Source organism: Alkalisalibacterium limincola (assembly GCF_008017755.1).
Classification (GTDB): Bacteria; Pseudomonadota; Gammaproteobacteria; order Xanthomonadales; family Xanthomonadaceae; genus Alkalisalibacterium; species Alkalisalibacterium limincola.
In genome coordinates this window covers 57,374-172,716 of record NZ_VRTS01000007.1, presented here as the reverse complement: position 1 = coordinate 172,716, position 115,343 = coordinate 57,374, and the positions used below count along the sequence as shown (strand labels likewise).

Genomic DNA, 115,343 nt, shown 5'->3' with positions numbered 1-115,343 from the left:
CCAGCATCACGTGGCCGGGGTCGTGCTGCTGCAGCACATCGAAGATCAGGCCGCTGGAGGCCTGCAACTGACGCAGCGTCTTCGCGGCGCGACCGGGCAGCGTCGGCCCCACCAGGCCGGAGATGCGGGCCACCTCGCGGAACTGGCGACGCGAGAGCTCGCCCAGGTTCATGCACGCCTGCAGTTCCTCCAGCAGGTCCGCGCCGCCAAGCAGCGCGGTGAGGAGGGCCTCGTCGACATCGACCTCGCGCGCGGTCACCAGCACCAGGCCGTAGTCGTTCACGGCGTAGCTGAAACTGTTCGCCTCGCGCCGCCCCCAGCGCAGGGCCAGCAGCGCCGCCAGGCCCTCGTGCACCTGGCGCCCGGCGAACGGATACAGCATCAGGTAGCGCTGCTGCCGCCGGACCAGGGTTTCGACCAGCAGCTCGTCCAGTGCCGGGCGCACGCTGAGCCGTGCCTGCAAGGCCAGGATGGGCGCAGCGGCGTGGATCTCGGGGGCGCGGATGCCGGGGTCGGCGACGATGCGCCGCACCTCCTCTCCCAGCTCACCCGACAGGGGCATGCGCGCGCCCATCCAGCGGGTGGGTCCGGCGCGACCTCCCGGTGCCAGGCGCACCCAGGCGGTCATGTCGCGAAACCGGACCAGCTCCAGCGTGCGCCCGGCGAACGCGAAGCGCGCACCCGGCGCCAGGCGGCTGATGAACCCCTCCTCCACCGTTCCCAGCCGGCCGCCCTTGAGGAAGCGCACCTGCACGCTGCCGTCGCTGAGGATCGTGCCGATCGACAGGCGGTGGCGCAGCGCCTGGCGGCGATCGCCCAGCACGTGCATGCCGCCCTCGTCGCGCTCGAGCCGCTGGAAGTCGGGATAGCTCGACAGCGCCGCGCCGCCCTGCACGGTGAACTCCAGCACCGTGGCGAACGTGTCGCCGTCCAGGTCGGCAAAGGCATGGGTCGCACGCGCTTCGGCCAGCATGTCCGCGGCGATGAATCCGCCGCCCAGCGCCCGGGTCACCAGGTGCTGGGCCAGCACGTCCAGCGCGTGGCGCAGCGGCAGTCGCGATTCGATGTCTCCACGCCGCAGCGCCTCGCGCGCGGCGGCGAACTCCAGCAGTTCCAGCGCATGGGTCGGCACGCACAGGATGCGGCTGCGCCCGTCGGGCTGGTGGCCGCTGCGCCCGGCGCGCTGCAGCAGGCGCGCGATGCCGCGCGGACTTCCGATCTGCAGCACCTGGTCCACGGCGGGAAAGTCCACGCCCAGGTCCAGGCTCGAGGTCGCCACGACGCAGCGCAGCGTGCCCGCGCCCAGCGCCTGCTCGACCTGTCGGCGCATCTTCGGATCCAGCGAGCCATGGTGGATCGCCAGCGTGGCCGGATCCTCCATCCACACCGAGGCCAGGGCCTGGTGCCACAGCTCCGCCTGCGAGCGCGTGTTGGTGAACAGCAGGCTGGTGCGCGCCTGGCCCAGCGCCTGCACCACCCGGCCCAGCTGCCCCAGCCCGAGGTGGCCGGCCCAGGCGAAGCGTTCGCCGCTGGCCGGCAGCAGCGTCTCGATGTCGGGTCGGCGGCGGCGCACGCCATGCACCAGTGGCGCTTCGGGCGCGTGCGGCAACAGCACGTCGCGCGCCTGCTCCAGGTTCCCCAGCGTCGCCGACAGGCCCCACACGCGCAGCGCCGGTTGCAGGCCGCGCAGCCGTGCCAGGCACAGCTCCAGCAGCACGCCGCGCTTGGTGCCGAGGAACTCGTGCCACTCGTCCACCACCACGCCCTCCAGCCCGGCCAGCACCGGGGCGGTGTCGTCGTGGCTGAGCAGCAGCGCCAGGCTTTCCGGCGTGGTCACCAGCACGTCGACCTCGCCGCGCCGGGCGATGCGCTTGTCGCGGGCGCTGGCATCGCCCGTGCGCAGGCCGACGCGCCAGTCCAGGCCCATCGCCGGCAGCGGCGCCTGCAGGGCCTGCACCGTATCGGCGGCGAGTGCGCGCAGGGGGGTGATCCACAGATGCCGCAGCCTCGGCGTGCTCCGCGGCCGCGGCGCGTGGCCGGCCGCAGCCAGCAGGGGCCCACCCCACACCGCCAGTGTCTTGCCGCTGCCGGTCGGCGCATGCAGCAGGCCGCTGCGACCGGCCAGGTAGTGTCGCCAGGTGCGGCGCTGGAACGCCAGCGGCGCCCAACCCTGCCCGGCAAACCAGGCCTCCAGCTGCGCCTTCACCGGGCCAGTTCCCGCAGCGTCTCGAGTTGGTCGGCCTCGGCGGCGGGCTTGTCGCTGCGCCAGCGCAGGATGCGCGGGAAGCGCACCGCGATGCCGGACTTGTGCCGCGTGGACCGGTTGACCGCCTCGAAGCCCAACTCGAACACGTGGTGGGCACGCACCGAACGCACCGGTCCGAAACGCTCGATCGTGTTGCCGCGGATCCAGCGGTCGAGCTTCGCGATCTCGGCATCGTCCAGGCCCGAGTAGGCCTTGGCCACCGGTACCAGCGTCTCGCCGTCCCACAGCCCGAACGTGTAATCGGTGAACAGCGTGCTGCGGCGACCGTGGCCGGCCTGGGCGTAGATCAGCACCGCATCGATCGTCAGCGGATCGACCTTCCACTTCCACCAGTCCCCGCGCGGACGCCCCTGCCGATAGGGGCCGCTGCGACGCTTGATCATCAAGCCCTCGACACCCCGTTCGCGGGCGTCCTCGCGCAGCGCGGCGGCCTCGACCCAGTCGCCGGGCGCCAGCAGCGGGGACAGCCGCAGTTCGGGCCCACCGTGGACATCTAGCAACGCCTCCAACGCGTCGCGTCGTTCGTGCAGGGGCTGCGCGCGCAGGTCCTGACCGTCGAGTTCCAGCAGGTCATACACCAGCACCGCCACCGGCACCTCGTCCATGAGCCGTGCGCTCGGCTTGAGCCGGTTGATGCGCCGCTGCAAGCGGGTGAACGGCGCCGGGGCGTCGTCATCCCAGGCCACCAGCTCGCCGTCGAGAACGCAGCCGTCGGGCAGCGCCATCGCCGCCCGCTCGATCTCCGGGAAACGGCCGTCCAGCCGTTCCTCGCCGCGCGACCACAGCGCCACGTCACCGGCGCGACGCAGCAACTGCAGGCGGATGCCGTCCCACTTCCACTCCAGCACCCAGTCGCCCGGCGGGCCCAGCCCGGAAGGTTCGTCCTGCAGGGGCGAGGCGAGGAAGAACGGGTAGGGCTGGCGCCGGTCTGCGTCGGAGAGCTGCCGCGACAGCAGCGACGCCAGGGTGTCCGGCGTCGGGGTCCACTCGCCCATCATGCGCTGCGCGATCAGCGCGATGTCCAGGCCGCCGAGCTCGGCCAGCGCCTGCTGCACGCTGCGCCGCGACACGCCCACGCGCAGTGCCCCGGTGATCAGCTTGTTGAACACCAGTCGTTCGCCCTCGGGCAGCCCACGCCAACCCTCGACCACCGCGGCCCGACGGGTTTCCTCCGCCCCCCCGGCGACGGGCTGGAGGTGCTGCTCGACCCAGTCGTGCAGGGCCCGTTCCACGAGCGCATCCGGCGTCGGTTCGTGGACCAGCAGCGTCAGCGTCTCGGCGAGGTCGCCGACGTGCTGGTAGCTGTCCTCGACCAGCCAGTCCGGGTGCCCGGTGACCTCGCCCAGCCACGCACGCAGCTCCGGCCCGGACGCAATGCGGCGCAGCTTGCCGCCGGACAGGAACCAAAGCGCCCAGGCGGCATCGTGGGCCGGTGCTTCACGGAAGTAGGCGACCAGTGCGGCTCGCTTGTCGAGGCTGCCGGTGCTCCGATCGAGCGCCTGGTAGAGCCCCGCGAAGCGCTTCACGACTCGTCTCCGTAGGGGGTCTTGAGTGGCGCCGCGTCGACCCCGCGCTCGCGCAGGAGCGCGACCAGCGCGTCGGTGTTGCCGTGCGTGGCCAGCACGCGCGAGGCCCCGGTCTCCCGGATCGTGCGCAACAGCGAGGGCCAGTCGGCATGGTCGGAGACGACGAAGCCACGGTCGTGCCCACGCCGACGGCGGTTGCCGCGCAGGCGCATCCAGCCCGAAGCGAAGCCCGTGGACGCGTTGCGGAAGCGCTTTGCCCACGGACTACCGACCGCCGAGGGTGGCGCCAGCACCAGCTCGCCGGCGAACCGCTCGCCGCGCTGGCGCTCCGCCACCGCCTGCGTCGGCAACATCGCCACGCCGGCCTGCCGGTAGATCTCCACGCCCTGCAGCATCGCGCCGTGCAACAGCGCGCGGCGCGACGGGTCGTGACCGACCAGCGCGTGCAACTCCGCCAGCAGGCGCTGCGCCTTGCCCAGCGCGTAGCACAGCAGCAAGGCGGTGCGCTCCAGCTCGCGGCACTCGTCCCACCACGCCACGATCTCGGCGGCCACCTGCGCGGCCGGCTGCCAGCGGTACACCGGCAGCCCGAACGTCGCCTCGGTGATGAAGGTGTCGCAGCGCACCACCTCGAACGGCTCGCAGCTCGGGTCGGCGTCGCGCTTGTAATCGCCCGACGCGACCCAGACTTCGCCACCCACCTCCACGCGCACCTGCGCCGAGCCCAGCACGTGGCCGGCCGGGTGCAGCGACACGGTCGCCCCGCCCAGCTCGAAGCGCTCGCCATACCCGTGGGCGTGGAAGTCGCTCTCGCCCAGCCGCCACTGCAGGATCGGCAGGCCACTGCGGGTGACGTGGTAGCGGCCGCTGCCCGCGCGTGCATGGTCGGCATGGCCGTGGGTGATCACCGCACGGGCCACCGGCTTCCACGGATCGATGTGGAAATCGCCTGCCGGGCAGTACATGCCTTCCGGGCGCAGCTCGATGAGGTTCCTTCCCATGGCGACAGCGTGCGCAGGCGGCAGTCAAGACACTGACAAGGCCATCGGGTGCCCGCTGCACGGACGCCAACCCCGGACGCGGGCGGGACCTAGGCCGTCGGCGTGTTGACCGGGCCGTCGTCGGGCGCGGCGCGGGCGCGCATGCGGTCGCCGATCCAGCGCGTCAGCAAGGGCCCCGCCGAACAGGTGAGCAGGATGACGATGATCACCGCGTCGACCACCTCGGCCTCCAGCAGGCCCACCTGCTGCCCCGCGACCGTGATCGCCAGGGTCGCCGCCGCCTGCGGCATCGTCAGGACCAGCATCATCAGCCTGCCGTTGCGCGAGAACCCGTAGCGCGCCCCGATCACCCACGCCGCGATCGCCTTGCCCACCACGACCACGCCACACAGCAGTGCGGCGATGCCCCACACCCGCGCCTCGCCGAAGACCACCTCGAGCTCGAGCAGCATCCCGGTCGACACGAAGAAGATCGGAACGAACAGCATGCGTCCGACGAACTCGACGTGCTGCCGGGTGTCCTCGTTCTCGGCCAGCACCCGGTTCAGGCACAGGCCGGCCAGGAACGCGCCGAGGATCTTCTCGGTGCCGATCAACTCGGCCGTCGAGGCCAGCGCCAGCAGCGCGAACAGCGCAAACAGCGCCTTCTCCGCCGGCGTCACCCACTCGCGGCGGAACACGGCCCGGGCCAGCTTCGGCAGCCCGGTCAGCGACAGCGCCGCCAGCGCTGTCAGCAACAGCAGCGGCATCCACCACTGATCCGGCCGGCCGTCATCGCCACCGCCCCCGAGCTGCAGCAGGATCGCCAGCAACACCAAGGCCAGCGTATCGGTCAGCACGGTGCCCCCGAGCGCGGCCACCACCGGCCGCCTGCCCAGCAATTGCAACCGCTTCAGGATCGGGTAGGACACCAGGGTATGCGAGGACAACAGCGTGCCCAGCAGCAGCGCCGAGGGCCACTCGAAGCCGAGCGCGAAGCCGACGCCGGCCCCGAGCAGCAGCGAGGTGAGGAAGGCGAGGCTGCCGAACCCGAGCGTTTCGCCCAGGTGCTTGCGCACCACCGACAGGTCGATCTCCAGCCCGGCCATGAACATGATGTAGATCAGCCCGATCTGGCCAAGCAGTTCCACCACCGGTTCGCGCGGCAGGACCTCCGCGCCGCCCGGGCCCAGCAGCATGCCGAGCAGCAGCAGCCCCAGCAGGCCGGGAACGAACACGCGCTCCAGCGCGACCTGCACCAGCAGCACCGCGCTGATCAGCACCGCGAACTGCAGCAGCGGATCGGTGATCGGAAACTCGATCGGCATCACGGCCTCATCCTTATGGACCCGCTGGAACCATAACGAAAAAGGCCCCGCATCGCTGCGGGGCCCTTTCGTTTCACGGTGTCGCGGGATAGGCGGGACTTAGAAGTCCATGCCGCCCATGCCGCCCATGCCACCGCCGCCCGGCATCGCCGGCTCGTCCTTCTTCGGCAGCTCGGCCACCATCGCCTCGGTGGTGATGATCAGGCCGGCGATCGAGGCTGCGTTCTGCAGCGCCGAGCGGGTCACCTTGGTCGGGTCCAGGATGCCGAACTCGACCATGTCGCCGTACTCACCGTTGGCGGCGTTGTAGCCGTAGTTGCCCTTGCCTTCCTTGACCTGGTTGAGGATCACCGACGCCTCTTCACCGGCGTTGATGACGATCTCGCGCAGCGGGGCCTCCATCGCGCGCAGGGCGATGGTGATGCCGTGGTTCTGGTCCTCGTTGGCACCCTTGAGCTCGCCCATCGCGGTCAGCGCACGGATCAGGGCCACGCCACCGCCCGGAACCACGCCTTCCTCGACCGCGGCACGGGTGGCGTGCAGCGCGTCTTCGACGCGTGCCTTCTTTTCCTTCATCTCGATCTCGGTGCTGGCACGACCTTGATGACGGCCACGCCGCCGGCCAGCTTGGCCACGCGCTCCTGCAGCTTCTCGCGGTCGTAGTCCGAGGAGGTCTCCTCGATCTGCGCCTTGATCTGCTTGATGCGCGCCTCGATGCCGCTGGACTCGCCGGCGCCGTCGATGATGGTGGTGTTCTCCTTGGAGACCTGCACCTTCTTCGCACGGCCCAGGTCGTTGACGGTCGCCTTCTCGAGCTGCAGGCCGACTTCCTCGGAAATCACCGTGCCGCCGGTCAGGATCGCCATGTCCTCGAGCATCGCCTTGCGACGGTCGCCGAAGCCCGGCGCCTTGACGGCACAGACCTTGACGATGCCGCGGATGGTGTTGACCACCAGCGTGGCCAGCGCCTCGCCCTCGACGTCCTCGGACACGATCAGCAGCGGCTTGCCGGCCTTGGCCACGCCCTCGAGCAGCGGCAGCAGGTCACGCACGTTGGAGATCTTCTTGTCGTACAGGAGGATGTACGGGTCGTCGAGCTCGGCCTGCATCGACTGCTGGTTGTTGATGAAGTACGGGCTCAGGTAGCCGCGGTCGAACTGCATGCCCTCGACGACGTCGAGCTCGTTGTCCAGGCCCGAGCCTTCCTCGACCGTGATGACGCCTTCCTTGCCGACCTTGTCCATCGCCTGGGCGATGAGGTCACCGATGTTGGAATCGGAGTTGGCCGAGATCGCGCCGACCTGGGCAATCGCCTTGGAGTCGGTGACCGGCTTGGACAGGCCCTTGAGCTGGCCGACGGCCTCGATGACGGCCTTGTCGATGCCGCGCTTGAGGTCCATCGGGTTCATGCCGGCGGCCACCGCCTTCATGCCCTCGCGGATCATCGCCTGCGCCAGCACGGTGGCGGTGGTGGTGCCGTCGCCGGCGGTGTCGGAGGTCTTGGAAGCGACTTCCTTGACCATCTGCGCGCCCATGTTCTCGAACTTGTCGGACAGCTCGATCTCCTTGGCGACGGACACGCCGTCCTTGGTGATCGTCGGGGCGCCGAAGCTCTTCTCGAGCACGACATTGCGGCCCTTCGGGCCCAGGGTCACCTTGACGGCGTTGGCGAGGATGTTGACGCCCTTGACCATGCGGGCGCGGGCATCTTCACCGAAACGGACTTCTTTTGCTGCCATGTTGAATCACCTCAGGAATTGGATGTGGGGGTGCCGGGCGGCGGTCGGGCGCCTGCGGACCGGGGAGAGCCGGTGCCGCGGCTGCCTCGCCGCCCTGGCCGATCAGGGATGGATCAGGCGATGACCGCGAACAGGTCGTCCTCGCGGACCACCAGGTACTCGGTGCCGTCGATCTTCACTTCGGTGCCGGAATACTTGCCGAACAGCACCTTGTCGCCGACCTTGACCTGCAGCTCGCGGGTCTGGCCGTTGTCCAGGGCCTTGCCCGTGCCCACGGCAACCACTTCGCCACGGATCGGCTTCTCGGTGGCCGAGTCCGGGATCACGATGCCACCGGCGGAGACCTTTTCTTCTTCCATGCGCTTGATGACGACACGGTCGTGCAGCGGCTTGATGTTCATGCGTAACCCTCTAAACATTTGAATTGATTGGATTCCGGGGTGCTCTGTTAGCACTCCACCCCGTTGAGTGCCAATTTTAGCGCGCCGACAGTCCGATCCGGAAGCCGGCGACTGGCCCTTCAATGGAGGCAGGGCGAACGAATTCAAGGGGGGCCAACGCGGCGAACGGCGACCCAGGGACAGGGCAGCGGGCGCCCCGGTGCCTGCGCCCGACGGACGGACTCAGCCGCGCGGCACCACGTCGAAGGCCAGGCTGATGCGCACGCCGCGACCGGCGAAGGGCAGCGTGTGGTGGTGGAAGTAGGACGGGAACAGCAGCAGCTCGCCGGTGGCGGGCTGGTGCGACCACTCCAGCGGCGGTGCCTGCAGGGCCAGCTCGTCGGGACCGCGGCCGAACACGATCGTGCCGCCCTGCCCCGCCTGCGGGTCGGCGTCGCCATCGTCGAGGTAGAACACACCGCTCATCCAGCCCGAGGGGTGGATGTGCGGGGCCTGGTGCCCGCCCTCGCGCAGCACGGTGGCCCACATGCGCAGGCGCCAGCGCGACAGCCGCCCCTTCATCCACGGATGCGCCGACAGGGTCGGGTCGTCGAGCAGGGCCTGGATGCGTTGCGCCACCGCCTTCGCCACCTGCGCGCCGTGGCCGGCGAACGGCGAGCCCGGCGACAGGTCCAGGAAAGCGGTCTGCTCCCCCTTGCGGGTGGTCTTGCCGGTCGGCTCCCAGCGCAGTTGCGGATGGTCGAGCACCGCGGCGCGCAATGCGTCCGGATCTTCCGGGACCAGCTGGCCGTGGCCGATCAGGGCCGGGTCGAACAGCAGCCGCGCCTGTTCGCTCGCACCGGCGTCGTTGCTGGCCAGGTACCAGCCGGCCAGCGCGGTCTGGTCGCGCGGGTCCAGCGCCAGCGCGCGCTGGAAGCTTTGCACGGATTCGCCCGGCTGCCCGGCGGCCAACTGGCACATGCCGAGGTCGCCGAGGCTGGCGGCATCGTTGGCGTCCAGCGCCACGCACTCGCGCAGCACCTCCAGCCCCTCCGCCGCCCGACCGCCCTCGCGCAGTGCATTGCCCAGGCCGCGCAGCACCGGCACCGATCTCGGCGCGATCGCGCGCGCCCGCTGCAGGCTGGCGATCGCCTCGCCGTGACGGTCCAGGCGCGTGAGCGCCAGGCCCGCATTGAAATGTCCCTCCAGCCGCTGCGGCTCCTCGCGCTGCAGGTGCTCGAAATCCTCCAGCGCCTCCTGCAGGCGCCCGAGGTCGGAACGCAGAACGCCGCGATGCAGCCGCGCCGCTCCCTGCCACGGCACCGCGGCGACCACCGCGTCGAGGTCGGCCAGGGCCAGCTCGGGCCGATCCAGCGCGCGGCGCACCATGGCGCGGTTGAACAACAGGTCGGGTGCATCCGGCCGCAGCGCCAGCGCCTGCTCGATCGTCGCCTCCGCCTCGCCCACGCGCTGCATGTCGAACAGCACCCCGGCCAGCTCCTGCAACACCTCGTCGTCCTCGCAGCGGTGCCGCAGGTATTCGCGGTAACATGCCTCCGCCGCGGACAGCGCGCCGGCCCGACGAGCCTGGCGGGCCTGTTCCAAGAGTGGCTGTGTGTGCATCCGGTGTGGCGCTCGCAGGCTGGACAGGCCTTCATCTTGGGCGCGGCGCCGCCGCCAGACAAGCCGCACCGCGCAGGACCCCACGCCCGATGCCCGCCTACCTCGTCCACTGCAGCTGCCCCGATTCCGACACCGCCACGCGCCTCGCGAAGAGTGCGGTCCAGGCCCGCCTGGCCGCGTGTGCCACGGCCCTGCCGGGTGCCGTGTCGACCTACCGCTGGGAAGGCGAGATCGAGACGGCCGACGAAGTCGTGCTGCTGCTCAAGACGACGCAGGCGGCCTGGCCGGCACTGCGCGAGCTGCTGCGCGAGGCGCACCCGTACGAACTTCCCGAGATCATCGCTGTCGAAATCGTCGCCGGCCTGCCCGGTTACCTCGAATGGGTCGCCAGCGAAACCACGACCCCGCCAGCGGCCACGCCAAAGGATCCACCGGTTTGAATCCACCCGTTGCCCGTAGCCACCCCGGAGCCCGACCCGGGTCGATCGCCGGCGCCCTGCTCGCCCTGCTGGCCCTGTGCGCCCTGGCCCTGCTGCCTCGCCCCGCGCTGGCGATCGACCAGTCCGACCTGCTGCCCATCGAGGAGGCGTTCGCGCTGGACGCCCGCGTGGTGGACGGGGAGCGCATCGACCTGCGCTGGGCCATCGCCGAGGGCTACTACCTCTACCGCCACCGCATCCGCGTGCTCGACGTGCAGGGCTTCCAGGCCAGTGGCGAGCTGGAGCTCCCGCCGGGCGAGGCCTACACCGACGAGTTCTTCGGCGACGTGGAAACCTACCGCCAGGTGCTCGCAGCCTCCCTGCCCGGGCGGCTTGATGCAGGCGCGCGCGAAGTCACCCTGGAGGTCACCTACCAGGGTTGCGCCGACATCGGCATCTGCTACCCGCCCCACCGCCAGACCCTGGTGATCGCGGCGGCCCCGGCCGCCGCCGCACCCACCACGGCGTCGCCGGCCGCACCGCCGCGCACCGGCGAGTTCGATCTCGGCCTGGGCGGCGGTGGCGGCGGCGACCTGTTCGGCGGCTTCGCCGGCCCCGGCCAGACCGACGCGCTGCCCCTGCCGGAAGCGCGCGCGTTCCGTGCCGAAGCGATCGCCGACGGCCCGGAGGGGCTGCTGCTGCGGCTCACGCCGGCCCCGGGCTACTACCTCTACCGCGACAACACCACCTTCGCGATCGACGCCGAGCGCGGTCGCGTCACCGTGGCCGAGGTGCGTTGGCCGGAGGCGGTGCAGCACGAGGACGAGTTCTTCGGCGAGTCGGCGGTGTACTTCGAGCAGATCGACGTGCCGGTGAAGCTGCTGCGCAGCCACACCGAGGCCACCGCGATCACGCTGCAGCTGGGCATCCAGGGTTGCCAGGACGGCGGCATCTGCTATCCGCCGATGCAGCGCGTCTTCACCATCGACCTGCCGGCCGGCGGCACCGCGACGGCCATCGACGCTGCCACGCGCGGCAGCGGCACCACGCTGTGGCTGGCACTGCTGCTGGCGCTGGGCGGTGGCGTGTTGCTCAACCTGATGCCCTGCGTGCTGCCGATCCTGTCGCTGAAGGCCCTGAGCCTGGCCAGCGGCGGGCACAGCCATGCGCACGCCCGCCGCAGCGCGATCTGGTACACCGCCGGCGTGCTGGTGAGCTTCGGCGTGATCGGCCTGCTGGTGCTGGGCCTGCGTGCGGCCGGCCTGGCCCTGGGCTGGGGCTTCCAGCTGCAGCAGCCCATCGTCATCGCGCTGCTGGCCTACCTGATGCTGGCCATCGGCCTGAACCTGTCGGGCGTGTTCTCGATCGGTGGCCGCCTGGCCGGCGTCGGCCACGGCCTGACCGAGAAGCCCGGCATCGCCGGCGACTTCTTCACCGGCGTGCTGGCGGTGCTGGTCGCCAGCCCGTGCACGGCGCCGTTCATGGGCGCAGCGCTGGCGTTCGCGTTCGCCGCGCCGCCGGCGCTGGCACTGGGCGTGTTCCTGGCGCTGGGCCTGGGCCTGGCCCTGCCGTTCCTGCTGATCGGCTTCATCCCGGCACTGGCGGCACGCCTGCCCCGACCCGGCGCATGGATGGACGGCTTCAAGCAACTGCTGGCCTTCCCGATGTACCTGGTGGCGGTGTGGCTGGTGTGGGTGCTGGCCAACCAGCGCGGCGCGACGCGGTCGGCCTGCTGCTGCTGGGTGCGGTGGTGCTGGCCGCCGGCCTGTGGTGGATGGAGCGGCGCCGCTTCCACGACGGCCGCCTGGGCAGGGTGCTGGCGATCGCGGTGCTGCTGGCGGCCTTCATCCCGGTGTGGATGCTCAAGGACCTCGAGGCGCCGGCGGCCGGCGCGGACGCGGCCGCGATCAGCGGCGATCGCGTCGCCTACTCCGCGCAACGGCTCGCCGCGCTGCGCGAGGAGGGCCGCCCGGTCTTCATCAACATGACCGCCGACTGGTGCGTCACCTGCAAGGCCAACGAGCGCCGGGTGCTGGCCAGCAGCGAATTCCGCAGCGCCCTCGACGCGGTCAACGGCGTGTACATGGTCGGTGACTGGACCAATGTCGATCCCGAGATCACCGCCTTCCTGGAATCGCACAATGCGGTCGGCGTGCCGCTGTACGTGGTCTACCCCGGCAACGGCGGCGAGCCGCGCACGCTGCCGACGGTGCTGAGCATGGGTGGTGTGCGCACGGCACTGCAGGAGGCGGGCCGGTGAACCGGGTCCTGCCGATCCTGGGGCTGCTGGCCGTGGCCGCGGTGGCGGGCTATGCCGGCATGAAGCTCGGGCAGCGCGCGATGCTGCCCCCCCGAGCAGCCGGCGCCGCGCGGGCTGGAGGTGGCCCGCGAGGGCGACCTCGCACCCGCCATCGAACTGCCCGACCTCGAGGGCCGGCCGCGGGCGCTGTCGGAGTGGCAGGGACAGCCGGTGCTGGTGAACTTCTGGGCCTCGTGGTGCGGGCCGTGCATCGAAGAGATGCCGCTGCTCGACGAGTTCGCCCGCGAACAGGGAACGGACGGCGTGCAAGTGCTGGGCATCGCACTCGACGACCTCGAACCGGTGCAGGACTTCCTGGCCCAGGTGCCGGTGGCCTACCCGATCCTGATGGACCAGCCCGGCCCCACCGACAGCTCGGTGCAGCTGGGAAACAGCCGCGGCGTGCTGCCCTACTCGGTGCTGCTCGACGCCGAGGGCCGGGTGCTGCGCGAAAAGCTCGGCGTGTTCACCCGCCGCGAGCTGCAGGGCTGGGCCGAGGCCGCCCAATAATTCAAACATTCGCTTAAATCGCCGGCAACTCCCGCGAACGTCCGTCTATCTGGACAAGGTCGGGGGGATCGCTGACACTGTGGCCGCTTCCGGAGGCCCCATGGCGCAGATCCTCGTCCTGCACGGACCCAACCTCAACCTGCTTGGCTCGCGCGAGCCCGAAATCTATGGCCGCACCACGCTGGCCGAGATCGACAGCGCGCTGGCGCAGCAGGCCGAGCAGGCCGGCCACCAGGTCGAGTCGCTGCAGTCCAATGCCGAGCACGTGCTGGTCGACCGCATCCAGGCCGCCCGCACCGACGGCACCGCCTTCGTGCTGATCAACCCGGCCGCCTTCACCCACACCTCGGTCGCGATCCGCGACGCGCTGGCCGCCACCGGCCTGCCCTTCATCGAAGTGCACCTGTCCAACCCGCACCGCCGCGAACCGTTCCGCCAGCACAGCTACTTCAGCGACCTGGCCGAGGGCGTGGTCGCCGGCTTCGGCGCGCACAGCTATTACGCCGGCCTCGATGCCGCCCTGCGGCACCTGGCCCACTGACCCTTCCGTCCACCGTCGCGCCCCGGCGCGGCCATCACTGCAGAGCCCGATATGGACCTCAGGAAAATCAAGAAGCTCATCGACCTGCTCGAGGAGTCCAACCTCTCCGAGATCGAGATCAAGGAAGGCGAAGAGTCGGTTCGCCTCTCGCGCCTGACCGGCAACGTGCCGGCCGCGCCGGTGACCCATGTGCACATGGAGCCGCATCGCGCCCCGGCGCCGGCCCCGAGCGCCAGCGCGCCCCAGGCCTCCAGCAGCAGCACCGGTGGCGGCGAGTCCGGCGGCAAGTCCTCCGGCCGCGAACTGCCAGACGGTGAAGTGCTGCGCTCGCCGATGGTCGGCACCTACTACGCCGCTCCGAACCCGGAGTCGCCGCCGTTCGTGAAGGTCGGCCAGCAGGTCAAGGCCGGCGACACGCTGGGCGTCATCGAGGCGATGAAGATGTTCAATCCGATCGAGGCCGAGGTCTCGGGCACCGTCAGCGCGATCCTGGTCGAGAACGGCCAGCCGGTCGAGTTCGACGAACCCATGTTCGTCATCAGCTGAAGGCAATTCCCATGCTCGAGAAGGTCGTCATCGCCAACCGCGGCGAAATCGCGCTGCGCATCCTGCGCGCCTGCCACGCACTGGGCATCCAGACGGTCGCGGTGCACTCCACCGTCGACCGCAACCTCAAGCACGTCGCCATGGCCGACGAGTCGGTGTGCATCGGGCCGCCGCCGTCGAACCGCAGCTACCTCGACATCCCGGCCATCATCGCCGCGGCCGAGGTCACCGACGCGCAGGCCATCCACCCCGGCTACGGCTTCCTGAGCGAGAACGCCGACTTCGCCGAGCGTGTCGAGCAGTCCGGCTTCATCTTCATCGGCCCGCGCGCCGAGACGATCCGGCTGATGGGCGACAAGGTCGAGGCGATCAAGGCGATGAAGGCCGCCGGCGTGCCCTGCGTGCCCGGTTCCGGCGGTCCGCTGGGCGAGGATGCCGACACCAACCTGCGCATCGCCGGGGAGATCGGCTACCCGGTCATCGTCAAGGCCGCCGGCGGTGGTGGTGGCCGTGGCATGCGCGTGGTGCACGGTGCGGACACCCTGGTCAGCGCGATCTCCACGACCAAGGCCGAGGCCAAGGCCGCGTTCGGCAACGACATGGTCTACATGGAGAAGTTCCTGGAGAACCCGCGCCACGTGGAGATCCAGGTGCTGGCCGACGGCCAGGGCAACGCGATCCACCTCGGCGAGCGCGACTGCTCGATGCAGCGCCGCCACCAGAAGGTGGTCGAGGAAGCCCCCGCGCCGGGCATCAGCGAGGAGATGCGCAACGAGATCGGCAAGGTCTGCGTCGATGCGTGCATCCGCATCGGCTACCGCGGCGCCGGCACCTTCGAGTTCCTGTTCGAGGACGGCCGCTTCTACTTCATCGAAATGAACACCCGCATCCAGGTCGAGCATCCGGTCACCGAGATGGTCACCGGCGTGGACCTGGTGCGCGAGCAGCTGCTCATCGCCGCCGGGCACCCGCTGTCGATCAAGCAGGAGGACATCGTCCTGCGCGGGCACGCGATCGAGTGCCGCATCAATGCCGAGGACCCGGAGTCGTTCATGCCCTGCCCCGGCCTGATCAAGCACTTCCACGCCCCGGGCGGCCCCGGCGTGCGCGTCGACACGCACATCTACGAAGGCTACCGCGTGCCGTCGAACTACGACTCGATGATCGGCAAGCTGATCGTGCACGGCGCCGACCGCGAGCAGGCGATCGCCCGCATGCGCACCGCGCTGGGCGAGATGGTGGTCGACGGCATCAAGACCAACGTGCCGCTGCAGCTGCGCATCATGGCCGACCCCGGCTTCCAGAAGGGCGGCTGCAACATCCACTACCTGGAGAAGCGGCTCAACGAGCGCAAGTCCAAGGTGATCGGACTGAGCTGATGCCGTTCCTGGAACTGAGCCTGCGCTGTCCCGGCCGCGAGCAGCCGCGTTACGAAGCCGCGCTCGAGGACATCGGTGCGCTGAGCGTCACCTCGTTGGACGCCGACGCGGACACGCCCGACGAGCGGGCGATCCTGGAGCCCGGCGTGGGCGAGACCCCGATCTGGCCGGAGGTGGTGCTGACCGCGCTGTTCGACGCCGGCAGCGACGCCGAGCGCGTGCTGTCGATGCTCGAATCCTTCGACGACGGACTCGACCTGTCCAACGCCAGCTTCCGCGAGGTCGAGGACCAGGACTGGGAACGCGCGTGGCTCGACCAGTTCCAGCCGATGCGCTTCGGTGCGCGCACCTGGATCGTGCCCTGGAACCATGAGCTGCCGGCCGAGGCCGGCGACGACGCGGCGATCATCCGCCTCGACCCGGGCCTGGCCTTCGGCTCGGGCACGCACCCCACCACCGCGCTGTGCCTGCAGTGGCTGGACACGCTGGCCGCGCAGGGCGCGCTCGAGGGCATCGACGTGCTCGACTACGGCTGCGGCTCCGGCATCCTCGCGCTGGCCGCGCTCAAGCTCGGTGCGCGCAGCGCCACCGGCATCGACAATGATCCGCAGGCGATCACCGCCACCACCGACAACGCGCAGCGCAACGCCGTGGACGACCGGCTCTCGGCCTTCCTGCCCGACGACGCGCCCGAGCGCCAGTACCCGGTGGTGCTGGCGAACATCCTCGCCTCGGCACTCGACGCACTGGCTGCCCGCATCGCCGCGCGCGTGGCGCCCGGTGGCCGCATCGCGCTGTCGGGAATCCTGCCCGACCAGGCGCCCGACCTGGTGGAGCGCTATGGCGAGTGGTTCGACGAACTCCAGGTGACCCGTCTCGAGGACTGGGTGCGCATCGACGGCCGTCGGCGCGACTGAGGGGCACTGCCCCGCTGCGCGAAGCTGCGGCTAGACTGCAACGCATGAACGAGCCCAGCGATCCTTCCAGCGAACAGGGCGACCTGTTCCAGGCCGCGCCGGCACCCGGCTTCGTGCGCAAGGCCCAGCCGGCCCATCGGGCGCGCCGGCTGGTGGTTGGCCGCGCTGGGCCTGGCCGTGCTGGCGGCGATGCAGTGGCTTTGGGTGGAGCGCGATGCGCTGGCGATGCAGGCGCAGTGGCGCCCGGGCGTGGAGCGCGCCTGCGGCTGGCTGGGCTGCACGCTGCCGGCCTGGCACGAGCCCTCGGCATTCACGATCACCGCACGCGACGTGCGTCCGCACCCGTCGGTCGACGGGGCGCTTCTGATCACCGCCACGTTCCGCAACGACGCCGCGTTCGCGCAACCCTGGCCGGTCGTCGCGCTGACCCTGTCCGACCTCGATGGCCGCGTCGTCGGCCTGCGCCACTTCCACGCCGAGGACTACCTGGGCGGCATGCCGCCCGAAGCGCTGGTCGAGGCGGGCCAATCGGCGCGCCTGGCGCTGGAAGTCATCGAGGGTGACCGCGCCGCGGTCGCCTTTGCGTTCGACTTCCACTGAACGCCCGCACAGGCAGGCACCGGGGTGGCCGGCACTGGCGCGATTTTTTCCAGCCTGTTCTCAAGCGCTTGCGCGCAAGGTGGCAAGTCGATCGACGCGGGGGTTAAACTCCCCCTCCCTCGTCGACCCCCGGATGGATCCGGGTACTGCGTCGACGTCGCGGCTGGGGAGCCGCACGACACATGCTTCATGCACCGCCGGAGTAGAGAACGCGTGACACTCGATGCATCTTCCGCCACGGATACGTGTGCCGTGACCAGTGATCCGGCCACGGCCAAGAACGCCGTTTCCCTGCGCGAGTGCGTCACCGGTGCCGTGCGCCGCTACCTTTCCGACCTCGACGACTGCGCGCCCGACGACCTGTACGACGTGGTGCTGCGCGAAGTCGAATCGCCGCTGTTCGCCGAGGTGATGCGCCACTACGGGGGCAACCAGAGCCGCGCCGCCGCCGCGCTGGGCATCAACCGCGCGACGCTGCGCAAGAAGCTGCGCCTGTACGGCCTGGGCTGACGCCTCGACGCCGTTGCGCACCCCGGCGCATGCCGCGCGCCGACCCCGGACCGCCCGGCCCGTTATAATTCGCGGCTCCCTCCAGCCGCTGGGCCCCACACGATGTCCGATTCCCGCCTGCCCGTCCGCCGGGCGCTGCTCTCCGTTTCCGACAAGACCGGCCTGGTCGAGCTGGCGCGTGCGCTGGCCGCTCGGGGCGTTGCGCTGCTGTCCACCGGCGGCACCGCCCGCGCGATCCGCGAGTCGGGCCTGGAGGTCACCGACGTGAGCGAGGTCACCGGCTTCCCGGAGATCATGGACGGGCGGGTCAAGACGCTGCACCCGAAGGTGCACGGCGGACTGCTGGGCCGCGCCGGCACCGACGATGCGGTCATGGCCGAGCACGGCATCGAGGCGATCGACCTGCTGGTGCTCAACCTGTATCCGTTCGAGCACGTCACCGCCAGGCCCGACTGCACGATGGACGAGGCGGTCGAGAACATCGACATCGGTGGCCCGGCGATGCTGCGCGCGGCGGCGAAGAACTTCGCCCGGGTCGCGGTCGCGACGACCCGGCGCAGTACGACGCCCTGCTCGCCGAGCTCGACGCGCATGACGGCACGCTGGGTGCCGAGACCCGCTTCAAGCTGTCCGTGGCGGCGTTCAATCGCGTCGCACAGTACGACGCGGCCATCGGCAACTACCTCGGCAGCCTCTCCGCCGACGGCGAGCGTGGCCTGTTCCCGGTGCAGCAGCATTCCAACTTCATCAAGGTCATGGACCTGCGCTACGGCGAAAACCCGCACCAGTCGGCCGCGTTCTACCGCGACCTGTACCCGGTGCCGGGCACGCTGGCCACGCTGCGCCAGCACCAGGGCAAGGAACTGAGCTTCAACAACCTCGCCGACACCGATGCGGCCTGGGAATGCGTGCGCCAGTTCCAGCGCCCGGCCTGCGTCATCGTCAAGCATGCCAACCCCTGCGGCGTCGCCGAGGCGGACGGCCTCGGCGAGGCCTACGACCGCGCCTACGCCACCGACCCGACCTCCGCCTTCGGCGGCATCATCGCGTTCAACCGGCCGCTCGACGCCGCCACGATGCAGGCGATCATCGAGCGCCAGTTCGTCGAGGTCATCGTCGCGCCGGCCATCGATGCCGACGCCCTGGCGCTTTCGGCGAAGAAGGCCAACGTGCGCGTGCTGGAGATTCCCGACGGCGAGGGGCGCAACAACTTCGACATCAAGCGCGTCGGCTCCGGCCTGCTGATGCAGACCGCCGACATCCGCGAGGTCGGTGCCGAGGAGCTCAAGGTCGTCAGCCAGCGCGCACCGAGCGCGGCCGAGCTGGCCGACCTGCTGTTCGCCTGGCGCGTGGCGAAGTACGTGAAGTCCAACGCCATCGTCTATGCGCGCGACGGCTACACCGTCGGCGTGGGTGCCGGCCAGATGAGCCGCGTGGTCAGCGCGAAGATCGCCGGCATCAAGGCCGAGGAGGCCGGCCTGGTCGTGCCCGGTTCGGCAATGGCCTCGGACGCGTTCTTCCCGTTCCGCGACGGCATCGACGCCGCGGCTGCGGCCGGCATCAAGGCAGTCATCCAGCCGGGTGGCTCGATGCGCGACAAGGAAGTCATCGCCGCCGCCGACGAACACGGCATGGCGATGGTGTTCACCGGCATCCGCCACTTCCGCCACTGATCCCGCACCCGGGCCCGGCACACACAGGGAGTTCCCATGAAAGTCCTCGTCATCGGCAACGGCGGCCGCGAACATGCGCTGGCCTGGAAGCTCGCCCAGTCGCCACGCGTGGATGAAGTCCTCGTGGCCCCCGGCAATGCCGGCACCGCGCGCGAGCCCAAGTGCCGCAACGTCGCCGTACCGGCCACCGACATCGGCAACCTGCTGGCGCTGGCCCAGGGCGAGGACGTGGGCCTGACCGTGGTCGGCCCCGAGGCCCCGCTGGTCGCCGGCGTGGTCGACCGCTTCCGCAAGGCCGGCCTGCGCATCTTCGGGCCCAGCGCGGCCGCCGCCCAGCTGGAGGGTTCCAAGGCCTTCGCCAAGGACTTCATGGCCCGGCACGGCATTCCCACCGCGCACTACGCGGTCTTCACCGAGCTCGACCCCGCGCTGGCGCATATCGCCGAGAAGGGCGCGCCGATCGTCATCAAGGCCGATGGCCTGGCCGCCGGAAAAGGCGTGATCGTGGCGATGACCCTGGACGAGGCCGAGGCGGCGGTGCGCGACATGCTGGCCGGCAACGCGTTCGGCTCGGCCGGTGCGCGCGTGGTCATCGAGGAGTTCCTCGACGGCGAGGAGGCCAGCTTCATCTCGATCGTCGATGGCACCACCGCCCTGCCGATGGCCACCAGCCAGGACCACAAGCGCGTCGGCGACGGCGACACCGGGCCGAACACCGGCGGCATGGGCGCCTATTCGCCGGCACCGGTGGTGACCCGGGAGATCCACGAGCGGATCCTGCGTGAAGTCGTGCACCCGACCGTGGCCGGCATGGCCGCCGACGGCATCGCCTTCACCGGCTTCCTCTATGCCGGCCTGATGATCGATCGCGACGGTGCACCCAAGGTCATCGAGTACAACGTGCGCTTCGGCGATCCGGAGACGCAGCCTGTCATGCTGCGGCTGGTCTCGGACCTGGTCGAGCTCGTCGAGGCCGCGGTCGATGGCACGCTGGCCGGCCAGGTGGCGCAGTGGGACCCGCGCCCCAGCCTCGGCGTGGTCATGGCCGCGCACAACTATCCCGGCACGCCGCGCAGCGGCGATGCGATCAGCGGCCTGGATGCCGCGGTGGCCGAGGACGCGAAGGTGTTCCACGCTGGCACGAAGGACGTCGATGGCCAGGTGGTGACCGCCGGCGGCCGCGTGCTGTGCGCCTGCGCGCTGGGCGAGGACATCCGCCAGGCCCAGCAGCGTGCGTACGCGCTGGCGGCGAAGATCCGCTGGGACGGCGAATTCCACCGCAGCGACATCGGCTGGCGCGCCCTGAAGTAAGCGCCGCCGCGCGGCCACCGGGCTCTGCTAGGCTGCCGGCAGCCTTCCCAGAGCCCGCCGCATGGCCGACAACCAGTTCTCGCTGCTGTCCAAGCGCCGCTTCGCGCCGTTCTTCGCGACCCAGGCGCTGGGCGCATTCAACGACAACGTGTTCCGCAATGCGCTGGTCATCCTGATCGCCTTCGGCGTGGCGGGGCTGTCGAGCCAGCAGATCAACACCTGGTCGAATGTCGCCGCCGGCCTGTTCATCCTGCCCTTCTTCCTGTTCTCGGCGAATGCCGGGCAGTGGGCGGAGAAGTTCGAGAAGTCGCGTTCGATCCGCTACATCAAGCTGCTCGAGATCGCGATCATGTGCGCGGCGGCGATCGGTTTCTACTTCAAGTCGCTGCCGGTGCTGGTCGGCGTGCTGTTCCTGATGGGCACGCAAAGCGCATTGTTCGGGCCGATCAAGTATTCGATCCTGCCGCAGCAGCTCAAGCCCGAGGAACTGGTCGGTGGCAACGGCCTGGTCAGCGGCGGCACCTTCCTGATGATCCTGCTGGGCACGCTGCTGGGCGGCGCGCTGATGGCGCACCCGGGCCTGGGCACGACGTGGGTGTCGGTGGCGGTCCTCGTCATCGCAGTGTCCGGCTACCTGGCCTCGCGGCACATCCCGCTCGCACCGGCGTCCAATCCCGACCTCAAGCTCAACTGGAACCCGTTCACCGAGACGGTGCGCATCCTCGGCTTCCTGCGCGGCAACCGCGCGGTGCTCAACTCGGTGCTGGGCGTGAGCTGGTTCTGGTTCTTCGGTTCGATGTTCCTGGCCCAGCTGCCCAACTACACGCGCGAATACCTCGGCGGCGGCGCGCAGGTGGCGCCGCTGGTGCTGGCGCTGTTTTCGATCGGCATCGGCCTGGGCTCGATGCTGTGCGAGAAGCTGTCCGGGCGCCGGGTCGAAATCGGCCTGGTGCCGCTGGGCGCGATCGGCCTGACCGTGTTCGGACTGGACCTTTACTTCGCCCGCCCCGAGGCAGCCACCGTGACCGGGCTGACCGCGATGGAGTTCCTGCGCGCGCCGGGCAGCCTGCGCATCGTCGCCGACCTGCTGCTGATCGGCCTGTTTGGCGGCTTCTACATCGTGCCGCTGCTGTCGCTGATCCAGACCCGCGCACCACGTGATCGCCTCAGCCGGATCATCGCCGCGAACAACATCCTCAATGCGGTGTTCATGGTGACCGCCGCGGTGCTGGCGCTGGTGCTGTTCGCCGCCGGTCTGACGATTCCGCAGGTGCTGCTGGTCACCGCCATCCTCAATGCGCTGGTGGCCACCTACATCTTCTCGCTGGTGCCCGAGTTCCTCATGCGCTTCATCAGCTGGCTGCTGGTCAGCGCGCTGTACCGCATCCGCGTGCAGGGCACCGACCGCGTGCCCGACGAGGGCCCGGCGGTGGTGGTGTGCAACCACGTGAGCTACATGGACGCGCTGATCGTCATGGGCTGCGTGAAGCGGCCGGTGCGCTTCGTCATGTACCACCGCATCTTCAAGATCCCGGTGATGAGCTGGATCTTCCGCACCGCGCGCTGCATCCCAATCGCACCGGCGAAGGAAGACCCGGAGCTGATGGAGCGCGCGTTCGCCGAGATCGAAGCCGCCCTGGCGAACGGCGAACTCATCGGCCTGTTCCCCGAAGGCGCACTCACGCGCGACGGCGAGATCGCCGCGTTCCGCAGCGGCATCGAGCGCATCATCGCCGCACGACCGGTGCCGGTGGTGCCGATGGCTCTGCGTGGCATGTGGGAAAGCATGTGGAGCCGGCGTGGCAGCGGCGTGGGCCGCATGCGCCTGCCGCGCCGCTTCCGTGCACGCGTGGAACTGGTGGCCGACGAACCGATGTCGCCTTCGGAGGTGACCGCCGCGACGCTGGAGGCGCGCGTGCGTGGACTGCGCGGCGACGCGGCCTAGTTGACGAAGCCGGCCAGCACGAACAGCGCCAGCACGGCCAGCCACAGCAGCAGGATGCGCCACACCAGGCTCATCGCGTCGCGCAGGGCGTTCACGCCGGGCGCGAAGTCGGTCGCACGCCATCGTCGAGCATCTCCAGCGGCTCCTCGTCCACCTGCGCGTCCACGCAGGCGCGGCCCGCGGCCAGCACGAAGCCCGGATCCAGGCTGGCGCCGCCGGCGTGCCAGTCGCGCCAGGTGGCCAGCACCCGGTCGAAGTTGCCCGCCAGCGCCAGGCCCAGCGTCATCAGCTGCGCCACCGGCCAATCGGCCACGCGCAACACGGTGGCCGCGACATCATGCTCGCGCCCTTCCAGGAACACGCGCGCGGGCCCTTCGGCGCTCACCACGAGCAGGCGGTAGGCCAGCGCACCCACCGGGCCCAGCACCAGGAACCAGAACAGCACCCCGAACCAGCGACGCAACGCGCCCTGGAACACCGCATCGACCAGCTTCGCTGGCTCGCCCACACCGGCCGGCGCGGCGACGCCCAGGCGCGCCAGCGCCGCCTCGCGCGCGACCGGGTCCTCTGCATCGATCGCCGCCTCGACGTCTCCGTCCAGGTCGCCCGGGCCCCAGCTGTAGAGCAGCACCAGCAGCGCGAAGAGGAAGGCGGGCAGGCCGAACAGCAGCAGGCCCAGCCACGCCTGCACCAGGGCCACCAGCACCAGCGGCGGCAGCAGCACCAGCGCGAACGTCCAACCCGCGCCGCGGCTGCGGTGCTGCAGCAGCCAGTCGTTCCACGCCAGGTACCAGTCGACGTTGCGCAGCTGCCTCACGCCCTGCCAGGTGTGACCGAGTACGAGCGCGATGACGACGGCGAGCAGTGTGGCGGACATGGGCTACCGGACGCGTTTGGGAACGCGCCGATGATAGCCCGGAATGACGGGGAAGCCTGCGGCTTGCGGCCGCGGCTCAGACCGCGAAGGAGCTGCCGCAGCCGCAGGTGGTCTTCGCGTTCGGATTGCGGATCACGAACTGCGCACCGGTCAGCGACTCGGTGTAGTCGACCTCGGCGCCCATCAGGTACTGCAGGCTCAGCGGGTCGACCAGCAGGGTGACGCCGTCGGTCACGACCGCCACGTCGTCCCCGGCCTGCTCTTCGTCGAACTCGAAGCCGTACTGGAAGCCCGAGCAGCCACCGCCGGAAATGTACACGCGCAGCTTCAGCGCCTCGTTGCCCTCCTCGGAGATCAGGCGGCGCACTTTCGTGGCGGCCGCCGGCGTGAAGGCCAGGGGCGCGTCGATCTGCTGGTAGTTCGGGCTGGTTTCCATGGAGCCTGTATGGGGGCGCGAGGCCCCCGGGTCAAGTGCGCCTCAGGACGCCTCGGCCAGCTTCTTCGGGCCCGAGAGCTGCTTCGGCGGAGCCTCGCCATGGATCAGGCGGCCGGTGATCATCGCCCCGGCGGCCATTTCCACCACGCGGTAGTAGATGTTGCCCTCCACGCGCGCCTTGGCCGCCAGCTCGATGCGCTCGCGCGCGTGACGTCGCCCAGCAGCTGGCCGCTCACGACCACCACCGGTGCGCGCACCTCGCCCTCGATGACACCGTTCTCCGACACGGTCAGCACCGCGTCGGAGTCGTCATCGGCGACAACCGAACCGTGCACCTTGCCCTCGATGTACAGGCCGCCACTGAAATGGACGTCACCCCGGATCACCACGTGGGGTCCGATCAGGGTGTCCATGGAAGAACCACTGGGCTTGGATCCGCGCCCCTTGTCATTGCCAAACATCACTTACTCCCCGACGGCCGTAGCCGAAACGATCGTGGCCTCCCAGGGGAAGGCCTGCTGTGCATTGCCCGCATCCGAACGCAGTTCCACACGAACCCGCTGCGGTGCGAAGTCTCCCGGCAACAGTACGCTGCCCTCGAGCTGCTGGAAATAGCGGAACGAAAACGCCGCTGCCTCGCCGCCCGACGGTGCCAGTTCGTCCCAGCCCAGCGTCACCAGCCGGCCGTTGCGGACACCCTCCACCTGCAGCCGCATCGTGCCGCTGGTCATCGCACCACGATTGAGGTTCTGCGTCACCGTCACCGAGTAGTCCCACACGCCCTCGCCGCCCGGCTGCATGCGCACGCTGTGCACGCTCAGGCCACGCCGCTCGCCGGTGCTTCCGACCAGGCGTTCATAGAAGGCCACGTCCGCGCGCAGCTGGGCGATCTCCTCCTCGCGCTCGGTCAGGCCCTGCTGCAGCTCCACGTTGGCGCGGCGACTGATCTCGTCGCTGCGCGACAGCGTGGCGACGCGCTGGCGCAGCGCGGACAGCTCCGTGCGCGCGGCCTGGAGTTCCTCGAACTCGGCGCGGTGCGTCTCACGCAGCTGTGAGAGCTCCGGCGCGGCGCGGCGTGCCGACCACCACGCCACCAGCAGCAGGCTGATGATCCACAGCGCCACCAGCCCGATCGAGATCGCGCGGAGCTGGCGCCGGGCCGGAACGATGATGAAACGTCGATTGTGGTTGGAAGAGGACATCAGGCCGCCGGTATAGCCCCCGTACCAATGGACGTCAACCAAAAAAGGGGGGTGCGCTGACACTACGCCCGCTGGCACGCATAATGCGAGGAATGTCCAGGGGGGGGTTTCATGGCTGACGGTCCGATGCAGGTCCCATCGCATGGCCACGATGCGTTCCGTCGTGCCCTGCCCGCCCAGTTGGGCCTGGTCGGCCGGCGCATCGACGCCTTGCGCGCCCACGGATGGGATATCAACGGATTGTGCCTGCTCGACCAGGACGCACGTCGCCTGGGCGAGCTGGGGGGCCAGCATGGGCTGGAGGCCAGCCTGCTGGCGACCTGGAAGCCATCCGTGCGGTCACAGGCCCCTGCGTCGGCACCCCGCGCCTGCCCGACGACGGGGACAGCGAGGCCCTGGCGCAGGCGGCCGAGCGCCTGGCCCAGGCCACCCCCGAGGCCGGACCCGAATTGCTCGGCACCCCGGCCATCGGCGACGCCAACCGCATCGAATCACCCCCCAGCAGCTACTGGCGGCGCTGGGCCGGCGATGCCCCCCCGGCGCAGCCGCTTGTGCCACGTGCGCCCAAGGCCCACGCACAGGCGGTGCTGGAGCCGGCCGATCCGGGCGACGCGATGGACGCGGCGGACGATGCCCCGCCCCGTGCACAGACCGCCCCATCGAACCCCGGCCCCGCCGAGGACGGTCCCGCGGGCGACGGCGGCGATGCCGCGCCACCGGCCACCCCCCCCCTCCGACAACGGCAATCGCGCCGCGGCCGAGCCCGTCGACACGCCGCGCGTCTACCACCTCACCGACGGCTCCGGCCTGGGCTGCGAGATCGACCAGGCCATGGAGGGTGCCGGCTGGGAGATCGAGGTGCTGGCCGATGCCGAGGAGCTTCAGGAGCTCCTGGCCGCGTTGCCGCCGAACCTGGTGGTCATCGACGCCGCCTTCGTGGAGGGCCTGGAGGAGATCGGCGCGGTACTGCGCGCCACCCGCCAGCGCACCGGCGTGCGCATCCCGCTGGCCGCGATCGTCGAGGTCGACGAGCTCACCACCCGCCTGTCCGCGCGCCGGGCCGGCGTGGATTCGCTGCTCATCGACCCGCCCGGCGTCGAACCGGTGCTCGAGGCCCTGCGCGCGCTGCTCGCGCCCTCCTCGGAGTCGCCGTTCCGGGTGCTGATCGTCGAGGACGACGCCTCCCAGGCGCTGTTCGCCGAGAGCATCCTGCGCAACGCCAGCATGGAGACCGAGGTCGTCGACGACCCCTTCGACGTGCTGCCGGCGCTGGAGCGTTTCGCCCCCGACATGGTGCTGATGGACCTGCACATGCCCGGCTGCAACGGGATGGAGCTGACCTCGCTGATCCGTGACGACGAGCGCTTCCTGAACCTGCCGATCGTGTTCCTGTCCGGCGAAGCCGACCAGGACGTGCAGTTCGAGGCGCTCGACGCCGGCGGTGACGACTTCATCGCCAAGCCGGTGCGCCCGCGGCACCTGATCTCGGCGGTGCAGAACCGCGTGCGCCGCGCGCGGGCCCTGGCACAGCGCGAGCACACCGGCACGATCCCCGCACCGGCCCCGGGCGCACCAACCACCGGCCTGACCGACAGGGGCAACCTGATGGCACAGGCCCAGTCGCGGCTGGAGGCGGCGCGCACGCAGCCGGCCAACGCCGGCGGCATGCTGTTCCTGGAGGTCGAAGGCGGCGCCCAGCTGCGCGATCGCCTCGGCCTGTCCACGCTGGAGCAGTTGCTGTCGCAGGCCGCCATCGTCATCGAGACCCGGCTGGGCCCAAAGGCGCTGATCTGCCGCTTCGGCGACGCCAGCTTCCTGGCGCTGGCCCCGGACGGAACCGACGACGCGCTGCTGCAGACCGGGCAGGCGGTGCGCCACGCGCTGAGCGCCTACGCCTTCGAGGCCAACGACCGCCCGCTGCGACTGCGCTTCTCGGTCGGCGCGGCCAGCCTGGCGCACGAATTCGACGATGCCGGCGAACTGCTCAACGCCGCCGAGCGCTGCTGCCGCAAGGCGCGCGGCAGCGAGCGCGGCGTGGAGGTCTTCCAGCCCGAGCAGAACCCCGACGCGGCACGCGAGGCGGCGCTGCTGCAGCGCATCCGCGACGGCATCGACGGCCAGGGCTTCGAACTGGTGTTCCAGCCGATCGTGGCCGTGCAGGGCGGCGATGACGCCCAGTACCAGACACTGCTGCGCATGCGCGAGCCCGACGGTCGCCTGATGCCCGCCGGCGAGCTGATCCCGGTGGCGATGCGCGCGAACCTGATGCTGGCGGTCGACCGCTGGGTGGTGGACACCGCGCTGGAGATGCTGCGCGACGCCGCCCACGCCAACCGCCAGACCCGCCTGTTCGTCCCGCAGGCCATCGACACGCTGCGTGAAGACGGCCAGGCCGCCTGGCTGGTCGACCGGCTCGCGGCCGCCGGCGTGCCCGGCAGCGCGCTGGTCCTGGAGCTGCGCGCCGACGACGTGGTGGTGCACCAGCAGTCGATCGATGCGCTGTGCCACACCCTTTCCGACGCCGGCGTGGGCCTGTGCCTGGCCCGCTTCGAGCTGGGCGAGCAGACCCGGACCCTGCTCGAGCGCCTGCCGCTGGCTTATGTGAAACTGGGCTCGAAATACCTTGAGGCGAACTCGGCACAGGACGTGCGGGACGAACTGCGCGTGCTGATCGACGAGGCCCACCGCCACAACCTGCAGGTGATCGGACACCGGGTCGAAGATGCCCAGTCTGCCGCCACCTTGTGGATGAGCGGAATCGATTTCATCCAGGGGAACCTGGTGCAGCGCGCCGATGCCGCCACCACCTTCGATTTCCAGTCCGCCGTGCTGTAACGGCACGGTCCTGGAGTCACCAGCGCGCCGGGGAGCACGCGTGGCCAGCAAGACACCCGACACTACCGCCATCCGCTGGATCGCCCTGGCCGCCGCCGGCGCGCGGCCGTGGTCGCGGCCATCGACCATTTCCAGGTCGCCGGCCCCTGGGCCAGCGTCACCCTGATCCTGGCCCTGCTGGCGGCCGTGGCGATCGCCGGAATGGGCCGGGCAAACCACCGCCGCGCCGCCCAGCTGGCCGCCGAGGCCTCCGTGTACGCCGTCGACAGCGCCGCCAAGCAGGCCGCCTACGATGCGCTGAAGCGGGAACTCGAAACCCACAAGCGGCTGGAGGCGGAACTCACCGAGGCCAAGCAGGTGGCCGAGCGGCGATGATGGCCAAGGGCGAGTTCCTGGCCACGATGAGCCACGAGATCCGCACGCCGCTCAACGGCATCATCCCGATGCTCGACCTGCTGTCCTCCTCGGAACTCAAGGCCGACCAGCGCGAGATGCTGCGCACCGCGTTCGGCTCGGCGCGCGCCCTGCTGCGGATCGTCGACGACATCCTCGACTATTCCAAGCTCGAAGCGAACAAGCTCGAACTCGAAACCGTCAGCCTCAACCTCAAGGACGTGCTGGGCTCGGTCATCCGCCTGATGGAGCGCCCGGCCGAGAACAAGGGCCTGAAGCTGCGCCTGGACATCGACCCGCAGGTGCGCCTGGCCGTTCGCGGCGACCCGACCCGGCTGCGCCAGGTGCTCACCAACCTGGTGTCGAACGCGGTGAAGTTCACCGAGCGCGGCACCATCAGCGTCGCCGTGCGCCAGATGGGCCGCACCGGCACCCATCACCAGCTGCGCTTCGAAGTCCAGGACACCGGCATCGGCATCAGCCACGCCGAGCAGGCCAAGCTGTTCGAGGCGTTCTCGCAGGCCGATGCCTCGACCACCCGCATCTACGGCGGCACCGGCCTGGGCCTGGCGATCAGCCGGCGCATCGTCGACCTCATGCATGGCCGCATCGGCCTGGAATCCGAACCCGGCCGGGGCTCGCTGTTCTGGTTCGAGGTGCCCCTGCTCAAGGCCCTGGGCGAAGTCGAGGAAGGCGGCCCGGACATGCGCGGCGGTCGTGCCCTGGTGTTGACCACCGACGACGCGCTGCGCCGCAGGATGAAGCTGATCCTGCCCCACGTCGGCTTCGAGGCGCACCTGGTTGCCAGCACCCAGGAGGCGATGAACCACCTGCGCGCGGCACTCGCGCGCGGGCCCAACTGGGTGTTCGACCTGCTCATCGCCGACCTGCAGTCGATTCCCTCGACCACCGTGGCGCTGCACCGCAACGTGCGCCGCCTGCCGCTCGACCGCCCGCTGCCGCTGCTGTACCTGCGCGGGCAGGAGACCATGCCGCAGGAGCTCGAGGAGGATGGCCACGCCTGGTCGCTGCCGCGCACCGTCAGCGATGGCGAGCTGCGCGTGCGGATGAAGACGCTGCTCAACGAGGCCACCGGCGGGGATGGCCCCGCCGTGGCCGGCCCGGGCATCCCCGAATCAGCGACGCCGTTCGACGGCCCGCCGCCGCCGGAAGCCCTGCCCGGCGCACGCAAGACCCGGCTCTCGGGCCAGGTGCTGCTGGTGGAGGACAACCCGGTGAACCTGCTGGTAGCACAGCGGCTCATCGACCTGCTGGGCCTGGACTGCGACACGGCCACCAACGGCGACGAAGCGCTGGAGAAGATGCGCACCGGCCGCTACGACGCCGTGCTGATGGACTGCCAGATGCCGGTGCTCGACGGCTATGCCGCCACCCGCGCCTGGCGCGCGCACGAGGCCGAGCGCGACGACGGTCACCACCTGCCGATCATCGCGATGACCGCCAACGCGATGGCCGGCGACCGGCAGAAGTGCGTGTCCGCCGGCATGGACGACTACCTGGCCAAGCCCGTCACCAAGCAACAGTTGCTGGCCATGCTGGAGCAGTGGATCGACGACCCGCAGGCGACACCGCAGCACATCCCGGACACCGGTGCGCACGCGCACGGATATGCCGACGCGCAGTCCGTGCACCCCGACGCGCTGCCGGACGCGCCCCCCGTTGCCGACGCACAGCGCCCCTCGCCGGTGCCCGCACCGATGCGCGAGGATGCCCACCCGGAGCCGCCGCCCGCGCCGGGCCCGTCGCCGGCCATCCACCCGGTCTGGAACGAGGGCGATCGCCGGCCCGCCCCGCTCCCGTCGCCGGCAAGCGCGTCCGACGAGCCCGACGAGCCCGCGGCACCGGCGGCGCCCGCCAAGGATTCGCCCCCGATCCTGCCCCGTCACCAGCCGGCGGTGGTGCGCGCCGTGGTCGAGGACCTGCAGGAGATGATGGGCGAGCAGTTCTTCCTTCTGCTCAGCCTGTTCCTCGAAGACGCGCCGAAGCAGATCGCACGCATGGAGGCCGCGGCCGAGGCGCTGGACTGGGACAACGTCGTCGCGCCGGCCCACGCACTGAAGTCGAGTAGCGCCAACCTCGGCGCGCTGGCGATGGCCTCGATGGCGCGCGAGATCGAACTGGCCGCCCGCCGCCATGCCTTCCCCGAACAGGCCCGCAGGCTATCGCCCGCCTGAAGGACTCCTTCGGACGGGTGGAAAAGGAACTGCGTGCACTGCTGTCGGAGGCCCGACGCAGGAAGGTGGCCGGCTAGCGCGCGGCCACCGCGCCCACCCGGAACCGGGCGGGCGCGCGGGGAAGCCTCAGGGCTTCTGCATCGTCGAGTTGAGGTAGGTCTGCAGACCCAGGCGCTCGATCAGCGACAGCTGGGTTTCCAGCCAGTCGATGTGCTCTTCCTCGGACTCCAGGATCGACACGAACAGCTCGCGGCTGGCGTAGTCGCCCACTTCCTCGCAGTACGCAACGGCCGTCTTGAGGTCGCCGTGGCCGTTTAGCTCGAGCTTGAGGTCGCACTCGAAGATTTCCTTCGGGCTCTCGCCGATCATCAGCTTGCCGAGGTTCTGCAGGTTCGGCAGGCCTTCCAGGAACAGGATGCGCTCGATGAGCTGGTCGGCGTGCTTCATCTCGTCGATCGACTCTTCGTACTCGTGCTCGCCGAGCGCCAGCAGCCCCCAGTCCTTGAGCATGCGCGCATGCAGGAAGTACTGGTTGATCGCGGTGAGTTCGTTGTAGAGCACCTTGTTGAGGTGCTCGATGACCTTCTTGTCGCCCTTCATCGGTTGCTCCGTGCGTTGCTTTTCATTCGTCCGGCCAGCTTACGCGAACAGGATTTCGGAAGACGAAACGCAAATCGCCCTCAGTTGCACTTGCAGCAACCGAGGGCGACGACGCGGAGATCGGTGGCCCTCAAGGGCCCGGGGGTTCAGGCGGCGACAGCCATCTGCAGGCCGAACGGTGCCGGCGCAGAACTGCCACAGCCCTCTTCGAGAAGCTGCTGGGCGAAGTCGCGGCAACAGCCGCAGGTGGTGCCACAGCCGGTACGCATCGCCAGGTCATCGATGCTGCGACAACCCTGCGCCTTGGCCTGGGCCACGTCGCGGTCGGACACACCATTGCAGACGCATACGTACATGGGGCACCTCGCCCTGAACAGGAACGATTCGTATTCAACCCCAAATGCGAATGAGTGTCAACTACAACGCGCGCATCCGAGGGAACCGTTCAGCCGGTGCGTCGCGCCGTCGCAGCGGGCGGCGGACGGCGCCAGCCCGCATCGGGCTCGGGCATGCGGCTCATGATCGCCGCCCCGCGTGCCAGCTCCTGGGCTGCCGGGGCGAGGTGGCTGAGCGCCTGCCGGTAGACCCGGCGCTTGAAGGTGACCACATGTTCGGCCGGGTACCAGAAATCGACCCAGCGGAACTGGTCGAACTCGGGCTTGTCGGTCAGGTCCAGGCGCAGCGCGTGCTCCTCGGCATCGAAGCGCAGCAGGAACCACACCTGCTTCTGGCCGATGCACAGCGGGCGCTGCCCGTGGCGCACGCACCGGCGTGGCAGACGGTAGCGCAACCAGCCCGGCGTGGCCCCGAGGAGTTCAACGTGTTCGGGCAGCAGGCCGGTTTCCTCGCGCAGCTCGCGATACATCGCCTCTTGCGGCGTCTCGTCGCTGTTCATGCCGCCCTGCGGGAACTGCCAGCCATCGCGGTTCACCCGGCGCGCCCAGAACACATGGCCGTCCGGACGCATCAGCACGATGCCCACATTGGGCCGGTATCCATCAGGATCGATCACCGGACCACTCCAAGAATCACTGGGATCAGAGTGCCACGCGGGCTACAGGCCGACAAGGCAGCGGTCCGGGCCGGTTCACCTCCGTGAAATCGGGGCGAGCCACGAACCGACCCAGGCCCGGCTGCCGAACGGGCGGCGAGATCGACGATTGACAGCCCCGGCGCCGGCATGGACAATTCGCGGTCCCGTTCACGGCAACGGGAAGCGCGGGCGCAAGGCCCTCGCCACGATGGCTATGTAGCTCAGCCGGTTAGAGCACAGCACTCATAATGCTGGGGTCGGTGGTTCGAGTCCACCCATAGCCACCATCACATGGACCCGCGATCTCGCGGGTTTTTTTGTGCCTGTCGCCGGCACGCCAGGGCTTCATATCTGTGACGCGGCAACCTGATCGCAGCGTTCATGCATCGTATGGTGAGCGCGTCTGACAGGCCGGAACGAAACCGTGGCCACCGCGACGCTGACCCACCCCTCCACCTCCATCAACGCCGGCTCCGGGGACACCTCGGCCGACGATGTCTCCACATTGATCCGGACGCTGCAGGACACTGAGCGTCGCCTGCAGGATCTGGTCGCGGGGAAGGTGGGGGCCGTGCCGGAGGGCGATGCCACTTGGCGGGCCGGCATCCTCGACGCGCTGCCCGCCAACATTGCCCTGCTGGACCGGGACGGGTTCATCGTGGCCGTCAACGACGGCTGGCGGGAATTCGCCAGGTCCAACGCGCTCGGTTGCGCCCGCTTCGGAATCGGCACCAGTTACCTGGAGCCGTGCGACCGCGCCCGGGCACTGGGTTGCCCGGACGCCGCCGCGGCGGCGGAGGGCATCCGGGCCGTGCTGGACGGGACCAGCAGGGAGTTCTCGATCGAATACCCCTGCCATTGGCAGGACCAAAGGCGCTGGTACCTGCTGAAGGCGACGCCCTTGACCGGCGACGGCGGGGCCATGGTCATGCACCTGGACATCACCGAACGCAGGTTGGCCGAGTTGCGATCCAGGGACCTGGCCGAACGCCTCACCACCACGCTCGACAGCATGAGCGACGCGTTCTTCACGATCGACCGGGACTGGCGCTTCACCTTCCTCAATCGGCAGGCGGAACAGCTGCTCGGGCGAAGCCGCGACCAATTGCTGGGCCGAACCCTGTGGTCGTCCTTCCCCGACTCGGTGGGGTCGCTGTGCGAGCGCGAGTACCGTCGGTCGCTGGCCGAGGGTATCTCCGTCGCGTTCGAGGAAAGCTTCGAGCAGGGGGACATCTGGTTCAGCGTCCGGGCCTACCCGAGCGAACACGGCCTGGCCGTGTATTTCCGCGACATCACCCAGGGCCGCAGGGCGGCCGAAGCCCTGCGCGCCAGCGAGGCGGAATTCACCCGGGGCCTGCGCGAGAGCGAGAGGCGAATCGCGCGGCTCAACCGCGTGTATGCCGTGCTCAGCCAGATCAATGCGCTGATCCTGCGCAGGCCCGGGCGCGACGAACTGTTCCGCGAGGCCTGCCGTGTAGCCGTGGAGCTGGGCGAGTTCCGCTTCGCCTGGGTCGGCCTGCTCGATCACGATGGCGACCGCCTGGCACCGACGGCTTCGGCGGGCGATGTGACGGACTTCTTCGAGCGCGCGCCACACGAGCTGTTCGATTGCCGGTCCGGTGCCGCCGGCCGCCTCGCCCAAGCGCTGCACGAGCGCGAACTGCAGGTCGTGAACGATCTCGAACAGCAGCCCAAAGCGCTGATGGGAAAGGATCTGGAGGAGCGTGGCATCCGTGCCTTCGCGATCATTCCCCTGGTCGTCCACGGCGGGACGATCGGCGTGCTTGCCTTGTATGCGCGGGAGGCTGGATTCTTCGACGAGGAGGAAATGCGGCTGCTGCAGGAACTCGCAGGCAACATCTCGCTGGCGATCGAGCACATCGAAAAGCAGGAGAGGCTCGACTACCTCGCCTACTACGACCCGCTGACCGGTCTCGCCAACCGCACGCTGTTCCTCGACCGCGTCGCCCAGCACATGCGCAGCGCGGCCAGCAGGGGCCACGCGATGGCCCTGTTCGTGTTCGACCTGGAACGCTTCAAGAACATCAACGACAGCCTCGGCCGGATGGCGGGTGATGCCTTGCTCAGGAAGGTCGCCGACTGGATGACAGGCCGCAGCGGGGACGCGAGCCTGCTGGCCCGCGTGGGCTCGAACCACTTTGCCGCGGTCGTGCCCCGGGTCGATCCCGGCGGAGACCTGACGCAGGTCATCGAGAATGCCATGGGCGCCCTGGGAAGCCACCCGTTCGAAGTGGGCGACGCCGTCCTCCGGGTCACCGCCAAGGTCGGCGCCGCGATCCCGGACGAGCGCGATAGCGCCGAGAGCCTGTTCCAGAACGCCGAAGCGGCCCTGAAGCACGCCAAGGCCAACGCCGACCGCTACCTGTTCCACAGCAGCGCGATGACCGCTGCCGTGGCGGGCAAGCTGAGTCTGGAGAACGAGCTGCGTCGCGCGCTGGACAACGAAGAGTTCGTGCTGCACTACCAGCCCAAGGTGAACGCTTCGTCGGGCCTGGTCACCAGCGCCGAGGCACTGATCCGCTGGGACCGCCCCGGCAACGGCCTGGTGCCACCCGGCCAGTTCATTCCCGTGCTGGAGGAAACCGGGCTGATCCACGAGGTGGGACGCTGGGCCATGCGCAAGGCCGTCGAGGATTACCTGCGCTGGTGCGATGCTGGCCTGCCGGCCGTGCGAATTGCGGTCAACGTGTCGTCGCTGCAGCTTCGCAGCCGCAGTTTCGTCGCCGAAGTGGCCCAGGCGCTGGCCGGTGATCCGCGGGCGGCGGCGGGCCTGGAGCTCGAGATCACCGAAAGCATGGTCATGGGCGACATCAACCATGGCATCGCAAGCCTGCAGGCCATCCGCACCATGGGCGTCAGCGTCGCCCTGGATGACTTCGGCACCGGCTTCTCCTCGCTGAGCTACCTGGCACGGCTGCCGATCGACCGGCTCAAGATCGACCGTTCGTTCATCAACGAGATGGCCGACAGCCCCGAGGGGCTGGCCCTGGTCCGCACCATCATCACCCTGGCGCATTCCTTGCGGCTCAAGGTCGTGGCCGAGGGCGTGGAGACCGAAGAACAAAGCCGGTTGCTGCGCTGCATGGACTGCGACGAGTTGCAGGGCTTCCACTTCGGCAGGCCGGTGCCTTTCGCGGCCTTCCAGATCCGGCCCTGCTGACGCGCGATCCTGCATCCATCCCACTGTAGAGCGGCCGGACCCCGCGGTTCATGCGGGTGGGCGCAGGCTGGGACATGACGCGGGCGGTGGCGCGGTGATGCGACTGTGACGCGGTAGTCCGAAACGGGACGGCCCATGCCGTACCGTGACCGCCATGCAATGTCCGTCCAGGCCCGTGCATCCCCCCTTTCGACACGCGTAGCGGCAGCCAGCAGGGGGCCAGCGGCTAGCGCCGCGCAGCGGAGTACCACGACCATGAACCGCAAGCAGACCGATGTGGGAGACGCGTCGGGCGATGTCGACGCCTCTTCGGTGCTGTCGCTGCGGGAAACCGAGCGTCGCCTGCAGAAGCTGGTACGTGGGAAGGTGGAGGGCAATCCCGGCGGGGACGCCAGCTGGCAGGCCGGTATCCTCAACGCGCTGCCGGCCAATATCGCGCTGCTCGACGGCCACGGCTACATCATCTCGGTCAACGACGGCTGGCGGCAGTTCGCCCGAACCAACGAGCTCCCCACCGTCCGCTTCGGCGTCGGCTCCAACTATCTCGACACCTGCGACCGCGCCCACGGCGTCGACTGTGTCGAGGCCGTGCCCGTGGCGGAGGGCATTCGCGCCGTGCTGGCCGGGAGGTCCAGGAAGTTCTCGCTCGAGTATCCCTGCCATTCGGCGACCCAACAGCGCTGGTTCCTGCTGGAGGTCACGCCGCTTGCGGCCAACGGCGGCGAGGGCGTCGTCGTCATGCACATGAACATCACCGAGCGCAGGCAGGCACAGGCGGAGTCGCGGCTGTTGTCCGACCGCCTTGCCGACACGCTCGACAGCATGAGCGATGCGTTCTTCACGCTGGATCGCGACTGGCGCTTCACCTTCCTAAACAAGCACGCCGAGTTGCTCCTGGGGCGCGGGCGCGAGGTCCTGTTGGGCCGAAGCCTCTGGGAGGAATATCCCACCGCGATCGGTTCGGTGTTCGAGCGCGAGTACCGCCGGGCGATGTCGGACAACGTGAGCGTTGCGTTCGAGGCCGATTTCCAGAGGCTGGAGAGCTGTTTCAGCGTCCGCGCCTATCCGTCCGAACACGGCCTGGCGATCTATTTCCGCGACGTCACCGAGGCTCGGCGTGCCGCCGAGGGACTGCGTACGAGTGAAGAGGAGTTCCGCAAGCTGGCCGAGGCGATGCCGCAGATTGTCTGGATCACGCGCGCGGACGGCTGGAACACCTATTTCAACCAGCAGTGGTCGGACTACACCGGCCTGACCCTGGCCGATGGCTTGGGCCACGGCTGGAGCCGGCCGTTCCATCCGGCGGACCGGGCGCGCGCGGAAACCGCCTGGCAGGAGGCCACGGACACCGTGGGCATGTATTCGATCGAATGCCGCCTGCGCCGTGCCGACGGGGCCTACCGTTGGTGGCTGATCCGCGGCGTGCCGGTGCGCAATGACGACGGCCAGGTCATCAAGTGGTTCGGTACCTGCACCGACATCCACGACCGCAAGGTCGCCGAGCTGGAGGTGATGCGTGCCAACCAGGGGCTGCGCGCGAGCGAGCTCCGTATCAAGCGCCTCAACCGGGTGTACGCCGTGCTCAGCCAGATCAACGCGCTGATCGTGCGCAAGCCGAGCCGCGACGAGCTGTTCCAGGGGGCCTGCCGTATCGCGGTCGAGCTGGGCGAGTTCCGCTTCGCCTGGTGCGGGCTGGTAGACCGCGACGCCGACCTCCTCTCGCCGATCGCCTCGGCGGGTGACGTTGACGACTTCTTCGAATGCGCGCCACGGGAGGTTTTCGAGTGCCGGGCCGGCACGACCAGCCAAGCGGCCCACGCGCTTCACGAGCGCGCGCCGCAGGTAGTGAACGATTTCGGATCCGGGCAGCCCGTGCTGCTCAAGGAGGACATGGAAAAGCGTGGCATCCGTTCGTTCGCGATCATACCGCTGGTCATCCACGGCGATGCCGTCGGGGTGTTCGCCCTGTACGCCCAGGAGGCCGGGTTCTTCGACGAGGAGGAAGTGCGCCTGCTTCGTGAGCTCGCCGGCAACATGGCCCTGGCACTGGAGAACATCGAGAAGCAGGAGCGGCTCGACTTCCTCGCCTATTACGACCCGCTGACCGGGCTCGCCAACCGCTCGCTGTTCCTCGACCGCGTGTCGCAGCACATGCGCAGCGCCGCCGGCTCGGAAGATGAGTTGGCGCTGGTTCTGTTCGACCTGGAACGGTTCAAGAACATCAACGACAGCCTCGGCCGTGAAGCCGGCGACGCGCTGCTGCAGCAGGTCTCGAACTGGGTGGCGCGCCGTGCCGGGGACGCCGGCCTGCTGGCCCGCGTGGGCCCGAACCAGTTCGCCGCCGTCATGCCCAGGGTCCGTCCTGACGGCAACCTGTCGCGCTTCATCGAGAACGCCATGGCCTCGCTGGGCAGTCATCCGTTCGAGATCGAGGACGCGGTCCTGCGGGTCACCGTCAAGGTTGGCGTGGCACTGTTCCCCAAGGACGGCACTGACGCTGAAGCCCTGTTCCAGAATGCGGAGGCCGCGCTGCGCCAGGCGAAGGCCAATGGCGACCGCTACCTGTTCCACAGCAGTGCGATGACCGCTGCCGTGGCCGGCAAGCTGAGCATGGAGAACCAGCTGCGCCGCGCGTTCGACAACGAAGAGTTCGTGCTGCACTTCCAACCCAAGGTCAGCCTGGCGACCGGCAAGGTCACCGGCGCCGAGGCGCTGATCCGCTGGAACGATCCCGCCACCGGCCTGGTGCCGCCCGGCAGGTTCATCCCGGTGCTGGAGGAAACCGGGTTGATCCACGATGTCGGGCGCTGGGCGATGTGCCAGGCGATCGAGTGCTACCTGCGCTGGTGCGACGATGGGCTGGCGGGCGTGCGCATCGCCGTCAACGTGTCGTCGCTGCAGCTGCGCAACCGAGGGTTCGTTGCCGAAGTGGCCAAGGTACTCTCGGGCGACCCGCGGGCAGCGTCGGGACTGGAGCTCGAGATCACCGAAAGCATGGTCATGGGCGACATCAACCACGGCATCGATAGCCTGCAGGCAATCCGGAACCTGGGCGTGACCGTGGCCCTGGACGACTTCGGCACCGGCTTCTCCTCGCTGAGCTACCTGGCACGCCTTCCGATCGACACGCTCAAGATCGACCGCTCCTTCATCAACAACGTCGCGGTCACCACCGAGGGGCTGGCGCTGGTGTCGACCATCATCACGCTGGCGCATTCGCTGCGGCACACGGTGGTCGCCGAAGGCGTGGAAAGCGCGGAACAGGCCAGGCTGCTGCGTTCGCTGGATTGCGACGAGATGCAGGGCTTCCACTTCGGCCGGCCGGTGCCGTGTGCGGAATTCGAGGCCCTCTACCTTGCGCCGCTGCCGGCCTGATCGTTAGCGGCTGAGGATCTCCGACGCCACGATCACGTCGCTGATGCGGGTGCCGTTCCAGCGGTAGATGAAATGCTCGCTCTGCCGGCAGTTAGAGACCAGGTCGGGATAGAACAACGCCACGCACTCGCCGCCGGCCTGGCGCACGCTGTTGAACACGATGCCGTCGCTGCCCTCCTCGCGCAGTCGGCGGCCCAGCCGCTGGCTGTAGGCATAGGAATCCGGGTCGTGCGCCTCGGGCCAGCCGGGGCGCAGCGTATGCAGCCGGGCGTCCACGTCGGCCAGGTACAGGCGCATGCCCAGGTCCGTGGCGGGATGGCTGGCGTGGGCCAGGAAGCGCTCGCGGTGGAACACCGTCTCGCTGATCGCCGTGGCGCGATCGCGGGCCGCGTAGTAGACGCCGTAGCTGCCATCGCCGAAGCGCGAACCGTCCGGCGGCACGTGGGTGAAGGCGGCCATGACCGGCGTGGTTCCGGGACCGCTGATGCGGCGGCCGGCCGGCACCCGGTCCAGCTGCCCCAGCTGCTGGCGGATGCGTGGATTGGTCAGCCCATCCAGCGCCCAGATCGCGTCGAGGTCGGCGGGGTCGGCCACCTTGTCGAACAGGCCCACCGGCGGAAAGCGCGAGGACACGATCCGGTAGCTGGGCCGCCAGCGGACGCGCGTGGTGCGCGGCGCGCCGTTCGCCGTCCCGCTCACCATCCGCGCTGCGCGTCCAGGTACTCGCGCACCTGGAACAGGTCGGCCACCTGCCCGCCCAGCATCACCTGCAGCGGCGTGCGGCCGGCGAACAGCGGCGCGGTGTTGGGCCGCTTGAGGTAGGCGCTGGCGTGGTCGCCCTGCGGCAGCAGGATCTGCAGCGCCTTGTAGATGCCCACCAGGTAGCTCAGCCGCTCCAGCAGGTCGCGCGACACCTGGGCCACCTCTCCGGACTTCCAGCGGAAGAACGTGGTGCGCGAGGGGTCGCCCAGCAGCACCATCAGCTGGGCGGTCGACAGGCCCCACTCGTCGGCGATGCGGAACACGGTGCGCAGACCGGCGGTGCCGAGGTCCTGGGTGCGCTCCGGCGTGAGCGGCTGTGCGGCGGCGGCATTCATCGGAAGTCTCCTATGAAACCTAAGCCACGATGTTATCCCGAATGGGACTCGGCCACCAGCGCGCGGGCACCCGGGGGCCCACGACCTCAGCGCTGCAGCATCGCCTCCAGGTCGGCGTCCTTCTCGGCCCACAGGCCGCTCATCCACGCCTGGGTGCGCTTGCGCAATTCAATGTCACCCTCGTAGTCACCGACGAGATCGGCCGGGATCGGCCGCTGGCGGACCTTCACCCGCACCCGCCTAACGCCCCCGGTGGCCAGCTGCCACATGGTGGGGCGGCCATCGGGATACGCGATGGTCACGTCGACCACCGATTGCAGCACCTCGCCCATCGCGCCCAGCACGAAGGCCACGCCGCCCGCCTTGGGCCGCAGCAGGTGACGATAGACCTTGCCCTGCCGCGCCTGCTTGGCCTCGGTGAAGCGCGTGCCCTCGACGAAGTTCATCACCGACACCGGCAGCACCCGGAAGCGCTCGCAGGCGCGGCGCGTGATCTCCATGTCCTTGCCGCGCAGCGACGGATTGCGCGCCAGCTGCGACTTGGTCAGCCGGCGCATGAAAGGAAAGTCCAACGCCCACCAGGCCAAGCCCAGGATAGGCACCCAGATCAGCTGCCGCTTGAGGAAGAACTTCAGGAACGGGATGCGCCGGTTGAACACCTTCTGCAGCACCGGGATGTCGACCCAGCTCTGGTGGTTGGCCAGCACCAGGTACCAGCCCTCGTATTGAAGCCCTTCCAGGCCCTCGACCTCCACCCGGGTCAGCGTCACGCGGTCGAGCAAGGCGCTGTTGACGGCGATCCAGCTTTCGGCAATCGACACCAGCCAGCGCGACAAGCGCGGCCGCGCCGGCGGCAGCATCAGCTTGAGCAGGGCCACCGGGAACAGTGCCACGCAGTGGACCAGGGTGTTGAGGCTGAGCAGGAGCAGGGCCAGGGCCCCGCGCAGGAACGCAGGCATGGATGAACCGGATAGGGAGCTGGCGCAAGCATAACTGCCGACGGTGGCGGGGCGTATGACGGCGGCCAGGTTTGGTGCGAGTTGCTACGCGCCTCCGCTAGCACTGAAGCCTCGCCCCACGGTCGCATTGAACTCTTGGTGAAAACCTGAGGAGTGAACTTTAGGAGGTCGCCCGCCCCTCAGCTGTTCCATCGTGCCGGATGGGTATTTCCGTCACGCACGTAGGGGTCATTGGGTTCGATCCTGCACTCAGCTTCAACCTCCGCAGGCCAGCGCGGCATCGTGTTGATGGTCATGACGAGATACCGGCCGATGGCGGCGACGACGAAGAGCGGGAGCAACAGGATTTGGAAAGTCAGCCAACCGTTCAGGCTCAACCAGAGCTTTCTGAATCCAAAAAGAGGATGCTCCTTTCGATCTGAAATTTGCAGGCAGAAATTGGTGTACGGCTGGACAGCTTGAGGGCCCTCGTCCATGTACCGCCGGAGATATTCATAGAAGCACTTCACGGTCACCGCGTCGCCCACAGGACTAAAGGCGAACGTCTCCCGAATAGTTTTTCCATCCTCTTCCAACACGTGAGCCCGCAGATCCCAGTCAGTGCCGAAAGTGCGACCCACCGTGGCTGATCCCATGGTGAAGAAGAGCTCGTCCCAGCGAGCGGCCAACACAGTCCCGTTCAATCGAAAAACATAGACCATGCGATTCTTTCGATTAATCCTAATCGGATAGTGGGTATAGCGGAACATTTCTTTTGAAAGACCCCAGAAAAATAAACCTGAAATAATTCCGAGGAGAACTGAAAAAAACAGGAATTCGGCAACCTCCTGCGTGACTCGATCAAGCGCCACAGCTTCGGGCCAGTTCACGATGAAGGTGCCGTAGGCAAAGTAGACTATCGCGAAAGTAGTCACCAAGAACATTGGGAGGACAAAGCCAGTTACAAGACCTTTCCATCCATAGTATTTGTCCACAACCTCAAGATATGTATTGTTTAGCCGAGTCACTGAGAGCTCAGAGGATGGCTCGATAAAATTCGTTGCTTCTCCCGAAAGACGCATGCGATGGTCTTCTTCACTGGGCGGCTTGCCCGTGCGATAGCGAGTAATCAAACCGGTGTAATGCATTTCAATTGCCCAAAGCTATTACGAAGTCGCGTTGTTCATCGCGCTCAGTGCGATACCAACCATCCGGACCCAACCTGCCCCATGAGTAGCATCGCTCGAGCCACAGCTCCGAGCGGCTGGGACGGAAATAATCGAGAACTAGCGAAGCCACCATTATCAAAGCCGAGGCAGTCAGAATCAACCAGAAACTCCCGACAATAATCATCAAGAAAACCACTACTCCGCTGAGTGCGCCGACCAATACCTGAGCTCGACCGAACCGTTCATCGCCGCGTTGAATGGCTCGAAAGCCTTCGTGAACATCGTATGCTGCCAGCAGAATCCCGCCGAACACTCCAAGGCCGCGCCCAAGTTTCCGGATTGCAGTGCCCACGGACCGAACCCTTTCACTGCTTCGCATGGCCAATTGCCCTCGGCCCACCTTCTCAGCAACCTCCCCAATTGCCTCTGCATAGATTCCGCTGATCAGCGTGTACTGCGTCAGGATGCGGCGCTGCACCTGGGGACGCTGATGGGCGAGTGATCGCGACATCTCTCCTTGTAGCGACGACAGGCTCGCGTGGCTGAGCAGCGCTCCGAGAATAGTGCCCCCACCGACACTGATGGCCCTGTTCACCGATGGGCTGGCGCGCTGCATCCGCGATTTCCAGGCGGAGAACCCTAGCTGTCGCAACGCGTCGGGATCATGCACCCGCGAGGCAAGCCAGGTGATTCGGGCCTGCATCTGTTCGGGCCCCCGCAGGTGCTCGGGCATTGCGCGCAGGTCCCACTCGTTGACTGCCACCAGCCACTTGTTGCTGGTTACCGAGTTCATCGGTACGCCGCGAGCCTCCCATCCACGCATCTGGGCAACCACCGCCGCGCGCATCCGATGCTCCGAGACGGGTTCACCGGTCAGCTCGATCATGCTGCGTGCCAGGTGACGCCAGAAGTCCCGACCCGTGCCCCGGATCTCCACGACCACCATCGGTTGCTCGGTCACCGTGCCCAGCTTGACCAGACTGCGATAGACCACGCCCGAGCTCGCCGCCTTCATGGCGGTACGCTCGATCGGGCCGGACAGCCTCGCGATGAACGCGCCCATCGCGTCGGTTTCAGCGGGCCCTACCCGGCGCGCCGCCAGGGTGAACGCAGCCGCGAAGTTCCCCCACGGCAGTGAGGCCCAGTCGTACGAGGAGGAGGCCTCGAGCGGTTGCAGCAGTTGCGTCTGGTTGTAGCCCAGGGCGCGCTGGATCGGGTTGTCGTCCGAATCGGTCTGCAGCCAATCGGTGTAGAGCTTCGCGCACTCCGCCTTGTCCTGCGTGGATCCGATGCACGCGCTCAGCGAGACGATGTAGGCACCCCCGCTTCGAGCATCCTCGCAATCGAAGTTGCAGGCGAAGTGCTCGGCCAGGCTCTTGCTTTGCATCCACTGGCAGTGTGCCGTGGCCAACGGGTCGATGACCGCCTGGTAGAACTCGCTCAACCGGTTTTCCAGGCCTTCCCTCCACGCGCGCCGGGCGTTCTCGTCGTATCGTCCGCCAATGTACAAGCCTGTGGCTTCGTCCTTGCGCCCGGCATGGGTGCTCCATGCAGCGTCCGCGGCCCGATCGAGGGCGTCCTGGTTCAGCCGCGCCCGAATCTCCCTGGCACGTTCCGGGTTGGCAGGACGTGCGGAGTTGCCCCTCCACTGCTCGATCTCCCATTCGCGGGCCTGGGATTCGAGGCGATTCGTCAGACGATTTTCGGCATCCTCCCTGACCACGAACTCAAGTTTCTCGATCGCCTCGCATACGGCGATCTTGCGGCGTGTCTCGGAGTCATAGGACTCGATGTAGCTCTCAAGCTCGTGGTTCATGACCTCGGCAAGATCGGACGCAATTCCCTCGGGGTCAGGCAGCGCGAGAAGCAAGCCCTTTCCGGGCGCCAGCCGCTCGGCAGAGTGCTGGATCATCCGGGCGAGTGAGTCTCCACCGGCCCGGGGAAGCGCGGCCCAGGGCAGAGCGCGCCTGAGCAAGCTGCTGCTGTCGGAAAGGTAAGAGAGTTCAAGGACGTGCCGGCCGACCTCCTGGATGGGCGCTGCCCCGTCATGGGAATTGCCGCCCAGCCATTGCGCAGGATCGAACTTCACCATGTGACGCTCGCGCAGGGCCCCGTCACTTCGATGCTCGTCCTCGACGGCCATCGTCCATCGAACGGGGGAGTAGCTTATCCACACCGGCTTGGTCGCACGGTTGGCATTGGGGATGGTGATCAGGGAGGCCGCACCCTGATGACCGACGTCGCTGCAAGGCAGCGGAGCATCGCTGTCCTGTTCGGTCGACCACAGGGTGTGCCTGAAGAGGAAGCCGCGGTCACTGACCTGATAGACGTCGAGCTCCCCGCGGTTCTCGTCGAAGACGTACACCCAGCCGGTGCGAAGTGTGCGAAGGGCGTAGCCGTAGGGGTCTTCCGAGTCGATCGCTATCGACTCGACCCCCATCTCGTGCTTCGCCAGGGGCCCCTCGAGCTTGCGCAGCCCCGGCAGGTTCGGCGATCGGACCAGCCCGTATCGCACCGGAAGAATCGGTAGACCGATTCGATGGTAGGGGCAGGTGCTGCGGCAGTCACGCCCGCGTAGCGAGGTGTCGGGCGGAGTGGCGGTGGCGGTGGTCATACGCTTCTGCTTCCTTGCAGGAGTTCGTCGCGAATAGAGGTGCGGGCAGCCGCGTCCAGATCGGAGGTGGCTGCAAGGTAGGGAAAGTCGATGTCGATGTCGGTGTCGCAGCGAGCGAGCGTGATTCGCTTTGCCATCGCCGGATGGGCATCGAACTCCGGGTGGATCAGGAACGCGTGCTCGACGAAGCGCTGAAGGTCCTGGGTTGCCTCAAGCCCGTGGATGTTTCGAGCGCGCAGCAGGGCTTGCCTGGCCACTCGTCCGCGGTCGATGCGGGTGCTGAGTCCCTCCGAGGCCTCGCGCTGCAGCACCCGATTGATGATGCCTAGCCCATCCAGGAGGGCTCCCTGCTCGGCGTCGAGTCGAAGCTTGCTTCGTGACACCGCAGGCGGATTGTCGGACTGGTCGAATGAAATGCATTCGCGACCAAAGACGGCCGTGGCACGACGGACCGGGCCCAGGAACTGGTTCACCTGGGATGGGGAGAAGATTTCGACGAGATGCACCAGGACCCGCGGGTCCTGTGGGCGCAGGTAGATTTCGGCGTCGTCGGCATGCGCGGTGATGTGGCGGCTCAGGTGCCCCGCCACCACCTCGGGTTCGGAATCACTTTCCAGCAGCACTCCAAGCAGCGGGAATGACCCCTCCCCGGGCACATGGCCCAGCACACTTTCCAGGCAAGCATCCCGCGCATCCGCGCCCAACGTGGCAAGGTCAACGAGCTCGGGAAACAGATGTGCCAGACGCCTCTGTCCACGGGGGACGATCGCCACCCCGACTACGCCGACAGGCCTGTCGAGAACGGGGTGGGCTATGGGATCGATCAAGGCGAACCTGTGCCGGTCCAGTACCCGGTGATCGAATGGGGCACTCATGGGCCGATCCTGACGGTTCCACCGGAAGCCGTTGCACCCGCCGCCAGGGATGGGCACAGCTCGCCATCGGCGAACTCGATGCTCTGCACGGCCCCACCCACCGGTCCCGCCAGCTCCTTCCTCGCCGCCTTGAAATCGATCGCCCCTGGCGCCCCCAGCTCGATGTTCTCGCCATCGAGCTTGAAGTAGGCCCCGGCCGCGGTCATCAGCAGGTGCGTGGCGGCGGTCATCGCCGCGTTCGCCTGGTGGCTGGCCAGGGTCAGCGTCGCCTTGCTGCGCAAGCTGGCCGTATTGCCCTGCGCCTGCACGCTGACCCTGCCGCTGGCGGCATGCAGGGCGATGCCGGTTTCCTGGTTCGGCTTTTGCGCGGCCGTCGCCATGCCGTGGGTGAACACGCTGACACCGCCGCCGGCACTGAGCACGGTGCTGCCCTGGCTGATCCAGTCGATGTCCTGCTGGGCGCTCACGACGGTGTGCGTTCCCGACACCCAGACCTGGCTGGCCGGGGTCAACGCCGCCAACCCGGCGGCAGCCTCGGCCACCAGCAGCGGTTCGCTGAAGGCCGGCACGCCGCCGCCCGCGGAATCCCCCTGGCCGTGGGTGCTGGTCAATGCGTCGCCAACGCCTTGCAGCGACGCGCTCGCCGGCAACGTGTCGGGCTCGCCTTCCAGCGCAGCGTCCTGCGCGCTGGCCGTTTGGCCCAGGCTGTCGATCAACGAGCGACCCTGCATCAGCTGGGTGCGGGCCACCTCTGCCGTGAGCTGCTGCCCGCCGCTCGAACTACTGAGCAGCAACCCCCTGCCCGCGCGCAAGGCACCCTGGGCCCCGGTATGCAGGCTCAGCCCGAAGCCGAGATCGTCCTCGCGCCGGTTGTCCCGCTGCGCCTTCAGGTGGCCCATCATCAAGGTGGCACCGGTGCGTGTGGTGGACAGCTCGACGCGCGCCTGCCCGGGCGTGTCATCGAACACCAGCTGCTGGTAGTCGCCATCGCCCGTGCCGCTGCTGGCCAGCGCCTGGCTCTTGTAGCCCGAGAGCACCGCCGGGTGGCCGTTGCCGCTGAACCAGGCCGGTGCGTTGCCGGTGGCGCCTGCAGGTCCGCCGGCCACCGCGTTGTGCTGCGCATCCTCGTGGCCGCGGCCGTTGTAGGCCGCGCCGATCACCACGGGGCGGTCGATGTCGCCCTCCAGGAACGCGACCAGCACTTCCTGGCCCACGCGCGGAATGAAGTTCGTACCGAAGTTGGGGCCCGCCACCGGCGTGGCCACGCGAACCCAGGCTTGCGCGCCGCCCGCCTGGGCATGGCCGGGGGCGTTGTCGTCGCCGCGCGGATGCTCGAGGCGGCTGCTGGCCTGCGCGCCGCGCTGCCATGGGAACTGCAGCAGCACACGGTGATCGCGGTCGGTGTGCACGGGGGTGCCGGCGCCCACCACGATGGCGCTCTGCACGCCACGAACCTGCGGTCGCGGATGCAGGCGCTCGCCGTGGCCATCCTGCGTCGCGGGCCGGTAGGGCCGCGCCGAGGGCAGCGCGACGAACCGGTTGCGGTAGCTGTCCACATCGTCCACCGGCGGATGCGCGTCCATACCGCCGAGGCCGCACAGCGCCACAGGCAGCGGCAGCATCGGCTTCGGCGGGCCCAGATGCTGCGCCACGCTGGCGTGGAGTTCATCGCCCAGGTTGTTGCGGGCCGCGTGCTCCACCCGCAGGCACACATGGCTGGCCGCCTCGGCATCCGCGTACTGGTGGTGGCCGGACAGCGTGAAGCGAAGGCCCGGTGCCAGGCGACGCCAGCTGCCACCGCCACTCACCTGGTGCTGCCCCACCTGCAACGCCTCGGCGTGCTGGCGCGCCAGGCGCTCGCCGGTCTGGAAGTCCGGCCACGTGTAGGGTCCGCTGGGATCGCTGTCGGTCGCCACGCCCCCGGCACCGCCGAGGTCGGCATGCACTTCGCGCCACTGGTGCGCGCGGTAATCCCAGCTGCCGCGCGCCACGCGGCCCACGCCGAGTCGGCGCGCGCTGTGCCACCAGCCAATGCCGTCCTCGCGCTCGGTGGCCTCGGCGCGGTGGAATCGCACCGGCACCCCGGGCAGGTCGCCGAAGGCCTCGGCGCTGTCGGCAATCACCATCGTGTGCGTGCCCAGCGTGTCCCCATCGGCGGCCGCGCTGTGCTCGAAGCGATAGAACAGCCCCTCCTCGGCCAGCAGCCGATGCACGAAGGCATGGTCGCTTTCCTGGTACTGCGTGCACGCGCTGCGCTGCCGGTATACCGACGCGTCGGCCAACTGCCAGCGCCACGCCGGCACCACGCTGCCCAGCCCGCGATGACCTTCGAACAGGTAGTCGACGATCCCGACCACACTCATGTCGCGGAACTCGAAGCTGTCGGTCCGCAGGCGCAGGAACGACAACCACGGCTCCAACCGCAGCCGGTAGCGCGCCAGTCCCCCGTTGGCGCCCAGCAACTGGCAGGCGGTGACATGGCCGTGGAAGGGTCGCAGCGACGTGCGCGAATCGGCCGTCAGCAGCTCCAGCAAGGCAGGCGCGCCCAGCAACTGCTCCAGCGACAGGTGGGCATCGCCCGAGAGCGCGGTGATCTCGAACGCGAAGCCGCCGGCATCCAGGGATTCCCAGCCGTGCATGGCCTCGGCCACCAGCACGTCGGGCCCCAAGGGGGTGTGCAGGCGAAGCAGCCGGTCGGTCTGCGCCAGGGGGTGCAGCAGGGCACGTAGCGCGGCACCGATCCCGGCGCCGGAAGAGAAGTCGGTCATATCCTTTGACCTTGGGTGTTGAGTTGTCGTCCTTGAGCGCAGGAGTCTAGCACCAGCCCCGGGGGCCATTGCACCCCTGGCCCGTCAGTCGCCTGCCACCCGGACGTTGCGCCGATAGACCACCTGGCCGGCGATGGCCGTCACCAGGATGGCCGCATTGGTGACCACGAACACCCAGTTCTCGACCAGCCAGCTGTAGGCCACGAACGCGGTGCTGGCGGTGAGCTGCCCGGCGAACAGCCAGGGGGACACACCCTCCACGCTGCGGCTGCGCCACTGCTTGACGACCTGGCAGATCAAGGTGGCCAGCAGCACGATGGAAGCCGACCACCCCAGCAGCTGCTCCATCAGCGCGACACGTCCCCGCCGGTTCGACGCGCGCCCCCGTCAGGCACCAGCCGCAGCACCCGCCCGTCGCTCTCGTCGGTCAGCACGTAGATCGCACCGTCCGGGCCGACACGCACGTCGCGGATGCGGTCGCCGACTTCCTTGAGCAGGATCTCCTGCTCGCCCGGCTCGCCATTCTCGATCGGCACCCGGCGCAGCGACTCCTCGGCCAGCGCGGCCACGAACAGGCTGCCACGCCACTGCGGGAACAGGTCCCCGTCGTACAGCGCCAGGCCGGCCGGGGCGATCGACGGCGTCCAGACCAGGAAGGGCTCTTCCATGCCGGGCATGCGCGTGAACGGCGTGATCAGCGAGCGGCCGTAGTCGATGCCGTAGCTGACCACCGGCCAGCCGTAGTTGCGGCCGGGTTGGATGATGTTGATCTCGTCGCCACCGCGCGGCCCGTGCTCATGGGTATACAGGCGACCGCTGGATTCATCCCAGACGATGCCCTGCATGTGCCGGTGGCCGTAGCTGTAGATCTCGGGCAGCGCGCCCTCGCGCGACACGAACGGGTTGTCGCGTGGCGCGCTGCGTCGGTGTTGATGCGGATCAGCGTGCCCATGTGGCTGTCGAGCTTCTGCGACTCCTCGCGGAAGAAGAAGCCGTCGCCCATGCTCATCAGCAGCGTGCCGTCGGGCAGGAAGGCCATGCGCCCGCCGCCATGCACGTCGCCGGACTTGGCCGGCTGGGTGGTGAAGATCGGCTCGACATCGTGCAGGCGCTGGCCGTCGAACCTGGCCCGGACGATGCGGGTATGGTTCGCGTCGTCGGTGCCGTGCACGAAGGAGAGGTAGAGGATGCCGCTGCTGGCGAAGTTCTCGGCCGGCAGCACTTCCAGCAGGCCGGACTGGCCCGAATCGAGCACCGGCGGCACGCCCTCCACCGGCGCCTCGCGCAACACGCCGTTCTCGATCACCCGCAAGCGACCGGGGCGCTCGGTGACCAGTTGCCGGCCATCGGGCAGGAAGGCCAGCGACCAGGGGTGTTCCAGCCCCTCGGCCACGACCTCGACGCGGTACTCCGCCTGGGCGGCAACGGGGAACAACAGCACCATCGAAACCGCAAGCGGCGCAAGCATCCTCTTGATCATCACATTCCCTCCATGGCCAAGCGCCGAAGCTGTGTTGACACGACGCTCACATTTGCAGTCGACCATGGATCGGGAGAACAACCGGTGAAGACGTCCGATATCGGCAGGATCCTTCTGGCCTTCCTCATCGCGGTGGTCGTCGCCATCGCCTGGGGCTCCGTCGTGCAGACGCAGTACAACCTGGCGGCACTCTCGTCGATCGGCGTCGACGTCGACACGGTGCGCATGAACACGACCCTGCGCGACCTCTTCAGCGGCTTCTTCCCCACCTACGGCGGCTACATCGTGCTGCCGTCGCTGCTGGTGGCGTTCATCGCGGCCTGGCTGGTGATGTGGAAGTGGTTGCCGGCCGATCCGCTGGCCGCACGCCTGGCGCTGTTCGCGCTGGCGGGTGGCCTGGCGATCCTGATCGGAATCCCGCTGGTGAACTGGTTGTCGCCGCTGGCGCTGCTGATCGGCGCCTCGCGCGATTTCAGCTGCACCGCCTGGATGGCGGTCGGCGGGGCGGTCGCGGGGCTGATCTTCGCCGCGATGACGCACCGCCGGTGGATGCCTGCCGAACGCCAGGCCGCCGAACGCCAGGCCGCGTGACCTAGTCCAGGGACACGCCGGTCAGTTCCTCGCTGAGCTCGACCAGCTTTTGCTGCGCCTGCGTGTCGCCCGCCTGCGCGTGTGGCGTGGCCACCTCGCCATCGCGGTAGTACGCGCCGGCCTGCAGCGAGGGCGCGGTGATCAGCCCCATGACCGTGTCGCGGCCTTCGGCCACCGTGCTGCGGATCGGCCCACCCAGGCCCCGCACCATCGTCGTGTCCATCATGCTGGCCGGGTGCAATGAGATCATCGTGATGCCGTCGTTCGCGAAGTTCTCCGCAATCGCCGCCGTCATCGTGATCTGCGCCAGCTTGCTCTGCCCGTAGCCGCGCGCCTGCGCACCGGGCTGCTCCAGCATCACATCGTCGAAATCGATCGGATGCGCCGCACCGGAGGCCACGTTGATGATGCGCGAGGGCGCCGCGGCGGCCAGCGACGGGCGCAGTTTGTTCACCAGCACCCAGCCGGCCAGGTAATTCACCGCGAACTGCAGTTCGTGGCCGTCCTCACTCTCGTGGCGCGGCTGTTCGCGGTTGAACGCGATACCGGCGTTGTTGACCAGCAGGTCCAGGCGCGGATGGTCGCGGGCGATGGTGTCGGCGAAATCACGCACGCCCTGGATGGAGGCGAAGTCCGCAGCGATGAAGGTGGCCGAGCCGACGCCGCTGGCGGTGATCTCCTCGACCACTTGCTGCCCGCGCTCGGCATTGCGGCCGTGGACGATGACATGGGCACCGTCGGCGGCCAGCGCCAGGGCCAGCGCACGGCCGAGGCCGTCGGTGGAGCCGGTGACCAGGACGGTCTTCTCGGCGTAGCTGATCCGGTCCCCCTCGGGCTCGGCATGCGCAAGGGACGAAGCGCCAACGCAGGCGAACACCGACAGGGCCAAGCTGAGCAAAGTGCGCATGGGGGCATCCTCGAATGGGGGAATTCGAGGATAGGCCGTCACGCGCGCTGGGCCAAACGCGACCCGCAGCCGACGGGACGTCTCCCCGACCGTCGGGCGGTCTGCATGACCGGGGCGACGGCCTCCTGCATCCCGCCTGCATGCCCGGCCGGGTGGCCGAGTGCTGATCACCCGGCGTTGCCTTGGGAGCAAGGCCAACGGCCACGTCCCGGCGCGCGCGCGGGAAGGCATCCCGACGGCACGGCGTGGCATGGAGCTTGCTTCGTTCCCTACCGATGCACCCAAACCCCCGCACCCCCAACGAGGTATCCCCCAATGGCCCGCGACATCCTCAAGACCCTCAAAGCCGAACACAACGTGCTGCGCGACCTGTTCAAGCAGATCGACGCCACCACCGAACGCGCCAGCAAGGGGCGCGTGGAACTGCTCGAGAAGATCGAAGCCAACCTGCTGCCGCATGCGAAGTGGGAAGAGAAGGTCTTCTACCCCGCCTTCAAGGAACGCGCCGACCGCGATGGCCTCAAGACCCATGCCGAGGCGGTGCTGGAACATGCCGCCGTCGAGGAGACGGTGATCCCGCACGTGAAGGCTTCCGACGTGACCACGCCGGAGTTCGCCGGTCGGGTTAAGGTGTTCGGTGAGCTGATCGACCATCACGCCAGCGAGGAAGAGGACACGATGTTCAAGATGGCGCGCAAGTTGTTCAGCGCCGAAGAGCTGGCCCAGTTCGACGAGGACCACGAGGCATGGAAGGCTTCCACTGCTGCCACCGCTGCGATCACCGGCGCCAAGGCCAAGGCCGGCGCGAGGTCGACTGCGGCGAAGGTCTCCCAGGCGATCAGCCGCTGAGCGCATCCGCAGGCTTCCTGCCCACGCCGGCCGTTGAGCCGGCGATCACAGCTTGAAGACGGAGACGCAGCGCATGCCAGACCCATCGCCCGCGCCCGATTCGCCCGCAAGCAGCCACGAGAAGCGCTGGCTGCGCACCGATGTCGTGTTGCTGGTGATGGCCACCGGTGTGGTCTTCTGGCTCGTAGGCGACGTTTTGCTGCTGGTCTTTGGCGGATTGCTCATGGCGGTCGGCCTGGATGGCCTGGCCAGTGCGCTGGCCCGTAACAGCCCGCTTTCGCGCGTATGGTCGCTGGTTCTGGTGCTGGTTGTCGTGGTGGCGTCGCTGGCGGCGTGGCCATGTACATGGCCACGCCGCTTCTGGAACAGTTCGACGAACTGTGGAGCCGCGTCGCCGCTTTCATCGATGATCTGGTGGGGTGGCTGGGCCAGTTCGGCTGGGCGCAGCAATGGCTCGGCAACGGCAACTCCGATCAGTTGGCCGACGCCGCCAGCATGGTGGTGGACCACGTGGCGAAAGCGACGATGCTCCTGCTGGGCGCGCTCTCCAGCCTCGTCATCCTGCTTGCCCTCGGACTGTTCGCCGCCTTCAACCCGGGGCTTTACCGCAACGGCCTGCTGAAGCTGTTCCCGGACCCGCTTCGGCAGCGCATGGACCGAGCGCTGGGCGCCATCGCGCTCTCCCTGCGCTGGTGGTTCCTGGGGCAACTCGTCTCGATGCTGCTTCTCGGCGTCACCGTCAGCATCGGCCTACTGGTGATCGGCGTGGACGTGTGGCTTGGACTGGGCGTCCTGACCGCCCTGCTCACCTTCATCCCCTTCCTCGGCCCGCTGATCGCCGCGGTGCCCATCCTGCTGGCCGGGTTCGCCGAAGGCACGCAGGTGGGGCTGATCGTCCTGGTCTTCTATCTCATCGTGCAGAACATCGAAGGCAACATCGTGGTGCCGATGATCCAGCAACGCGCGGTGCACGTGGCGCCGGCGCTGATGATTGCCACGCAGGTGCTGATGGGCGTGCTGTTCGGCGTCATGGGCCTGATCCTGGCCGCGCCGCTGACGGTGGTGGCGATGGTGGCGGTCAACAAGCTCTACGTCGAGGACGTGCTGGGCAGACAGACCCAGTCCTGAGAATCCCCTGGGAAACAGCGCCCGGCGCGCCGGACTTCCGGCACGCGAGGCGCCCCGGCACCGCGCGCATCATCTTCCCTGCTGCACCGGTGCTACCCGGCCGTCATGGCCTGCCGCGGGGGACAGACATGCATGCACACACGACGGCAGCCGAGGCCGAACTCAGCTGGATGAGGATGGGCATCGTCGGCGGCCTGTGCGCCAGCGTTTTCTACCCCCTCCTGATCTTCCTGCCCGGCGCCCCCCTGGCGGTGAGCGCCACCCTCGCCGCCCTGCTGGGGCCGGCGATCGGCCTGGCCAGCCTGGGCCTGCATCGTCTGCTGCGACTCGGCGGGCGCCCCACCGCCTCGGCGATCGGCGCGATCAGCAATGTGGCCGCGGGCGCGCTCCTCACCGCGATGTTGCTGGTGCAACTGGGCGTTCGCAGCCGGGCGCCGGACACGGTGGGCGACATGGTGGGCATCTGGCTGGGCCTGGATGTCGCATGGGACGTCTACGTCGGCCTGGGAACCGTGTGCTCCGCGGTGTCGATGTTCGCGCATCCACGCTACCGCTGGCCGTTCGCCGTGCCGGGCCTGGCTATCGGCCTGCTGCTGCTCGTGCTGAACCTGTGGACCTTTCCCGAACCCCCCGACACCGCCGGCCTGGTCGATGTCGGTCCACTGGTGGGGCTGTGGTACCTGGTGGTAACCGTCCAGCTGTGGCGCAGCCTCGCCTGGGCCCGACAGGAGGTGACGCGATGAACCGTGTGATGGTGGCGCTGCTCGAGGCGGGCATCGTGCAGCCCGCCGTGTCGCTCGAGCTTCCGCTTGCCCAGGCCGGTGAAGCCCACCGGCAGGTCGAGACCGGCCATACCCGCGGCAAGGTGGTGCTGAGGGTGGTGAGGCAGCCGCGCTAGCCATTGTCTGCTCAACGATGCTGCACACCTCCGCCATCGGGTCGGAGGACAGCATGGGCCGAGGCCATCGCGGCGCCTGAGAGGCCGATCGCACAGACACTCACGCCGCGATCACACCGGCGCCATCGTTATCTTGTAACTTGAAACTCTGCCGCCGGTGTCGCGCTGCCGGCTGCCGTCACTCACGGCAAGGGGGGTTGCAATGGGTTGGTCTCGTTCCACCGCGGCGGCCCTGATCGCGTGCTGGACGGTCATCGCGTTGGTCCCAATCCCGTTACTGGCGCAGGAGCAGGCGACACAGGCCGACGGCCTGCTGTTCCAGGATGTCCGCGTATTCACCGGCACCGACACCACCCTGACGCCCTCCCAGAACGTCCTGGTGGTGGGCGACCGCATCCACACGGTTTCCCCCAACACCATCACACCCGAGCCGGGCCTGCAGGTCACCGTCATCGACGGGGGTGGGCGCACGCTGATGCCCGGCCTGATCGATGCCCACTGGCACTCCATGCTGATCGCCCCGGACATGCCCACGGCAATGACCGCCGATGCGGGCTACCTGAATTTCCTGGCCGGCGACGTGGCCCGGCAGACCCTGATGCAGGGCTTCACCAGCGTGCGCGACATGGGCGGCCCTTCCTTCGGTCTCAAGCGTGCGATCGACTCCGGCCTGGTGCCGGGGCCGCGGATTTTCCCCTCTGGCGCGATGATCTCGCAGACCGGCGGACACGGCGATTTCAGGATGCCCCATGAAGTGCCCCGGGCCGCCGGGGACGCGCTCAGCCACGCCGAGCGGATGGGCGTGGCGATGATCGCCGACAGCCCCGATGTGGTGCGCGTGCGCACCCGCGAGCAGCTGATGCTGGGTGCCACCCAGATCAAGTTGATGGCCGGCGGGGGCGTCAGTTCGATCTACGATCCGCTTGATGTCACGCAGTACACGGTCGCCGAGATCCGTGCGGCGGTGGAGGCCGCGGAGAACTGGGGCACGTACGTGGCCGTTCATGCCTACACGTCGAGGGCGGTGCGCCAGGCCATCGAGGCCGGCGTGAAATCGATCGAGCATGGCCAGCTTGTCGACGAGGACGTGGTGCGCCTGATGGCCCGCGAAGGCGTCTGGTGGAGCCTGCAGCCCTTCCTCGACGACGAGGACTCCAACCCCAAGCAAGGGCAGGCGCGGGTCAAGCAGTTGATGGTGTCGACCGGCACCGCCCGTGCGTTCGAGCTGGCCCGCAAGCACGACGTGCGGGTGGCCTTCGGCACCGACATCCTGTTCAACCGCGCCGGCCTGCCACGCCACGCCGCGCAGCTTGCCAAGCTGGCCACCTGGTACAGCCCGGGCGAGGTGTTGCGCATCGCCACCGGCAACAACGGCGAACTGCTGGCGCTCTCCGGCGAGCGCAACAGCTATCCGGGCAGGCTGGGGGTCATCGAGGAAGGCGCCATGGCCGACCTGTTGCTGGTGGACGGCGACCCCGTCGCCAACCTCCGGCTCATCGAGGATCCCGAGCGGAACTTCATCGTGATCGTCAAGGACGGCCGGATCGTCAAGAACACCATGGAGTGAACGACCCGCCGATCACCAGCTCGTGGTCGGCCACCGCCGGGAAGAACTCAACCGAAGCAAGAGGGAGGGATACCACCGTGCATCGTTCGTTGTTTTCCACCGCGTTGATCGCCGCAGCCACAGCCATCGCCGGGCCCGTCCAGGCGTCGGATTCCCCCTGGGAGGTCCGGGTCGTGCCCTACCTGTGGACGGCAGGTGTGGACGGGAGCCTGTCGCATGAAAATTTCCCCATCAGCCTGCATCCCCGCGCCAGCTTCAGCGATGTCTTCAGCCGTCTGGATGCCGCCGGCATGGTGGTGTTCGAGGCCCATCGGGAACGTTACGGGCTGTTCGGCGACATCGTTGCAGTCGACTTGAGCGACACCGTCAGGATCCCGCTGGGCGGCGTCCACTTCCCCATCGAGGTGAGCACCAGCACCACCACAGCGCTGTTGGCGATGCAGTACCGCCTGCGGCAGGACCGGCGCAGCCATCTCGACCTGGTGGCGGGCGTCCGCTTCTGGTCCCTGGGCACCCGCTTCACCTACAACGTGCCCAGCGAGATACCGGATGAACTGCCGATTCCGCGCCAGTACGGCATTTCGCAGCGCGAGTGGTGGCCTGACATCCAGGTCGGTCTGAAGGGCGCACACCACTTCGACAACGCCTTCTTCGTCAGCGGCTGGGCGCTCGCGGGTGCCGGCGGCGCCGACCTGACCACCGACCTGATGGTGTCGATCGGCTACGAGTTCGGCAGGCGCACCTCGCTGGTGCTGGGCTACCGGCGCATCGAGACCGATTTCAGCACCTCCGGCGGCTTCGCCTTCGATGCCGTCATGCATGGCCCGGGCGTGGCCCTCGAATTTCGCTTCTAGCGCCCCTTCAAACAGGAGAGATCCCCAGCGCCGCCCACGACGCGCGCATTTCCAAACAGGAGAAGCACACCATGTCGAATCGCAAGCTGAGTCTCATTCCCCTGGCAGCCGCGCTGGCGCTGTCCCTGAGTGCGCCAACCCAGGCGTGCACCTCGCTGACCTACACCGACGCGAACGGAAGCGTCTATCTTGGGCGCACGCTCGAGCTCTCCGCCGACCTGCCCTACCAGCTGCTGTACGTGCCCGCCGGGCATGCATTCCGCTCGCAGGTCCCGGGGCAGCGGGCACTCACCTACGAGGCGAAATATCCCCTGTTCGGCGTCACCATGCCCGACCGCCTGCCCACGGCCGACTCGCCGCTCGGCGTGGGCGACCTCAAGTTGATGGAGGGCTTCAACAACCAGGGGCTGACCTTCAGCCTGCTGGCCTATCCCTCAGCGGCGGGCCCGCAGGACTCGGTCGCGATGACCCGACGCGTGCTGTCGGCGCTGGACCTGGGCAGCTGGATACTGGCGCAGCATGCCAACGTGGACGAAGTGAAGCAGGCACTGACCCGGCAGACGGTGATGCTGGCGCCGCTGGCGGCGATCGGTGGCGCACTGCCGCCGTTCCACTACGTGGTCCACGACCGCGGCGGCGCCTCGATCGTCATCGAGTTCAACAAGGGCCAGATGACCGTGCACGACAACCCGGTGGGCGTGATGACCAATGGCCCCGAGTTCGAGTGGCACCTCACCAACCTCAACAACTACACCTTTCTCTCCAACCTCGACCAACCCACGGCCACCTTTGGCGACTTCACTGCCACGCAGCCCGACTCAGGCATCGCCACCGCCGGCCTGCCGGCGTCGAACACCTCGGTGGGGCGCTTCGTCCGTGCGGTGTACTACTCGAAGTTCGCCGAGAAGGTCGACGATCCGGATGCCGCCGTGATCACGCTGGGCCGCATCATGAACAACTTCGACCGGCCCAAGGGCATCACCATCGACGAGCGCGAGGGTGGCGGCGAGCACATGGACCTCACCGCCCTGGTCAGTGACGCGTCCCAGTACTCCACCGAATTCACCTCGTGGACCAACCTCACCGACCTGAGCCGGAACCGGTTCCACATCCGGACCTACGACTCGCTCAACTACACGATGATCGATCTGGAGCAGCTTTCGCAGACCGACGGTGTGCGGATATTGCCGCTCAAGCGCCTCGATGCCTCGACGCCGGACGGCACTTCGGCCGTGATCGCCGGCATGGCACCCTGAGTCAGGCAGGCCCCGGGGGCGCTGAACCCTGATTCGTCGATTCAGCGCCCCTCGTATCTCTCACACCAGCCGCCGCACCGCCCGGTACTCGCGCAGCCTGCGTTGCCGCAGCGTGGCGCTCAGCCACAGGGTGCCCGCCAGCCAGCCCAGCGCCACCAGCAGCAGTACCAGCCCGTCGACGCGCCAATGCGTGGCGCCCAGCAGCCAGATGGCCGCGTTCGCCAGCAGCGAATAGCCCAGCAGGGCCCAGGCCGTCGCCCGCGCAAGCCACAGGTCGCGCAGACCGGTGCGCAGTTGCGCCATGCGCAGGTGCGCGTAAACGCCGGCGCTCTGGGTGAGATCTTCGCCGCGCTGACCTGGCTTGCGCAGCGCGATGATCCACACCGTCGGCAGGAACACCGCGTAGAACGGCATCAGCAACCAGTGCGTCGGGGTCATGCCGCCGCTGACCAGCGCGGGCACGAACACCGCCACCGCGGCCAGCGTCAGCACCACCTCCAGCACGCGCAGCGCGCGGTGGCGCCAGTGGCGTTGGCGCACCCGGCGCGCCAGGTCGGGCGACGCCTTGGGTGGCGCTTCGCCCTTGAAGGCTTGGGAAAGTTGATCATCGAAGTTCATCGTCACGCCTCCTCGCGGGACAGGGCCTTCAGGCGCTCGCGGGCGCGGTGCAGGCGCACGCCCACGTTCTCGACTGAAATTCCCAGCATGTCCGCGGTCTCCTGGTAGTCGAAGCCTTCCAGCTGCAGCATCAGCACCTGCCGCAGCTTCAACGGCAGCGTGGCCAGTGCATCGAACAGCCACTGGGTGCGGCTGCCCATGTCGCGCGCGCCGGGGTCGGGGGCATCGTGCAGCGCCTCGTCGAACGGCACCGGATTGGGCGTCCGGGTTTCCGAGCGCACGTGGCTGGCGCCGAGGTTGTGCGCGATGCGCAACACGAAGGGCAGCAGCATGGCCGGGTCGCGCAGGCGCGGCAGGCTTTCCCAGATCGCCAGCAACACCTCCTGCAGCAGCTCCTCGCGCACTGCCGGGTTCAGCTCATAGCCGCACACCGCACGCCACAGCTGCGGATGGAAGGCTTGGACCTGGGGCCAGAGGGCGTGCATGGGCGGGAAGTTTCAACCGTTGGCTCGGGGTATCAGCAGCCCTAGTCGCAGCGGGCGGGTGATTTCTTACAGCCGGAAAAAATTATTTTTTGTTCGTAAGAAATCCACGGCGACGGCGCACTTGTTGGGCGAACCCACCCGAAAGGCACCGCCCATGAGGCTCATCATCTTCCTGATCTTCCTGCTCTTCCCGATTTCCATACTGCTGATGCCCTGGCCCGCGCAGGGCCAGCCGAACCACGGCCCGCTGGCCCTGGACAACGTACAGGTGATCGACGCCGAGCACGAGCGCGTCAGCGCACCGCGTTGCGTACGCATCGAGACCGGCCGGCTGGCGCGCATCGACGAGGCCGGCAGTGCCGAGTGCCATGAACAAGCGCAGGTGCTCGACCTCCAAGGCCGCTACCTGATGCCCGGCCTGATCGACATGCACGCCCACCTCGACCTCGGCCCGATGGAGATCCTGCAAGAGGACGGCCAGGTGCTGGGGCAGGCCCTGCCCGACGACGAGATCGCCGAGCACAACGCGCGCCGCCTGGTGGCCTTTGGTGTCACCACCGTGCGCAATCCCGGCGGCGATCTGGAATCCGCCGCACGCTACAAGGCCCGGCGCGCGGCCGGCGAACTGGTCGGCCCGGAGCTTTTCAACGCCGGCCTGATCATCAACAACGCCAAGCTGCGCGGCCTGGCCGTGGCCGCGGAAACACCCGACGACGTGCGCCGCCTCGTGGCGGAACAGGTCGCCGGCGGCGCCGACTGGATAAAGTTCTACACCGGCCTGTCGCCGGAGATGCTGCAGGCCGGCATCGACGAGGCCCGCGCCCACGGCCGGCCGAGCGTGGCGCACCTGGAGGACATCGCCTGGACCGACGCGCTGGCGATGGGCCTGGACGGCATCGTCCACCTGATGCCGCTGAGCCCGGACCTGCGCACCACCGAGCAGCGCGACGCCTGGCAGGCCACCTCGCGCGGCGCGACCTACAGCTTCTTCGAATGGTGGGAACACTTCGACGTCGACGGCCCGCATGCCGAACAGCTCATCGCCGCGTTCGAGCAGCACCGCCCGGTGTTCGACGCCACCGTGATGGTGTTCCACGCCGCCTTCGTGCAGGACTCCGACGACACCTACAAGGAAGACTCGCGCCGATATGCCCACCCGCGCCTGCTGGCGAACTGGAACGAGTGGTTCACCTTCGGCCTCGGCTGGGAGGCGGAGGACTTCGAGCGCGCCCGCGCCGTGTGGCCGAAGGTGCAGCGCATGGCGGCACGCCTGCACGCCACCGACGCGCGCATGACCATCGGCACCGACATGGGCAACCCGTGGGTCGCGCCGGGCATCAGCGTGCACCGTGAAATGGAACTGCTGGCTGACGCCGGCGTGCCCGCACCGCGCCTGCTGCTGGCCGCCACCAGTAATGCCGCCGACGCCCTGGGCATCGGCGAGCAAACCGGCCGCATCGCCTCCGGCTACCAGGCCGACCTGCTGGTGCTCGACGCCAACCCGCTGCTCGACATTTCCAACACGAAACAGATCCACGCCGTCGTCCTCGACGGACAGCTGCTCACCACCGAAGCACTCAATCAACTGAAGGGAGAATGATCATGACCACGAACAACACGACGAAAAACAGGAAGTGGCATTGGGTGGCCCTGGCCGGCGCGGCCTGCGTGCTGAGCTGGATCGCCCTGGGCATCGGGATCGCCATGGACGTGGGCTTCGGGGCCATGGTCGTCCTGGCGACACTGGCCGCCGTCACCACCGAGGGCACCTTCTGGCTGGCAGCGCTGGTGCTGGGCGTGAGCACCTATCAGGCGCGCCGGCAGATCTGGGAAGCGCTGCGCAAGCGGCTCACGACGGGGTAACGCCCCCCACGATCCGGGTTCCACCACCGGCACCGCGGCGACGTTCCCCTCATCCATGCAGGGGGACGTCGCCGCCCACTCAACGGCCGTCGGCGACCCCCCTGAAGGCAGCGGCTGTGACAAATCACCTCCCGGCGCCAATCATGGTTTCGACACCCGCCCGGACCCGACGATGCCGACCCATGCCCACGCCAGCGGCCACAACCGCCACGCAGAGTTCTCCGCGTTGCTGCACGAGCACCGTCGCATCGTGTTCAAGGTGGCTGCCGCCTACGCCTCCAGCCCGGCCGATCGTGAGGACCTTGCCCAGGAGATCGCCACCCAGCTCTGGCGGGCATGGCCTTCCTACGACCGCGCGCGGCGCTTCACCACCTGGATGTATCGCGTCGCGCTGAATACCGCCATGACGCATGCGCGCAACGAGGCCGCGCGCCATCGCTTCACGACCGATCTGCCCGGGGTGGCGATCGAAGACCTGCCCGCCGAGCCACGGACCAACGCGGCCATCGACGACATGCTGCTGCTCAGCCAGGCGATGGCCAGTCTGGGGCGGCACGATCGCGCCCTGTTGCTGCTGTACCTGGAAGCGCGCAGCACCGCGGAGATCGCCGACATCCTCGGCTTGAGCTCCAGCAACGTCACCACCCGCATCGGCCGCCTGAAATCCGCCCTGTCCCAGCGCTTTGCAGACACGAACCCGGAGACCCGATCATGAACGACACGACCGAACTCGACCGCCTGCAGGCCGCTTGGGCCGCGCTGGACCAGCGCATCGACCGGCTGGATGTGCACTTGGCCGACGCCACCCGAGGGCAGCACCTGCACGGCCTGAAGCGCACCCTGCGGCCCCTGGGCTGGGGGCAGACGCTCCAGATCATCGCGGGCCTGCTGGTGATCGCCGTGGCGGTTCCCGTTTGGCAGCGCTATTCCGGTGTGCCCCACGTGCTGGCCGCGGCGTTGATCATGCACGCCTATGGCGTGGCGATGATCATTCTCGGTGGCCTCACCCTGGGTCGCATGGCCGCAGTGGACTTCGCCGCGCCTGTGACGGAACTGGACCGAACCGTGCTGGCGATTGAAACCACCTACGTGCGCGGCAGCACCGCGTTGGGCCTTGCATGGTGGCTGCTGTGGATCCCATTCGCCATGGTGGTGTTCGCGCACCTGGGCGCCGACTTCGCCGTCAACGTCGGCGTGGCGCTGTGGTGGTGGTTGGGCGCCGGTGTACTCGGCCTCGTGGGCACCTGGGGCTTCGAGCACTGGGCGCGCCAACGCCCGGGACTGTACGCACGGCTGCGGCGGAACATGCGTGGCGCCAGCCTGGAGGCGGCCCGCAGGGAGCTGGCGCGAATCGAGTCACTCGAGCGCGAGTCACCTTCGCCGCGCTGACCGGCCAGCTCGGACAAGGAGGCGACGTGCCGGACGCTCGTCGCGATGGCACCCCTGGCGCGGAAGCAACACCTGACCAATCACACTGGTGGCCTCCGCCTCTCATGGGCAGACTGCGGCGTTCCAGACTTCCGGAGACACCCGATGCGTCGTAGTCCCATCCTTGCCTGCAGCGCACTGGCGCTGGCGCTGGCGCTGACCGCCTGCTCGCCGCAACCCGAAGGCGCCGTCGCCGCCGCACCCACCGCCGAACAGGTGCGCAACGAATCGCAGCGCCTCAATGCCTGGTTCGATGCGCAGTACGAGGAGTGGATGCGCTTCAGCCCCATCATGCTGACCTTCTATGGCAGCAAGGACCTCAACGACCAGATCGACGATGCGTCCGAGGAAGGCCTGCGCAGGCGGCTGGAGTGGATGCAGGCCTCGGTCGCGACCATGGAGGCGGAGTTCGACCGCGACCACCTCGACGATGAAACGCGCCTGTCGTGGGACCTGTGGACGCGGCAGTACGAGGACCTGCGCGACGGCATGCCGTTCATGCGCAACGGCTACCCGTTCGACCAGATGAACGGCATGCACAGCATGCTGCCCACCTTCCTGATCAACTTCCACAAGGTCGAGGACGAGCAGGACTACCTGGCCTACCTGTCGCGCCTGGGCCAGGTGCCGCGTTTCTTCGACCAGCTGCTGACCCACGCCCGTGCCTCCGCCGAGCAGGGCATCCTTCCCCCGCGCTTTGCGCTGGAAGGCGTGGTCGACCAATCGCGCCGCGTGGTCAGCGGCGCCCCGTTCGACGACGGCGAGGACAGCGCGCTGTGGGCCGACCTGCAGCGCAAGGCCGACGCACTGGCCGAAAGCGGTGAGATCACCACCGAGCGCGCGGAGGAACTCAAGCAGCAGGCACGCACGGCGCTGGTCGAACAGTTCAAGCCGGCCTATGACGCGGTCACCGCCTGGAGCGAGCAGGAACAGGCCAACGCGCTGGTCAACCCCAGTGGCGTCGGCACCACGCATCCCAACGGCGCGGAGTATTACGCCCACCAGCTGCGGCAAAACACCACCACCTCGATGACCGCCGACCAGATCCACCAGCTGGGCCTGGACGAAGTGGCGCGGCTGCGCGGGGAGATGGAGGCGATCATGGAGCAGGTCGGCTTCGAGGGCGACCTGCAGGCGTTCTTCGCCTTCATCAACACCGACCCGCAGTTCCGATACCCCAACACCGACGCCGGCCGCCAGGCTTATATCGACGACGCCACCGCCGCCATCGAGAACATCAAGCAGGTGCTGCCGGAGTACTTCGGCATCCTGCCCAAGGCAGACCTGGTGGTGCGCCGCGTCGAACCCTTCCGCGAACAGGACGGCGCCGCCCAGCACTACTACCCCGGCACCGCCGACGGGTCGCGCCCGGGCATCTACTACGCGCACCTGTCGGACATGGACGCGATGCCCAGGACCGAGATGGAGGTCATCGCCTACCACGAGGGCCTGCCCGGCCATCACATGCAGATTTCCATCGCGCAGGAGCTGCAGGACATCCCCGTGTTCCGCACACGCTACGGCTCCACCGTCTACGCCGAGGGCTGGGGCCTGTACTCGGAATGGCTGGCGAAGGAAGTGCCGGGCACGTATGAAGACCCCTACTCCGACTACGGCCGGCTGATGTCGGAGATGTGGCGCGCGGTCCGCCTGGTGGTCGACACCGGCATGCACGCCAAGGGCTGGACGCAGCAGGAGGCACTGGATTACTTCAGCGAGAACGGCTCGATCCCGCAGGCGGCGATGGAGTCGGAGATCCAGCGCTACCTGATCATGCCCGGCCAGGCCACCGCCTATAAGGTCGGCATGATTCGGATTCAGGAACTGCGCCGGAAGGCCGAAACCGAACTGGGCGAGGACTTCGATATCCGCGGCTTCCACGACACCGTGCTGGGTGGCGGCGCGATGCCGCTGGACCTGCTGGAGCGTCGCGTCGACCAGTGGATCGAGCGCACTCGCGCCGGCTGAAGCCGCACTGGCGTTCCCGCAAGGGGGCTCGACACCGGGCCCCTCGGCGGATGGCAGCGCCGACCCGCCGCAAAGGCACGCCTGGCAGTGCCTGTGGCGCCTACTCCCCCTGCGCCTGTGACCAGCCGCGCTCGCCGTCGAAGCTGAAGAGCGATTCGGTCTTCACCACCTCGATGCCGCCTTCGGCGAGTCGCTGCAACAGGTCCGCCACGGCACGGCCTTGTTGAGCCCGCGACATTGCACTGCCTTCGCCGCCGGTTCGGAGGAACCGGCAGCGCCAATGATCCACGCACAAGGTCTGGGACATGCCGGATGGCCACACCTTCACCCCTCGATTGGTGATCAGGGCCAGCTCGAAGGCGCTGCCCGCCAGTGCCGCGATGCGGGGGCCGAGGACGCCGGGGTCCCGGCTGTCGTCGTCCCAGTCGATGAAGACGTCGACGCCGTCGAAGCGCTTCTCCTCGCGAGGCGGGGCAGCGAACTTCGGCATGGCGATGCCGCCGGCGTGCCCGTCGGGGTAGTCGACGGCCGCCAGCTGTTGCGGACGCAGGCCCAGCCGATCGATGACCGCGCGGGCGAAGTCGCGCGTGCCGACGGGTCGGCGCCCGCTCGCGCCCGCCAGGTCGATCGTGTGGAAGCCGTCCTCGAGCGCGCTCAGCCAGGCGTTGTGGATCGCCGAGGCGGCGCCGGCGCGCCCCAGGTGCACCAGCATCATCACCGACGAGAGCAGCAACCCCGACGGGTTGGCCACATCACGGCCGGCGATGTCCGGCGCCGAACCGTGCACGGCCTCGAACATCGCCACGCCCTGGCCCAGGTTCGCCGAAGGCGCCAGGCCGATCGCGCCGGCCACTTCCGCGGCCACGTCCGAGAGGATGTCGCCGTAGAGGTTGGGCGTCACCACGACGTCGAAGCGTCCCGGGTCCACCGCCATCTTCGCGGTGCCGATATCTATGATCATGTGCTCGGTGGCGAGCTCGGGATACTCCCCGGCCACCTCCTGGAAGACCCGATGGAACAGGCCATCGGTGAGCTTCATGATGTTGTCCTTGGTCATGCAGGTCACCTTGCGACGCCCGTGGCGGCGGGCGTACTCGAAGGCATAGCGCACGATGCGCTCGCAGCCCGGCCGGCTGACCAGCTTCAGGCACTGGACCACCTCGCGCGTCTGCCGGTGCTCGATGCCGGCGTAGGTGTCCTCCTCGTTTTCCCGCACGATGACCACATCCATGCCGGGGTGCCGGCTGGGCACCACGGGGTCGTAGGCCACGCACGGGCGCAGGTTCGCGTAGAGGCCGAAGGTCTTGCGGAGGCTGACGTTGACGCTCTTGTAGCCCCCGCCCTGCGGGGTGGTGATCGGCCCCTTGAGCAGCACGCCGTGCTCGGCGATCGCGTCCACCACCTCCCGGCCGAAGCCGGCCTGCGCCCCGGTGCGGTAGGCCTCCAGGCCCACCGTGACCGCATGCGGCACTACGCCGGGGTCGGCCGCACGTAGGATGGCCAGCGTGGCGTCCAGCAGTTCGGGGCCGATGCCGTCACCCTGGGCGACGGCGATGGTGCGGGCGGGAAGCGCAAGCGCGGCGGGGCGGGCGGACAGGACGGCTGACATACGCACCTTAATATACGAATTATAGTTCGTGTATTGTAATTCGCATCTTGCCTTTCGTGTCAAGCCATGGCGCACTTGCGTCATGACCGACACCTCCAACGGCTGGACCTTCCTCAGCAACCACACCCATGTCCTGGTCTGCCTCGCCTCCGAGGGCGACCCGACCCTGCGCGAGATCGCCGCCCGGGTCGGAGTCACCGAGCGCGCCGTGCAGCGCATCGTCGCCGAGCTCGAGCAGGCAGGCGTTGTCGAGCGGCGGCGTGAGGGCCGGCGCAACGTGTATCGGCTCAACACCGACGTGCCTCTGCGTCATCCGCTGGAGGCGCACTGCCGCGTGGGCGACCTGATCCACGCCATCCTGCCTCGAAAGGGTTCACCGCCGTCCTGAGTGGCGGCTCGCGCCCGGTCACCTGGATTGAGTGGACCTTCCTCACGACAGCCGCGTGGGATCGGTCATCGGCGGCGTCCACTCGCGCGGCTCGACATCCGGCCCCTCTGGCGGGAAGCCGGTCTGGCGTTCCAGCAGGCGGCGCACGACGGGCGCGTCCGGGCCACGGTGAAGTGCCCGCACGCGCTCCCCGACCAACGCGTCGTCGGCCGTGAAGCGTTCGCGGTGGCGCAGGTATTCCGTCCAGGTCGGGCTGTGGAAGCGCTCGATCCACACCTCGGCATCGGCCAGGTCGCGCAGCAGGGTCCAGCGGCGCGCGCCGTTTCGGCGCTGCGCCTGCCGCCGCTCGGCCATCGCGCCGAGAAATTCGTAGGTGTCCGCCGGCGCGATCCGGTATTCGATCGTCACGATGATCGGCCCGGTGCGGCCCTGCACCGGCACGTCGGTTTCCGGCTCGGAGAAGCGCCGGAGGTCCAGCCGCATCTCGTCGGTCTCGGGCAGGTGGAACCAGCGGCCCAGCGCCACGCAGCCCAGCTGTACCGCGGCGCCGATCAGCAGCGCCGTCGTCAGCCCCCAGCCTTCGGTGATGGCACCCCACAGCCAGGACCCGCCCGCGATGCCGCCGAAGGTGGCCATCTGGTAGAGCGACAGCGCGCGGGCCACCACCCAGCGTGGCGCCGACAACTGCACCGTCGCGTTGAGGGTCGACAGGGTCAGCACCCAGCCCACCCCGCACAGCACCAGCGCGGCCAGGGTCAGCGCCAGCCAGGTGCTCACGCCCGTGATCGCGATGCCCACCGCCGAACCGGCCAGCGCGTAGCGCACGATGCGTTCGTTGGAATGGGCCGCGCGTAGCCGGTGCGACCAGAAGGCCGCGATGACGGCGCCCACCCCGAAGGCGCCCAGCAGCAGGCCGTAGATCGCCGCCCCGCCCTGCATTGCATCGCGCGCCACCAGCGGCAGCAGCGCCATCACCGAGCTGGCGCCGATGCCGGTCACCAGGCCGCGCACCAGGGTCGAATTGATGTTCGGGCTCATCGACACGTAGCGGATGCCGGTGAGGATCGCCTGGCCGAGGCGCTCGCGCGGCAGCACGCGCGGCTCCGGCACCGTGCGCCAGCGCGCCAGCACGAAGATCAGGCCGATGTAGCTGAGCGCATTGATGGTGAACGCCGCCGCCGCGCCCGCCACGGCCACGATCAGGCCGCCGATGGCCGGGCCGACACTGCGCGCCACGTTGAAGCCCATGGAGTTGAGCGCGATGGCCGAGGGCAGGTCCTGGCGCGGCACCATTGCACCGACCGAGGCGTGCCAGGCCGGCGCATTGAGCGCGCGCCGCAGCCGATGAGGAAGGTGAACGCCAACAGCAGCCACGGCGTGACCAGGCCCATCCAGGCCGTGACCGCCAGTGCCGCGGACACCACCAGCATGAACACCTGCGCCACCAGCATCAGCTTGCGCCGGTCGTAGGCGTCGGCCAGCGCGCCTGCCACCATTGCCAGCAGCACGATCGGCAGCGTGATCGCGGCCTGCACCAGCGTGACCATCTGCGCCGACGCGGCCAGCGCCACCATCATCCACGCCGCGCCGACGCCCTGGATCATGCCGCCGAAGCTCGAGGCGAGCGTGGCGATCCAGACCGAGCGGAAGATGCCGTGGCGGAAGGGGGCCAGGGCCGAGGATGATGGCTGTGCCACGGTCACCGCTCCGGATCGATCACGGCGCGCATCAGCGAAACATCCGCGCCCCGCGCGCCCAGTGTCCGCGCCCGCGACTCCCATTCCCGCACCGCCGCGCGCACCTCGCCTGCGATCGCCTCGGCGCGCTTCGCATCGAGCCGATAGTAGTCGCTGGTGGCTAGAAGCAGACCCGAATCCGGCGACGTTTCGGCCTCGTCGAGGGCCAGCACGTGGTTGTCCTTGTGCGGATTCGGGTTCACGTCGAAGGCCGGCGACAGGCGCCAGCCGTCGCCTTCGCGCAGGAAGCCGTGGTTGCGCAGGTGGTCGTCGCGATTGCCTACCAGGATGTTGAACAGCACGCGCCGGAACAGCTGCTCCAGATCCTGCGCGATCCGGGTGGACGTGCCGCCGCCCTCGATGGCCTGGATGATGTCGAGGTAGCTGCCGCCCTCGCTGGTGTCGACGTCCAGCCGGGTCATGGCCGAGCAGAACGCCCGGCGCGATCCCTGCATCCGGTCGAAACGCTTGACGGCATAAGTGTGGCCACGGCTGGAGAGCTCCAGCAGCCGGGCCTCGGGCATGGCGATGCCCGCGGACAGCGACAGCTGGTGGGTCAGGTACTCCCACAGCCCGACGTCGTGACGATCCTCGCCCGACGGGAACTTGGCAAGCCACAGCTGCCCGTCGGTATCCGTGAAGCTGGCCTTGGGTCGGGCGCCGCCCAGCGATGCACCGGGGGCCACCAGCTGTCGGATCCAGCGGATCTCGTCTTGGGCGTCGCCCACCGCACCGGATTCGACCTGGGCGGCGACGGCCTCGAGTTCCCGCAACGCGGTGATCGGCGGGGCCCCCAGCGGTCCATCGTCGACGAAGCGCGCCGCGTCGGGATCCTTCAGGCGAAGTGCGCCCATCCGCCCCAGATCGTGCACGCCGAGCAGATGATCCCAGGCGCGCAGCGATCGCGGCGCACGCGCCTGCGCGCGGGCCTCGATGGCCTCGCGACGGTCCATCAGCTGCTTGCCCCAGCGGTCCGGCGAGGCGTCGAGGAACGCACCCGTGAGCGCGCCGGCACCCGCGCGCGCGTAGTGTGGGCCCGCCGTGAGGCCGAGTTCCGGGTCCAGGGCGAACGCCCGGACCGGGCCCGCATCGTCCAGCCAACGGTCGTCGTACTCGAAATGGAGGGTGTCGCCCGACCGGCTCGCAGATCGGGTGAGTCGGCCCACCCGCATGCTGCCGCCCAGGGTCGCATCGTCGATCCAGACCTCTGCCCCGTTCATGGGTCGACCTCCGCACGCGTCTCCCGGCGGTGTCCGGCTCGGGTGCACGCCGCGGCCTGGATGCGCCGGGGCGCTTGAGCGCGTTGTCCTGCAGCTGGCGGCCGAGCGTGTCCTGGGCGGCGATCAGGTCGATGTCGTCGGCCAGGCCCAGCGCGGTGAGCGCGCGCAGGGTGGTGGCCAGGCTGGTGGATGGATCACCGTTCTCCAGCTTCGCAATCGTCGGAACACTCACGCCCACCCGCTCCGCCAGCACCTCCTGGGTCATCCGACGGCGCATCCGGGCCGCGCGCAGCCGCGCGCCCAGCGCCTCGATCTGGCGCCGGGCCTTTGGATGCGTCGGTGGGGTGCGCTTGGCCATGCCACATTAAATTACATTAAGACGGATAAAACAAAACTTTATCTTGTATCTTCTACCTGTCGATTCAGGTGCTCGGATCAAGCCCGACCGCGCTTGATCGCGCGCAGCGCCTTTCGCAGCCATGGGAGCGCCCCTTCGAAGCGCTCCCATGCCGGCAGGTAGCGCTGGCGGTGGTACCAGGCCTGGTCGGCGCCGCCATAGGTGCTCCAGCCCGGCTTGAGCGCCGGCCGGCGCGGGTTGGCGGCGGCCAGCATCGGGGCGATCCGCGGCAGCCCGGCATGGGCCTCGCGAAGCGCCTGCTGCGCCTCGTCCCGACGCTCCAGCGCATACAGGGCCAGCACGCGGGCGAACGCCAGGTTGGCGTCGTCGGGAAACTGGTCGCCGATGGCCAGCGCGCGCGTTGCATCGCCCCGGACCAGCAGCCCGGCACACAGCAGGTCGCGGTTGCCGTGGTTGTCGCTTGGATTCAACGCCAGCATCCACTGCATCCGGTCCAGCACGGCGTCGTCTGCGTGCGGGTCACCCAGCGCGATGCGATGCGCCAACAGGCGCAGCGCCGGCCGGTTCTCCATGTGGGCCCATTCCAGGGTCTTGCCGGGGTGCTCGTCGAGAGTGAGGTGCAACAGGGTTTCAGCCCGGTCGAGCAATCCGTCGCACAAGGTCTCCATGCCGGACATCCAGTCACCGGTGAGCGCCAGCACCAGGTCGTCGAGTACCTCGATGCTCTGCCACAGCAGCGGACGTGCGGCCAGGCACTGCAACCAGGGTGCCGGGTCGTCGAGCGCGGGGTGATCCTCGACCCCCAGTGCCGTCAACGACGGGCCAACCTGCGGGAACACCTGCGCCCATGCTTGAAGCGCCGCCGACAGCGCGCGGTCGGGGCGCAATGCGCCCAGGTCGCCGCCCCTGCCGCCGATGAATCCGTAGCAGCTGACCGGCGCCGGAGCGGCGTCCAGCAGCTCCTGGAGCGCGCGCAGCTCGGGCCGCTGCTGCGCCTGGATGTCGAACAGAGCCTGCTGGCCGCGGTCGGCCACGTCGCGCAGGAAGTCGATCAGCTCCGCGTTGCCCACCGCGTCGATGCGTTGCAGGCGCGCAATCCAGAAGCGGGCGCGTTCTCGGGCCCGGGCATGCTCGCCCTGGTTCGTGAGAAGGATGATCTCCAGATGCGCCAGCGAGGCCGCGTCGGCGTGCTCGCGCTGGGCCTGGCGGAAGTGCTGCCACGCCGCGGCGTAATCACCATCGTCGGCGGCGATGCTGGCCAGGCGCTGGTGCATGCTGGAACGGATGACGTGGTCGCCATGGGCCAGGGCATGCGCCACCAGCTGCTTCTTCTTGCGCGGCCGGCCCAGTTCGGTGAAGGCGTCGACCAGGGTGTCGAGCAGGGGCTCGTGCTTGCCGGGGATCTCGGACGCGCCCTTGAACCAGGGTTCCAGCAGGGCGACGGCCAGCTGGCCCTGGCCCGCCTCAAGCATCCCGCGCGCGGCGTCGTCGACCGCCCGTGGGTCAATGGCGCTGCCCACCAGCTCGCCCCACTGCGTGCGGGGCAGGCATTCCAGCACATAGGGCAACAGGTTCATCCCCGCGACCGGGGACTCGGGCGCACCCTGCTCCCAGACCAGGCAGCACTGCTTGAACTTGCGCCCGGAGCCGCAGTCGCAGGGCTCATTGCGCCCGGGACGCGCCGCCGCCTGCATGGCGAAGCGGCGGTCCGGGCGGGGCGTATGCTCCGTGATGCTGCGCACCAGCATGCGCGCCATGATGCGCACGCCGTCCCCGGACCCCGGTTGTCGCGCCATCGCAGGCAACATGTCCGGGACCATCCGCTCGCCCAGGTCGTACAGCTGCGCCGGAGGCACCCCGCGGATCACGCTGGAAACGATGAGGCTGATGAACACGTGCAGCGTGTCGGGGACTGCGACGGAACGATTGTCGTGGTCGGGGAAGTCGTTCATCGGTGGGGTCACGGTGGCCAGGGAGCAAATCATCCCATGCAGGCGCCAGCGGACCCACTCACCTCGCACGCGCGCGGGCGGACGCGGCAAACGTCAGGCCATCAGGCGGGGCGCCACCCGAGCAATCGCGCGGGCAGGAACACGATGGCCTGCACCAGCGCCAGCAGGCCGCCGACGCCGATACCCACCAGCCGGAACGGGATCGAGAGCAGCCAGAGGATCGGCCACGCCAGCAGGGCGAGCACCGCCAGCGGCCAGCACAGGATGAAGAGCAGGATCCAGAGGGCGATCGTTGCGAGGGTGGTCATCAACCGACTCCGTTGCCAGGTTCAACGTGATGGCAGGAGCCTCCCATCCCGGCGCATCGATGCACAAGCGGAATGCGACGGAGGCGGTGTCCCACGGGATCGAACGCGGAAAATCGCGACGAACCGGTCGAGATGGCGCCGTGGACCGGGCCCAGGCAGTGAATCACTCAGCGGTTGGGGCCGCCCCATCGTCCCCACCCCGGATGACCCGATGGATGAAGCCGAGCTTCTCGCCGACCGCTGGCGAGATGACGAAGGGGTAGGCGTGCTCGTGCCCCATGCTGCGGTTCAAGCTGTTGAGCGCGAACGCGAGTGGCAGCCAGTGCTCGATGAGTGTCTCGGCCCGGGATTCCCGGTACGGATCGAAGTCATGACGCACCACGCCCGATCGGTCGTCGCCGGTCGTGGGCTGGGAGCGCAGCCCGAACTGCCACGCCGTCTCGAGGGTGTCGATGATGTGCAGGTAATGGGCCCAGGTTTCGGCCCAGTCTTCCCACGGATGCATGGTTGCGTAGCTGCTGATGAATCGCTCCTGCCAGTCCGCCGGCGCGCCGTGCTTGTAGTGGCGCTCCAGGGCTTCGCCGTAGTCCAGGGTTTCGTCGCCAAACAAGGCGCGGTACTCCGGCAGCCAAGAAGTGTCGCGGACCAGCCTGTCCCAGAAGTAGTGGCCGGACTCATGGCGGAAATGCCCCAGCAAGGTGCGATAGGGCTCGTCCATCTGCCCACGCAGGCGCTCCCTTTCCGCCGGGTCGGCTTCCTTGATGTTGATCGTGATGAGCCCTCCGGCGTGGCCGGTGAGCACCTTTCCGCGCTCGCTGAAGGGTTCCACCGAATCGGCCAGGAAGTCGAACGCGAGTCCGCCCGGCCCATCGCTGCGCGGCGCCATCGGCAGGTTCAGCCGCATCAGCGAATAAACCAGGCGCCGTTTCTCCGTTTCCATTTCCCGCCACAGTTCGATATTCCCCTCCACGCCAAGGTCGGGAATCGTGTGGTTGAGGCGGCAGGCCGGGCAGTGGCCGTGCTCGTCGTGCGCCGCAACCATCCAGTTGCAGGCTGCGTGCCGGGCGTAGTTGACGCACATGCGGTACTGGGTCGCCTCGCCGGGCAGCTGCCACAACCCGTCGCCTGCTTCGTCGAGCGCCACCAGCTCAAGCCGGTCCGGCAGGAAGCCGAGCGTGGCACCACAACGCGTGCATGACACGTTCTCGAAGTACAACCGTTGCCCGCAACGACCGCAACTGAACAAGCGCATGGAGGGCCTCTGGTCCGTGAGGGGCTGGCGCCCGTTGATCACCGGGAACGCCCCCGGTGCCGGTGGCGCGACGAGCTGGTGTCCGGGTTTACTGTAGCCGACCTGCTTCCCACCCCGTGAAAGTCGACTGCGCACCAGGTTTCAACTCATTATTGGCCCTTCGGCCTTGAGGACAGACCCATGAATTCGAACGTAGCCGGTCGCACGGCGCTGTGCGGTTTCATCGCTGGGGCGGTTGCCTATCTCGTGTTCCACCAGGGTGGGTTCTGGGCGCTGACCCAGGCGGGTGTGTTCCAGGCCAGCACCTGGTCGATGGCGTCGACCGCGCCGTGGGGTGTTCCGCAAGTCGTCTCGTCCATGTTCTGGACCGGGCTGTGGGGCGTGCTCGGCGCCTTCCTGGTGTCCCGGTTGCCGCTGCCGCGCTGGCTGGGCTGGGTGCTGTTTGCCGCGGTGGTCGTCACGCTGGTGAACTGGTTCATCGTGCTGCCGCTCAAGGGCAGCCCGATCGGAGGCGGCTTCCGGTGGCCCGGCGTGGTCCTGGCGCCCCTGGTCTACGGTTTCTGGGGGCTCGGCATGTGGCTGATCTACAGCGCCCTTCAACGGCCACTGGGGGCCTCGCCGGCGCCCGCGCGGTGAGGGCAGCGCCAGCAACCGACGGTGCCGGTTCTGCGGCACGGGGCAAATAAGGAACGCTTCGCCATGACCGAACTATCAGACTATCTCGATTACTCCAACGCACCCGACCAGCTCACCGGTGGCGTCCGTCGCATCCCGATCTCGACCCCCAAGGGCGAGTTTTCCGTCTGGGTCAAGCGCGTCGGCAACAACCCGACGATCCGCGTCCTACTGCTGCACGGCGGCCCTGGTGCCACGCACGAGCTGTATGAATGCTTCGACGGCTATCTGCCGGCCGAGGCCATCGAGTACATCTACTACGACCAACTCGACTCGCACTACAGCGACCAGCCCGGGGATCCAGCACTATGGACCATCGAGCATTTCGTCGACGAGGTCGAGCAGGTGCGCCGGGCGCTAGGGCTGGACAAGGACAACTTCTTCCTGTTCGGCCAGTCCTGGGGCGGCATGCTGGCCATCGAGTATGCGCTGGCGCACCCGCAGCACCTCAAGGGCCTGATCATCTCGAACATGGTTTCGGACGTCCAAGCCTACAACCGGTACGCCCGGGAGGTGCTGGGCCCGCAGATGCCCCCGGAGGTCTTCGCCGAAATACTGCAGCTCGAGCGCGAGCAGGACTACGAGAACCCGCGCTACGAGGAGCTGCTGATGCAGCATCACTACACCGCGCATGTGCTGCGCATGCCGCTGGATGAATGGCCCGACTCGATCCTGCGAACCTTCAAGCATCTGAACAAGGCGCTGTATGTGCACATGCAGGGCCACAGTGAGTTCGGGATGACGCCCAACGCCACCCTCGGCAACTGGAACCGCTCGGCCGACCTCGGAAGGATCGACGTCCCCACGCTCACCATCGGCGCGACTCACGACACGATGGATCCCGAACACATGAAGTGGATGGCCGGCCAGGTCCAGCGAGGCCGATATCTGCACTGCCCGAACGGCAGCCACCTGGCGCAGTACGACGATCCACAGCACTTCTTCCCGGGCCTCGTGCAGTTCCTGAGGGACGTCGATGAAGGGCGGCTTTGATGCTGCATGGGCGCGCGGGCGCGCGCCGCCGCAACGCTGACGATTGAGACCTCACTTGCTTGGGCGCCGCCTGTGCCAAGGCCGCCCACGCACAGCGAGCGCACCTCAGGCCACCGGCCGCAGGTCCAGATGGAAGAAACGGTTGAACGCGCTGGGCACGTAGTCCGCGAAGGCCTCGCCCTCGACGAAGCCCCGGCGCGTGTACAGGGTCAGCGCCGCCTCGAAGCCGGGGCCGTCGCCGGTTTCCAGGCTGACCCGCCGCGCGCCCGCCGACCGGGCGGCCTCGATGAGGTGGTCCAGCAGACGGGCGGCCACGCCCCTGCGCAGGTGATCGGGATGGGTGCGCATCGACTTCAGCTCGGCGGTGCCGTCGGCATGCGTCTTCAGCGCGCCGACGCCGACGATCGCGTCCCCGTCCCACACGCTCCAGACGGTGACATCGGGCGACGCCAGACCGCTCAAGTCCAGCGCGAAGGATGTCCCGGGCGGGGAGCCTTCACGCATCTGGGCCAGGTGCAGGGCCAGGAGCTGGCGGGTCTGCTCGCCGGAGAGGTCGTCGAGGCGGATTGTGAACATGTGCGCTTCCAAGTACCTAACCTGAATGCCTGGCATCCGGGTTCGCCAGCGAGAACAGTGCAAGACACGCCGCGATGATCAGGAAGCTGTATTCCATGCCGTTCTGACCATGACCGACAACGAACCAACCGTTGGGCAAGTGCACGAACCAGATGCCCACCAGCATCTGGATGACGAACAAGGCAGCCAGGGGGCGTATGAACAGGTTGGCCAGCAGCAACAGCCCGCCGATGATTTCCAGCAAGGTGACGCCCCAGGCCCAGGCGATGCCCACGGGAAAGCCCCACGCGTCCAGCACCTCACCGAATGGGGTGACGCGGTCCATCCAGGCCCGGGTGAGGCCGTGGCTTAGGAAGACGACTGCCATGGCGACCCTCAGAACGTGCACAGCGAGCCACGGGTTCAGCGGCACCTTGGACCACACACTCATGAATGACCCCCCGGAAGACTCACGACGCGTTCAATCGTAATCGCGCACGGGCACCCAGTGGTATTCCATGTACTCCGCCGTGCGCAGGGCCACGGCCGCCCCGAGCAATCGAGCGACCACATGGAGCGACGCATCGATACCGGCCGAGATGCCGGCGCTGGTTACGATGTGACCCGTGTCGACGAAGCGCACATCCCTGCAGAGGTGCGCGGTCGGCTCGAGTTCCGCAAGGCTATCGAACACCTCGTGATGGGTCGTGACCTGCAGGTCGCGCAGATGACCGAGCGCGGCAAGTACTCGGGCGCCGCTGCAGACGGACAGCACCAGTTCGGCGTGCGACACAGCGGCGTCCACCCATTGCATCAGCACCTCGTCTCTCAGCGCTGCGTGTGAACCGTCGCCGCCCGGCACCACCAGGACGTCTGGCGAGGGCAACTCGTCGTAGGTGTGGTTCGCGCACACACGCATGCCGTTAATGCTGGTCAAGGGCACGTGGCCGGCCGCCACGAGGCTGACGTCAAAGTGGCGGTGATCGTGCAATTGCGAAGCCACCGAGAACACCTCGAACGGGCCTGCGAAGTCGAGCACCTCGACGTCGGGGTAGATCAGTAGGGCTACGCTGCGCTTCGTCATCCTCTTCCCTCCGTCGACGGACAGCATATTCCCGCGAGTCTAGCTGCGCCACGAGCGGGAACACGTCTACAAGATCAGTCACTGCGTCCCCGCTAGTCGCTAGGCCACGGTAGTCTTGGGGACCGACGAACAGGATCGATTATTCTGCGTATGAAGCAACTCAGTTTGAAGCCCGTGTCGATAGAGTGGCATCCCCGAATCCTCGTTGAAGTGAGTGAGGACGACTGGGAGTACTCCGTTTCTAAGTTGCCAGAGACTTGCAAATCGAGGTCATGTTTCTACTGCATCTACGGCATGCATCCGGTCTACGGTCCAGATGTTCTGCTCTACATCGGAGAGACGAAGAAAAATGAGACGGGCGCTCGCACCATTGAGAGACGCCTGAAGGAACACCTCGCAGGAAGATTCTGGTCGCATACCGAACTGAGCTTTTCGATAGGCGTTCCCGAGAAAGAGTTGAACCATGAGGAGGTGAAGGCTGTTGAGTCCATCTTGATTGCCGCACACAAGCCCGCTCTGAATCGCGCGAGCATTGATGCCGCCAATCCGGGAGCAAGAGAACTCTTGATCCAGAACTACGGTTTCAGTCGATCACTCTTCCCAGAGTGCTCTGGATCCTACTGGTGCGAAGAACTCTTTGAATGAGCTGGAACCAGCCTCCAAGTTGCTGTTGCCTCTCATAGTGATAGTCTCGGGAGCGCACGGGTGGGCATCGCTCCGCTTGGATGGATCACTCGCCTAAGGGTTCTCCGGTCCCTTGCGAGGACTCAGCAGCCCTCGAACACCACCCTCTACACCTCAGCCGCGTGCGACATGGGCTGTCGCATGCGGCGTCATGATGGCTGACCAAGGAGGTCACCCATGACGACTCATAATCTCACGCAGGCTAAGCCCAGCTCGGCAAAACCACTCCGCCTGAGCAACGATATCCGTCAGCTCTGGACCTTGCGTGCTTTGGTGCCATTGAAAGGCTGGAAGTGGTTATTGGACGATGCCGATGTCTACGCATCCGATGCGGTAGCCCGCCTGGCTGGACTGCCTCCGCTTGTCGATTCGCATATCGACCCCACCATAGCCGAACGTCGCGAGCATCTGGTGCGTAGTTGGCGACGAGCCGAGGCCAAAGCTCAGCGCTACCTACTCCGCCGCCCCTTCGACCGCAATATGAATGCCCTGCGCTCGCTGCTTGGGCTAAATGCCGTGGAATCTCAGGTGCTCGCCCTTGCCATCACCGCCGCGTTCGACCCGCCGTTCTCTGATCTTTGTGAGAATTTCGCCCCGTTGTCGCAGCACGGTGTTCGCGTCTGGAGCGGCATCCTGTCCATCCCGAGCGACCGCATTCGCAAGGCGTTCCTGCCCCGGGGGAAGCTGGCGGTTTCCCAAATTCTCGATGAACTGAGTCCCGTCTGGAACGCGGCGAGCGAATTGCAGGTCAAGACACCTGAGCTGTCCGCGGTCTACTCAGATCCTCAGTGGTCTCCCGAGCAGCTCATCTCGGGCTTCGCTCGGCCACTTCCAGACGCGGAGTTGGCTCCAGGCGATTTCCCTCACCACGCCGATGACATTGCACTGATGGTGTCGTACCTGCGTGCCGCCGTCGCCCGACGACGCAAGGGCGTCAACATCCTGCTGCACGGCGTTCCGGGGGTGGGCAAGACCCAGCTGTCTCGGATCGTTGCGCGCTCGATCAATGCCCAGGCGTATGAGGTGGCGACGGCCGCGGCGACGGTGATCCCGCCAATGCCCAGCGCCGCCTGTGCATGTTCGCCTCGTGTCAGCGGGTGCTGGCAGACGACCGCAAGCTTTTGGTTTTCGACGAGGTTGATCACGCGCTCAACGATTGCGGCATGCTTTCGGACGGCCAGACCACTGCCGAGCGGATCAAGGGGTGGCTCAACGACCATCTCGAGTCGAATCCTGTTCCGACCATCTGGATCGCGAATAGCATCTGGCATCTCAACCCAGCGCTTGCCCGCCGCTTCGACATCATCATGGAGGTCAAGGTACCGCCTACCGCACAGCGGGTCGCCATGGTCCAAACCGAAGCCAAGGGACTGCTGGACACCGAGAGCAGCCGACGGCTGGCAGGCGTTTCCTCGCTCAACCCAGCCACACTGCGACGCGCAGCGCGCGTGGTCACGAGCGTGAAAGCCAGCCCAGCAGTCTCGGCCCAGCGACTGGAGCGGCTTATCGACCGATCCCTGCGTGCCCAGCACCTCGGTGGCCTACCCTCACGGGATACCTTGGGCGGAGCCCTCGAATTCGATCCGAGTCTCGTCAACGCGCCTGTCGATTTGGCTGAGTTGGCCGCCGGACTGATTCACCATCCGCACGCACGACTGCTGCTGCATGGGCCGCCAGGAACGGGAAAGACAGCCTTCGGCCGCTGGCTGGCCACCCGAATGGATCAGCCCGCCATCGTCAAGAAGGCATCCGATCTGCTCGGCCCCTTCGTCGGTCAGACCGAGCGACTGATTGCCAGGGCGTTCGAGGAAGCTCGCGACTGCAAAGCCATCCTGCAGATCGACGAGGTTGAAAACTTTCTGCGAGCACGCGACCAGGCCAAGGCCCGCTGGGAGGCCTCCTTGGTCAATGAGTTCCTCGTCCAGCTAGAATCGTTCCCAGGCGTATTCGTCGCCACCACCAATCTCTTGGGCGAACTCGATACCGCTGCGCTGCGCCGGTTCGACGCCAAGATCGGTTTTGAGTGGTTGCAGCCCAACCAAGCCATGCGTTGCCTCACCCAGGTTCTCGCACAGCTCGAACTGCCGGTCGAGGTGCCGGAAACCACTGCGATACGTCTCCGGGTCTTGGGCACCGTGACTCCCGGCGACTTCGCGGTGATCGCCCGCCGCCACCGCTTTCAGCCGATCGCAGGGGCACAGGCGTTCGTGGCGGCATTGGAGGAAGAGAGCCAGCTGAAGTGCGTCGGCCCACCGCGCCGCGTCGGCTTCGTCTAGTCTTGGGCAAGGTTCACCGTGGTGACTTACCCATGCCTGACACCCGTCAGACGCTCTACCGACAATGGCTCATGCTGCGACTGCTGCCGCGAGCTCCTGCCCGGATAACCGCAGGCGAACTTTCCAAACGCATCGAGGCCGAGGGGCTGGTAATTTCAAAGAGATCCATAGAGCGGGACCTGCAAGCGCTTGGCGATGTGTTCCCAATCGTCTGTGACGACCGCTCCAAACCGTTTGGGTGGTCATGGACCAGGCACGCGCCGAGTTTTGGTCTGCCTGGCATGACTCCGGCGCAGGCCTTGGTGATGCTGATGGCCAACGAGCACCTGCGTGGCTTGTTGCCTGCTGGGTTGCTTGACGAGCTTCGTCCTTTCGTATCCCAGGCGCGGCAAACGCTGGACATCAAGGAGAGTCGCAGCGGTCTGTCGGGTTGGCCCGATTCCGTCGCGGTTGTGCCGAGCGGGCCGCCCCTGACGCCACCGGAAGTGTCCCCGGACGTGCTTCGGGAGGTTCATGGGGCAATCGTCGAAAGGTGTCAGATCTCGATGACGTATAAGGCTCGCGGCCGGACAGCGCCTAAGTCCTACGACGTCCATCCCATTGGATTGATACAACGCGGCGGAGTGACCTATCTGGCCTGCACGCCGGGTGAGACGAAGGATGTTCGTTTGCTGGCATTGCATCGCATCCATGCGGCAGCCCGAATCGATCGCAGAGCCGTGGCGCCGGACGCGTCAGTCCTGGCCGCGGCGCGAGACATGGTGCTCTCGGGATTCGATGACCTGGGACCGATCCGTTTGGTACTGGAGATGGAGGAACGCGCTGCTGACCATGTGCGCGAAAGCCGGCTGTCAGACGATCAGTTGGTTGAGGCTTCGGAAAACGACGGATGGGTGTTGATCAGGGCAACGGTGAGCGACACGGCTCAGCTGAGATGGTGGCTGCTGGGGTATGGAGAACACATCGAAATTCTGGAGCCTCAGTCTCTGAGGAGCTGGATCACAGAGGTTCTGACGGACGCAAGTAGCTACTACTCCCAGAACGAAAGCTGACCGCTCGAGCTAAGTGCGTTCGGGGCGATATCTGTCCGGTCGTGCATCACATAGGAGGCGAAAGTTCGAGCCTTGCCATCTCGCGCTTTGCCCGCCGCAAACGCTCACCTTAATCCCCCAACTCGATCGCCTAGGCACGCTCCTCCACAGCGGTGCGAGGTGCCTCGGCTTGCAATCGACGCTTCGCAAGCTGGCATGTGGAGGATGACCCACGTCGGCCCAAAGACAATCTTGCCCTCAGGATCTGCGTTTGGCTTCAGGTGTGAAAAGGATCCGTAAGCTTCATCAGCCTTGCTCGAATGTCGCTGTGTGATGCGGTCAAATCAACCGTGGCAAAACGGATAGGGTGGCCTTGAATGACCGCGGTTTCGTCAACGTCTTGATTGATCGCTGGATGCAGCAACAACCCGCTCGCAGAATCGGCGGAGGCGTCGCCACTACCAACCTGGGAGCGTAGATAGGCATAAATTTGATAGAGATGCCTGCTTGGAACAGTCTTCCTAAAGCGAGAATTCGTCACTATGTCTGTGAATTTGGTGTCGATCACAACCCGTCTGCCCGATGATAGGTGATTGAGCACCACATCGGTTTCCATGACCGGCAAAATCCCTTTGATGCCAGCTGTCTTGTGCTCAACCTGCCAAGCTTGCTTCCCGCCACACTTGACGTGCCAACCTTGCGGCTTCAACACCACACTGTAGAAGCCGCCCACCGCTTTTTCGAATAGATCGCGCACCCAAGTCGCTTCACGGTCCGGCAGGGACAATACATTGGAACCCGATGTCTCCGTGGGAAGCGATAGATCGAGCGCCAGCTTGGCAGCTGCAACCATGAACCGATCTTCCGCATCATTGCGCCCGAAACGAATGACGCTCATCTGGGAGCGCGTGGGCGCCTCACCAGATACACCCATCACCTGAAATCCTTTGGCTAGCGAGCGGCAGCGATGAGAAACGTCCGCACTTCGGACTAGCGTCGACACGCTTTCTAACGCCGCGCGGACATATCGGTTGCGAGGCGTGTCGATCGTTAGCTCATCGAATCTGCATGCCACCAGTCCACGATCTAGCAGCTGATGCCGCTCTGTGGTCAGCGCATCGATGCGGCCACGCAAACGGTTAAGCGAGGCTTCACGAGAGCGATATCCGGAGCTCAAGCGCCGGCGCTGCCGCGTCTCAACTGCATGAGCAAGAATCTTGGCCACTAGGTCTGGCAGATCCTCCGCATCGTCTTCGAAGGCTACATTTCCAGTTCCGAAAGCTCGAAAAAGTTCTGATGCGTAGAGCATTAGCAGCCAAAGATTCTTTATCGGAATTCGTCCGATGAATCCTTCAGCGGGCGCAAATTGCTGCGCTTCCTTCGCTGGCTTGGCGACCATCACCAGCCCTGCGTCAGCCGCTCAGTTGCCTTCATTGCTTCGTCGGGCGCGTCAAACCAGTATTCCTCAAGCAACGGCCCGATCTCCGTCTCAACCACTTGTTGAAACCAAGCCCTTGTCTCTCCGGGTTCCATTGGGTGAACCGGGGTCACATAGCTGTGGCCGATCTCGAACTGCTTCCCGAGACGACGATCCGCTGCGATCGTGTTGTTCAGCTCTAGAATTCTGTCTTCGATATCTCCAACCAAAGCCGGGTCGACAGCGCGTTTGTTGATTACCCACTCCCGCCATACGGAGCCTAACTTCGGTTCCAAGCTTACGAACGCGAAGCGGCGTCTCAGTGCCAGGTCAACAAGAGCAAGCGATCTATCGGCAATGTTCATCGTGCCGATCAAGTAGAGGTTCTCAGGAACATGCACGGGGTTCCGTGAGCCATCCGCATCGGGATAGCAAAGCTGCAAGGCTTCGCTAGGAGTGCGCTTTCCTGCCTCCAGCAAAGTCAACAATTCACCAAAAATCTGCGCCGGGTTCCCGCGATTGATTTCCTCAATCACCACCACAAACTTTGACGCCGGGTTCTTGCTCGCAGCTTTGATCGCATCCATGAAGACCCCATCCGCCAGCGACAGCTTGCCCTCTCCCGTTGGACGCCAGCCCCGCACAAAGTCTTCATACGAGAGGTTGGGATGGAACTGAACTGCTCGCACCTTGCTCTCGTCCTTTTGCCCGACAAGTGCGAACGCTAGACGCTTCGCCAACCAAGTCTTCCCGGTTCCCGGTGGACCCTGCAGAATCAAATTGCTCTTCGCCCTCAATCTGCTCAGCAGTCGGTCTAGCTCCGCACGTTCGAGGAAGCATCCATCGCTGAGAATGTCTTCAACTGAGTATTGTTTGCAGGACTTCGAAGCGCCCACAGCTTCCTGCACAACACTCGTCAAGGCGTCGTTATCGTCGTCCTCCGACTCTTCGCCTAGAGTGGCCGATTCACTGGATGGCTCCTTGTACAACCAAGCTTCAAGGGAAAGTTCGGGGTATGAGTGAACTGGGTACGAGACTTCCTGGAAGCGAGGCTCCAGAGCATCCATCACCGCAAGGTAGTCGGCCGCTGTGCAGCGCCCCTTCGGACCATTGCGACCAATTGGAATCTGAAGCTTTTTGCTGACATAAGCCTGGGAGTTTTGATCAAGACTCAGGAAGGCCCAAGGTCTTGCCCAGTAAAGCCCGAAGGTCAGATTCCAGGCAACTCGAGGGCGACCGCTAGCGCTATCGAATGCTTCGGCGAATTCATACCGCGCATCGTCATCTTCCGTGTCGGCAAAGGTGATCCCCGCAGAAAAAACCTCCCACAACACGTCCATGTGGTCTTCAGTACGCTCGAGTTCGTAAGGGAAGTACCATGAGGTCAGGTTGTTTAATAACGGGATCCCCTCAAAAGTCTTGGGAACTGGTTCTTGGACCCCGAGAAACTTAGCCAACTCAGCCGCAATGATCTTACGGTTGGAGTCTTTGATACCTCGATTGAACAGCCCCATTGTCGTAAACGGGCAGATGTCCCTTATGAAGCCAGAAGTCCCGTCCGCATACTTGTCTTCTCCCAGGTGACCGAGTCCTTCGACGCGCCCCGAAATTTCTTGGATGCCTTTCAGCAGCGCAGCACGATCGTTACGGTAGTCCAGCAGCTTGTCGGCAATGGCTTCATAGAAGTTGGTCCATCCAAAGCGAGCCCTGTCTGGAGCAGCTGTCCCGAATCGCTCCTGCCAGTAAGGCGCATTCTGGAATCGCAGTAGGTCCTGAGGTTTCCCGTCGAACGCGAATGCGATGAGGCCATCTGTCATCCAATCACCAGACTGCACACGCCAAACTGTCCCTCGGTGCGTATAGAAGTACCATTCGCGTGCAGGCTCAAGTTTTTCTGCCCAGTCCACCTTCACTTGTCTGCCATCACCAACGTTCGCGGTGATGATGCCGATCGCCTTGATGGCCATGACCGAGGCCGTGTGTCCCCGGCTCTCAAAAGGCAAGTCGTGCTTCCGCGTATAGGAGGACTTGATCGCGATCCTGTCTCCGGGACGCATGGACCGCACCAGATCAAGGTGCCTGTCTTCGTAGCCGTTCTCCCAAATCCCGTCGGACAAGAATCGCGACAGCTGGTCGTCATTCTGGCCATAACTGGCACCGACAAACCACGTTGTGCTGGATGAGATGCCGCTTTTCGTGTCGGTCATTCGAGCCCCCTAGTAGTACTGTCGGATGTAGCTATAGGCTTTCTCAAAAAGATCCTCATCGCGGAGCTGAAACTTCACAACCAACGTCTTGCGCAGCGCCTTCTTCACCTCGCGCTCGCCCGCCTGGGTACCTTGCCACCCTGGAAACCGCACCAACCTGACGATTTCGTCTATGGCTGTCACTACCCGTTCAACGATGATGGGTGTCTCAGCCGTCTTGACCTCATTGAACAGTTCAGTCAACGCAGCCTTGCCGCGATCCTCGTCCTCTTCCGGCGGAACTTCCCCCTCGGCTCGCAATGTCTCCTTGGCGATCTCCAGCAGCTGCTTCAGAAACTCGACGCTGCTGATCTGTCCGGATTCGAAACGGTCTTTGAGTGCATCGAGCCGTTCCGACAGCTTTTTGAACTTCGGGTTGCCGGCATGCCCGCGCAGCCGGCGCTTGAGCTTGATCTCGATCTCCTTGGCCTTCTTCGGATCGGGGTTCGAGAGCACGGCTTCCAGTAAATCGGCGTCCAGGACCAGGGTATCGAGGTCATCCCGCACTGCGTCGACATGGACGTTCTGGTGGATCAGCTCGATGGTTTTGGCACCCAGCGAATGCCAGAGTAGCTTGCCGTGACCGCTGGACGGCTGCACCGACTGGTACACCTGCGACAGCCACTTGTAGTCCTTCTCCAAGGGGCCCAGAACGGCGTCCGGTGACAGCGCCTCCCAAATCTTGCTGAGCACGCTGTACTCGGCGGCGAAGTTGTCTCGCAGCTCGTTGTTGGGTAGGCATTGCTGCGCTGCAATCAGGCCCTCGTAGCCCTGCAAGCTGCGATCGCAGCCAACGAAGAAGGTCAGGCATTTCTGCATCGCATCAGGCAGTTTGTCCTTCAGCTCCTGGATGTTGCTGACCACCTGCTTGACGCTCTGGTCGTCGAATTCCAGCGCTGCTGCCACATCATCGAAGATGCCGAGGTAGTCGACGATCAGGCCGTGGGTCTTCTGCTCGGAGTAGGTGCGGTTCACCCGGCAGATGGCCTGCAGCAGCGTGTGGTCGCGCAGCGGCTTGTCCAGGTACATGGCCTGCAGGATGGGCGCGTCGAAGCCCGTCAGCAGTTTGGCCGTGACGATGATCAGCTTCAGCGGATCGGCCGGGTCGCGGAAGCGATCCAGCAGCCGTTCTTCCTCATCGCGTGAACGGTCATAGGCCGCGTACTCTGGATGCTCCTTCTTGTCGGACGCCTGCACCGACATCACGATGTCCGTGGCCTCTGGCGGCAGCAGCTTGTCCAGCTCAGTCTTGAACAGCAGGCAGGACTCGCGGTCGAAGGTGACGATCTGGCCCTTGAAGCCATTGGGCTCCACCTTGGTCTGGAAGTGCTCGACGATGTCCTCGCACACCTTGCGGATGCGCTCAGGCGTCTTCACCAGCACGGCCATCTTGGCGGCGGTCTTCGCGAGGTTGTCCTTGTCCAGATCCGACAGGCCGCCGGTCAGGTCTTTGTAGGCGGCGTCCAGCGCGGCCTTGTCGATGTGCAGATCGATCAAGCGCGGTTCGAAGTGCAGCTTCAGCGTGGCACCGTCGCGGATTGACTCCTCGAAGCCGTACCGGCTCATGTAGCCCTTCTCGTCTTCGTCGGCACCGAAGGCGTAGAAAGTGTTGCGGTCGGCACGGTTGATAGGCGTACCGGTCAGGCCGAACAGAAACGCGTTGGGCAGGGCCTCGCGCATCTTGCGGCCCAGGTCGCCTTCTTGCGTGCGGTGGGCTTCGTCCACCAAGGCGATGATGTTGCTGCGGTCGTTCAGGCTGCCCGATTTTCCGTTGGGTGCCTCTCCAAACTTGAAGATCGTGGTGATGATGATCTTGCGCACGTCCTGCGCCAGCAACTGTTGCAGATTCTCGCGGGTGTCCGCCTTTTCCAGATTGGGAATGTCCGCCCCGGTGAACGTACCCGTGATCTGGCTATCGAGATCGATCCGATCCACCACGATCAGCACGGTGGGATTTTTCAATCCTGCGTGCATCCGTAGCTTCTGCGCGGCAAACACCATCAGCAGTGACTTGCCCGAACCCTGGAAGTGCCAGATCAGCCCTTTCCTGGGGTAGCCCGCCAGCACGCGCTCGACGATCTTGTTGGCCGCTTCAAACTGCTGATAGCGGCAGATGATCTTGATGCGGCGCTTCTTCTTGTCCGTGGCAAACAGAGTGAAGCTGCCGAGGATGTCCAGCACTACATGCGGACGCAACATGCTCTCGGCTGACAGCTTGAGCGACTTCAGGGGGTGGTGCTGACCATCCTCCCCACTTCCATCCAGATGCCACGGCCCCCAGTCCTTGACCGGCAGGCCAATCGACCCGTAGTGGTAAGCCTTGCCCTCGGTGGCCACTGAGAACACGTTGCAGACGAAGAGCTCGGGCACGAACTTCTCGTAGTCGTCGTGCACCTGCACCGCGCCATCGACCCAACTGATGCACTTCTTTACTGGCGTCTTGGCCTCGATCAGCACCAGCGGCAGCCCGTTTACCAACAACACCAGATCGGCACGGCGCTCGGTGGGGCCTGCGCGGTAGATGAACTGCTGGGTGACGATGTACTGGTTCTGCGCCAGATCATCCAGGTCGATCAGCCGCACCGGCACATGCTCGTTGTTAGGGCCGAAGGGCATCGAGCGCTCGCCGCGCATCCAGGCGGTCATCTCCTCGTTGGCGCGGATCAGGCCATCCGAGCGCACAGACAGAACGATGGCACGCAGCTTGTAGAGCACCTCGTCGGCCCGGTCGGGCTGGGCGGCAATCTCCGGATTCAGGCGGATCAGGGCCTCACGCAGCCAGGGTTCGACCAGCACTTCCTGAATCTGGCGCGGCACCTCGGAGGGGGCTGCGTAGCGCCAGCCGATACCTTTGGGGCTTGGGCCGTAGCTGGGCAGGGGTTCCTGTACAGCGTTCGACGGTGTTGCCTTGATCGGCCCTGCTAGCAGATCGCGCACATACGCTTCTACGGTGTTTGCCTCAGTGAACACGCGCTACCCCCATACAGCTTGCTCCATAGATCGCCTGAGATCGGTAGCTTGTCGCATGCGCAGTTCGGCCCGCTTCTCCGCAGCGGAAAGGTCAGCCAGCAAGTCGACCAGTTCCTGCTGCTGCTCGGCAGGAGCGATCGGCATGAGAACTCGCTCAAATTTGTTGGCGACAAGGTGCGAAACAGTTGTGGTTGATGCCGCTCGCGCGAAGTGACCTGCGTACCTCAAGAATCGAAAAGCTGCGAGCGCGTACTCGCTTTGCATCGGTGGATGCGGCCTGAATCGGATCAAGGACTTCTGAACGCAGCAGTCATCGATCTCGCCTCGAAAGATCGCGGCGCGACCAACGTTGAACGGGCTGACGAGGTCTCCCTCGGTGACCAAGATGTCTCCATGCCTCAGGCGGTGCTTCGTGAAGTCTCGTCCAACGAAGTCCATCGACTTGATGTCGTTGAGCACCAGATCGCCATCTCCGATATTCACAACACGTAAGTAGGGCTTCGGCGCGATGCCTGCCTCGTACTTCGGGTGCTTCTGCTGACCGAGCTGGACGTCCCCAAGTTTGCCGACCGGCTCCCATTTCCAAGGAAAGTCGCTGCGCGAGAAGAAGTCCATGATCGCGGACTTCGTCAGTGCACGAGTTGCGTCGGCGAGAGCCGCAAAGGAGTCCGCATTTGTCGCAGCTACCTTCAAGGCGGCGACACAGTTCGGCTGGTCTGGCAAGGCTGGAAGTGAGAATCGGAACTCTGCCAAGCTTGTCCAGTTCGTGCGCGGGCTCAAGGAGCCTGCCGACGTACCCACGGCGTGATCGAAGAACGCGTCGGTCTGGCAAATGAATGGCAGCAACTCCGGATGCAAGACCTGCGCATCCTTGGTCTCCAGCACGTAGATGTCCCCGGAACACACCCCAGAGAAATCCGCCACCGCCACCTTGCGCTGGTAAGCGCGTCGCTTGCCGAACAGCACCTGTCCCGGTTGAAACACGCTGGTGAAGGTCACGCCGTCAGCGACGCTGCCCCAACTGCGGATGCGCAAGTCGCCAGGTTCGAGATGTTCCAGACCGACGTAGCGTTCAATGCCATCGGCCAGCGGATCTTGGCTGCGTGCTTTCGAGAGCCGCACCACGTCGCCAAAGTTCACCCGGCGCCAGCCGGGCTTGAGTGCTTTCGGTTCAGTCACCGGTGGTTTCCTTGAATCGGAAGCTTTGCTTCAGATCATTCATCCATGAAGGCTCGATCAGCTTGTCGTGCTGCAGCCGCCCAACCACGATGCCCGGGTGAACGCCAATCTGTTGTGCGAACTCAATCACTGCGGCCTTGCTGCGAAGAAAGGCCAGGGAAGTCGTGTGCGGCTCTGGGATCAGGCGGTTTCCAGCCCAAACGTTGGCTTCGTGTTCTCGAGGGTCGTCGGTGTGCGCGGCGTTGGGGTCATCCAAAAAAATGGATTTCTTTTCTTCCTTGCTGTTGGCGTGCAGCAGGATGTGAGCCGCCTCATGGAAGAAGCTGAACCAGAACTTGTCGTTGGTTTTACCGTACAGCGAAAGCTGAATCAGTGGACGAGTGGGGCTCAACCAGCGCGCCACGCCGCTGACGTGCGCTCGGGGTATGGCCGGTACCACCACCAGGAGCACGCCGGCTTCGTGCAGCAGCTTACGCATTTGCGGTTCGAATACTTCAGGCGGTTCGCAGGTCAGGCCCCGAATGGTGCGCAGAGCCTTGTCGAAACGGGCTTTGTCGTATTTGGGGCCGTCGAGCTTTTCAGCCTGCTGTTCCCCCAGGCGCAGCCACGCCGAAATGGCTCCGACGTCGCTTTGCTCGGCACGGCTGCGGCGGAAGGCCATTTGCATGCCCCCATAATGTGCGCGCCATTCATCGGGCGTGGCGACCCCGAAGAAACGCAGACAGCTCTCAACCAGGCCAGGCTTGCTTTTGCTGTCCAGGCGCTGCTTGGGAATGGCCTCACATGTCATCAGCTCTTTGAGCGGCAGTTCATCCAGCCATGGCACCCAGGCCGCATGGCGTTCTGCCGCTTCCAGACGGGCTTTGTGCCTCTGGTAATTCGCTTCGAGCGACAGCCAGAAGTCCATGGTGCTGCCCAGCACACGTTCGAGCCGCTGGGCGGCGTCCATGGTGAGTGGCACCTTGCCATTGATGAGCTGGCTAATGTGTTTTTCGCTGTAGCCAAGACGCTGGGCCAGCTCCGCTTGTGTCCAGCCCCGCTCCTCAGCAATGTCGAGAATGGATTCGCCAGGGGGCAAGACCCAGTCTGGCGCAAAGGGAGCACTCAGTTCAGTCATGGTAATCCCCTATGTATTCAATGCTTACGATCGTCACCTGCAACCATTCGATGCCACCATCAGGGCGTGTTGGACACGGATCATGGGCCGGGGCGAAGACCAATCGGCAACCGCCGGCCAGATCAAGTGCAAACTGTCCAAGGCGGTTCCCTTTGAGGGGGTGCGGGCTGCCCGCAACCAGATCAGTGACACGCGCCGCTGCTTCCAGCGCCACCAACCGCACTTTCAGCTTGCGTGCAGAGGCCGCCCCGAGCTTTTTCTCGGCGACGGCCTGTTTTTCGCACAGCTCGCGGATTTTCTTGTCCTTGTATCGAACTTCCAAGGCAACCTCATCTTATCAGTCTTTACCTGTTAGGTACATTTTCTAGAACAAATCAGAGCCCTTCGAGCGTCTCCACCAGAGCGTCCATCTGTTGCCAGAAGGCGCGGCCGTCGGTTTGCCATTGGTCCGAGGCAGCGCGCAGCGATACCGCCTTTCCATTGCTATCGGTTGCGATGGCAGCGGCAATGCGCTTCACGTACAGCGGGATCGAGAGGTTGCCCGCATTGGCGCTAATTTCGGCCAGGGTGGCGACCTTGGCGAAACCGGGCACGTCCGCAAAGGTCTTGTAGGCGGTCAGGATGCGCTGCTGGTGCTCGGGCTTCAGAAAGCTCTGCGCGCGCTCGCGGGTCACCTCGTTCACCGCGTCGATGAAGATCACCTTGCCCTTGTGCGCAGCCGCTTTCTTGCGGTTGCAGATGACGATGCACGACTCCATCGGGGAGTTGTAGAACAGGTTGGGCCCCAAGCCGATGATGGCCTCTACCCAGTCTTGCTCGACCATCTTGGCGCGCATCACCTGTTCCTCGTTGCGGAACAGTACGCCATGCGGCCAGAGCACGGCGCAGCGCCCCTTGGCGGTGAGGCTGGTCAGGATGTGCTGCTGGAACGCATAGTCGGCGCGGCCCTGCGGTGGCGTACCCAGCGAGTTGCGTCCCCACTTGTCACTGCTCCAGGCCTCGCGATTCCACTGCTTGATGGAATACGGGGGGTTGGCCAGGATCACGTCGAACTGGCGCAGGCGATCTCCTTCGATGTGTTTGGGTTCGGCCAGGGTGTCACCCCGGATGATCTCGAAGTCCTCCACGCCGTGCAGGAACAAGTTCATGCGAGCGATGGATGAGGTAATGAGGTTGCGCTCCTGCCCGTAGAGCTTGAGCGTGCGGTACTCGCCGCCCGAGCGCTTCACTTCGTCCAGCGCCGAGATCAACATGCCACCGGTACCGCAGGTGGGGTCGTAGATCGACTCGCCCGCCTGCGGTGCCAGGAGCTGTGTCATCAGGTGGACGACAGTGCGGTTGGTATAGAACTCTGCCGCCGTGTGGCCGGAGTCGTCAGCGAACTTCTTGATCAGGTACTCGTAGGCGTTGCCGAGCTCGTCCTCGGGCACGTTTGCCACCGAAAGCGTCTGGGTGGAGAAGTGCTCGATCAGGTTCTTCAGCGTTTCGTCGGGCAGGCGCTCGCGATTGGTCCAGGGAGCATCGCCGAAGATGCCATCGAGCAGATCCGGGTTCGCGGTCTCGATGGCGCGCATGGCCTTCTGGATGGCCGCGCCGACGTTCTTGGGCGCCTGGCGAACATCGCTCCAGTGAGCGCCTTGGGGGATCTGGAAGCGGTGGTTCTCCGCGAACTGGGCATAGCACAGGTCGCCCTTCGAGTTAGCCAGGGCAGCCTGGTATTCCTCTTCCCACACGTCCGATACGCGCTTGTAGAACAGCAGCGGGAAGATGAACTGCTTGTAGTCACCCGCGTCGATGAGGCCGCGCAGCAGCACGGCGGCGCCCCACAGGTAGCTTTCGAGTTCTTGTTGGCTGATGCGTTTACTTGGGTGACTCATTTCAGCCATCCCCCTTCCGTCATGACCTGCGCGAGCCGCTCTTCGGCTTCACGGCAGCGGGTGAGCGAGTCCTTGAATGCCGCGATAGCATCGGGCAGCGGTGGGATGTCTTCCTGCAATGGCGGCAGGACATAGCGCGAAATGTTCAGCGTCCAGTCCTCGGCTTTGATCTCGTCAAGGCCGACCACGCGGACCGCGTCCTGCACATCGGCAAAGCCGCGATACCAGCCTAGGATCTCGGCAGCGTGCTCCGGTTCCAGATAGTTTTGCGCGCGTCCCCTGCGGAACTGGCGCGAGGCATCGGCAATCAGCACCTTCTTCTTGTGCTCGGCCGGCTTGCGCTTTCGTAGCACCAGGATGCACGCGGCAAGGCCTGTGCCGTAGAACAGGTTGGGCGCCAGCCCGATCACGGCCTCGACCAAATCCATTTCCAGCAGCTTCTTCCGGATGTTGCCTTCCGCACCTTTACGGAACAGGGCGCCTTGAGGCAGCACGACGGCCATCCGGCCACTGACATCAGCCATGGACTTGACCATGTGCTGCACCCACGCGAAGTCACCGCTGGACGAGGGCGGCAGACCGGCAAAGTTACGGCCGAAGGGGTCATTCAACCAGAGGTCCTCGCCCCACTTTTCCAGCGAGAACGGCGGATTGGCGATTACGCAGTCGAACGTAGCCAGCCGATCCACCTCGAAGAAGGCCGGGTTGCGCAGCGTGTCGCCGCGCACCACCTGAAAGTCCTCGATTCCGTGGAGGAACAGGTTCATCCGCGCGATGGATGAGGTGGTGAGGTTCTTCTCTTGCCCGTACAGCTTGCCCCACAGCCGCTTCACGTCGCCATGCTGTTCCTTCACGTGCTGCACGGCGGCCAGCAACATGCCGCCGGTACCGCAGGCCGGGTCGTAGATGGTCTCGGCTTCTTTGGGATCGAGCATGTCGATCATCAGCCGCACGACGCTGCGCGGGGTGTAGAACTCGCCGGCCTTCTTGTTGGTGGCGTCGGCAAACTTCTTGATCAGGTATTCGTAAGCGTCGCCAAGCAGGTCCGAATTGACGTTCTTGTTGCCGAACGGCAGCTTGGAGAAGTGCTCGATCAGGTCCTTGAGCAAGGCATCCGAGAGCCGATCCTTGTTCGACCACTGGGCATCGCCGAACACGCCGTACAGGGTGTCGGGGTTGGCTTTCTCAATCTCGCGCATCGCGCGCTGAAGGGCGGTCCCGACATTGCTGGCCTTGGTGCGAACGTCGTTCCAGTGACAGTCTTCCGGGATCTGGAAGCGGTGCGACTCCGGAAACCAGGCCAGTTGCTCGTCGCCGGTCTCATCAACAATCTCCTGGTACTCCTCGTCCCAGACGTCGCAGATGCGCTTGAAGAACAGCAGCGGGAAGATGTAGGTCTTGAAGTCAGCGGCGTCCACCGGTCCTCGTAGGATGTTGGCGGACTCCCAAAGGTGGTTTTCGAGCTGGCTGAGGGTTACTTGTTGAGTTTGCAAACGTATTCCTGAGTTATCGAAATTTGGCGCAATGGGCGCAGGTGACTAGCGGTCATGGTGCCTATCGCGCTAAAGCTTTCCCTTAGATATTCCGTTCCAACGCGTGGATCAGTTGCTCGACGTCGATCAGGGTTGATCTGAGCTTTTGGACATCGTCTTTGGACAAGACGAGTGTGCGCACAGGATGCATGATCTGGTTTCTCAGCTGAGTTAGTTGACTCGCGGAATCTGAGATTCGGCGCTTTGGCCATCCACGAAGGGAGGCACGCAGAGCGGGAATCTTCGCGAAGAGATTCATTAATTGACTTAGGTTCAAATTCACCACCGGACTTACGTCAATTCCTCGTCGTTTTTGAAGCTCCCAAGCACCCAATAGAGGCGCAAGACGCGGCTCTTCAATCCTTTCTAACCACTGCCAAGGGTCATGTGAGAACACCTTCTCCAAATGATCGGCGAGCAGGACCTCTAGCTGGGCAAGCAGCGGATAGATCGCTGACCGGAATGCATGTCGGTTCAAATCCGAAATAGTCACCATGCCCACAATGCTGCTGATATGAGATTCTCGGCTACGCACCAAGACGGCATGCGTGTGCGACAGGACTTCAAGGAGTGCGCCCTGATCCGAAGCGAAATCTATGCAGTCAGTCCGGAGGCAGGCCAAATCGCTAGAAACGAGTGCACCGCTTTCATGAAGGCTGATGGCATCGTTTGTCGCTAGCAGTCCGATGACCTGCTCTCGACAGCGAACTGGAGCGAAGTCAAAGCTGGCAGATGTGAGCCGCTCTATAGTTTGCGCATTGATCGCACCTGCTGTGTGTGAGATGCAATCGCCGATCGGGACCATGATTTGCGAAACGCGAAACATCGTAAGGAGACCTTTGTCAGGAAAGCTAGCAGCTGTCGGAAGCTCAGAGGACTCGGCGCCCCTAGTGTGATCGCCCGGCATCGGCCTCCAAGCCATCCTGCAGGGCGTAGGCCAGCATTTCTACTGAACTTTCTCTGGTTTCTTGGGGCTGAAACGAAGCGCCAAGCCGCGACCACTCCGGGTTGCTACGAGCCCTGTTCAGTACGCGCGGCAGCTTTTGGCTTGGCGCATCACCGCTCATCGCAGCCGATCCCTCCGCTCCGTGGCCCCGGGCTTCCAGCAACTTCACCAGCGCCAGGTTGCGCTGCGCCACCAGCGCCAGAATCGGATCATCGACACTTAACAACCGCCGCTTGCGCGCCATCGCCAAGATCTCGCGCCGCTTGCGCGCACCTCCACCAATCAACGCACCCAGCGCGGCACCGGCTCCCAGCGACAAAAACCCGGTCATCGCATCGATCGCCGCCCCGGCCGCCGCACCACCCGCCGCCCCACCGGCAATACTCACCCCCGCTTGCTTCAGCGCCTCGGGGTTGAACAGGTCCAGCTCCCAGCGCCCATCCAGCAGCGGCAGCTCCGGCGCGTCCACATCCTTCTCGTCGAACTGATACAGCGCCAACAGGTCACGCACGGTTCGCGCCTCGTGCCGGCGCACGTCGTCGCCCAGCTTCGCCACGGCCTTCCTCATCGCGGCCTCTGGCGTGCTGGGCACCTCGCGACGCACGGCGGCCAGGTCCACCAGCAGTTCGGCGATGGCGTGCGTTGCGGCGCTGCGGCGCTGCTCGAACTCGCGCTTTCGTGCGTCCACCAGCGTGTCGAAGGCGTCGCGGTGTTTGCCCAGAAGGGTGCCCAGCGCCTGGTACAACCGCGCCTCGGCATCGCGCTCGGGCGCGAACGCGTCGAAGGCCACGCTGGCGTGCAGGCCGTGGCGGCCCAGCGCTTCGCGCCAGTCGGCCTCGTGGGTGTCGCCGCCGCGCACGAAGTTCAGCACCGGCAGCAGCGGGACGGCGCAGGCCGACAGCAGGGCCAGTTCGTCGCGGTGCTTGGCCAGCACCGGGTCGCGGGCGTCGATGACGAAGAAGCCGGCGTCGCTGGTGCGCAGGCGGCGCAGCACCTTGGCTTCCTGCGCCCAGTGGCCGTCGGCCTCGGGGCTGTCGAGGAAGCGGTCGATGCGCGCGGGGCCGTCGATTCGGTCGGCGCCCCAGCGCGCGTCGATGAAGTCGCGCAGGCGGCCGGGGTCTTCCAGGCCGGGGGTGTCGTGCAGTTCCACCAGCGCGCGGCCGTCGGCCATCAGCTGCACGCCCTCGACGTGGCGGGTGGTGCCGGGCCGGGGGCTGACCTCACCGAAGCCGCGGTCGCGGGTGAGCGTGCGCACCAGCGAGGTCTTGCCGGTGTTGGCGTGGCCGACCACGGCGATGGTGACCGGGGCGCTGGCGGGCGGGTCGGCCATCAGGCGTCCTCCGCCAGCCAACGGGCGGCGTCGTTGTGCCGGGCCAGGCAGTCGCGCTCGGGCAGGCCGATCTCGCCCAGGCGTTCGCGCCACAGGGCGATGCGTTCGGGGTTGGCGGTGTCGCCGCCCAGCAGCCACACGCCGGTGCGCGCGGCGCGGTGCGAGCACTCGGCGATGCTGCGCAGCAGGCCGCGGTCGGGGGTGTTGCGCGGGTCCAGCGCCAGAAGCAGGCGCGCGCGGCGTTCGTCGCCCAGGTGCTTGAGGGCGGCTTCGCGTTCGGCGTGGGCGTCGGCCTGGTGCACGTGCAGGTCGGCCACGCCCAGCGCCGGCGGCCACGGCGTGCCGGGGTGCAGTTCCAGCCCCAGCAGGTGGCGCGGGCCGCCCAGCGTGTCGCGCGGGGTGGCGATGTGGTCGATGACGCTGGCGGTGCCGTCGCCGTCGCTGACGCCGGTGCGGTGAGTGGCCGGCTGCACGCGCGCCAGCACCGGGGCCCAGTCGGCGTGCGCCAGGTCCAGCCGCGGGGCGCGGCCGAAGGCGCTCATTCCGATCAAACAACCCAGCAAGGCCAGCAGCCGCGGCAACACGCCGTAGGCCACGGCGATGCCCACCAGCCACCACGCCCACAGCCGGTGCGCGGCGGCGTCGCTGGCCGGGGCGTTCAGGCTGGCCAGCACGGTGTCGGCATCCGGGCGCGGGAAGCCCAGCAGGCCCGGCAGCCAGCCCAGCGCGTCGACCAGCGCCACGAAGAAGCCCGGCGGCGCGACGGTGGTCTGCCAGGTGAATTCGAAACGGGTGAACCACACCGCGTACAGCAGCGCCAGCAAGGCGCCGAGCAGGGCCGCCAGCCACAGCGCATGGGTCAGCACGCCGGAAACCGCCCACAGCCGGCGCTGGTTGCGCAGCACTTCGATCGCGCCGCCGCCCAGCCACACGGCCGGGCCCAGGCCCCGCGCCGCGACAGCCACAGCAGCCCCTTCACCGGCGGCGTGGGCCGTGCGCGCCGCGACATCAGGCCGAACACCACCCACACCAGCAGCATCAGCAGCGAGGCGCCGACCAGCGACACCGTGGCGCCCATCATCGACACCAGGCCGTCGCGCCCGGCCAGGCCCAGTTGCACGCCGAGCACGCCGAGCACGAAGGCCAGCAGCAGGCCGGCGATGACCAGCAGGCGCACGCGGCCGCGCCAGCGCGGCAGGGCTTCGGTCAGGCCGAGGCCGCCGGCCAGGTGCCTGGCGCGCTCGCACAGCCGGGCTTCGTTGCTGCCGCCGGCCTCGCGCGCATGCGAGTTCGCCACCGTGTCGTCCAGCCGCCCGCCCACGCGCTCGCGCAGGCGCACGGCTTCGGCCAGCAGGCAGGCGTCGAACGAGTTGGCGGGGCTGTCGGGCAACGGGTTCTCCGGGCAGCGGCGCAGGCGGGGATGCGCGCGCGTTGCCCCGGATACTGCCAGATTCGGCGGCCCCGCTTTGCTGCCAGCGGTCCGGCCGGTACCGTTTATGCGTTCAACCCGATGTTCGCCGTCGTCTCACCGTTACCGAGGAGTCGCCATGTCGCAGCGCATCGTCGTCATCCAGGGCCATCCCGATCCGTCACCCGAGCGCTATTGCCGCGCGCTGGCCGACGCCTACGCCAGCGCCGCGGAGTCCGCCGGGCATGAGGTGCGGCGTCTCGATGTGGCCGCGCTGGGGCTGCCGCCGCTGGTCTCGCGTGCGGACTGGCAGCAGGACAACCTGCCGCCGGCGGTGGCCGAGGCGCAGGAGGCGATCGAATGGGCCGGCCACGTGGTGCTGGTCTACCCGCTGTGGCTGGGCGATGTGCCGGCGGCGCTGAAGGCGTTCCTGGAGCAGGTGCTGCGCCCGGGCTTCGCGTTCACGCGCAAGGAGGACGGCTCGGTCGGCCCGTCGCGCCTGAAGGGCCGCAGCGCGCATGTGATCGTGACGATGGGCATGCCGGGGGTTGCCTACCGGGTGTACTTCCGCGCCCACAGCCTCAAGAGCCTGAAGCGCAACATCCTGCACTTCGTCGGCATCCGCCCGGTGCGCACGACCTTGGTCGGCATGGTCGAGGCGGGCGACAAGCGCCGCGAGGAGTGGCTGCAGCGCATCGCCGAGGCGGGCCGCCAGGGGCGCTGAGCAAAAAAACGGGGAGCCCAACGCAGGCTCCCCGCAAGGTTCATCGCACTAGCTCAGGTCGAGCTCAGCGATCGTTTCAGTGCTGGTCCTTGCCACCCTGCTGGCCGCCCTTGCCGCCACCGGGGTTCTGGCCCGGCTGCTGGAAGCCGCCGTCGTCGTTGCCCTTGCGGTCGCCCTGCTGGCCGCCGTGCTGGTCGTCCTGCTTGCGGCCCGGTGCGTCGCGGCGGTCGTCGTCGTCGCGGCCGCCCTGGTTGGGGTTCGGGTTGGACGGGTTCTGGTTTGGATTGGTCATGGTGTTGCTCCTTGGGGGATAGGTTGCAGCGGTGAAAGGTCCTTCTTCGCCGGGTTCAGCGATGGCTGGACTGGCCGGTGCCCTTGTCGCGCGACTGGCCGCCCTTGGCCTGGCTGGGCTTGCCACCCTTGTTCGCCTCGCCAGCACGCTGGTTGTCGTCACGCAGCCCGCTCTGCGGGGACTTCTTTTCCTTGGACTCGCTCTGCTTCTGGTCTTTCATGTCCATCTCCTTTGGGGGATTTACCTCGGCGGGTGAGGGTCCCTCTCCCGCTTTCGGCTCTGAGCACACTGCAGGAGCCGTGCCAACGCACGCCGCCGCGAACGGCACGCGCAGCCGGTCGGGTGCCGGGCACGGTGCGCGGGCGCGAGAGGCAACGGGGATGCGGATTTGCGCCTTGCCGCCGGCGACACGCTGCCCGGCGTTTGGCACGCCCTCGGGCGTTCAGCAGCCTAAACGCGATTGCAGAACGCCAAGCCCTGCGAAATGCGGCGGCAAAGCGCACGCAGCCGGCGGTCCGGCGCGCGCGGGCAGGCGGCGTGGACTCAGCTCGCCGGGGTTTCGGGAAGGTAGCGTGCCGCCCACGCGGCCAGCACGGCGGCGGCGTACTCGGCGTCGCGGCGCTTGCGCAGCAGGTGGTCGGCATCGTCGAGCGAGACGAAGCTCTTCGGGTGGCGGGCGGCATCGAAGAGCTTGCGGGCGTTGTCGATGTCCACGGTCGCGTCGATCGGCGAGTGCATGACCAGCAGGGCCTTGCGCAGGTCGCGTACGCGGTCGCGGATCGTTGTCTCCGCCAGGTCCTCCAGGAACTGCTTCTGGATCCGGAAGGGCCGCCCGCCCAGGTCCACTTCGTATTCGCCGTGCTCGCGGATCTGCTCGACCGTGTCGCCGAGCTGCTTCTTCACATGTATCGGCTCGGCCGGCGAGCCGATCGTGGCGACCGCCCTGACCTCCTCGATCTTCGAGGCCGCGGCCAGCACCGCAGCGCCGCCGAGGCTGTGGCCGATCAGCAGCCTGGGGGCTTCGCGTTCGGCGCGAAGGTGGTCGGCGGCCTTGACCAGGTCGGCGACGTTGGAGCTGAAGTTGGTGTTGGCGAACTCCCCCTCGCTCATCCCCAGTCCGGTGAAGTCGAAGCGCAGCACGGCGAAGCCGCGCTCCACCAGCGATGCGCTGATGCGCGAGGCGGCCATGATGTCCATGCCGCAGGTGAAGCAGTGGGCGAACAGCGCGTAGGCGTGGGGGGTCGTGTCGGGCGCATCGAGCCGGGCGGCGAGCGTGTCGCCGCCATGGCCGGGAAACTGCATTTTCTCGGTTTTCATGGGGACTCCTGGGGTGACGATTGGGGGCGCACCGATGCGTCCACCCTAGCCTGCCAGCCAAGGAACCAGAAACCGGGCCGGGCGGCGCAGTCGGAACCCCGAGCGCTAACCGGGCAGGATGCCGAGCACCAGCCAGGCCGGCACGCCGATGAAGTACGCCAGCCGCCCCAGCCACTCCAGCGCCACCCGCCACGCCGCCGCCTGCGCGGGCGGGGCCGGTAGCATCGGCAGGGTGAGCGCCTCGATGCCCACCCGCAGCGCCGCCGCGAACAGCATCATGCCCAGCGACCACGAGGCCCACCAGATCAGCAGGCCGGTCAGGTAGGCCTGCAGCCCATGGGTGTGGTACTCGCCGAACGGCCCGCCGAACGCGATGTACTGGTGCAGGCGGAACGCCACCAGCGCCAGGGGCAAGGGAAATACGAGGAACTTCAGCCAGGCGTGGTCGAACCAGCGCTTGGGCTCCGCCGCGCGCAGCTCGGCCAGGGCCATCGTCGCGGCGGCGCCGGTGCGGCCCCGCGCGAAGGAGGTACCAGCACGCGAAAGTGCATTGAGCAAAGCCCGCGGCCGCGCCAGTGCGATGCCATGACGCCAGCGCTGGCCGGTCGCCAGCTGCAGCTGCAGGCCGGGCCCCGGCAGTGGCAGGCGCCACGGTTCGACGGCACGGATACCGGCCACCGGCACTTCGATGCGCTGGTGGCGCTGGTCCAGCACCAGCTTGCCGTTCTCGACACGGGCCTGCGCGGCGCCCACCCACTGGATGGCCCAGGCCGCCACCGCCGGCACCACGACGACGCCTCCAAACCACCACAGCTGTGACAGCGAATGCACGTGGAAGCCATGGCGAAGCATGCCCACGGCCAGCCACAGCAGCCCCAGCCCGGCGATGACGCGCAGCGCGGCGGTGGCTGCGCGCCATTGTGGCGCCAGCAGCACGACGGCCACGGGCTGGCCGTCCGCATCCGCCGCCCGTCGTGCCGGCGCCGCGCGGCCCATCAGCGCTCGCACCACCGCCAGTGCGGCCAGGCCCAGCAGGAACAGCGCGCCCGCGCGCCCGACCCAGTCGCCCCAGGCCACCATCAGCGTAGGCGGCGGGTCGTGGGCGGCGATCATCCCGGTCAGCACGGCCTGGTCGCCAATGCCGGTGTGCGCCAGCACTTCGCCGGTATCGTCGATGATCGCGCTCAGGCCATTGGTGGTGACGCGCAGCTGCGGCAGGCGCGTCTCGATGCTGCGGAACACCGCCACCTGCAGGTGCAGCCGGGTGCCGTCGGGATGGCCGGAGAACCAGGAGTCGTTCGACAAGCCGATGATGGCCTGCGCACCCAGCCGGGCGCCGTCGATGGCCAGGCCCGGGTGCACGTCGTCGAGGCAGATCAGCGGCACCACGTTCACTTCCCGCCCGTCCGCGGTGCGCAGCGGCATCACCCGCGCGCCGTCCCCGGGCTGCCAGCTGCCGGTCCAGGGCAGCCAGCGCCGCAGCCGTGGTCCGTCCATCCATGCCGGCACGTGTTCGGTGAACGGAAACGGGTGGGTCTTGCGGTAGGTGCCGACCAGGCCGGTGCCGGGCTCCAGGAAGGCGGCGGCGTTGTATTCGCCGGCGGCGTCGAGGTCGTAGGTGCCGAACACCAGCGCGGCGCCGCTGGCCTCGACGAAGCCGAGGATCTCGCGATCGAGCTCGGCGCCGGCCTCGCTGCGCGGGTGCCCGAAGGTGGTGGGATACACGGTTTCCGACCACAGCAACACGTCGGCGCCGTGGTCGCGGATGGCCGACTGCGACAGCGCGTAGTGCGTGTCCAGCACATGCCGCACCACGCCGTAGGCGCCGATCTCCTCGCGCAGGGCCTCGTAGTCGGTGATGCTGGCCTGGACCATCGCCACCCGCAGCGGCTCGGCCTGCGGTGCCGGCATCGCATGCAGCGTGGACAGGCGCACCCAGCCATAGCCGGCCATGCCCACCACCAGGGCCGCCGCCAGCAACACCGGCTGGGCCAGCGCAGGCAGGCCACGCCGGCGCCTGGCGATCGCCGTGGCCACGGCCTCGGCCACCAGGATCAATACGAAGGTGATGCCGGCGGCACCCCCCAGGTCGGCGAACTGGCGCAGCACCGGCGAGGGGGCCAGCCCCTGCCCCAGCGTGTCGCCCAGCAGCTTCGGCCACAGCGCCTCGCAGGCCACCCAGGCCGAGGCGCCAGCCAGCGCGCGCAGCAACGCACCGTGGCGGCGGCCCACCAGGTGGCGCACCAGCGCGAACACCAGCAATTGCGGTTGCAGCAGTGGCGCCAGCAGGTACAGGGCCAGCGTGGCCAGCGGCGCGCCGATGCCGGTGTAGGCGCCGATGGCGGCGCCGAACCAGGTGAACACCGCCACGGCGAAGGCCACGCTCATCAGCCAGGCGCTCAGCAGCGTGCCACCGACACTGCGCGTGGCGTCGAGCGCCAGCAGCCAAGGCACCAGCACGATGAAGCCCAGCACCAAGGCGTGGCCGCCGCGCGCGTACAGGGCAAGGAGCACGGCACTGCCAAGGATTCCGCCGAGGCCCACGAGGGCGTGCGTGTGGCCGCGCCGCACGGGGCGCGCGTCGATATCTGGAGCCATCGGGGCCTAGTCGTTCGGGATGCGGACCTGCCGCAGCGGCAGGCCCGGCGGCGCCAGTTCGGGCGGCACCACGAGGTTTTCAGGAAGGGCGATCGGCTCGCCGAGGCTGTCGAAGAAATCGTAGTCGGGCGAGAACATCAGGATCGGCTCGATCGCCTCGCCCTCGTCGGTGGACTGGTAGTGCCGCACGTAGCCCTCGGGCAGCTCGTAGTCCTCCGGCACGGCAAGGCCTTCCAGCGCCGGGCGGGTGCCGGGCGGATTGAACGCGCCGATGCCGGTGCGGATGCCGGCGTGGTGCAAGGCTTCGATCAGCTCGGCGGCGGTGGGCTCGGGGTCGCCGGGGCGGATGTAGTAGGCGATGTCGCCCGGGTCGAGGCTGGGCAGTTCGTAGGGCTCCTCCGGCAGGTCCTCGACAGGCCGCGGGGCCACGGCCCGTGGGGCGCGTTGCGGTGCCGCCGCCGGCAGTCCACTGGGCGGAGCGGCCGACGCTTCGGCCTGCTCTTCAGCCACGGCATCCGGCGCCTGGACGAGGCCGGGAAGCAGCAGCCAGCCGGTGATACCGACCACCGCAGCGATCGCCAGCCCCGCCGACAACAGCCGGCCACGGCCCGTGCGCGCCTTCTTGAAGACGCGCACGCTCCCGCCGTCCGGGTCGGACGGCGGGATGCCCTGGGGGCCGGTGCCGGTCATGCGTCGGACTTCCGGCCGCTCAGTTCGGGGTGGCCGGGTTGTACACCGACAACGCCCAGCCCATGCGCTCGTGCCCGTGGCGGTTCCAGATCGGGCTCTTGCCGCCCGGGAAGCTGGTGTAGCGCGGTGCCACCGAACCCGAGCTGCCGCCCCAGATGCCGGCACGCACGGTGCGCCCGCTGTAGGTGGGGTGCACGTCGTCGGACTGGATGTAGTCGTAGCTGGTCGAAGGCGACGTCAGCTTGAAGTTCGCATCGCGCAGCGTGGAGCGCAGCGTCTGGCTGATGCGGGTGACGTAGCTGGACTCGCTTTCGCCCGCCACGTAGCGCAGGGCGTCGGAGTCGACCTGGCCGTCGCCGTTGCTGTCGTAGTCGCGCCCCATGTACTGGGCGAAGCTGTCGGCGCAGTCGAAGCCCTTCTGGCGTGCGTACTCGCACATCCAGTAGTTCATCCGTGCCAGCGCCGGCAGGAACACATCGCGCATGTTGACCCGCTGCCCGGTGTTGGCGTCGGTACACGAGCTCAGCGTGTTGTCGGCGTCGTAGCCCGGGTAGTACAGGTTGGCGATGACCTTCATGCGCACGTTCGGGTGTGCATTGGCGTTGATGTAGTCCATCGACGCGGCGACGTAGGTGCGGCAGGAGTTCACCGCGGCGTTGATGCCGCTGTAGTTGCAGGTGCCGGTCTGCGACTTGAAGGCCGAGCGGGCCTGCAGGCCGTCGTTGCCGCACATCTCGAAGGTCACCGCGCGCGTGGAGCTGTGCTGCATGTAGGAGCGCTCACCGACGATCTTGCCTTCGTACACGTCACGCGCCACGGCACCGGAGCGGGCACGGCGCACGCTCTGGATGTTGGCGTTCCACTGCGCCGACAGGTATTCGGCATCCACCGTGGGCGCCGCATACAGGGCGGCGCTTGAGATCGAGCCGTTGTAGCCGGCGTAGATCGAGTCGCCGTAGGCGACGACGCGGTAGGTGGTGTTGGTGCCGGACCGGTCGATGGTCCAGGACACGTTCTGGTTGAGCGTGTTGGCCGCCGCCGGAGCGGCGAGCGCCGCCAGCGCAAGCGCGGTCAGCAACCGCCCGGCGGTGCCGCGGGTTCGCGTGTTCATTCCTTGTCCCCTCCAAAGTGGTGTACGCCACGGGCACCACGCGGTGCCCGCATGTCGTGACGAAAACCACGGCTGGGACAATCCATGGAACTGGAGCACCCCTCCCCTGTGAGCCGCGGAACCGACGCTACCGTATGGTCTGGAACGCAGCAATGTGCAGTGCAGCAGGGCGTGGACTTTTCCGTCCGCAGCCGCGAAGGTAAATGCAGCCACCCACGGATCGGACCACGCATGCAGACTCCCGACGCCGCTCGAGGCACCACGACGCTTCGCGCACCCTCGCTGGGCGACCTGGCCGACATCCTGTCCTCGGCCGACAGCACCGAATCGCTGGTGCGGCCGCTGCTGGCGCTGCTGCACGATGCCACCGGCATGGAGTCGGTGTACCTCACCTCCATCGACATCCGTGCCGGCACGCAAAGCGTGGACTTCGCGCTCAATCGCGGCGCCATGCAGATTCCCGAAGGCATCACCGTGCCGTGGAAGGACACGCTGTGCCGGCGCGCCATCGAAGAGGGCCGGGAGTTCACCAATGACGTCCCCGAGCGCTGGGGTGACTCGCAGGCGGCGCGCGAGATGGGCATCGTGAGCTACCTCAGCACGCCGGTGCGCATCGGCGACGAGGAGCTGTACGGCACGCTTTGCGCGGCGAGTGCGTCGAAGTGCGACATGCCGGTTGGCTCGCGGCGCCTGCTGTACCTGTTCGGGAAGCTCATCGGCCGGCAGATCGAGCATGAGCGACTGTTGAGCTACCTTCGCCGCGAGAACTCACAGCTCAGCGAAGAGTCGCTGACCGACCCGCTGACCGGCTTGGCCAACCGCCGGGCGCTGATGGAACACCTGGGGCGCTGCGTGGCCTCCACGCGACATGCCGACTCGCCGGTGCTGATGGCCTTCATCGACCTGGACGGGTTCAAGGCGATCAACGACGCCCACGGCCACGATGCCGGCGACCGCTTCCTGATCGAGGTGGCCCTGCGCCTGCGCGAGGGACTGCGCGAGCGCGACGTGGTGGCGCGCCACGGTGGCGACGAATTCGTGGTTTTGACCGCGGGTGCGCACGACCCGGAGGTCCCGGCGGCGGACGCCCTGCGCGAGCGCATCGAGTCCCTGATCGCCGGGGACTACGTGCTGGGCCAGGTGCGCTTCCACTACCCCGGCGCCAGCGTGGGCGTGGTGCCCTGCCCGCCGGGCGGCGACCGCGACGCGTTGCTGGCCGAGGCCGATGCAGCGATGTACGCGCGCAAGCGGGAGCGCAGGGCCCGGGCCTGAGGTTTTTCCAGCTCCACACGGGGGAGCGGGAAACGCTGGTATTGTCTTGCCGGACACCAGGGGTGGCGCTCACCACGCCACGGGCGCGGCGTTGCCGAGGGGACCGGGAACAGTGGAAAACATTTTCAAGAGCAGCCGCTTCCTGGTCATCGTGGCGGTGTTCACCTCGGCGTTGTCGGCGGCACTGCTTTATTGCGCGTCGCTGATCATCATCTTCAACGTCGGCGCGGATTTCCTCCAGGCGGTGCCGACGACGGCCGACGCCGGCAAGGCCCTGGCGGTGAAACTGCTCAAGATCCTCGACCTGCTGCTGATCGCCATCACGTTCCAGATCATCGCGGTCAGCCTGTACCGGCTCTTCATCCGGCCCCGCACCTGCGAGGACAGCACGTTCCTGGGTGCGCTGGAGATCTCCAGCTTCCATGATTTGAAGATCACGCTGGTGCAGGTGGCCGTCGTGATCCTCGTCATCCTCTTCCTGGAGCATGCCGTGGAGGTCGGGGCCACGCTGGAAAGCCTGTACTTCGGGCTGGCGGTGGGCGTGGTGATCCTCGCATCGGTGCATGCGTGGCGGCACATGAAGCACTAGTGGGGATGTAGGCGCCACCCTTCCGCCCCGGGCCGAAGCTCAACGCGCGCGGCAACTCGACGGCAGCGACTGCGGCTCCAGGTCGGTGCGGTTGCTGCCCGCCGCCTGCATGCCGGACACGGGCTCGTCGAGCCCGCACAGCCAGGCCATCGGACTGGCCGGGCTGCCGGTCACGGTGGCCGGACGGAAGCTGAGCACCTTGCCGCTCAGGGAGGCCGACGCCTTGAAGCCCAGCGTGACGTGCACGGCACCATCGACCACTTCCACGCTGGTGATGCGGTTGCCGATCAGCTTGTCCGGCGGCGGGATCCCGGCTTCCTCGTTGTTGGCCGGAAAGCTGCGGCGGTCGCGGTAGAACTCCTCGACATGCGTGCGTGCGAAGTCGCCCAGCGAGATCGCCTCGGCCACCTCGGCGCGCTGCACGTACACCTGGTAGGCCGGCAGGGCGATGCCCGCGAGGATGCCGATGATCGTCACCACGATCATCAGCTCGATCAGGGTGAAACCCGACGAACGCTTCATAGACCACTCCCCATCCGGAATATCGGTGTATAGACGCCAAGCACGAAATAGGAGATGCACACCGCGACCACGGTCCCCATGATGGCCAGCAGCCATCGCGCCTGGCGGTCGGCCGACTTGACCAGCAGCATCGACTGCACCCGGGCCAGGCCCGGAAGCTCATCGGACCAGCGCAGCCCCTGCCCCTGCATGGCCTGCAGTTCGCGGCGCGCGGCCGGGTCCTGCAGGTCCGGGAAGGGGGCGCAGATCACGCCCTCGAGGAGGCCGTAGCGCCGCCGCAGTGACGGTGGCAGCAGCACCCACAGCAGGCCGCGGCGGCCGTCGCCGAAACGGAACTGCACCAGCCGATCCAGTGCAACGGCCTGCAGCACGACCACCGAGCACACGAGGATGATGACCACGAGCATCAGGGGTATGAAGCCGTGCCAGGCCAACAGGCCGTGACCCAGGTCCATGCCGACGCCTTCGAAATGACTCGCCATCTGCGGCATCACGAACATCCCGATGATGCCGACCATCAAGACGCATACCACCGCCAGCAAGGCCAGGTAGACCACCACGCGCTTGACGCCCAGGGGCTCGGGCGCGAGTGCGTCGAAATCGATCCCCGCGTAGGTGCCCAGGGCCTGCTCGCGCGCCGCCCCGTCAGGCATGCGCGCCAGATGCGCCATGACCCGGCTGGGCAGGGCCCGTGCGTCCGGCGGCGGGCCGAAAAGCTCCGAAGAGGCGCCGGACTGGTAGAACGCCAGCGTGTCGTCGATGCGACTGCCGGCCTGGTTGATGTGACGCCGGCAACTGGCATGGAAGCGCGCCCAGGTCATGCCGTCTCCCTTGTGATTCCCCCAAGGGTCGACACGTTACCTTCGCCGGTCGCTCACGTCGACGGCACCCGCACCACGCCTTCCATCAGCACCCGCGCGCTGCGGCTCATGGCGGCCTTGCGCACCACCCAGCGGCCATCGACCTGCTCGGCCTGGGCCCCCACGCGCAGCGTGCCCGACGGATGTCCGAAGGTGACCGCCTCGCGCTCGCCGCCACCGGCGGCTTCACTGACCACCGTGCCGGGCACCGCGGCCGCTGTGGCGATGGCGACGGCAGCCGTGCCCATCATCGCGTGGTGCAGCTTGCCCATCGACATCGCACGCACCAGCAGGTCCACGTCGCCGGCCTCGATGCGCTTGCCACTGGAGGCGGCATACACCTTGGGCTTCGCCACCCAGGCCACCTTCGGCGTGTGCTGCCGGTTGGCCGCGCCGGCGAGGCTGTCGATCAGCCCCATGCGCAGCGCACCATGGGCGCGCAGGGCTTCCAGCGTGGCCAGGGCCTGGCCATTGCCGTTGACCGCCTCCTGCAGCTCGGTGCCGTCGAAGCCCAGCGCCTCGGCGCGCACGAAGATGGTCGGAATGCCGGCATTGATCAGCGTCGCCTCGATCTTCCCGAGGCCGGGCACGTCGAGCGTGTCGAGCACGTTGCCGGTCGGGAACATCGCCCCGCCTTCGGCGTCGTCATCGGCGGGGTCGATGAACTCCAGCACGATCTCGGCGGCCGGGAAGGTGACGCCGTCGAGCTCGAAGTCGCCCATCTCCTGCACTTCGCCATTGGCGATCGGCACGTGCACGACGATGGTCTTGCCGATGTTGGCCTGCCATACGCGCACTTCGAACATGCCGTCCTTCGGCAACCGCGCCGGGTCGATGAAGCCGTTGGCGATGGCGAACGGGCCGACCGCGGTGCTGAGGTTGCCGCAGTTGCCGCTCCAGTCGACGAACGCGGTGTCGATCGACACCTGGCCGTAGAGGTAGTCGACGTCGTGGCCGGGTTTCGTGCCCTTGCCGATGATCACGCACTTGCTGGTGCTGGAGGTGGCACCGCCCATGCCGTCGGTGTGCTTGCCGTACGGGTCGGGGCTGCCGATGACGCGCATCAGCAGCGCGTCGCGCGCCGGGCCGGGCACGCGGGCGGCCTCGGGCAGGTCGTCCAGGCGGAAGAACACCCCCTTGGAGGTGCCGCCACGCATGTAGGTGGCGGGAATGCGCAGTTGCGGTGCGTGGCTCATGTCAGGCCGCCTTCTCCGCTTCGAGGAAATCCTGCGCGAAGCGCTGCAGCACACCGCCGGCCTCGTAGATCGACACCTCCTCGCCCGTGTCGAGGCGGCACTTCACCGGCACCTCGATGCGCTCGCCGCTGGCGCGGTTCACCACCAGCGTCAACATCGCGCCCGGAGTGGGCTCGCCGACCACGTCGTAGGTTTCGGTGCCATCGAGCTCCAGCGTCTTGCGCGTGGTGCCCGGCTCGAACTCCAGCGGCAGCACGCCCATGCCCAGCAGGTTGGTGCGGTGGATGCGCTCGAAGCCCTCGGCGCGATCGCCTCCACACCGGCCAGGCGCACGCCCTTGGCGGCCCAGTCGCGCGAGCTGCCCTGGCCGTAGTCGGCGCCGGCGATGATGATCAGCGGCTGCTTGCGCTCCATGTACGTCTCGATCGCATCCCACATGCGCATGACCCGGCCCTCGGGTTCGAGACGTGCCAGCGATCCCTGCTTCACCTTGCCGGCCTCGTCGTGGACCATCTCGTTGAACAGCTTCGGGTTGGCGAAGGTGGCGCGCTGCGCGGTGAGGTGGTCGCCGCGGTGGGTGGCGTAGGAGTTGTAGTCCTCCTCGGGCACGCCCATCGAGGTGAGGTACTCGCCGGCGGCGCTGGTGGCCTGGATCGCATTGGATGGCGACAGGTGGTCGGTGGTGATGTTGTCGCCCAGGATCGCCAGCGGGCGCATGCCCTTGAGCGTGCCGCCGCCGGCCAGTGCGCCTTCCCAGTACGGCGGTCGACGGATGTAGGTGCTCTGCGGGCGCCAGTCGTACAGCGGGCTGACCTTCTCGCCGTGCTCCACGACCACCTTGAACATCGGGTCGTAGACCTTGCGGAACTGTTCGGGCTTCACGCTGGCCTTGACGATGGCGTCGATCTCCTCGTCGCTGGGCCACAGGTCCTTGAGCGTGACCGGATTGCCGTCGTGGTCCAGGCCCAGCACGTCCTTCTCGATGTCGAAGCGGATGGTGCCGGCGATCGCGTAGGCCACCACCAGCGCCGGCGAGGCGAGGAAGGCCTGCTTGGCGTGCGGGTGGATGCGGCCGTCGAAATTGCGGTTGCCCGACAGCACCGCGACCGTGTACAGGTCGCGGTCGAGGATCTCCTTCTGGATCTCCGGGTCCAGCGCGCCGCTCATGCCGTTGCAGGTGGTGCAGGCGAAGCCGACGATGCCGAAGCCGAGCTTCTCCAGTTCCTTCTCCAGGCCCGAATCCTCCAGGTACAGCTGCACCGCCTTGGAACCCGGCGCCAGCGAGCTCTTCACCCACGGGCGGCGGGTGAGGCCGGCACGGTTCGCGTTGCGCGCCAGCAGGCCGGCGGAGATGACGTTGCGCGGGTTCGACGTGTTCGTGCAGCTGGTGATCGCGGCGATGATGACCGCGCCGTCGGGCATCTGGCCCGGCACGTCGTCCCAGGCGCCGGCGATGCCGCGCTCGGCCAGGTCGCTGGTGTTCAGGCGTGCATGCGGGTTCGACGGGCCGGCCATCGTGCGGCCGATCGCGGACAGGTCGAAGCTCAGGTCGCGCTCGTACTTCGCGTCCTTGAGCTGGTCGCCCCACAGGCCGGCCTGCTTCGCGTAGCTCTCCACCAGCGCGATCTGCTCGTCGCTGCGGCCGGTCAGGCGCAGGTAGTCGATGGTCTGCTGGTCGATGAAGAACATCGCCGCGGTGGCACCGTACTCCGGCGCCATGTTCGAGATCGTCGCGCGGTCGCCCACGCTGAGCGCCTCGGCGCCCTCGCCATGGAACTCCAGCCAGGCGCCGACCACCTTGGAGCGGCGCAGGAACTCGGTCAGCGCCAGCACGATGTCGGTGGCGGTGATGCCGGGGCCGGGCTTGCCGGTCAGCTCAACGCCGACGGTTTCGGGCACGCGCATCCACGAGGCGCGGCCGAGCATGACGTTCTCGGCCTCCAGCCCGCCGACGCCGATCGCGATGACGCCCAGCGCATCCACGTGGGGGGTGTGGCTGTCGGTGCCGACGCAGGTGTCGGGATAGGCCACGCCATCGGTCTGGCCGATCACCGGCGACATCCGCTCCAGGTTGATCTGGTGCATGATCCCGTTGCCCGGCGGGATCACGTCGACATTGCGGAACGCCTTCTTCGTCCAGTCGATGAAGTGGAAGCGGTCCTCGTTGCGACGGTCCTCGATGGCGCGGTTCTTCTCGAATGCCTCGGGCATGTAGCCGCCGCACTCCACCGCCAGCGAGTGGTCGACGATGAGCTGCACCGGCACCACCGGGTTCACCTGGGCCGGGTCGCCACCCTTCTCGGCGATCGCGTCGCGCAGGCCGGCCAGGTCCACCAGCGCGGTCTGGCCGAGGATGTCGTGGCACACCACGCGCGCCGGGAACCACGGGAAGTCGATGTCGCGCTTGCGCTCGATGAGCTGGCCCAGCGCGTCGTTCAACATCACCGGGTCGCAGCGGCGCACCAGGTTCTCGGCCAGCACGCGCGAGGTGTAGGGCAGCTGTGCGAAGGCGCCGGGCTTGATCGCGTCGACGGCCTCGCGCGCGTCGAAGTAGTCCAGGTCGGTGCCGGGCAATGGCTTGCGGTGAGCGGTGTTCATGATGACGGCGTCCCGTGGGTGCAGGCGGACGCGATGCAGCGCATCGCGTCGCAGGTTGGCCCACCATTATCGGCGATGCCCGGGTGCGACGCACCCGCGGGCTCAGTGTTGGGTCCGCCAGCGCCCGATGGCGGGGTTGCCCTGCACCTGCACATCCAGCGCCTGCAGCCACTGTGCGACGACGTGATTGGAGTTGTGGCCAAGCCGGTAGGGCTGCGGGTGGGCGGTCACCTCCAGCCCCAAGTGCGGTGCCGGCACCACGTCCCCGGCGGACGCGAACACGCCGTGCAGCGTGTCGAGCAGCGCATCGACGCGCCCGGCGTCGACCTGGAAGGGCACCGTGGCGGTGATCAGGCTGCCCACCTGGGCCTGCCAGTGCGCCGGGTCCGGCGAGTCCAGCGCGCGGCGCCCCAGCACCGCTGGTGAGTCACTAAACAGGGCGCTCGCCGCAGGGCCAGGGCCACGGATGTTCTCCAGATACCAGCGGCGATCGCCGTAGGCGAAGCGCCAAGGCACCTGTTCGGCGTCGAACAACACCAGGCTGGCGTGGCGGCCATGTTCGAGCAGCACCACCTGGCGCGGTTCGGGTGGCGGCTGTTGCGGCGGAACGAGCCGCGCGCTGCAGCCTGCGGCCAGCAACGCCAGCAACACCAGCAGCACGGCGGCGGTGCCGCGTCCCAGCATGGAAGACAGTGCGTGCACTCCGACAAGTAAAGCCCACCTCGGCACGTTCGACAAGGCGTTGCCGGAGGCTGCCCGGGGTGGGATAACGAAGTCGGGCACCCGGCCCGGATCGACAGGGAGTGCAGACCATGGCCTACCAGGGCGTTGAACCGATGGCGAGCAAATCCGAGATGAACGTGGTTCCGCTGATCGACGTGTTGCTGGTGCTGTTGATCATCTTCATGGTGACGGTGCCGGCGGTGACCGGCGCGGTGTCGCTGACGCTGCCACAACAGGGCCCGCCGCCGCCGGCGCTGGTCGAGCCCCATCCGATGCGGCTGATGATCGATGGCGGGGGCCAGTGGCGCCTGGATGGCGTGCCCACGAGCGAACGTGCACTGCAGCAGGCGTTCGTGGCGGCGGTGAACCTGAGCGAGGCGACCGGGCAGGCGCAGCCCCTGCTGCACGTCGACATCCATCCCGATGCGCACTACCAGTCCATGGCCTCGGCCCTGGCGGTGGCGCGCAACGCGGGCATGGAGCGCATCGGCTTCGTCGGGAACCGGTAAGCACGGCCATCGGCGCTCCCGGAGGCCATGGGCTCTCGGGAGCGCGACCTCAGCGACAGGCGCGAAAGCCGCCGCGATCGAAATGGAAGTGGTCGGCGTGGGCCTGGTTGTATTCCGGCCCGAGCACCGCGTCGAAGTAGCGGCAGGCGCCGCGGTGCACGTCGTCCAGGAACAGGGCTTCAGGCGAGGGCGCCTCGTCGGCAGGGCCCGTGTCCGGCGCCGCGCGCAGTCTCGGCACCCGTTGCCAGTCGCGCACCACGCGCACCCGCCTTCCGTCATCGAGCACGAAGCCGGCGATGTCGAGTGCATCGGCGGTGGCGTGCTGGCTGCGGCGGCCGGTCTCGCGGCCGTAGACATTGCGGCAGGCGTAGGAGCCGAAGTGCTCGATCGCCCGCACGCGCGCACCCAGGTGTTCCTCGGCGGCGGCCTGGAGTTCATGGGCTTCCCACATCGCCAGCGACAGCGCGGTGCGGCAACTCAGCGAGAACGGCTCGCCGACCGCCACGCTGGTGCGTTCGATGCGCACGGCGTTCGTGAAGCCACAACCCGGTCCGGTTTCCCGGTCGGGCAGGTCCACGTAGCGCATCGGCGACTGCGCCAGCGTGTCCATGCACAGGTCGGGATCGCGCGTGGCGCGGTCGAGCTTGAAGCCGGTCAGCCAGTTCGGCGTGTCGTCGATCTGCAGTGGGGCCCAGGGGTTGTGGCGGTCCGGAACAACCAGCACGCCGGCACGCAGCAGGTACCAGACAAGCAGCGCCAGCAGCACGAACAACAACCACGGACGCAGGATGGACGTCGACGAAGACATGCACCCAGCCTAGGCACGGGCACTTAACGCGGCGTGATTCCGCCCCTGGCGCTCAGTCGATGTCGTAGGTTTCCGGGGTATCCCAGGCTTCGGGCTGCATGCCTTCCGACGCCCGGCGGATGTCGATCGCATCCAGCTGCGGCGCCAGCAGCCGGATCAGTTCCACCGCCGGGTCACGCAACACCCGGCCCTCGGGAAGGATCGCCCACGCGGTGCAGTCGGGGATGGCCGGATCCGCCGGCAGGACGACGAAGTTTTCGTGGTCGCCCTGGGTGACCGCCAGCTCGGCCACCAGGCCCACGCCCAGGCCCGCGCGCACATACGCCTTGATCAGGCCGGCGTCCTGGGCGGAGCAGGAAAAGTGCGGCTCCAGGCCCTGCGCCTCCATGACCTCGCACAAGGTGGAATGCGGTCGGCGCGAGGACTCGTAGGTCACCAGCGGCCATTTCGCCATCGTCGCCAGGTCCACGCCGTCGCGGTGGTTCGCCAGCTCGTGGCCGATCGGCACCAGCACCACGCGCCGCCAGCGGAACAGCGGCACGGCCACGCCCTCGGGCACGTGGTCGCCGGCGGTGCTCAGCAGCACCAGGTCGGCACTGTTCTTGTCGACGGACCGGATCGGCTCGCCCTCGCCGACCGGGTGCAGCCGCACGCTGAGGTCCGGGTAGCGCTCGACCAGCTTCGCCAGCACCGCCGGCAGCACGTGGCGGGCATAGGTCTCGGGTGCGGTGATGTGCAGGTCGCCGCTGATGTCGCCGCGCTGGTTGGCGGCGTAGCTGCGCAGGCCCTCCACTTCACCGACGATGCGGCGAGCGCTTTCTATGACCCGCTCGCCCGCGGGCGTGATGCCGATCAGCTGGCGGCCGTGGCGGGTGAAGATCTGGAAGCCGAGCGTGAGCTCGATCTGCTTGAGGTGGCGCGAAAGCGAGGGCTGCGAGGCATGCATCGCCGCGGCGGCGGCGCTGATGTTCAGGCCGGCGTCGACGATGGCCACCAGACAGCGGAATTCTGTCAGCGTCATGATCAGGGTCCCTCCCTGCGCTTGGGCGCAACTGCACCGGATTGGCGCCAGCCCCGGACCACACGCGGTCCCGACCGCGCGGCTTCCGCCCGGCCCGAGGTACTCCGCGTGCTCCCCAAAGATTTGAAGTTGCACCACTTCGGGGCCGATTTCAACTTTGGTCGAATGCCGCTGATTCCAGATCGCGGGAAGGCCCTTGAATACACTCATTCGCTTTCCGCATTGGACTCGCTGGGGCAGCTTCCGCGAGTCTGTGGGTCGGGCCGGATTCGCCGGCCCATCCAACGGGTTGATAGCTCCGGCATGGACCGGCGCGGGGCCCATTGGCTGTTTTTCTTTCGAATTTTTCGGGGAGACAACGCGGATGAAACCCACCACGCAAGTGTTGGCGGCGGCCATTGGTGCCGTCGTCATGTGTGCGACCACCACTGCGGCCGCCCAGGCCGAACTCCACTTCGCCAAGCAGCCCGTCGACGGGCAGTACATCGTGGTCCTGAAGGACGACGTGGCGCTGCTGGCCGACGAAACCACCACGCAGGGCAACCGCCGCGTGCCGTTCGTGCGCGACATGGCGCGCCAGATGGGCGCCGAGCATGGCGTGCAGGTGACGATGAGCTACCAGAACGTGCTGCGCGGCTTCGTGGTGCGCGCCGACGACCGGGCGCTGGCACAGCTGATGATGGACGACCGGGTCGCCTACATCGAGGAAGACGGCGTGGTCAGCATCAAGGCCACCCAGAACAACGCCACGTGGGGCCTGGACCGCATCGACCAGCGCGACCGCCCCCTCAACGGCACCTACATCTACGACACCACCGCCAGCAACGTCTACACCTACATCATCGATACCGGCGTGCGTCCGACGCACAACGATTTCGGTGGTCGCGTGCTCAGCGGTTACACCGCGATCAACGATGGCCGCGGCTCCGATGACTGCAATGGCCACGGCACGCACGTGGCCGGCACCGTCGCCGGCAACACCTGGGGCGTGGCGAAGGCCGCGCGCATCGTGCCGATCCGCGTGCTGGGCTGCAACGGCTCGGGCACCAATGCTGGCGTGATCGCCGGCATGGACTGGGTGGCCAGCAACCACGTCAAGCCGGCCGTGGCGAACATGAGCCTGGGTGGCGGCGCGTCCACCGCCACCGATGATGCCGTGACCCGCATGCGCAATGCCGGCGTCACCGTCGTCGTGGCCGCAGGCAACGACAACGCGAACGCCTGCAACTACTCGCCGGCCCGCGCGAGCTCGGCGATCACCGTGGGCTCCACCGCCAGCAACGACGCGCGCTCGGGTTTCTCGAACTTCGGCAACTGCGTGAACATCTTTGCACCGGGCTCGTCGATCACGTCGGCATGGCACACCTCCAACACGGCCACGAACTCCATCAGCGGCACCTCGATGGCGGCCCCGCACGTGGCCGGCGTGGCTGCGCTGTTCCTGGCGGACAATCCGTCGGCCAGCCCGGCCCAGGTCGAGTCGGCGATCTACAACAACGCCAGCACCAACAAGCTGAGCAGCATCGGGTCGGGTTCGCCGAACCGCCTGCTGTACTCGCGCTTCGATGGCGGTGGCGGTGGCCCCGACCCGGATCCGAGCCCGAGCGAGCTGCAAAATGGCGTGCCGGTCGGTGGCCTGTCGGGTGCCGCGGGCTCCGAGCGGCGCTACACGATCAACGTGCCCTCGGGCGCCAGCAACCTGGTGATCTCGATCAGTGGTGGCTCGGGTGATGCCGACCTGTACGTGCGCCGCGGTTCGCAGCCGACCACCTCGGCCTACGACTGCCGTCCGTACCTCAACGGCAACAACGAGACCTGCACCTTCGCCAGCCCGCAGGCCGGCACCTACCACATCATGGTGCGCGGCTACTCCAGCTACTCCAACGTCACGCTGCAGGGCAGCTTCACCGAAGGCACTGCGGCACCGTGCACGAACTGCACCAAGTACAGCGGCTCGCTCAGCGGCACCGGCAACGCCCAGGTGCAGCCGAACGGCACGTACTACCAGTCCGGCGCCGGCACGCACCAGGGCTGGCTGCGTGGCCCGTCCAACGCCGACTTCGACCTGGAGCTGTATCGCTGGAGTGGTTCGAGGTGGGTCCGCGTGGCGCAGGCCACCTCGCCGGACTCCAACGAGGACATCAGCTACAACGGCACCTCCGGCTTCTACTACTGGCGCGTGCTGTCCTACTCGGGCAGCGGCAGCTATGACCTGTGGTTGCGCACGCCCTGAACCTCCCCCTGTAGGTTGAGGATGTGCCCTCCGAGCCCCGGCCTTGTGCCGGGGCTCACCTTTTGTAAGCTTCGCGGATGAAGACCAACCCGCGTTTTTTCCTGCCGATGATTTCCGCCCTGGCCCTGATGCTGGCCCTGGCCCCGATGCCGCCCGCGCACGCCG

95 protein-coding genes, 1 tRNA gene and 9 pseudogenes (2 of these 105 running past the window's edge) are annotated in these 115,343 nt (G+C 67.4%); 43 read left to right on the top strand and 62 right to left on the bottom strand.

The annotated features are described in order from the left end of the window. The 7 genes and pseudogenes from FU658_RS10910 to FU658_RS10880 form a co-directional block, all read right to left on the bottom strand. Positions 1-2,206, bottom strand: a pseudogene (locus tag FU658_RS10910) (ligase-associated DNA damage response DEXH box helicase); it reaches 223 nt to the left of the window's first position. Then, the gene (locus FU658_RS10905; protein WP_147892109.1) at positions 2,203-3,792 is read right to left on the bottom strand and encodes an ATP-dependent DNA ligase; all 1,590 of its coding nucleotides are present in this window, start codon (positions 3,790-3,792) and stop codon (positions 2,203-2,205) included. Before FU658_RS10905 ends, FU658_RS10910 begins: the two are co-directional and overlap by 4 nt. Further along, positions 3,789-4,793 carry a ligase-associated DNA damage response exonuclease gene (locus FU658_RS10900; RefSeq protein WP_147892108.1) on the bottom strand — a complete coding sequence of 335 codons (1,005 nt, stop codon included), beginning with the start codon at positions 4,791-4,793 and terminating at the stop codon, positions 3,789-3,791. The genes FU658_RS10905 and FU658_RS10900 overlap by 4 nt, the downstream gene beginning before the upstream one ends. Positions 4,794-4,882: 89 nt before the next feature. Then, the gene (locus tag FU658_RS10895; RefSeq protein ID WP_147892107.1) at positions 4,883-6,100 is read right to left on the bottom strand and encodes a cation:proton antiporter; all 1,218 of its coding nucleotides are present in this window, start codon (positions 6,098-6,100) and stop codon (positions 4,883-4,885) included. A gap of 99 nt (positions 6,101-6,199) precedes the next feature. Beyond that, positions 6,200-7,839: pseudogene (gene groL / locus FU658_RS10890) on the bottom strand (chaperonin GroEL). A gap of 113 nt (positions 7,840-7,952) precedes the next feature. Continuing rightward, the gene (groES, locus tag FU658_RS10885) at positions 7,953-8,240 is read right to left on the bottom strand and encodes a co-chaperone GroES (RefSeq protein ID WP_147892106.1); all 288 of its coding nucleotides are present in this window, start codon (positions 8,238-8,240) and stop codon (positions 7,953-7,955) included. Between the two features lie 222 nt (positions 8,241-8,462). Continuing rightward, complete coding sequence (locus FU658_RS10880; RefSeq protein ID WP_187266067.1) at positions 8,463-9,824, bottom strand: putative 2OG-Fe(II) oxygenase; 1,362 nt, start codon at positions 9,822-9,824, stop codon at positions 8,463-8,465. A gap of 107 nt (positions 9,825-9,931) precedes the next feature. On the opposite strand from FU658_RS10880, the gene cutA reads away from it, so the two are divergent. From cutA to FU658_RS10820, 12 genes and pseudogenes are all read left to right on the top strand, one after another. Next, complete coding sequence (cutA, locus tag FU658_RS10875; RefSeq protein ID WP_147892104.1) at positions 9,932-10,282, top strand: divalent-cation tolerance protein CutA; 351 nt, start codon at positions 9,932-9,934, stop codon at positions 10,280-10,282. Positions 10,283-10,326: 44 nt separating this feature from the next. Next, a pseudogene (locus FU658_RS10870) lies at positions 10,327-12,521 on the top strand (protein-disulfide reductase DsbD family protein). A gap of 120 nt (positions 12,522-12,641) precedes the next feature. Then, a complete protein-coding gene (locus tag FU658_RS10865) occupies positions 12,642-13,070 on the top strand; it encodes a TlpA family protein disulfide reductase (RefSeq protein ID WP_147892103.1) in 429 nt (142 codons plus the stop codon). A gap of 100 nt (positions 13,071-13,170) precedes the next feature. Next, a complete protein-coding gene (gene aroQ / locus FU658_RS10860) occupies positions 13,171-13,611 on the top strand; it encodes a type II 3-dehydroquinate dehydratase (protein ID WP_147892102.1) in 441 nt (146 codons plus the stop codon). Positions 13,612-13,662: 51 nt separating this feature from the next. Further along, positions 13,663-14,157 carry an acetyl-CoA carboxylase biotin carboxyl carrier protein gene (accB, locus tag FU658_RS10855; protein ID WP_147892101.1) on the top strand — a complete coding sequence of 165 codons (495 nt, stop codon included), beginning with the start codon at positions 13,663-13,665 and terminating at the stop codon, positions 14,155-14,157. A gap of 11 nt (positions 14,158-14,168) precedes the next feature. After that, positions 14,169-15,536, top strand: a complete 1,368-nt coding sequence (accC, locus tag FU658_RS10850) for an acetyl-CoA carboxylase biotin carboxylase subunit (protein WP_147892100.1) — start codon at positions 14,169-14,171, stop codon at positions 15,534-15,536. Beyond that, complete coding sequence (prmA, locus tag FU658_RS10845) at positions 15,536-16,453, top strand: 50S ribosomal protein L11 methyltransferase (RefSeq protein ID WP_147892099.1); 918 nt, start codon at positions 15,536-15,538, stop codon at positions 16,451-16,453. Before accC ends, prmA begins: the two co-directional genes overlap by 1 nt. A gap of 156 nt (positions 16,454-16,609) precedes the next feature. Continuing rightward, positions 16,610-17,053: a DUF3426 domain-containing protein gene (locus tag FU658_RS10840; RefSeq protein WP_147892098.1), complete on the top strand. Its 444-nt coding sequence runs from the start codon at positions 16,610-16,612 to the stop codon at positions 17,051-17,053. A gap of 189 nt (positions 17,054-17,242) precedes the next feature. Then, on the top strand, positions 17,243-17,563 hold the full coding sequence (locus tag FU658_RS10835) for a helix-turn-helix domain-containing protein (protein WP_147892097.1): 321 nt from the start codon (positions 17,243-17,245) through the stop codon (positions 17,561-17,563). A gap of 102 nt (positions 17,564-17,665) precedes the next feature. Next, positions 17,666-19,236 (top strand): annotated as a pseudogene (purH, locus tag FU658_RS10830) (bifunctional phosphoribosylaminoimidazolecarboxamide formyltransferase/IMP cyclohydrolase). A gap of 36 nt (positions 19,237-19,272) precedes the next feature. Beyond that, the gene (gene purD / locus FU658_RS10825) at positions 19,273-20,547 is read left to right on the top strand and encodes a phosphoribosylamine--glycine ligase (RefSeq protein ID WP_147892096.1); all 1,275 of its coding nucleotides are present in this window, start codon (positions 19,273-19,275) and stop codon (positions 20,545-20,547) included. Positions 20,548-20,608: 61 nt separating this feature from the next. After that, the gene (locus tag FU658_RS10820) at positions 20,609-22,492 is read left to right on the top strand and encodes an MFS transporter (RefSeq protein ID WP_147892095.1); all 1,884 of its coding nucleotides are present in this window, start codon (positions 20,609-20,611) and stop codon (positions 22,490-22,492) included. A 91-nt stretch (positions 22,493-22,583) separates the two neighbouring features. Here FU658_RS10820 and FU658_RS10815 read toward each other — a convergent pair whose 3' ends face one another. From FU658_RS10815 to FU658_RS10800, 4 genes and pseudogenes are all read right to left on the bottom strand, one after another. Next, entirely contained in the window at positions 22,584-23,369 is a 786-nt protein-coding gene (locus FU658_RS10815) for a hypothetical protein (protein WP_255505550.1), read from the bottom strand. Positions 23,370-23,445: 76 nt separating this feature from the next. After that, the gene (gene erpA / locus FU658_RS10810) at positions 23,446-23,805 is read right to left on the bottom strand and encodes an iron-sulfur cluster insertion protein ErpA (RefSeq protein ID WP_147892094.1); all 360 of its coding nucleotides are present in this window, start codon (positions 23,803-23,805) and stop codon (positions 23,446-23,448) included. Positions 23,806-23,847: 42 nt separating this feature from the next. Further along, positions 23,848-24,266: pseudogene (locus tag FU658_RS10805) on the bottom strand (bactofilin family protein). Between the two features lie 3 nt (positions 24,267-24,269). Next, on the bottom strand, positions 24,270-25,007 hold the full coding sequence (locus FU658_RS10800; RefSeq protein ID WP_147892093.1) for a DUF6776 family protein: 738 nt from the start codon (positions 25,005-25,007) through the stop codon (positions 24,270-24,272). 705 nt (positions 25,008-25,712) lie between these two features. Here FU658_RS10800 and FU658_RS10795 point away from each other — a divergent pair. From FU658_RS10795 to FU658_RS10785, 3 genes are all read left to right on the top strand, one after another. Beyond that, entirely contained in the window at positions 25,713-27,842 is a 2,130-nt protein-coding gene (locus FU658_RS10795; RefSeq protein WP_187266066.1) for a GGDEF/EAL domain-containing response regulator, read from the top strand. A gap of 108 nt (positions 27,843-27,950) precedes the next feature. Continuing rightward, positions 27,951-28,217, top strand: coding sequence for a hypothetical protein (locus FU658_RS10790; protein ID WP_147892091.1), 267 nt, complete (start codon positions 27,951-27,953; stop codon positions 28,215-28,217). Further along, positions 28,214-30,430 (top strand): hybrid sensor histidine kinase/response regulator, encoded by a 2,217-nt coding sequence (locus FU658_RS10785; RefSeq protein ID WP_147892090.1) that lies wholly within the window; start codon positions 28,214-28,216, stop codon positions 30,428-30,430. The genes FU658_RS10790 and FU658_RS10785 overlap by 4 nt, the downstream gene beginning before the upstream one ends. Positions 30,431-30,556: 126 nt before the next feature. On the opposite strand, the gene bfr is transcribed toward FU658_RS10785, so the two are convergent. From bfr to FU658_RS10770, 3 genes are all read right to left on the bottom strand, one after another. After that, complete coding sequence (gene bfr / locus FU658_RS10780; protein ID WP_147892089.1) at positions 30,557-31,030, bottom strand: bacterioferritin; 474 nt, start codon at positions 31,028-31,030, stop codon at positions 30,557-30,559. Positions 31,031-31,176: 146 nt separating this feature from the next. Further along, complete coding sequence (locus FU658_RS10775) at positions 31,177-31,386, bottom strand: (2Fe-2S)-binding protein (RefSeq protein ID WP_147892088.1); 210 nt, start codon at positions 31,384-31,386, stop codon at positions 31,177-31,179. 89 nt (positions 31,387-31,475) lie between these two features. Further along, positions 31,476-32,042, bottom strand: a complete 567-nt coding sequence (locus FU658_RS10770; RefSeq protein WP_147892087.1) for an RNA pyrophosphohydrolase — start codon at positions 32,040-32,042, stop codon at positions 31,476-31,478. Between the two features lie 231 nt (positions 32,043-32,273). On the opposite strand from FU658_RS10770, the gene FU658_RS10765 reads away from it, so the two are divergent. From FU658_RS10765 to FU658_RS10755, 3 genes are all read left to right on the top strand, one after another. Next, positions 32,274-32,350: transfer RNA gene (locus FU658_RS10765), tRNA-Met, on the top strand. A 137-nt stretch (positions 32,351-32,487) separates the two neighbouring features. Next, positions 32,488-35,244, top strand: coding sequence for a sensor domain-containing protein (locus FU658_RS10760; protein WP_222708426.1), 2,757 nt, complete (start codon positions 32,488-32,490; stop codon positions 35,242-35,244). Between the two features lie 255 nt (positions 35,245-35,499). Then, positions 35,500-38,619, top strand: a complete 3,120-nt coding sequence (locus FU658_RS10755; RefSeq protein ID WP_187266065.1) for a bifunctional diguanylate cyclase/phosphodiesterase — start codon at positions 35,500-35,502, stop codon at positions 38,617-38,619. 3 nt (positions 38,620-38,622) lie between these two features. Here FU658_RS10755 and FU658_RS10750 read toward each other — a convergent pair whose 3' ends face one another. The 9 genes and pseudogenes from FU658_RS10750 to FU658_RS15370 all read right to left on the bottom strand — a co-directional run bounded on the left by FU658_RS10750 (position 38,623) and on the right by FU658_RS15370 (position 49,524). Then, complete coding sequence (locus FU658_RS10750; RefSeq protein ID WP_147892085.1) at positions 38,623-39,321, bottom strand: RES family NAD+ phosphorylase; 699 nt, start codon at positions 39,319-39,321, stop codon at positions 38,623-38,625. Then, the gene (locus FU658_RS10745; protein ID WP_147892084.1) at positions 39,315-39,716 is read right to left on the bottom strand and encodes an MbcA/ParS/Xre antitoxin family protein; all 402 of its coding nucleotides are present in this window, start codon (positions 39,714-39,716) and stop codon (positions 39,315-39,317) included. The genes FU658_RS10750 and FU658_RS10745 overlap by 7 nt, the downstream gene beginning before the upstream one ends. Positions 39,717-39,802: 86 nt before the next feature. Continuing rightward, positions 39,803-40,675 carry an acyltransferase gene (locus FU658_RS10740; protein ID WP_147892083.1) on the bottom strand — a complete coding sequence of 291 codons (873 nt, stop codon included), beginning with the start codon at positions 40,673-40,675 and terminating at the stop codon, positions 39,803-39,805. A 179-nt stretch (positions 40,676-40,854) separates the two neighbouring features. Then, entirely contained in the window at positions 40,855-41,802 is a 948-nt protein-coding gene (locus FU658_RS14815) for a DUF6708 domain-containing protein (protein ID WP_222708425.1), read from the bottom strand. Position 41,803: 1 nt separating this feature from the next. Next, positions 41,804-44,437, bottom strand: coding sequence for a T6SS effector BTH_I2691 family protein (locus FU658_RS10730; protein ID WP_147892082.1), 2,634 nt, complete (start codon positions 44,435-44,437; stop codon positions 41,804-41,806). Beyond that, the gene (locus FU658_RS10725) at positions 44,434-45,312 is read right to left on the bottom strand and encodes a DUF4123 domain-containing protein (RefSeq protein ID WP_147892081.1); all 879 of its coding nucleotides are present in this window, start codon (positions 45,310-45,312) and stop codon (positions 44,434-44,436) included. The genes FU658_RS10730 and FU658_RS10725 overlap by 4 nt, the downstream gene beginning before the upstream one ends. Further along, positions 45,309-48,080: a type VI secretion system Vgr family protein gene (locus tag FU658_RS10720; RefSeq protein ID WP_147892080.1), complete on the bottom strand. Its 2,772-nt coding sequence runs from the start codon at positions 48,078-48,080 to the stop codon at positions 45,309-45,311. Before FU658_RS10720 ends, FU658_RS10725 begins: the two co-directional genes overlap by 4 nt. Before the next feature lie 84 nt (positions 48,081-48,164). After that, a complete protein-coding gene (locus FU658_RS10715; protein WP_147892079.1) occupies positions 48,165-48,428 on the bottom strand; it encodes a PQ-loop repeat-containing protein in 264 nt (87 codons plus the stop codon). After that, positions 48,428-49,524, bottom strand: a pseudogene (locus FU658_RS15370) (PQQ-dependent sugar dehydrogenase). The gene FU658_RS10715 and the pseudogene FU658_RS15370 overlap by 1 nt, the downstream one beginning before the upstream one ends. Before the next feature lie 120 nt (positions 49,525-49,644). On the opposite strand from FU658_RS15370, the gene FU658_RS10705 reads away from it, so the two are divergent. Then, on the top strand, positions 49,645-50,151 hold the full coding sequence (locus tag FU658_RS10705; RefSeq protein ID WP_147892078.1) for a hypothetical protein: 507 nt from the start codon (positions 49,645-49,647) through the stop codon (positions 50,149-50,151). Between the two features lies 1 nt (position 50,152). Here the strand turns inward: FU658_RS10705 and FU658_RS10700 are convergent, their stop codons facing one another. Beyond that, positions 50,153-51,058, bottom strand: a complete 906-nt coding sequence (locus FU658_RS10700; protein WP_187266064.1) for an SDR family NAD(P)-dependent oxidoreductase — start codon at positions 51,056-51,058, stop codon at positions 50,153-50,155. A gap of 315 nt (positions 51,059-51,373) precedes the next feature. Here FU658_RS10700 and FU658_RS10695 point away from each other — a divergent pair, with 315 nt between their 5' ends. Then, complete coding sequence (locus FU658_RS10695; protein WP_147892076.1) at positions 51,374-51,907, top strand: hemerythrin domain-containing protein; 534 nt, start codon at positions 51,374-51,376, stop codon at positions 51,905-51,907. A gap of 45 nt (positions 51,908-51,952) precedes the next feature. Here the strand turns inward: FU658_RS10695 and FU658_RS10690 are convergent, their stop codons facing one another. Next, positions 51,953-52,132, bottom strand: coding sequence for a hypothetical protein (locus FU658_RS10690; protein ID WP_147892075.1), 180 nt, complete (start codon positions 52,130-52,132; stop codon positions 51,953-51,955). A gap of 60 nt (positions 52,133-52,192) precedes the next feature. Between FU658_RS10690 and FU658_RS10685 the strand changes: the two genes are divergently transcribed. The 6 genes from FU658_RS10685 (at position 52,193) to FU658_RS10665 (ending at position 57,610) form a co-directional block, all read left to right on the top strand. Next, the gene (locus tag FU658_RS10685; RefSeq protein ID WP_147892074.1) at positions 52,193-53,035 is read left to right on the top strand and encodes an AI-2E family transporter; all 843 of its coding nucleotides are present in this window, start codon (positions 52,193-52,195) and stop codon (positions 53,033-53,035) included. Between the two features lie 128 nt (positions 53,036-53,163). Beyond that, positions 53,164-53,778, top strand: coding sequence for a hypothetical protein (locus FU658_RS14805; protein WP_222708422.1), 615 nt, complete (start codon positions 53,164-53,166; stop codon positions 53,776-53,778). Continuing rightward, positions 53,775-53,933 (top strand): zinc-binding dehydrogenase, encoded by a 159-nt coding sequence (locus FU658_RS14800; protein ID WP_222708421.1) that lies wholly within the window; start codon positions 53,775-53,777, stop codon positions 53,931-53,933. The genes FU658_RS14805 and FU658_RS14800 overlap by 4 nt, the downstream gene beginning before the upstream one ends. Before the next feature lie 202 nt (positions 53,934-54,135). Then, complete coding sequence (locus FU658_RS10675) at positions 54,136-55,500, top strand: metal-dependent hydrolase family protein (protein WP_147892072.1); 1,365 nt, start codon at positions 54,136-54,138, stop codon at positions 55,498-55,500. A gap of 77 nt (positions 55,501-55,577) precedes the next feature. Continuing rightward, positions 55,578-56,354, top strand: coding sequence for a hypothetical protein (locus tag FU658_RS10670; protein WP_147892071.1), 777 nt, complete (start codon positions 55,578-55,580; stop codon positions 56,352-56,354). Between the two features lie 71 nt (positions 56,355-56,425). After that, positions 56,426-57,610 (top strand): linear amide C-N hydrolase, encoded by a 1,185-nt coding sequence (locus FU658_RS10665; RefSeq protein WP_147892070.1) that lies wholly within the window; start codon positions 56,426-56,428, stop codon positions 57,608-57,610. Positions 57,611-57,670: 60 nt separating this feature from the next. Here FU658_RS10665 and FU658_RS10660 read toward each other — a convergent pair whose 3' ends face one another. Both FU658_RS10660 and FU658_RS10655 read right to left on the bottom strand, forming a co-directional pair. Beyond that, positions 57,671-58,228, bottom strand: coding sequence for a hypothetical protein (locus FU658_RS10660; RefSeq protein WP_147892069.1), 558 nt, complete (start codon positions 58,226-58,228; stop codon positions 57,671-57,673). A 2-nt stretch (positions 58,229-58,230) separates the two neighbouring features. Further along, a complete protein-coding gene (locus tag FU658_RS10655; protein WP_147892068.1) occupies positions 58,231-58,713 on the bottom strand; it encodes an RNA polymerase sigma factor in 483 nt (160 codons plus the stop codon). A gap of 154 nt (positions 58,714-58,867) precedes the next feature. On the opposite strand from FU658_RS10655, the gene FU658_RS10650 reads away from it, so the two are divergent. From FU658_RS10650 to FU658_RS10630, 5 genes are all read left to right on the top strand, one after another. Further along, complete coding sequence (locus FU658_RS10650; protein ID WP_187266062.1) at positions 58,868-60,313, top strand: amidohydrolase family protein; 1,446 nt, start codon at positions 58,868-58,870, stop codon at positions 60,311-60,313. A 2-nt stretch (positions 60,314-60,315) separates the two neighbouring features. Further along, positions 60,316-60,576: a hypothetical protein gene (locus FU658_RS10645; protein WP_147892066.1), complete on the top strand. Its 261-nt coding sequence runs from the start codon at positions 60,316-60,318 to the stop codon at positions 60,574-60,576. Positions 60,577-60,748: 172 nt separating this feature from the next. Continuing rightward, a complete protein-coding gene (locus tag FU658_RS10640; protein WP_147892065.1) occupies positions 60,749-61,291 on the top strand; it encodes an RNA polymerase sigma factor in 543 nt (180 codons plus the stop codon). Further along, complete coding sequence (locus FU658_RS10635) at positions 61,288-61,965, top strand: hypothetical protein (protein ID WP_147892064.1); 678 nt, start codon at positions 61,288-61,290, stop codon at positions 61,963-61,965. The genes FU658_RS10640 and FU658_RS10635 overlap by 4 nt, the downstream gene beginning before the upstream one ends. Positions 61,966-62,109: 144 nt before the next feature. Continuing rightward, entirely contained in the window at positions 62,110-63,972 is a 1,863-nt protein-coding gene (locus FU658_RS10630; RefSeq protein WP_147892063.1) for a DUF885 domain-containing protein, read from the top strand. A gap of 100 nt (positions 63,973-64,072) precedes the next feature. On the opposite strand, the gene FU658_RS10625 is transcribed toward FU658_RS10630, so the two are convergent. After that, complete coding sequence (locus FU658_RS10625) at positions 64,073-65,581, bottom strand: NADP-dependent isocitrate dehydrogenase (RefSeq protein WP_147892062.1); 1,509 nt, start codon at positions 65,579-65,581, stop codon at positions 64,073-64,075. Between the two features lie 82 nt (positions 65,582-65,663). Between FU658_RS10625 and FU658_RS10620 the strand changes: the two genes are divergently transcribed. Then, positions 65,664-65,969, top strand: coding sequence for a winged helix-turn-helix domain-containing protein (locus FU658_RS10620; RefSeq protein WP_147892061.1), 306 nt, complete (start codon positions 65,664-65,666; stop codon positions 65,967-65,969). Between the two features lie 42 nt (positions 65,970-66,011). Here the strand turns inward: FU658_RS10620 and FU658_RS10615 are convergent. The 6 genes and pseudogenes from FU658_RS10615 to FU658_RS10590 all read right to left on the bottom strand — a co-directional run. Next, positions 66,012-67,591 (bottom strand): annotated as a pseudogene (locus FU658_RS10615) (MFS transporter); the annotation flags it as partial. Positions 67,592-67,668: 77 nt separating this feature from the next. Next, positions 67,669-68,925 carry a type II toxin-antitoxin system HipA family toxin gene (locus FU658_RS10610; protein WP_147892060.1) on the bottom strand — a complete coding sequence of 419 codons (1,257 nt, stop codon included), beginning with the start codon at positions 68,923-68,925 and terminating at the stop codon, positions 67,669-67,671. 145 nt (positions 68,926-69,070) lie between these two features. Beyond that, a pseudogene (locus tag FU658_RS10605) lies at positions 69,071-69,283 on the bottom strand (helix-turn-helix transcriptional regulator); the annotation flags it as partial. Between the two features lie 77 nt (positions 69,284-69,360). Beyond that, positions 69,361-71,235: an SEC-C metal-binding domain-containing protein gene (locus FU658_RS10600; protein ID WP_187266061.1), complete on the bottom strand. Its 1,875-nt coding sequence runs from the start codon at positions 71,233-71,235 to the stop codon at positions 69,361-69,363. Positions 71,236-71,336: 101 nt separating this feature from the next. Next, the gene (locus FU658_RS10595) at positions 71,337-71,543 is read right to left on the bottom strand and encodes a hypothetical protein (RefSeq protein ID WP_147892058.1); all 207 of its coding nucleotides are present in this window, start codon (positions 71,541-71,543) and stop codon (positions 71,337-71,339) included. 163 nt (positions 71,544-71,706) lie between these two features. Next, positions 71,707-72,795 carry a zinc-binding metallopeptidase family protein gene (locus tag FU658_RS10590; RefSeq protein WP_147892057.1) on the bottom strand — a complete coding sequence of 363 codons (1,089 nt, stop codon included), beginning with the start codon at positions 72,793-72,795 and terminating at the stop codon, positions 71,707-71,709. A gap of 180 nt (positions 72,796-72,975) precedes the next feature. Between FU658_RS10590 and FU658_RS10585 the strand changes: the two genes are divergently transcribed. Both FU658_RS10585 and FU658_RS10580 read left to right on the top strand, forming a co-directional pair. Beyond that, positions 72,976-73,431: a DUF4175 domain-containing protein gene (locus FU658_RS10585; RefSeq protein WP_147892056.1), complete on the top strand. Its 456-nt coding sequence runs from the start codon at positions 72,976-72,978 to the stop codon at positions 73,429-73,431. 63 nt (positions 73,432-73,494) lie between these two features. Further along, positions 73,495-74,463: a proline iminopeptidase-family hydrolase gene (locus tag FU658_RS10580; protein WP_147892055.1), complete on the top strand. Its 969-nt coding sequence runs from the start codon at positions 73,495-73,497 to the stop codon at positions 74,461-74,463. A 105-nt stretch (positions 74,464-74,568) separates the two neighbouring features. On the opposite strand, the gene FU658_RS10575 is transcribed toward FU658_RS10580, so the two are convergent. The 3 genes from FU658_RS10575 to FU658_RS10565 are packed head-to-tail and all read right to left on the bottom strand — an operon-like array spanning position 74,569 to position 76,102. After that, entirely contained in the window at positions 74,569-75,039 is a 471-nt protein-coding gene (locus tag FU658_RS10575; RefSeq protein WP_147892054.1) for a GNAT family N-acetyltransferase, read from the bottom strand. A gap of 16 nt (positions 75,040-75,055) precedes the next feature. Next, positions 75,056-75,469, bottom strand: coding sequence for a DoxX family protein (locus FU658_RS10570; RefSeq protein WP_147892053.1), 414 nt, complete (start codon positions 75,467-75,469; stop codon positions 75,056-75,058). 30 nt (positions 75,470-75,499) lie between these two features. Further along, a complete protein-coding gene (locus FU658_RS10565; protein ID WP_147892052.1) occupies positions 75,500-76,102 on the bottom strand; it encodes a DJ-1/PfpI family protein in 603 nt (200 codons plus the stop codon). A gap of 294 nt (positions 76,103-76,396) precedes the next feature. Between FU658_RS10565 and FU658_RS10560 the strand changes: the two genes are divergently transcribed. The 3 genes from FU658_RS10560 (at position 76,397) to FU658_RS10545 (ending at position 80,114) form a co-directional block, all read left to right on the top strand. Beyond that, a complete protein-coding gene (locus FU658_RS10560) occupies positions 76,397-76,747 on the top strand; it encodes a GIY-YIG nuclease family protein (protein ID WP_147892051.1) in 351 nt (116 codons plus the stop codon). A gap of 1,136 nt (positions 76,748-77,883) precedes the next feature. Continuing rightward, positions 77,884-79,062, top strand: a complete 1,179-nt coding sequence (locus FU658_RS15365; protein WP_255505548.1) for an ATP-binding protein — start codon at positions 77,884-77,886, stop codon at positions 79,060-79,062. Positions 79,063-79,094: 32 nt separating this feature from the next. Further along, a complete protein-coding gene (locus FU658_RS10545; RefSeq protein WP_147892048.1) occupies positions 79,095-80,114 on the top strand; it encodes a helix-turn-helix transcriptional regulator in 1,020 nt (339 codons plus the stop codon). Positions 80,115-80,370: 256 nt separating this feature from the next. Here FU658_RS10545 and mcrC read toward each other — a convergent pair whose 3' ends face one another. The 12 genes from mcrC to FU658_RS14480 form a co-directional block, all read right to left on the bottom strand. Next, a complete protein-coding gene (gene mcrC, locus FU658_RS10540) occupies positions 80,371-81,492 on the bottom strand; it encodes a 5-methylcytosine-specific restriction endonuclease system specificity protein McrC (protein ID WP_147892132.1) in 1,122 nt (373 codons plus the stop codon). After that, positions 81,492-83,717 (bottom strand): McrB family protein, encoded by a 2,226-nt coding sequence (locus tag FU658_RS10535; RefSeq protein WP_147892047.1) that lies wholly within the window; start codon positions 83,715-83,717, stop codon positions 81,492-81,494. Before FU658_RS10535 ends, mcrC begins: the two co-directional genes overlap by 1 nt. Before the next feature lie 9 nt (positions 83,718-83,726). Further along, on the bottom strand, positions 83,727-86,726 hold the full coding sequence (locus tag FU658_RS10530) for a type I restriction endonuclease subunit R (RefSeq protein WP_147892046.1): 3,000 nt from the start codon (positions 86,724-86,726) through the stop codon (positions 83,727-83,729). 3 nt (positions 86,727-86,729) lie between these two features. Beyond that, the gene (locus FU658_RS14485) at positions 86,730-87,905 is read right to left on the bottom strand and encodes a restriction endonuclease subunit S domain-containing protein (RefSeq protein WP_187266058.1); all 1,176 of its coding nucleotides are present in this window, start codon (positions 87,903-87,905) and stop codon (positions 86,730-86,732) included. Next, the gene (locus FU658_RS10520; RefSeq protein ID WP_147892045.1) at positions 87,898-89,022 is read right to left on the bottom strand and encodes a helix-turn-helix domain-containing protein; all 1,125 of its coding nucleotides are present in this window, start codon (positions 89,020-89,022) and stop codon (positions 87,898-87,900) included. The genes FU658_RS14485 and FU658_RS10520 overlap by 8 nt, the downstream gene beginning before the upstream one ends. Further along, complete coding sequence (locus FU658_RS10515) at positions 89,015-89,344, bottom strand: type II toxin-antitoxin system RelE/ParE family toxin (protein ID WP_147892044.1); 330 nt, start codon at positions 89,342-89,344, stop codon at positions 89,015-89,017. Before FU658_RS10515 ends, FU658_RS10520 begins: the two co-directional genes overlap by 8 nt. 52 nt (positions 89,345-89,396) lie before the next feature. Continuing rightward, the gene (locus FU658_RS10510; protein ID WP_255505547.1) at positions 89,397-90,908 is read right to left on the bottom strand and encodes a type I restriction-modification system subunit M; all 1,512 of its coding nucleotides are present in this window, start codon (positions 90,906-90,908) and stop codon (positions 89,397-89,399) included. After that, positions 90,896-92,392: a type I restriction-modification system subunit M gene (locus FU658_RS10505; RefSeq protein WP_147892043.1), complete on the bottom strand. Its 1,497-nt coding sequence runs from the start codon at positions 92,390-92,392 to the stop codon at positions 90,896-90,898. The genes FU658_RS10510 and FU658_RS10505 overlap by 13 nt, the downstream gene beginning before the upstream one ends. A gap of 82 nt (positions 92,393-92,474) precedes the next feature. Then, entirely contained in the window at positions 92,475-93,257 is a 783-nt protein-coding gene (locus tag FU658_RS10500; protein ID WP_147892042.1) for a hypothetical protein, read from the bottom strand. 61 nt (positions 93,258-93,318) lie between these two features. Next, positions 93,319-94,707 (bottom strand): DUF3482 domain-containing protein, encoded by a 1,389-nt coding sequence (locus FU658_RS10495; RefSeq protein ID WP_147892041.1) that lies wholly within the window; start codon positions 94,705-94,707, stop codon positions 93,319-93,321. Then, positions 94,707-95,672, bottom strand: a complete 966-nt coding sequence (locus FU658_RS10490) for a DUF2868 domain-containing protein (protein WP_222708419.1) — start codon at positions 95,670-95,672, stop codon at positions 94,707-94,709. The genes FU658_RS10495 and FU658_RS10490 overlap by 1 nt, the downstream gene beginning before the upstream one ends. Further along, on the bottom strand, positions 95,567-96,097 hold the full coding sequence (locus FU658_RS14480; RefSeq protein WP_187266056.1) for a hypothetical protein: 531 nt from the start codon (positions 96,095-96,097) through the stop codon (positions 95,567-95,569). The genes FU658_RS10490 and FU658_RS14480 overlap by 106 nt, the downstream gene beginning before the upstream one ends. Before the next feature lie 157 nt (positions 96,098-96,254). On the opposite strand from FU658_RS14480, the gene FU658_RS10480 reads away from it, so the two are divergent. Then, positions 96,255-96,839, top strand: coding sequence for an NAD(P)H-dependent oxidoreductase (locus FU658_RS10480; protein ID WP_147892039.1), 585 nt, complete (start codon positions 96,255-96,257; stop codon positions 96,837-96,839). 76 nt (positions 96,840-96,915) lie between these two features. Here FU658_RS10480 and FU658_RS10475 read toward each other — a convergent pair whose 3' ends face one another. The 6 genes from FU658_RS10475 to FU658_RS10455 all read right to left on the bottom strand — a co-directional run bounded on the left by FU658_RS10475 (position 96,916) and on the right by FU658_RS10455 (position 102,847). Continuing rightward, positions 96,916-97,131, bottom strand: a complete 216-nt coding sequence (locus FU658_RS10475; protein ID WP_147892038.1) for a hypothetical protein — start codon at positions 97,129-97,131, stop codon at positions 96,916-96,918. A 55-nt stretch (positions 97,132-97,186) separates the two neighbouring features. Further along, positions 97,187-97,351 carry a hypothetical protein gene (locus FU658_RS14475; protein ID WP_187266055.1) on the bottom strand — a complete coding sequence of 55 codons (165 nt, stop codon included), beginning with the start codon at positions 97,349-97,351 and terminating at the stop codon, positions 97,187-97,189. A gap of 323 nt (positions 97,352-97,674) precedes the next feature. Then, positions 97,675-98,448, bottom strand: coding sequence for an alpha/beta hydrolase family protein (locus FU658_RS10470; RefSeq protein WP_147892037.1), 774 nt, complete (start codon positions 98,446-98,448; stop codon positions 97,675-97,677). 105 nt (positions 98,449-98,553) lie between these two features. Next, the gene (gene lnt, locus FU658_RS10465; RefSeq protein WP_147892036.1) at positions 98,554-101,046 is read right to left on the bottom strand and encodes an apolipoprotein N-acyltransferase; all 2,493 of its coding nucleotides are present in this window, start codon (positions 101,044-101,046) and stop codon (positions 98,554-98,556) included. Between the two features lie 6 nt (positions 101,047-101,052). Next, entirely contained in the window at positions 101,053-101,736 is a 684-nt protein-coding gene (locus FU658_RS10460) for a hypothetical protein (RefSeq protein WP_222708418.1), read from the bottom strand. Between the two features lie 19 nt (positions 101,737-101,755). Then, positions 101,756-102,847 carry an SGNH/GDSL hydrolase family protein gene (locus FU658_RS10455; protein WP_147892035.1) on the bottom strand — a complete coding sequence of 364 codons (1,092 nt, stop codon included), beginning with the start codon at positions 102,845-102,847 and terminating at the stop codon, positions 101,756-101,758. A 231-nt stretch (positions 102,848-103,078) separates the two neighbouring features. Here FU658_RS10455 and FU658_RS15675 point away from each other — a divergent pair, with 231 nt between their 5' ends. Together FU658_RS15675 and FU658_RS10445 are read left to right on the top strand one after the other, a co-directional pair. Then, positions 103,079-104,119, top strand: a complete 1,041-nt coding sequence (locus FU658_RS15675) for a sensor domain-containing diguanylate cyclase (RefSeq protein ID WP_147892034.1) — start codon at positions 103,079-103,081, stop codon at positions 104,117-104,119. Positions 104,120-104,231: 112 nt separating this feature from the next. Further along, on the top strand, positions 104,232-104,708 hold the full coding sequence (locus tag FU658_RS10445; RefSeq protein ID WP_222708417.1) for a YqhA family protein: 477 nt from the start codon (positions 104,232-104,234) through the stop codon (positions 104,706-104,708). A 39-nt stretch (positions 104,709-104,747) separates the two neighbouring features. Here the strand turns inward: FU658_RS10445 and FU658_RS10440 are convergent, their stop codons facing one another. The 5 genes and pseudogenes from FU658_RS10440 to FU658_RS10420 all read right to left on the bottom strand — a co-directional run bounded on the left by FU658_RS10440 (position 104,748) and on the right by FU658_RS10420 (position 110,568). Beyond that, positions 104,748-105,230 carry a pilin gene (locus FU658_RS10440; RefSeq protein WP_147892032.1) on the bottom strand — a complete coding sequence of 161 codons (483 nt, stop codon included), beginning with the start codon at positions 105,228-105,230 and terminating at the stop codon, positions 104,748-104,750. Further along, positions 105,227-106,051, bottom strand: a complete 825-nt coding sequence (locus tag FU658_RS10435) for a hypothetical protein (protein WP_147892031.1) — start codon at positions 106,049-106,051, stop codon at positions 105,227-105,229. The genes FU658_RS10440 and FU658_RS10435 overlap by 4 nt, the downstream gene beginning before the upstream one ends. 53 nt (positions 106,052-106,104) lie before the next feature. Continuing rightward, positions 106,105-107,286, bottom strand: a complete 1,182-nt coding sequence (prpF, locus tag FU658_RS10430; RefSeq protein ID WP_147892030.1) for a 2-methylaconitate cis-trans isomerase PrpF — start codon at positions 107,284-107,286, stop codon at positions 106,105-106,107. A gap of 1 nt (position 107,287) precedes the next feature. Further along, positions 107,288-109,884, bottom strand: a pseudogene (gene acnD, locus FU658_RS10425) (Fe/S-dependent 2-methylisocitrate dehydratase AcnD). Positions 109,885-109,986: 102 nt separating this feature from the next. Continuing rightward, positions 109,987-110,568 carry a hypothetical protein gene (locus FU658_RS10420; protein WP_147892029.1) on the bottom strand — a complete coding sequence of 194 codons (582 nt, stop codon included), beginning with the start codon at positions 110,566-110,568 and terminating at the stop codon, positions 109,987-109,989. A 152-nt stretch (positions 110,569-110,720) separates the two neighbouring features. On the opposite strand from FU658_RS10420, the gene FU658_RS10415 reads away from it, so the two are divergent. Further along, on the top strand, positions 110,721-111,116 hold the full coding sequence (locus tag FU658_RS10415; RefSeq protein ID WP_187266054.1) for an ExbD/TolR family protein: 396 nt from the start codon (positions 110,721-110,723) through the stop codon (positions 111,114-111,116). 49 nt (positions 111,117-111,165) lie between these two features. Here FU658_RS10415 and FU658_RS10410 read toward each other — a convergent pair whose 3' ends face one another. Further along, on the bottom strand, positions 111,166-111,924 hold the full coding sequence (locus tag FU658_RS10410; protein WP_147892027.1) for an extensin-like domain-containing protein: 759 nt from the start codon (positions 111,922-111,924) through the stop codon (positions 111,166-111,168). Between the two features lie 52 nt (positions 111,925-111,976). Beyond that, positions 111,977-112,945, bottom strand: a complete 969-nt coding sequence (locus tag FU658_RS10405; RefSeq protein WP_147892026.1) for a LysR substrate-binding domain-containing protein — start codon at positions 112,943-112,945, stop codon at positions 111,977-111,979. 412 nt (positions 112,946-113,357) lie between these two features. Here FU658_RS10405 and FU658_RS10400 point away from each other — a divergent pair, with 412 nt between their 5' ends. Then, a complete protein-coding gene (locus FU658_RS10400) occupies positions 113,358-115,178 on the top strand; it encodes a S8 family peptidase (protein WP_147892025.1) in 1,821 nt (606 codons plus the stop codon). Between the two features lie 77 nt (positions 115,179-115,255). Then, positions 115,256-115,343 carry the beginning of a phosphoglycerate mutase family protein gene (locus tag FU658_RS10395; protein ID WP_147892024.1) on the top strand. It continues 449 nt past the right edge of the window, so 88 of the gene's 537 nt are visible here — the first part of the coding sequence; its start codon is at positions 115,256-115,258; the stop codon falls past the right edge of the window.

Coding starts and splice junctions, on each gene's coding strand:
- FU658_RS10585 (WP_147892056.1), top strand. CDS start 72,976: ATGAATTCGAACGTAGCCGGTCGCACGGCGCTGTGCGGTTTCATCGCT.
- FU658_RS10500 (WP_147892042.1), bottom strand. CDS start 93,257: ATGTTTCGCGTTTCGCAAATCATGGTCCCGATCGGCGATTGCATCTCA.
- FU658_RS14475 (WP_187266055.1), bottom strand. CDS start 97,351: ATGAAAGACCAGAAGCAGAGCGAGTCCAAGGAAAAGAAGTCCCCGCAG.
- FU658_RS10700 (WP_187266064.1), bottom strand. CDS start 51,058: ATGCGCACTTTGCTCAGCTTGGCCCTGTCGGTGTTCGCCTGCGTTGGC.
- FU658_RS14800 (WP_222708421.1), top strand. CDS start 53,775: ATGAACCGTGTGATGGTGGCGCTGCTCGAGGCGGGCATCGTGCAGCCC.
- accC (WP_147892100.1), top strand. CDS start 14,169: ATGCTCGAGAAGGTCGTCATCGCCAACCGCGGCGAAATCGCGCTGCGC.
- FU658_RS10640 (WP_147892065.1), top strand. CDS start 60,749: ATGCCGACCCATGCCCACGCCAGCGGCCACAACCGCCACGCAGAGTTC.
- FU658_RS10405 (WP_147892026.1), bottom strand. CDS start 112,945: ATGACGCTGACAGAATTCCGCTGTCTGGTGGCCATCGTCGACGCCGGC.
- FU658_RS10475 (WP_147892038.1), bottom strand. CDS start 97,131: ATGACCAATCCAAACCAGAACCCGTCCAACCCGAACCCCAACCAGGGC.
- FU658_RS10535 (WP_147892047.1), bottom strand. CDS start 83,717: ATGACCGACACGAAAAGCGGCATCTCATCCAGCACAACGTGGTTTGTC.
- FU658_RS10820 (WP_147892095.1), top strand. CDS start 20,609: ATGGCCGACAACCAGTTCTCGCTGCTGTCCAAGCGCCGCTTCGCGCCG.
- FU658_RS10895 (WP_147892107.1), bottom strand. CDS start 6,100: ATGCCGATCGAGTTTCCGATCACCGATCCGCTGCTGCAGTTCGCGGTG.
- FU658_RS10750 (WP_147892085.1), bottom strand. CDS start 39,321: ATGGTGAGCGGGACGGCGAACGGCGCGCCGCGCACCACGCGCGTCCGC.
- FU658_RS10730 (WP_147892082.1), bottom strand. CDS start 44,437: ATGACCACCGCCACCGCCACTCCGCCCGACACCTCGCTACGCGGGCGT.
- FU658_RS10570 (WP_147892053.1), bottom strand. CDS start 75,469: ATGAGTGTGTGGTCCAAGGTGCCGCTGAACCCGTGGCTCGCTGTGCAC.
- groES (WP_147892106.1), bottom strand. CDS start 8,240: ATGAACATCAAGCCGCTGCACGACCGTGTCGTCATCAAGCGCATGGAA.
- FU658_RS10635 (WP_147892064.1), top strand. CDS start 61,288: ATGAACGACACGACCGAACTCGACCGCCTGCAGGCCGCTTGGGCCGCG.
- FU658_RS10645 (WP_147892066.1), top strand. CDS start 60,316: ATGACCACGAACAACACGACGAAAAACAGGAAGTGGCATTGGGTGGCC.
- FU658_RS10630 (WP_147892063.1), top strand. CDS start 62,110: ATGCGTCGTAGTCCCATCCTTGCCTGCAGCGCACTGGCGCTGGCGCTG.
- FU658_RS10495 (WP_147892041.1), bottom strand. CDS start 94,707: ATGGCCGACCCGCCCGCCAGCGCCCCGGTCACCATCGCCGTGGTCGGC.
- FU658_RS10590 (WP_147892057.1), bottom strand. CDS start 72,795: ATGCGCTTGTTCAGTTGCGGTCGTTGCGGGCAACGGTTGTACTTCGAG.
- FU658_RS10650 (WP_187266062.1), top strand. CDS start 58,868: ATGAGGCTCATCATCTTCCTGATCTTCCTGCTCTTCCCGATTTCCATA.
- FU658_RS10800 (WP_147892093.1), bottom strand. CDS start 25,007: ATGTCCTCTTCCAACCACAATCGACGTTTCATCATCGTTCCGGCCCGG.
- FU658_RS10420 (WP_147892029.1), bottom strand. CDS start 110,568: ATGCTGGGACGCGGCACCGCCGCCGTGCTGCTGGTGTTGCTGGCGTTG.
- prmA (WP_147892099.1), top strand. CDS start 15,536: ATGCCGTTCCTGGAACTGAGCCTGCGCTGTCCCGGCCGCGAGCAGCCG.
- FU658_RS10610 (WP_147892060.1), bottom strand. CDS start 68,925: ATGAACGGGGCAGAGGTCTGGATCGACGATGCGACCCTGGGCGGCAGC.
- mcrC (WP_147892132.1), bottom strand. CDS start 81,492: ATGGTCGCCAAGCCAGCGAAGGAAGCGCAGCAATTTGCGCCCGCTGAA.
- FU658_RS10665 (WP_147892070.1), top strand. CDS start 56,426: ATGTCGAATCGCAAGCTGAGTCTCATTCCCCTGGCAGCCGCGCTGGCG.
- FU658_RS10470 (WP_147892037.1), bottom strand. CDS start 98,448: ATGAAAACCGAGAAAATGCAGTTTCCCGGCCATGGCGGCGACACGCTC.
- FU658_RS10565 (WP_147892052.1), bottom strand. CDS start 76,102: ATGACGAAGCGCAGCGTAGCCCTACTGATCTACCCCGACGTCGAGGTG.
- FU658_RS10510 (WP_255505547.1), bottom strand. CDS start 90,908: ATGGCTGAAATGAGTCACCCAAGTAAACGCATCAGCCAACAAGAACTC.
- FU658_RS10685 (WP_147892074.1), top strand. CDS start 52,193: ATGGTCGCTGGTTCTGGTGCTGGTTGTCGTGGTGGCGTCGCTGGCGGC.
- FU658_RS10740 (WP_147892083.1), bottom strand. CDS start 40,675: ATGCCTGCGTTCCTGCGCGGGGCCCTGGCCCTGCTCCTGCTCAGCCTC.
- FU658_RS10725 (WP_147892081.1), bottom strand. CDS start 45,312: ATGAGTGCCCCATTCGATCACCGGGTACTGGACCGGCACAGGTTCGCC.
- FU658_RS10795 (WP_187266066.1), top strand. CDS start 25,713: ATGCCGCGCCACCGGCCACCCCCCCCCTCCGACAACGGCAATCGCGCC.
- FU658_RS10835 (WP_147892097.1), top strand. CDS start 17,243: ATGCACCGCCGGAGTAGAGAACGCGTGACACTCGATGCATCTTCCGCC.
- lnt (WP_147892036.1), bottom strand. CDS start 101,046: ATGGCTCCAGATATCGACGCGCGCCCCGTGCGGCGCGGCCACACGCAC.
- purD (WP_147892096.1), top strand. CDS start 19,273: ATGAAAGTCCTCGTCATCGGCAACGGCGGCCGCGAACATGCGCTGGCC.
- FU658_RS10755 (WP_187266065.1), top strand. CDS start 35,500: ATGAACCGCAAGCAGACCGATGTGGGAGACGCGTCGGGCGATGTCGAC.
- FU658_RS10455 (WP_147892035.1), bottom strand. CDS start 102,847: ATGAACACGCGAACCCGCGGCACCGCCGGGCGGTTGCTGACCGCGCTT.
- FU658_RS10400 (WP_147892025.1), top strand. CDS start 113,358: ATGTGTGCGACCACCACTGCGGCCGCCCAGGCCGAACTCCACTTCGCC.
- FU658_RS10460 (WP_222708418.1), bottom strand. CDS start 101,736: ATGACCGGCACCGGCCCCCAGGGCATCCCGCCGTCCGACCCGGACGGC.
- FU658_RS10695 (WP_147892076.1), top strand. CDS start 51,374: ATGGCCCGCGACATCCTCAAGACCCTCAAAGCCGAACACAACGTGCTG.
- FU658_RS10520 (WP_147892045.1), bottom strand. CDS start 89,022: ATGACTGAACTGAGTGCTCCCTTTGCGCCAGACTGGGTCTTGCCCCCT.
- FU658_RS14815 (WP_222708425.1), bottom strand. CDS start 41,802: ATGCATTACACCGGTTTGATTACTCGCTATCGCACGGGCAAGCCGCCC.
- FU658_RS10655 (WP_147892068.1), bottom strand. CDS start 58,713: ATGCACGCCCTCTGGCCCCAGGTCCAAGCCTTCCATCCGCAGCTGTGG.
- FU658_RS10675 (WP_147892072.1), top strand. CDS start 54,136: ATGGGTTGGTCTCGTTCCACCGCGGCGGCCCTGATCGCGTGCTGGACG.
- prpF (WP_147892030.1), bottom strand. CDS start 107,286: ATGAGCCACGCACCGCAACTGCGCATTCCCGCCACCTACATGCGTGGC.
- FU658_RS10690 (WP_147892075.1), bottom strand. CDS start 52,132: ATGAGCAATCCGCCAAAGACCAGCAGCAAAACGTCGCCTACGAGCCAG.
- FU658_RS10660 (WP_147892069.1), bottom strand. CDS start 58,228: ATGAACTTCGATGATCAACTTTCCCAAGCCTTCAAGGGCGAAGCGCCA.
- FU658_RS10745 (WP_147892084.1), bottom strand. CDS start 39,716: ATGAATGCCGCCGCCGCACAGCCGCTCACGCCGGAGCGCACCCAGGAC.
- cutA (WP_147892104.1), top strand. CDS start 9,932: ATGCCCGCCTACCTCGTCCACTGCAGCTGCCCCGATTCCGACACCGCC.
- FU658_RS10785 (WP_147892090.1), top strand. CDS start 28,214: ATGATGGCCAAGGGCGAGTTCCTGGCCACGATGAGCCACGAGATCCGC.
- FU658_RS10410 (WP_147892027.1), bottom strand. CDS start 111,924: ATGTCTTCGTCGACGTCCATCCTGCGTCCGTGGTTGTTGTTCGTGCTG.
- FU658_RS15675 (WP_147892034.1), top strand. CDS start 103,079: ATGCAGACTCCCGACGCCGCTCGAGGCACCACGACGCTTCGCGCACCC.
- FU658_RS10595 (WP_147892058.1), bottom strand. CDS start 71,543: ATGACCACCCTCGCAACGATCGCCCTCTGGATCCTGCTCTTCATCCTG.
- FU658_RS10480 (WP_147892039.1), top strand. CDS start 96,255: ATGTCGCAGCGCATCGTCGTCATCCAGGGCCATCCCGATCCGTCACCC.
- FU658_RS10435 (WP_147892031.1), bottom strand. CDS start 106,051: ATGACCTGGGCGCGCTTCCATGCCAGTTGCCGGCGTCACATCAACCAG.
- FU658_RS10815 (WP_255505550.1), bottom strand. CDS start 23,369: ATGTCCGCCACACTGCTCGCCGTCGTCATCGCGCTCGTACTCGGTCAC.
- aroQ (WP_147892102.1), top strand. CDS start 13,171: ATGGCGCAGATCCTCGTCCTGCACGGACCCAACCTCAACCTGCTTGGC.
- FU658_RS10620 (WP_147892061.1), top strand. CDS start 65,664: ATGACCGACACCTCCAACGGCTGGACCTTCCTCAGCAACCACACCCAT.
- FU658_RS10715 (WP_147892079.1), bottom strand. CDS start 48,428: ATGGAGCAGCTGCTGGGGTGGTCGGCTTCCATCGTGCTGCTGGCCACC.
- FU658_RS10415 (WP_187266054.1), top strand. CDS start 110,721: ATGGCGAGCAAATCCGAGATGAACGTGGTTCCGCTGATCGACGTGTTG.
- FU658_RS10775 (WP_147892088.1), bottom strand. CDS start 31,386: ATGTACGTATGCGTCTGCAATGGTGTGTCCGACCGCGACGTGGCCCAG.
- FU658_RS10440 (WP_147892032.1), bottom strand. CDS start 105,230: ATGAAGCGTTCGTCGGGTTTCACCCTGATCGAGCTGATGATCGTGGTG.
- FU658_RS10600 (WP_187266061.1), bottom strand. CDS start 71,235: ATGAACGACTTCCCCGACCACGACAATCGTTCCGTCGCAGTCCCCGAC.
- FU658_RS10580 (WP_147892055.1), top strand. CDS start 73,495: ATGACCGAACTATCAGACTATCTCGATTACTCCAACGCACCCGACCAG.
- erpA (WP_147892094.1), bottom strand. CDS start 23,805: ATGGAAACCAGCCCGAACTACCAGCAGATCGACGCGCCCCTGGCCTTC.
- FU658_RS10625 (WP_147892062.1), bottom strand. CDS start 65,581: ATGTCAGCCGTCCTGTCCGCCCGCCCCGCCGCGCTTGCGCTTCCCGCC.
- FU658_RS10720 (WP_147892080.1), bottom strand. CDS start 48,080: ATGACCGACTTCTCTTCCGGCGCCGGGATCGGTGCCGCGCTACGTGCC.
- FU658_RS10575 (WP_147892054.1), bottom strand. CDS start 75,039: ATGTTCACAATCCGCCTCGACGACCTCTCCGGCGAGCAGACCCGCCAG.
- bfr (WP_147892089.1), bottom strand. CDS start 31,030: ATGAAGGGCGACAAGAAGGTCATCGAGCACCTCAACAAGGTGCTCTAC.
- FU658_RS10900 (WP_147892108.1), bottom strand. CDS start 4,793: ATGGGAAGGAACCTCATCGAGCTGCGCCCGGAAGGCATGTACTGCCCG.
- FU658_RS14805 (WP_222708422.1), top strand. CDS start 53,164: ATGCATGCACACACGACGGCAGCCGAGGCCGAACTCAGCTGGATGAGG.
- FU658_RS10545 (WP_147892048.1), top strand. CDS start 79,095: ATGCCTGACACCCGTCAGACGCTCTACCGACAATGGCTCATGCTGCGA.
- FU658_RS10560 (WP_147892051.1), top strand. CDS start 76,397: ATGCATCCGGTCTACGGTCCAGATGTTCTGCTCTACATCGGAGAGACG.
- accB (WP_147892101.1), top strand. CDS start 13,663: ATGGACCTCAGGAAAATCAAGAAGCTCATCGACCTGCTCGAGGAGTCC.